Source organism: Myxococcus sp. CA051A, from assembly GCF_013336705.1.
In the GTDB taxonomy this organism is placed as follows: Bacteria; Myxococcota; Myxococcia; order Myxococcales; family Myxococcaceae; genus Myxococcus; species Myxococcus llanfairpwllgwyngyllgogerychwyrndrobwllllantysiliogogogochensis.
The window spans coordinates 399,783-511,948 of record NZ_JABUMS010000002.1; the positions used below are offsets into that span (position 1 = coordinate 399,783).

The following is a 112,166-nucleotide window of genomic DNA, read 5'->3' on the forward strand; positions in this document are numbered from 1 at the left end:
GGACCACGCCACGGTAGACGGCGCCCTCTCGCTCGAGTGTGTCCAGGGACGCTCGATTGCACGAGGAGAGGTCGAAGACCTCGGGTGAGCCGCAGGGGGCGGAGATGTCCTTTCGCACCGTGCAGGTCGCGAACGGACCGGTGTCCGCGATGATGTCTCCCTGCTCCTTCAGCGGCGTGTACAGCCCGTCCCACGGCTCCGCCTTCGGGTCCGAGTCACAGCCGGCCAGGGCCAGGAGGCCCATCAGTCCCGCGGTGCGGAGACCTTGCTTCATCCCAGTCATCGATGCCTCCCCAAGGAAGAGCCCCCGCACACTTCGGGGGCTCAAGGCGACATGACTCTAGGACAATCCCCTGCGCCGATGCTCACGGTCTGCTTGTCGCTCGTTGCGTATGAGGAGTCCATGCGAGGAATCCACGAAATACACGCAGCCATCCAGGTCCTGGATGAGCTGCTACCGGGTGCGGTCAGCGAGCAGCTCAACTGCAGGGGACCCAGTCTGGGTGAACGACGGTGCTCGACTGGGCTCCCGTGGAGTCGACCACATACACCTTGGGTTTGATGGAGGTGTCCCCGGGGAATGTCTCGGTGGGAGCGTAGCAGCCATAGCCGCGCAGCGTGGTTCCGGGGTTGAAGAGCGAGGTGTAGACCTTGTTGGTGTCGTAGCGGTACGTCTGTTGCCCCCAGTAGAAGGTGTAGGGCGCGACGCCGCCCGATGCCGAAGCGACACAACCCAGGCTCCCACCCACGGGACGGGTACAGATCAATGTCGCCACGGGGACGACCAGTGCCTTGCTTGCAGTGCCCACATCCTCGGGGATGGGCTCACCCGCGCTCGGCTCGCCCTCGGGCATACCGCCACAGGCCGTCAGCGACAGGCTTGCTGCGAGGACAGCGACAAGGCTCCGGCGGGGCATTGCAGGGTATGACATTGTGGGCCTCCAGGGGATGGAGGGGATTCTGCCTGACCTCTGTGTCTGGGAATAGTCGAGTCAGGAATGACATGGGGTGGGAGCCCTTTTGTCTGTCAGGGAATGCGTGTGATGCTGGCTGTCCTTCCAGCCCGGAATGGGATTCGATGTGTCTGGATGATGATGTGCGTTTGATTGAAGCGGCTCGCCCAGGTGTTCCCAGGGGCGGGCCGCTGTCGACCTGCCACCGAAAACCCAGGCGGCATTGTTGATGCTGCTAGCCGACTGACGCGGAAGGCGCCCGAGCGCATATCCACCAGCAGGCGGCGGTGAAGCGGACCTCCGTGCCATGCACGAAGGGCTCGAAGGCGACGCGGACCGCATCGACAACCTTGGTGCGAGTCCGCTCGTCCGTCTCCTGGAGGAACATTCCGACGGGCCCGAGCCGGGACAGGTACCGGACCAGCTCCTTCTCGGGAAAGGCGCACTCGACGTCGATGGGCCGGAGTTCGACTTCGGCCCAGCCGCTCTCCTCCAGGATGGATTGGACCCGGTGCGGGTCCGCGAAGGCGAACTGTCCCGGGCCACCCGGCCGACGAGCGGGGAGGTTCGGCAGGAGCGGTGCCGCCGTGCGCTCGGAGGTGGTCATGAACGGATTCTCCGCCGCACTCCGCCAGGCGATGAACCGGAGCTCCGCGCCGTCCCTCGCGGCACTTCTCAGGTTCGTGAAGGCCCGGACCGGGTCATCGAAGAACATGACGCCGAAGCGAGAGATGAGCTGGTCGAAGCTCGCGGGCTCGAACACATGGCTCTGCGCGTTGGCGTGGACGAACCGCGCAGGCGTGCCTTCCCGCTCCGCCCGCGCCCTCGCGGTGGCGAGCATCGGGTCCGAGATGTCGATGCCGAGACAGCGACCTTGTGCCCCCAACCGTCGAGCGACGGCGAGCGTGGTGCCGCCCGTGCCACAGCCGATGTCGAGCACCCGGCCTCCAGAGTCCGGGGACACCGCCGCGACGAGCATGTCCTCGAGCGGCTTGTACATGGAGTCGATCAGCTCCTGCATGTCGACCCAGGCGTGTCCGGCGGTGCCGTTCCAGAGTTTCGTCTGCTCGTCTCCAAGTGGGTTCGTCGCGGTCATGGATGTCTCCTCCGACTTGCCTTCAGGCAGCGTAAGCTCGACTGTGCCACTTCAAGTCGACTTGAGGTCAAGCAGGTGAGAGACCTGGACATCACGGAGGTGGCGCGGCGGTCCGGCGTTCCCGCCTCGACGCTGCGGTTCTATGAAGGGAAGGGGCTGCTTGCCTCCACCGGCAGGCGGGGCCTGCGCCGGCTGTTCGCTCCCGATGTCCTGGAGCGCCTGGCGCTGATTTCACTGGGGCGCGCCGCCGGCTTCTCGCTCGATGACATCGCGCACATGTTCGCGCCGGACGGGCGGCTGCGCATCGACCGACCCCTGCTCGTGGCCAAGGCGGAGGAACTCGACAGGACGATTCGCGAGCTCGGCATCATGCGCGACGGCCTTCGGCACGCCGCAGTCTGCCCCGCGCCGAGCCACCTGGAATGCCCCACCTTCCGCCGCATCCTGCGCGCCGCCGCGTCCGCCCCGACGACGGGCGCGCGAAGGAAGAGGACTCCGAGGCGCTAGCTCCAGGAGCACCGAGTCACCCTCCGGCGACCTGACACGCCCTCCGCCCGGTCCCTCGTCCGCCCGAGCCGCCAGGCCGATGCCGTGGTTCACGCGGCCCTTCACCTTCAGGCGGTGCCCGGGAGGCCCGTGTGAGCAAGGACAAGCGCAAGAATCAGGGTGGCAACGGTGGCGGCGGTGTGAAAGCGGACACGATGAAGACCTACCGGGAGGGAGAGCGCTTCCCTGGCCGGATTGGTCGCACGTACGAGGAATCAGAGCCGGCCTTCCCGATGCCACCCAAGGCGCCGAAGGACGCGCCCAACATCCTCTACGTCATCCTGGACGACGTCGGCTTCGGCTGGTGTGAGCCCTTTGGCGGCATGATTCGCACGCCCACGCTGATGAAGCTGGCACAGCAGGGCCTGCGTTACACGCACTTCACCACCACCGCGCTGTGCTCGCCCACGCGCTCCTGCCTCGTGACGGGCCGCAACCACCACTCCGTGGGCATGGCCAACATCACCGAATTGGCCACGGGCTTCCCCGGCTACAACGGCCGTCAGCCGCAGGACAAGGCGGGAGTACCCGCCATGCTCCATCAACACGGCTACACCAGCTACTGCATTGGCAAGTGGCACAACACGCCTTCCGAAGAGACGACCATCGCCGGGCCCTATGACCGCTGGCCCACGGGCTCCGTCTTCGGCTTCGACCGCTTCTATGGCTTCCTCGGAGGCGACTGCGACCAATGGGAGCCCAAGCTCTTCCTGGACCGCGAGGCCGTCGACCCGCCGGCCACGCCCGAAGAGGGCTACCACCTGTCCGCGGACCTGGTGGACCGGGCCATGAGCTGGATTTCGCAGCACCACTCGGCGGACCCGGCGAAGCCCTGGCTGACGTGGCTCGCGCTGGGGTGCGCGCACGCGCCCCACCACGTCGCGCCTGAGTGGGCGGACAAGTACAAGGGCCAGTTCGACCTGGGCTGGGACGCCTACCGCGAGAAGGTGCTGGCCCAGCAGAAGAAGCTGGGCATCATCCCCGAGCACGCGAAGCTCGCGCCCATGCTGGAGGGCGTGCAGAAGTGGGACTCGCTCTCCGCCGACGAGAAGCGCCTCTTCGCGCGCATGGCGGAGCTGTACGCGGGTTTCATCGAACACGCCGACGCGCAGCTCGGTCGGCTGATGGAGTTCCTGGAGCGCACGGGGCAGCTCGACAACACGCTGGTGTTCGTCTTCATCGGAGACAACGGCTCCTCGGGTGAGGGCACGCTGACGGGCCTGTTCAACGAGCAGTCCGTGGCGAACAACGCCGAGGAGACCGTGGCGCAGAACCTGGCGCGCATCGACCAGTTCGGCCAGCCCGGCTCGTACAACCACTACCCGGTGGGCTGGGCCATGGCGGGCAACACGCCCTTCCAGCTCTGCAAGCAGTACACGCACTTCGGCGGGGTGCGAAACCCGCTCATCGTCCACTGGCCGCGCGGAATCGAAGCCAGGGGCGAGCTGCGCACGCAGTACCACCACTGCATCGACATCGTCCCGACGATTCTGGAAGCGATTGGCGTGGAGGCCCCGCGCTTCATCAACTCCGTGCAGCAGGAGCCCGTCGAGGGCTACCCGATGAACTACTCGTTCAGCGACGCGAAGGCGCCGACCAATCACATCACCCAGTACTTCGAGATGCTCGGCAACCGGGGCCTGTACCACGACGGCTGGAAGGTCGTGACGTACCACGGGCGCAAGCCGTGGGAGAACAAGGCGCGGTGGAGCTTCGACGAGGACCACTGGGAACTCTACAACGTCGTGGAGGACCCCACCGAGTCGAACGACCTGATGAAGGGCAGGGACCGCGCGAACCTGAGCGACCCGATGGTGAAGAAGCTCATCGAGCTGGTGGGCCTGTGGTGGGCGGAGGCGGGGCGCTACCAGGTGTTGCCACTGGATGACCGCTTCCAGATGCGCGCGCTGGGCCGCGCGGGGCTCTACGCGGAGCGCGAGCGCCTGACGTATTACGAGGGCGCCGTGCGCATCCAGGAGTTCGCCGGGCCGGACACGAAGAACCGCTCCTGGGAGATGACGGCCCAGGTGGAGGTGCCCGCGGGTGACGCCCGAGGCCCCGTCGTCGCGCTCGGCGGAAGCTCCGCGGGCTTCTCGCTGTACCTCAAGGAGGGCGTGCCGGTGTTCTGCTACAACTTCCCCGGGCCCGAGCTGACGTATCTGCGTGGCAAGGAAGCGCTGAAGCCCGGCAAGCACGTGCTCCGCTACGAGTTCGAGAAGACCGGACCGGAGCCCTTCGGCGCGGGTGGCACGGGGCGGCTCTTCGTCGACGGGAAGAAGGTGGCGGAAGCCCAGATTCCCAGGACGGTGCCGGTGGGCTACTCGATGGATGAGACGTTCGACGTGGGCTGGGACAAGGGCACGGCGGTGAGCCCCGAGTACCCGTCCAACTCGCGCTTCACCGGCCGCGTCCTGCGCGTGGACTTCGACCTCAAGCCGGACTTCCACCCGGACCACGCGGACCCGACGAAGAAGGCCGAGGCCCGCTTCCAGCACGAGATGATGCGGCAGTAGCACCGCGCCGAAACGCTCCCGGTGGGCCACACGCCGGGAGCGCCTCGCCCGAAGTCACTTCAGACAGACGGCCTCGACGTTGTTGCCGTCGGGGTCCTTCAGGAACGCGGCGTAGTACGTGGGGCTGTAGTCGGCGCGCACGCCGGGCTTCCCATGGTCTTGACCGCCGGCCTCCAGCCCGCTCGCGTGGAAGCGGTCCACGGCGGCGTGCTGCGAGGCGCGGAACGCCAGGTGGGTGCCCGGCCCCGTCGCGCCCTGGGTGGGGTAGAGCCACAGCGCGGGCTCACCCGGAGGGCCAAAGCCCGCGCCCGAGTCGTCTCGCGAGCACAGTCCAAATCCCAGGGGCGCGAGCGCGGCGGTGTAGAAGCGCACGCTGGCGTCCAGGTCCTTCACCTTCAAGCCGATGTGGTCGAACACGATGACCTCTGTGTGAGAGAGGCCGTCACCGTACGGGGCGAGGGGCGAGTCGCTCTTGGAGGAAATTGCGCTCGCCCCGGGCCGCCTGACGGAAGCGTCCGGGGGACACTCCGGCGGCGCGGTGGAAGGTGCGCACGAAGTTGGAGAGGTCGCCGAAGCCGACGTCGAAGGCCACGTCGGTGATGGAGCGCGAGTCGTCCGCGAGCAGCCGCGCCGCGTGGCGCAGGCGGGAGCGCAGCAGGTACTGGTGCGGCGTCACGCCGACGACTTTCGAGAAGAGTCGCAGGAAGTGGAACGGGCTGAGCCCCGCCTCCTTCGCCGCGCCCTCCAGGTCGATGTCCTCGCCCGAGTGCGCATCCAGCCACAGCGCCGACTCCACCACGCGCCGCCGGTCCACGGGTCGCGCCGAGGGCGCCTTGTCGGTCCGCCCCGTGACGACCTCGGCGAAGCGGGCCGCGAACACCAGGCCCACCTCGTCCATCCCCACGTCGCTCGTCCCCTCGGCGGTGGCCTGGGCCAGCTCCCCCAGCACCATCAGCTCCGGCAGGGGCGGAACCCCGCCGCTGCGCCAGCCATCGGGCGAAAGCCCCATCGACTCCAGCAGCGCCGGGGCCAACTTGAAGGACAGGCACTCATCGCCGCGGAGGTGCTCGTGCGAGCACATGTACTCATCCCCGGGGTGACCTATCAGCAGCGAGCCCGCGACCAGCTCGAAGGACTCACCGCGCGTGCGGTAGCAGAAGGTGCCCTTGCGCACGTAGGCCACGGAGAAGGCGCGGTGCACCTCTGCGAAGGGCGCGTCGTCGGGGCCGGCGTCGCACCGGAAGTCCATGACTTGAATCGACTCACGCTCAAGGACTGTCGAGACCCGCATCGCCCGCCCAAGCTAGCGGCCGGTCCAGACCCGGGCAATGGAAACGACGGCCGTGGCTACTCGTCCTCCTGCTGGCCGAAGAGCAGCCGCAGCAGGGCCAGGTCCTCGGTGTGGCTGATGACATACACGTGGTCCCCTTGCTGGAACACGGTGTCGCCCTTGGGGGCGACGAGCTCCTGGCCTCGCACCAGCAGCATCGCGGAGGAGCCCGGAGGAAAGGGCAGGTCCGCCAGTCGCTCGCCGGCCACGGCGGAGGCCTGGTGGATGTAGAACGAGCTGACCTCGCCCTTGAGCAACTGCGTGGAAGCGATTTCGAGCACGGCCTGGGGCGGCTCGGGCACGTTGGCCGCGAGCCCCAGCTTGCGTGTCACCCACGGCACCGTGGCGCCGGGCACCAGCCCGTTCACCACCACGATGAAGAACACGATGTTGAAGATGTCTCGCGAGCCCTCCGTGCCGGACAGCACCGGGAAGGTGGCCAGGATGATGGGCACCGCGCCGCGCAGCCCCACCCAGCCCGTGTAGATGATTTCCCCCAGGGGAAACCGGAAGGGCAACAGGCACAGCAGCGCCGCCAGCGGCCTCGCCACGAAGGCGAGGATGAGGCCCAGGCCCAGGCCCACCCCGGCCACGCTGATGAGGTTTCGCGGATACACCAGCAACCCGAGCACCAGGAACATCAACACCTGGGACAGCCACGCCAGCGCGTCATGCACGCGCAACAGGCCGGTGCGGTAGCGGATGGTCTCGTTGCCCAGCGCGATGCCCACGATGTACACGGCCAGGAAACCGCTGCCGTGCAGGAGCGTGGGCAGGCCGAAGGACAACAGCGCCAGGGCCAGCGTCATCACCGGATAGAGCCCCGCCACGCGCAGGCGCAGCCGCTTGAGCAGGAGCCGCGCGCCCCAGCCCATGGCCAGGCCCAGGCCGGCGCCCACCACCATCTGCACCACCGCCTCCACCGCCAGCTCCCACCCCGGAGGCTTCCCGCTCGCCAGGGTGTGCGTCAGGCCGGTGGTGAGGATGACGGCCATCGGGTCGTTGAGGCCCGACTCCAGCTCCAGCGTGGTGCCCACCCGCCGCTTCAGGTGCAGCCCGCTGCCGCGCAGCACGGAGAAGACGGCCGCCGCGTCCGTGGAGGAGACGATGGCGCCCAGCAGCAGCGCCTGCGTCCACGGGAAGTCGAAGAGGAAGTGCGCCGCCGCGCCCATCAACGCGGCCGTGGCCACCACGCCCACCGTCGCCAGCACCGCCGCCGGGCGCAACGCGGAGTGGATGGCCGCCAAGGGAGTGTTGAGGCCACCGTCGAAGAGGATGAGGACCAGCGCCACCGTCCCCAGGCGGAAGGCGAAGCCGTAGTTGTCGAAGTCGATGCCGCCGGGCCCGTCGGAGCCGGCCGCCATGCCCACGCCCAGGAACAACAGCGCCACGGGGATGCCGAAGCGGCCGGACGCGCGGCTGAACAGCACGCTGAGCGCGAGCAGGGCGCCGCAGACGGCGAGCAGCAGGGCGGTGGGAAGCGGCTCCGTGGTGAGCATCCGGGGAGGACTCTACCCGTCCCCGGCGAAACTCAGGCGTCCGCGCGAGGGCGAGGGCGGACGGAGTGGGGCGCGGTGGACACGTGGGCCAATGGCAGCGTGAAGGAGAACGTGCTGCCCTCGCCCGGAGTGCTCCGCGCGTGGATGCTCCCGCCGTGGGCCTCGACCAGTCCCTTGGCGATGGCGAGCCCCAGCCCCGTGCCCCGGCTGGCCGCGTCGCGCGCCTGCCAGTACCGGTCGAAGATGTGGGGCAGCGCCTCCGCGTCGATGCCCGCGCCCGTGTCGCGGACGTGGAAGCACACCTCGCCGTTGCGCACGGACGCCCCCACCTCCAGGTCGCCGCCCGCCGGGGTGAACTTCACCGCGTTGCCCAGGAGGTTGCCCATCACCTGGAGCACCCGCGTCCTGTCGCACCGGGTGCGCACGTCCTCGGGAGGAGGCCGGGGGTGCAGGTGCAGTCCCTTGGCCTCCGCCAGGGGACGGATGGACTCCATCGCCTCCGCGACGAGCCCCGCCACCGAGTGCTCTCCCAGCTCCAGCGGCAGCCCGCCCGCCTCCAGCCGGCCCCAGTCCAGCAGGTCGGAGATGAGGCGCGACATCCGGTCCGTCGCGTCCTGGATGCGCGTGGCCTGCTTCGTCACGCTCTCTCCGCCCGGCCGCGCGCCCGGCCCGCGCAAGAGCAGCGCCGCGCCCAATTGCACCACGCCCAGCGGGTTCTTCAAGTCGTGCGACACCACGGCCAGCAGGTCCTCGCGCGCCCGGGCGGCCCTGCGCGATTCACCCACCAGCCGCGCGTTGTCGATGGCGAGGCTGGCGCGCAGGCACAGGTCCTCCGCCAGCGCCAGGTCATCCGGGCCGTACCGCCGCCCCGAACCCGAGGAGATGAAGGTCACCGCGCCCAGCGTGTTCCCGCGCGCGCGCAGCGGGATGATCATGTACGAGCGCGCCTGGAGCGTGCGCAGCAGGGCCGGGTGCGCCGGCTCCGCCGCCGCCGCGCGCAGGAGCGAATCCGTCACCGCGGGCACCAGCTCCGGCTCCCCGGTGTACAGCACGCGCAAGAGACCCACCGGGGCGTCGTCGCGCTTCTCAATGCGCTGGGGCAGTGTGCTCGCGCGCTCCTGCTGCGTCGGGTCCAGGCAGGCCGCCGCCACGCGGGACACCCACGGGCCCTGCTCCAGCGCATCCACCAGACACCAGTCCGCCAGGTCCGGCACCGCCAGGTGCGCCAGCAGCGTGTACATGCCGTGGGGGTCGGGCGGATGGGTGAACAGTGTCGTCATCGCCTGGTAGAGGAACGAGCGGCGTCGCTCGGCCTGCTCGACCTCCGCGCGCGCCGCCTGCTCCAGCTCCAGGGCGCGTGAGTACACGGCCTCGGCTTCCGTGAGCGGCCTCGCCGTCACCAGCACGGTGCTTGTGCCCTCCTCGGACGCAAGGGGCGTGAGCACCAGCGCGTGGCGGCGCAGGCCCGTGTCCACCGGCCAGGGCAGCTCCACCGTGACGGCGTCGCCGCGAGTCGACGCCTGGACTCGCGCCACCTCCAGTCGCGCGGCGTCCTCCACGGGCACGCCGAGCTCGGTCCACTGACGGCCTTCCAGCCCATCGGTCCCTCGTCCGAACGCCCGCGCTCCCGAGGCGCTGCACGCCAGGATGCGACCCGTGGCATCGAGGACGTAGGCCGGGTCGGGGAGCGCGGTGAAGGCGGAGACGAAGGAAGGCAGGGCAGGGCTCATCGGAACGCGGAAGGGCTGACGGGATATTGACACCCCAGGACCCGGAGGCCATTCCGGGCCAGGCAGGCGCCCAGCAAGGATTCAGTAGCGGATATTGTGGCTCACCCTGGCTGCGTGTCCGCCCGGACAGCGAGCAACAAGCGGGAAGGCAGGGCGGCCAGGGAGACGACCTCGTCCGCCAGCCCCGCGCTCACCACGACGCCGGGCATGCCGAAGACGACCGAGGACTCCTCGTCCTGGGCCAGCACACGGCCTCCGGCTTCGCGCAGCTCTCGGGTCCCCTCCAGGCCATCCTGGCCCATGCCGGTGAGGATGACCGCCAGGGCCTCGGGGCCGTGCGCGCGCGCGACGGAGCGGAACAGCCACGTCGCGGAGGGACGGAAGCCGTTGACGGGAGCGGCCTTGGACACCTGGGCCCGGCCATCCTGGACGCCCAGGTGCCGGTCGTCCGGCGCCAGGTAGACGTGCCCGGGCAGAAGCAGCTCTCCCTCTTCCGCCACTCGCACCGGCAGCGGGCCCGCCGTGGCCAGCCAGGACGCCAGACCCTGGCCGAAGCCGATGGCGATGTGCTGCACCACCAGCAGGGGCGCGGGGAAGTCCGCGGGCAATTCCGACAGGAGCCGGAACAAGGCGGCGGGGCCACCCGTGGACGCGGCCAGGGCGACCACCGACGCCCGGAGCGACTTCGCGCGAGGCGCGGGCCTGGGGGCGGGTGCGGTCTGCGCGGTGCCCCGGTCCGGCCAGCGGCGGACGACCTTCACCTCGGCCATGGCCTTGAGGGTGTCGCGCAGGCGGCGGCTGTCCGCGTCGAAGTCGGGGGACTCGGGGCCCAGGGGCTTCTGGAGCACCGCGAGCGCTCCGGCCCTCAACGCGGCCATGGACGTCTGGATGTCGCGCTCTACCAGCGTGGAGACGACGACGACGGGCGTGGGCACCTCCGTCATGATGCGACGGGTGGCCTCCAGGCCATCCATGCGCGGCATCTGGATGTCCATCGTCACCAGGTTGGGCCGCAGACGCTGGGTGAGTTCCATCGCCTCCACGCCGTCCTTGGCTTCGCCCACCACGCTCAGCCCCGGGTCGGCGCGGAGGATTTCCACGAGCAGTCGACGGGCGGTGGGAGAGTCCTCGGCCACCACGATGCGCAACGGTTCTGTCCTCATAGAAGTCGTCTCAAGGTCTCCAGCAGGCTCGTCGGGTCGAAGGCGCTTTTCACAAGATAGGCACTGGCCCCGGCTTGCAGCCCGCGGGCCTTGTCCTCGGGCCGTCCCCTGGCGGTGACGAGGATGACCGGCAGCCTCGCGAAGCGCGGGGAGGCACGCACGGCCTCGGTGAGGGCGATGCCGTCCATCCGAGGCATCTCCACGTCCAGCACCAGGGCCTCCGCGCCGCCCGCCTGGAGCCGCTCCCAGGCCTCGGCGCCGTCGACACAGGGCACCACGTCGTAGCCAGCGCCCTCCAGGATGCTCTGCTCCAGCGCGCGGGTGGTGGGCGAGTCGTCCGCCAGGACGATGCGCCGCCGCGTCCGCTGGGTCACCGGGGCGGGGAACAGCGCCGTGGAAGGACGGCCCCCCGCGGCCCGCACGAGGGACACGGGGTTGAGCAGGAGCGACAGCCGTCCGTCTGGCAGCACCGCCGCCGCGGACACGTGGCGAGCGCGCCGCACGCGCGGCCCGAGCGCCCGGACGAGGGCCTCCTGTTCGGCCAGGACCTCATCCACCACCAGCGCGGCGCGCGCGGTGCCGGCCGCCAGCACCACCGCTCCCCGGCGCTGACGCGGCGGCCCCGGGGGCAGTCCCAGCACGTCCGCCAGCGAGGCCAGGGGCACCAGCGCGTCTTCCGCCACCCACGTCGGACGGCCCTCCACGTCGCGCACTTCGTCGGGGGACAGCCGCACCAGCCGCGCGACGCCCTCGCTGGCCAGCGCGAGAATCTGTCCTCCCGCGGACACCAGCAGGACGCGCAAGGTGCTCAGCGTGAGGGGCACATCGAGCGCGAAGCGCGCGCCCTGGCCCGGCAGGGTGCTCACCTCCACCGTGCCGCGCATCGCCTCCACCTGCGTGCGCACCACGTCCAGTCCCACGCCTCGGCCCGCGACCTCCGTCACGCGCGTGGAGGTGGACAGTCCGGAGTGGAACGCGAGGCGCGCGGCGTCCTCGTCGTCCTCGGGGGCCTCGATGCCCTGGGCCACGGCGCGTGCTCGCAGCGCTTCCAGATTCAGTCCGCGTCCGTCGTCCTCCACCGTCACTTCCACGCGGCTGCCGCGCAGGCGCGCGGACAGGGTGACGCGGCCTTCCTCGGGCTTGTGCGCGCGGCGGCGCTCCTCGGGTGACTCCAGGCCATGAGCCACGGCGTTGCGCACCAGATGGAGCATGGGCTCGCGCAGGGATTGGAGCAGGGAGCGGTCCAGTTCGAGCGCGCCGCCGTGGACCTCCAGTCGCGCCTTCTTGCCTTCGGAGCGGGCCACGTCGCGCGCGGCGCGCTCCAATCCCTCGCAGCCTTCCAGGAAGGGCAGGGTGCGCGCGCGGCGGACCTCGTCGTCCATGCCCGTGGCCACGCCGCTCAGGGTCCGCTGGTCCGCCGCCAGCTCGCGGGTCACGCGCGCCAGCTCCTTCTCGGCCCGGCGCAGCGAGGACTCGGCCTCCGTGCCCTGCACCGCCTCGCGCATGCGCGCCAGCTCCTCGCGCACGCCCTCCAGCGTCTCCGTTCGTCCTTCCAGCCGCAGCGAAGCCACCCGCAGCTCGCCGCTGCGAGAGAGCAGCGCGTCCAGCTTCTGCGCCGATACGCGCACCGGCAACGTCGCTTCGAGCACGGGGCTTGTGGGCGGGGATTCGGGCGCGGAGGATTCGGCGGAGGAGCCGGGCATCCGAGAAGACTCGGCGGAGGAGCCGGGCATCCGAGAAGACTCGGCGGAGGCGCCGGGCATCCGGGAAGACTCGGGGGCTGCGCCCGCCGCGCGCGAAGGCTCGGCGGCGGAGCCCGGCGCACGGGAACGCGCGGCGGATGCGCCCGGTGCACGGGAAGACTCGTCGGTGGCGCCGGGAGGTCGTGTCGCCCCCGGTGCATGGGGCGTCGTGCCCGTCGCGTGGGGCGCCGACACGTCGCCGTTGGCCGCGCGCTCCAGGTCCGGCAACAACGTGTCGAGCGGCGAGCCGGCCAGCTCCTGCTTCGAGGCGAGCCGCCTTCCCGCGTCGTCCAGCGCATCCACGGCGGCGAAGCACAGCTCATACAACTCTGGCGACGCGGTGCGCCCGTCGCGCAGCGGCTCCAGCACTTCCTCCAGCCGGTGACACGCCGTCTCCACGAGCAGGGCACTGGCCGCGCGCGCTGCGCCCTTCACGCTGTGCAGCGTGCGCAGGAGCGCGGCCACCCGCTCCGCCGCGCGCGGCGTCCCCTGCTCCCGCTCCAGCGCGAGCAGGTCCCGGTTGAGCGAGGCCACATGCCCCTCGAGCTCCTCGAGGAACGTGGCCAGCAGTGCCTGGGCGAGCCTGTCGCGGTCCATCAGCGCCCGTACTCTTCGAGCAGGTTCTTGAGCTTCTGGCCCATGCCGTTGATGTCCTGCATGGCCCGCTCCGTCTGGCGGGAGGACATCAGGCCCTGCTGCGTGGCCTGGTTGACGTCATGCATCGCCTGGCGAATCTGGGCGATTCCGGTGGCCTGCTGGTTGGCGGACGCGGCGATTTGCGCGGCGGTGAGCGACGCCTGGGCCAGCAGGTCCGACAGCGACTGGATGGTGGAGCCCGCCTCGGCGACGATGCGCGTGGTCGCCGCCACGCTCTTGGTGCCTTCCTCGGTGGTCATCACCGCGCCGTGGGTGGCCTTCTGAATCTGTCCCAGAATCTGGCGCACCTGACCGGTGGCCTTCTTGGACTGGTCCGCCAGCGCCTTCACCTCGGCGGCGACCACGGCGAAGCCCCGGCCATTCTCTCCGGCGCGGCTGGCCTCGATGGAGGCGTTGAGCGCGAGCATGTGCGTCTGCTCGGAGATGTCATTGACGGTGGTGATGATGTCGCCAATGGCCTGGGCCTGCTCGGCGAGGGCGAGGATGCGCGAGGCGATGGACTCCACCTGCTCGCGCACGGTGCCCATGGAGGCGACGGCCTCTTCCACGGTGCGCCGTCCGGTGCGTCCCACTTCCTCGGCGTGGCGCGCGGAGTCGCTGACGTTGCGAGCGCGGCCAGCGGCCTCCTCGGACGTCTTGGTGATTTCCTCGATGGTGCTCACCGTCTCCGTCACCGCGCTGCCCTGCTCCTGCGCGCTGGCCACCTGCTCCGTGGTGCTGGCGAGGATTTCGGAGCTGGCGCCCGCGAGCTGGTTGACGAACTCCGCCACGGTCCGCAGCGTGTGCTCGCGCTGCTCGGACTGCTTGGCGATTTGTGCCTCCGACTGCTGGCGCCGCTCGGCCATCTCGTTGAAGGCGCGCGCCAGCTCCGCCATCTCGTCTCGGCCCTTCAGGTCGATGCGGTGGGTGAGCTCGCCGCGGCCGAGCTGCTCCGTGCCAATCATGAGCCTGCGCAGCGGGACGGTGATGCTGCGCGTGACGAGATAGCTGCCCGCGGAGACGAGGATGATTCCCAGCACGGTGCAGATGGCGAGCACCCACATGATTTGCCGCGCGGTGTCCCGGGCGGCATCTGAGTGCTCGGTCCAGCGCTCCTGCTCCTCCGCGAGCATCTCGTTGATGACGGAGCGAATCTGGTCCATGAGCTGCTTGCCCCGGTTGCCCCGGATGATGGGGAGCGAGGCCTCCAGACCCTTTTCACGGCGCTGGCGGATGCCCTCCTCGAGCAGGGCCAGGCGGCCCGTCACGAGCGGCTCCAGGCGCACCATGCGGTTGCGCTGGTCGGGGAACGGGGCCATCGCGTCGCGCAGCATGTTCATGTCCTGCTGGAGCGAGGAGAGGGCCGACTGGTAGGGCTCCAGGTACGGGTCCTCACCCGTGAGCAGGAAGCCGCGCTGGCCAGTCTCCGCGTCGATGAGCAGGGCGCGCACCTCGCGGACCAGACGGAAGTTCTCATGGGCCTTGAGCAGCCCCTCGGTGGTGTCCGTGAGCTGGCGTGCGCCCTGGAAGGCGACGACCGCCAGGATGAGCAACACCATCAAGGACAGTCCGAAGCCGAGCGCGATGCGGTTCCCGATGTTCATACGACTCCTTCGTCGGACAAATCGAACACGAGGCGACTGTCACCCAGCAGTGCCTCGCCCTCTAGCAAGAGTGTTCCGTCCCTGTCGGCCGCGAACACCAGTCCCCCGGCGGAATCCGCGAGGGTGACGGGGGCGGGCAACAGGTCCTGGCTCGACACCTGGGTGACTTCGTGGACTTCCTCGGTGCGCACGCCCAGCTCGGCCCGGTTCGTCCCCAACACCAGCAGGGGGCCCGAGCTCTCCGCCGGAGCGCGGCCGAAGAGAGGGGCGAGCTCCACCACGGGGAGGACCTCGCCATGGAGCAGGGTGAGCCCGCGCAGCGTGGGAGGCGAGCCGGGCAGGGGCACCACCTCCGCGGCGCGGACGACCTCCAGCACGAAGCGTGACTCCAGGGCGTAGGTCTGGCTGGCGGCGCGAAAGCGCACCATCTCGCGCAGGGTGCCGGGAGCGACCTCGGGCGTGGGAGGGCGGCTCAAGACGCGAGCGCGCTCGTCGAGGAGCGCGGCCTCCGCCTCGGGGCTGAGGGCGCCTTCCGCTTCGCGAGAGGCCACGAGGTTCGCGAGCCGGGCGCGGACGGAATCCCAGTCGATGCCGTGAGGGCCAGCCATCAGGGTGCCTTGCCTTCAGTCAGGGGGTTCTCCAAGCGGATGCGTTCATCGCGCGCGGCGTGTGCGAGGTCCCGGGCGTGTTCTCCCTCCGCGAGTGGCAGGGGGGCATCGGGAGGAAGGGCTTCACAGAGGGCCTCTGCTTCGCGCAGGGCCTTGAGCGCGCCAGGGATGTCACCGAGTCGGCGCAGCACGCGTCCCAGGACGAGCCACGCCACGGCGAGGGTGGGCTCCAGGTACAGGGCCTGACGGACGGAGCGCTCGGCGTCGGGCAGACGTCCCTGGCCGAGGAGAAGCAGGGCTTCGAGGTAGCGCAGGTCGGGGACGAGGGGATGGCGGGAGGCGGCCTCGGCGCTGGCGTAGACGGCGGCCTGTGCGTCGAGGTTGGCGATGGCGCGCACGGCGGCGGTGGCCGTGTCGGGGTCTGAATCCAGTGCACCCATGCGAAGCGCGGCCTCGCGCCAGTCTCCGCGCTCCAGCGCGCGGCGGGCCGCGGAGAGTTCGGAGGGGCTCGGAGCGCGAGGCGAGGGACTCCCAGTTCCCTGAAGCGCACCCGGTGTGCCCGCGCCTGGTGCAAAGCCAGACACGCCGACGTTGCTTCCGTGAGCCGCGCCCGACGTGCCCGCGCTCGTGGAGCCCGTGCCCCGTCCGTGAGTCGTTCCCGACGTGCCCGCGCTCGTGGAGCCCGTGCCTCGTCCGGGAGTCGTGCCCGATGTACCCGGGCCTGGAGGGAATCCGGGGGTGCCTGTCGTCGCGCCCGAACCGGGAGCGAAGCCAGGGGCGCCGATGCCTGTCGTCGCGCCCGAACCGGGAGCGAAGCCAGGGGCGCCGATGCCTGTCGTCGTGCCCGAACCGGGAGCGAAGCCAGGGGCGCCGATGCCTGTCGCCGCGCCTGAGCCCGGAGCGAATCCAGAGGTGCCGATGCCTGTCGCCGCACCCGAAGGGCCCGAGCCCGGAGCGCCCGTGCGGCCTCCGGAGGGGCTCGTGGCTCCACCGCCCGGGAAGCGTGTGGTGCTGCCGGAAGCCCCTGTCGCGGTGCGTGCACTGCCTCCGGGTGCGGTACCCACGCCGCCCTCACCCGAATGCGCGGGGTGTCCTCCGCCGGAAGGCGGCACCGTCATCCGCCCTCGGTCTCCGAACGGCGACGCATCGGGGACGGCCACGGTGGTGCCAGGTGGGAGCCGTCGGTAGAACACGCCCCACTCGGTGAGGACGGGCTCCAGCGGAGCGAGCCCCCCGAGCGGCGGGTCCGAAGGTCCGGTGAAGAGGACACCGCCTTCACCCAGCGAAGCGTGGAGTCGGCGGGCCACGGCCTCGATGGTGGAGCCGTTGAAGTAGATGAGGACGTTGCGACAGAAGACGACGTCCAGCTTCCAGATGCCCGAATCCGGTGACGGCCACGTATCGAGCGCGAGGTTCAGGTAGCTGAACCGCACGCGTTGCTTCACCTCGGGCGACAGGACGTACTGCCGGCCCTCGGGGCGAAGGTGGACCCGCATCCGTTCAGCCCACGGGCCCCGCATGGACCACTCGCCGTAGTGCGCGCGTCGCGCCCGAGCGAGCGAGGCGCGAGACACATCGGTGGCATACACCGCCATGTGTTCGCCCCAGCCCTCGTTCATCAGCAGGGCCGCCATCGAATAGGGCTCCTCGCCGGACGAGCAGGCCGCGCTCCACATCTTCACGGTGTAGTCCGGGCCATGGCGTTCCCGGAGCGCGGGCAGGACCATGCGGCGCAGGAACTCGAAGTGCTCGGGGGTGCGGAAGAAGTACGTCTCGCCGATGGTGAGCTCGGTGAGGAGGTCATCCATCGCGGCGGAGTCGGAGGTGATGCGCGCGCGATACTCGTCGAAGTCACTCACGCCGGCGCGAGCCATGGCGCGAGAGATGCCTTCCTCGGCGGAGGCGGGGCAGCTCGGCGGGGCCAGGCCGGCGCGCTCCTCGACGAGCGCGAGCACGGCGGGGTAGCCCTCGTGGCTCCACGGCCCTTGCCTCACGGACGCTCCGTCGAGGTGGCGAGCGCCGTGTCCAGCTCCAGCGCCTCGGCCTCGGAGAGAAAGCCGCGCAGGTCATGGACCAGGACCAGTCCGTCTTCCAGCTTGGCGGCGCCGGCCACGTAGCCCACGCCGGGCAGCTCGCGGGGCGTCTCATCCCATTCGCCTGGAGCGAGCACGCGCAGGCCCTCGGCGCGGTCCACGCGCAGCGCGACCTGACGCGGGCCCGCCTGGGCGATGATGAGGTGGTCGAGCGCCGAGAGGGGACGTGCCGGGTGACGGAAGCGCCGGCGCAGGTCCAGCACGGGGAGCAACTGGCCATGCAGGTTGAGCAGGCCTTCGACGACATCGGGTGCGCGGGGCAGCGGTGTCAGGCGCACGGCGCGAATCAGCTCTCGCACGTCCTCCATGGGGAGGCCGTAGCGCTGGCCTTCCAGGGTGAACAGCAGCACCTCTCGCGGAGCGGGCACCATGTGGGAGGGACATAGACGCTGTCCTGCGGGCTGTCGAACACGGCGTGCGCCCCGCACGTCGTGTGTCCACCAGTTCCCACTGGCGTCCGTGGCCTCCTGCCGCGACACACGTTTTCCCGCTTTCCGCACGCGGGTGCCGGGACCTGATAGATGCCGACGCGGGTATCACCGTGAGCGAGGCGCGTTTCTCCCAGACCCTGCTGTCCTTCGACGCACCGCCGCTGCCTGGCGACGTGCCGGCGCGCCTCCCCAGTCCGTTCGAGTCAGGCCCTCCGGTGCGACTGGCCCGTCTGGCCGCGGAGGCGTTGCAACAGCGACTGCGGCGCGAGCATGCGCGATGGGAGGAGCTGTGGCGGCCCGGTGGCGGCAAGATGTTCGGAGTGCTGGTCGTCGCGGGGCCGGAAGGACGGCTGGAGTACCTGTGCGCGTTCTCCGGGATGCTGGGCGGCTCCTGGGACGTGGAGGGCTTCGTCCCGCCCGTGTTCGACCCCGTGGCGCGCGCCGCGTTCTGGCCCGAGGGTGAGGCGGAGCTGGCCGAACTGGGACGGAGGCACGCGGAGCTGACGGAGCAATGCGCACGCCTCGCCCAGGAGCCTCGAGGACGAAAGGCCGAGCTGCGAGAACTCGAAGCGCGCCGGAGCGAGGTCGCGCACAAGCGGGCGGAGCGTTCCCGAGCCCTCTGGAGTCAACTGTCGCAGGGCTTCGCGGTTCCCAATGCGAGAGGCGGGCAGCGGTCCATGGCCGCGCTGTTCGCGCCGCGTCCACCGCCGGGAGGCGCGGGAGATTGCGCCGCGCCCAAGCTGTTGTCCTGCGCGTACCGTCACGGATTCAAGCCCCTGGCGCTCGCGGAGTTCTGGTGGGGCGCGGAGCCGCTCGGAGGAGGTCGGCGGTCGGGTGCGTATTACCCGGCCTGTGACAACAAGTGCGGAACGGTGCTGCCGTTCATGCTGGAGGGCCTGGCCGTGGACCCCGCGCCAGCTTCGCCCGTCACCTCCCGCGACGAGGACGTGCTCCGCGTGCTGCACGAGGACGCGGCGTTGCTCGTGGTCGACAAGCCCCACGGCTTGCCATCGGTGCCGGGCCGGCATTCACCCACGCGCGACTCGGTGCTCGTCAGACTCCTGCCACGCTTCCCGGACCTGAGCGCCGCGCGCTTCGTCCACGAGCTGGAGTCTGAGGTGTCGGGCCTCCAGGTGATTGCCCGGGACACCGCGACCCAGTCCGCGCTCCAGCGCCAGCTCGCGCGTGGCGAAGCCGAGCACCGGCACGTCGCCTGGGTCGAAGGACTCGTCGCCGTCGAGCAGGGTCGTATCGACGTGCCCTTGCGAGGCACGACGTCAGGTGCCCTTGAAACGCTCGCGAACCCGAATCACGGCAAGCAGGCCGTGACGGAGTGGCGTGTCACGGAGCGAAGCGAGTCGCGCACACGCGTGCTGCTCTGGCCCCGGACGCGTCATGCGATGCAATTGCGCATCCATGCCGCGCATCCGTTGGGGCTGGGCCTGCCCCTCGTCGGGGACGCGCGCTTTGGCGTCGAAGACTCGCGGCTGATGCTTCACGCAGAGGGGCTCGACTTCACCCACCCGGGGACCGGGAAGCGGTTGTGTTTCCAGGCTCGCGCCTCATTCTGAGGACACTCGCATACACCGCCGAGGTGAGGGCAGACAGTGCCAGAGGTCTTCTCGGTCCGAGGAGGAAATGGCAAGGTGCCGAACCCAACAAGTGGGGATTGGAGCCGCCGTGAAATCGATGCGTTTCTACGTCGCCTTGCTCGCCATCGTGCCTGGGGTCGTGTCACTGGAGGCTTCCGCGATGTTCACCAATCACGCATCCAAGGAGATCAATCTCAAGCTCATCTACGTGGGGCCACAGCTCTCGGGCAAGGCCGAGAACCTCCAGTACGTGTACGACAGGACCGAGCCGGACTCGAAGGGCAAGATGCTCTCGCTCGAAACGAAGACCGAGACCACGATGTTCTTCGACCTCTTGCCAAAAGGCGTGGGCGAAATCCGTGGCTACCGAGTGCGCATCCACCTCTACAGCCTCTCGGGCCAGGAGGAGTACGCCGCTTCGACCCGATTGCTGCTCAAGCACGCCGACGGAATCGTCTTCGTCGCCGACTGCCAGAGGGAACGGCTCGATGCGAACCTTGAAGCTTTGGAGAGAGTGAAGTCCGCTCTGCATGACCAGGGAATGGATTGGTCGCGGGTCCCGAAAGTGTTTCAGCTCAACAAGCATCGACTCCCGAATGCGCTCCCTGCGGCCGAACTCAAGAAGGCGCTCGGGCTCACGAGTGAACCGACCCTCCTCGCGGACACACGGGATGGTAGCGGCGTGTTGGATACGCTCACAGCGGGCGTCAAGGAACTGCTGTCGGGCCTGAAAGAGAACCGCGTGAAGGAATGGGTGCCCTCCCAGGAGGAGAAGGCCTCTGGCGACCGCATGACCTCCCGTGTGCAGCTCGTGTCCCACTACGGAGAGTTCTTCGGAGAGGGCGTTCACGAATACGGTCCCTGGGAGCCGTCCGCCAACGCCCCGCCGTTCTACGTGATGCGTCACCCTCCAACGAAGGACCGCCCCTATTACACCTACGCGACCTTTGGCGTCAGCACGAGCCCGCAGGCGGCTGGAGGACCTGAGCCTCGAATCGAGTTGCTTGCGTACTCGCCGGACGAGAACGACCGCGTGGTTGAACGTCTCGTCGCCGTGGCGCTGATGATCAAGTCGGCCTCAAGTGAGGACCCGCCCTTCAAGACCTACGACACCGTGGACCTCGGCGATACCACCGAGCCCAACAGCCGGTTCGCACTGGTGCCCCCGGAGGAGGTTCCGGCCTTCTCCAGCTTTCCGAATCGGAAAAGAGAGCCCCAGCAGCTCCTCTTCACCCAGGCGGTGGGTGCGAAGAAGGACGCCGATGCGCGGGTCACATTCGTGAAGCTGCTGCCGCTGACGAGCGATGAGGCGAGCTTCGCGGCCGAGAAGACAACCCGGGCCTTGCTCAAGAAGATGGGCTCCCGCCCGAAGCACCAGGGGTGGGGCCCGGCGACGGAGCCAGCCATGAAGCAGCACGGTGCTGCTTCCGGCAAGCGGTAGCGCTGACACCGGCTCAGCGCGCCCTGGGGCGGAAATACGAAGGGCAGGGGGGCAGACGAGAGGGCACACCCTTCATGGCCCCCACGCCCCTGCGTGCCAGTGAGTCGGAGGGTCACCAGCCTTAACCGGACTTTGCACGCGGCGCGGCACGGCCGGGCCGCATCGGAGGAGTCCGCTCATGGCCAGCAATCGCGGCGTCGTCTATCTGGGTCCCGGCAAGGTGGAGGTGCGCTCCATCGACTACCCGAAGATGGTGAACCCGGAAGGGAAGTCCATCGAGCACGGGGTCATCCTCAAGGTGGTCTCCACCAACATCTGTGGCTCGGACCAGCACATGGTGCGCGGACGCACCACTGCGCCGAAGGGCCTGGTGCTCGGCCACGAAATCACTGGAGAAATCATCGAGAAGGGCAAGGACGTCGAGTACCTCGCCATCGGCGACCTCGTCACCGTGCCCTTCAACGTCGCCTGTGGTCGCTGTCGCACGTGTCGTGAGCAGCAGACGGGCGTGTGCCTCAACGTCAACAAGGGCCGCGCGGGCGGTGCCTACGGTTACGTGGACATGGGCGGCTGGGTGGGCGGACAGGCCGAGTACGTCATGGTCCCCTACGCGGACTTCAACCTCATCCGCTTCCCGGACAAGGCGCAGGCGCTGGAGAAGATTCTCGACCTGACCATGCTGTCGGACATCCTCCCCACGGGCTTCCATGGTGCCGTCATGGCGGGCGTCGGTGTCGGCTCCACGGTGTACGTCGCGGGTGCAGGTCCGGTGGGGCTCGCGGCGGCGGCCTCCGCGCATGTGCTGGGCGCGGCGGTGGTGATGGTGGGTGACATGAACCCGGAGCGGCTGAAGCACGCGAAGGCCTCCGGCTTCGAGCCCATCGACCTGACCAAGAGCGACAAGCTCGAGGAGCTGATTGAAGCGGTCGTCGGTGTGCCGGAGGTGGATGCCTCCGTGGACGCCGTGGGCTTCGAGGCGCGCGGCCATGGCGCCCAGGCCACCACGGAAGCTCCCGCCACGGTGCTCAACTCCCTGATGGCGATTACCCGCGCCGCGGGTGGTATCGGCATCCCCGGGCTCTACGTCACCGAGGATCCGGGCTCCAAGGACGAGGCCGCGAAGCAGGGCAACCTGCGCATGCGCTTCGGGTTGGGCTGGGCCAAGTCCCATCGGTTCTTCACGGGGCAGACGCCCGTGCTGCGCTACAACCGCCAGCTCATGCAGGCCATCCTCCACGGCCGGCTGCCCATCGCGAAGGCCGTCAACGCCACCGTCATCTCGCTCGACGACGCGCCGCGCGGCTACCACGAGTTCGACACGGGCGTGGCTCGCAAGTTCGTCATCGACCCACATGGGATGGTGAAGAAGAAGTCCGCCTGAGTCCGGCGAGCAGGGACCTCTTCCTCCTCGGAGGCACGTGTGACGGCTCGTCACGTGCCCCGGGTGAATTCCTCGTGCCTTCCACCTGCGCTGTTGCCACCGCGTGCGGGCGGGGGCACAAGGCGCGCGGCGCTCCTCGGGCGACATCCGCTCGGGGACGCCGTTCGCCGGAGGCGAGATGTCCCGCACGTGGAACATGGTGGCGGCCGTGTGGTTCGCGGCCTGTGGCATTCAGGGTTGTGTTTCATCCGAAGAGGCTCAAACACCGGAGCAGGTGTCGCGCGAGGAGGCGTGGGAGGGCGAGCTGGAGGTCCGGGTGGTGGATGCGCCCTCGCTCGACGCCTCTCATGAGGAGTACGTCCTCGTCACCGGGCGCGAGCGTCACCCGGTGGTGTTCAAGGGCGACGCGCCGAAGGGCCTGCGCAGTGGCCTGCACGTGAAGCTGCGCGGACAGAGGACGGCGCGCCAGCTCGTCGCTCAATCGGTGGAGGTGGACACGCGGACCCGGTCCGCCAGCTCCACGCTGGGGACGTGTGGTGTCACCGGTGTGCAGCGCAGCCTGGTCATCATGGCGGCGTTCCCTGGCATGGCCACTCCCTCGAACACGCCGCAAGGGATGGAGGAGGCCTTCTTCTCCACCACGCGCCGCTCGCTGGCGGGGTACTGGAGCGAGGTCTCCGAGGGGCGCACCACGACGACAGGTGACGTGGTGGGCTGGTACACGCTGGACCGCGCCTATGCCTGCGAGGAGTCGGACGCGATGCGCACGGCCGCGCTCCAGGCGGCCGACGCGGACGTCGACTTCACGCAATATGACCGCATCTTCATCGTCCACCCGCGTCCGCAGGCGGGTTGCTACTACGGGGGGCTGGCCACGTTGTCCTGCGGTCAGGTCGCGACGCCGGACGGCACCGTGACGGCGTCCACCGCGTGGCTCGTCGCGCAGTCGATGAACACCCACGACAGCGCCGTGCAGCTCATCACGCACGAGGCGGGGCACAACCTGTCGCTGAACCACTCGCAGACGCGCGACTTCGGCGCGGAGCCGCTGTCGCTGTTGAACCTGGCGGGCACGCTGGACGAGTACGGCGACGTCTTCTCCACCATGGGCCGTTGGAACCTGGGCCACTACGCGGTGCCGCACAAGGCGCGCATCGGCTGGCTGGCTCCGTCCTCGGTGGTCCAGGTGGATGGCGTGGGAGGCACCTTCACGCTCGCGCCGGTGGTGGCGTCAGGCGGCGTGAAGGCCCTCAAGGTGCGAAGGGGGCAGGGCAATGACGCGTGGCTGTGGCTGGAGTACCGCCAGCAGGTGGGCAGCTACGAGTCGACGCTGCCGTCCCAGGTGTTCGGTGGCGCGCTCATCCACTACGAGGACGCGGACACGCGGGATGGCACGCACCTGCTCGACTTCACGCCGGGGACCGCGTCCTGGAGCGACCCGGCCCTGCTTCCGGGCACGACGTGGGAAGACCCGTACAGCAACCTCTCCGTGACGGTCGTCTCCGCCACCAGCACCGCGCTCACGGTGACCCTCCAGTACCGTCAGGCCGCCTGCATCCGAGCCGCGCCCGAGGTCGAGGTGACGCCCTTCGAGCCCACCGTCTGGCCTGGAAGCCGCCCCGAGGTGGAGCTGCTCATCATCAATCGTGACTCGGTGGGCTGTACCCCGAGCGTCTTCCAGCTCGCGGCCATCGTCCCGCCGGGCTGGAGCTCCGACCCGCTGCCCGCGCAGCGCACCATCGCCGCGTCGGGTTCGACGTCGCTGACGCTCCAGCTCTACACGCCGTACGCCGCGACGCCGGGGACGTACACCACGGGCGTGGACGTCACGCGCAATGGCCACACCGTGAGGGGCACGGCCGCGCAGGAGGTCGTCGAGCGCTGTATCTCCGCGACTCCCACGCTCACGCTCTCGCCCACGACGGTGACGGCGGCGCCGGGCACGGACGTCACCTGGACGGTGTACGTGCAGAACCACGACTCCGCTTCGTGCAATTGGGTCTGGTACGACTTCTGGAACAACGACACGACGGGCTGGGACACGAGCTGGTCTGACTGGGGCGTGAACCTGCCGCCGGGTGGCGACTTCACCTTCACGATGACGAAGGCCATTCCCGCGAATGCCCAGGGCACCCACACGGTGGGCCTGGAACTCTTCCAGGACGAAGTCGGCATCGTGGCGAGCACCACCGCCACGGTCCATGTGGCTGAGTAGCTGAAGGGGAGGGGAGCCGGCCCGCGCTCGCGTCGAGCACCCGGCTCCTCTCGGCCAGGCGACCCATTGGCTGCTCAAGGGCTCTCAAGCCACGGCGGCGAGCCGGGTGCACGGACCCTGTTCAGTTTGCTCCTGAGGCACAGCCCGAAGGAGCCGCTCATGTCCAAGTTCCAGCGCATCACCCCGTTCCTGTGGTTCCCCGACCAGAAGCAGACGGAGGCCGCCGTCGCGCTCTACACGTCGGTCTTCCCGAACTCGCGAGTCGTCACGACGACGCGCTACAACGAGCCGAGCGCGAAGGTGAGCGGTCAGCCCCTTGGCGCGGTGATGACCCTCGAGTTCCAGCTCGACGGCCAGGACTTCGTGGCCATCAACGGAGGTCCCCACTTCAAGTTCACGGAGGCCCTGTCGTTGGTAGTGAACTGCGAGTCGCAGGCGGAGGTGGACCACTACTGGTCACGCCTGTCCGAAGGCGGTGACGAGCGCGCCCAGCAATGTGGCTGGCTCAAGGACCGCTTCGGCGTGTCGTGGCAGGTGGTGCCCACCGAGCTCGTTCGACTGCTCGCGGGCCCGGACTCGGAGAAGTCCCGCCGCGTGACGGAGGCGATGTTGAAGATGAAGAAGCTCGACCTCGACGCCCTCCGTCGTGCGGCGGGCTAACGGACCGCTCCTGCACACCGGCGCTGTCCGTTGTGCGCCCGGGGTTGCGTGGCCAACAGGTGCCCTGGGGTCTCGTTGTCGAACTGGCGCGAGGCCCGTTCTGCTTCGCCCATGCCGGTCATCGTCCGAGGGCACCGCGTCAGATTCGAGACGGCTGGGCCGAATGACGGCCCACGGCCCGCGAAGCTTTCGCCGTGCAGGTACTGCGGCAAGGAGGGGCATGCGTTCGCCACGAAGCCGGGATGGAGCTCGGGAAGCTCGGCGGTACTGTTCAACAACATCCTCCGTGGCGCGGAGCCGCAAGCCCACCCTTGGTACTCTGGGCGGTGGTCCATCGCGGCTCACCACCTCATCTGCTCGGAGGTGATGGCTGAGGACGACGAGTGGACGTCCATTTGCTGGATGACTGGCTACGACATCAACCACCGGCGCAACGGTGTCATCCTCCCGATGGTTCTCGTGGTGGCGTGTGAGCTTCATGTCCCCGTTCATCGAGGCAACCACGCTGGGGGCTGGGCCAGTGAGAAGGAGATGCCCTATCCGGACGCGGTGCGCGAACTGGTGGAAGCGTACGGCGAGGCCGCCCTGGCTGGAGCCTACTGCTCGGACCCGGCGCGGTTCATCGCGGACCTGAATGACCTGAGCCGTGACATTCTCTCGCGCCTGGCTGCCGGCGCATGGACAATCACATCCGACGGGAGGGATTATCTGGCTGGCGGCGTGGGCTGTGCAGGCGTGCACAGCCTCCAAAGCAAGCCTCGGCGGCCATGCCCCCATGGTCGCCGCCATGGGGTGAGGCACGGGACGACAGGGAATCCCCTCCCGCGTCGGACGCTCCAGGTGGGAGAGTGAGAGGCGCCATGCAGCGCGACTACTACGTATGGACGCGAGCGCCGTCCGAGCGGCACCCGCTCCTGGCATGGGCCCAATCCTCGCTGGCGTTCCGGCAGGGCCGCGAGGTGGACACGGGTGAAGTCGTGCAGCTCCGGCTCGGCGAGCCAATGCCTTCGCTGCCTGTGATGGTGGACTGCCACACCCTGCCGGCGCCCGTGGTCTCAGCGCGCCTGGCGGACGTGCTGCGCTCGGTGCCGCTGCCGGGCGTGCAGCTCATTCCCGCGGACGTGCAGGTTGGAGAGGGCGACGTCCGCCGCTACACGCTGGTGCATATGTGGCGCCGCCTTCCAGTGATGGACCGGGAGCGCTCCGTGTACCGGCTGGCGGGGAGCGGCGTCGTCCTGACGGGGCTGGACCGGCTCGTGCTCGACGAGTCCGTTCTCCGGGACGTTCCTCTGGGCGAGCGACTGGCGTTCAGGCTCAAGGAGGCTGTCGTCCACCTCGTCCACGCCTCACTTGTGGAACGAGTGCTCGGGCTGTCTCCACCACCAGAGGGACTTCGATTCATCCCGCTGGAGGCCTGGGATGATTCCGTGGCGTTCCGATAGACGGACTGCCGCGACACCCCAGAGCAAGCCTTGAATTCAGGCAGGTGGAGCATGGGCTCCGCTGGATGCTTGTTCACCTCCATGCACGCCAACACAACCCCTCCCTACCTTTGACCTCGGGCAGGGTCTTCTCATTCTCAGGTCCTCTGCGTACACCGCGCCGAACGTTGTCGCGGGGTTTCGACAGAATCGTTACGGCATTCCGTCGCGAGCCGGGGGACGGTGCTGCCTCGCACGATGCGCGAGGGAAATGACATGCGTGGATTGAAGCGGCCGTTCATCGGTGTGCTCGTCGCGTCCTCCTGGCTCCTGGGGGCATGCGGAGAAGTGGAACCCGCGCTGCGTGACACGGAGCTGGAGGCTTCGCTCCCCTTCACCCAGCCGCTGGCGGCCACCCAGAGCACGTCATTCCAGGACGGCGTGGCCCCGACGACGGGCTACGCGGGCACCCGGGACGCGATGATTGAAGAAGAAGACTCCGACGCCAACCACGGGAGCGACACGAAGCTCTCCGCGAGCGGAGACACGCCGGCCGGCAGTGGCAACGAGAACTTCGCCCTGCTGGCGTGGGACGTGTCCGCCATTCCAGCCAACGCCGTCGTCCGCTCCGCCTCGCTCACCGTCACCGTGTCCGACAAGGCCGACCAGGACTATCAGCTGTATGCGCTGACGCGCGGCTGGACGGAGAGCCAGGTCACCTGGGAGCAGGCGGACAACAACCAGGACTGGGCCTCGAACGGCGCGGATGGGACGGGAGACAGGGACTCCACGGTGCTGGGCACGCTTCGAGCGCCCGCGACGGGCACGTACACCGTGGCGCTGAATGCCCAGGGGGTGGCGGCGGTGCAGCGGTGGGTGAGTACACCCGCGAGCAATCAGGGCGTCATCCTCGCCAACAAGGACAATGACAACCGCCTGGAGCTGCGCTCGAGCGAGTACTCGACGAAGGCGTCGCGTCCCAGGCTCACCGTGACGTGGGAGTCGTCGGGGGCGCCCGGTGGCGAGGTGCCTGCCTCGGGGACGTTCAAGGGCACCTGTGACGGCTCCGGTGGCGCCTGGGTGGATGGGACGCACTTCCTGAACGTGAATGACGAGTCCCAGTCCGTGCGCATCTACACGCGGAGCCAGAGCGCCACCGCGGTGAAGACCCAGGACGTGAGCGCCGCCATCGGCCTCTCGTCGTCGGACGAGGCGGACCTGGAGGACGTGGCCCGCGTGGGCAATCGCCTCTACGTGACGGGCTCGCACGCGCGCAACAAGGCCGGAGAACTGGAGTCGTCGCGCTACAAGTTCTTCGCGCTGGATGTCGCGGGCACCGTGCCCTCGGTCACCCTGCAGGTGGCGGGGACGTCCTCGACGCTGCTGCGTGACTTGCTCGACGCCGCCAACTGGGATGCTCCGGACTCGGCCGTCATCACGCTGCTGAATGCGCGCTCACGGTTGACGGAGCCCACGGTGGCCTCGCTCGCGCCAAAGCTGAACGGCACCAACGTGGAGGGGCTCGCGGCGCTGCCCTCGGGCGAACTGGCCATCGGCTTCCGCAACCCACGCGTGGGCTCCAGTGCCCTGGTGGTGACGCTGACCAATCCGGACGCCGTCCTCACGGGAGCCACTGCGCGGTTTGGTCGAGCCATCCCCCTGAATCTGGGAGGCCAGGGACTGCGAGGCATGGCGTGGTCGGAGGCCCACCAGGCGATGTTGCTCCTCAGCGGTCCACATGACGAGAGCAGTGGCCCCTTCGCCCTCTGGAAGTGGTCGGGCGACGCGAGCAGCGCGCCAGTGAAGGTGGTGGACCTGACCGCGCCGGAGAACTCCGCGCCGGAGGCCGTCATCCCCTATCCCGGCTCGCTGGATGTGCAGGTGCTCTTCGACATGGGCTCGCGCTTGATGGGGGGGACGGAGTGCAAGGACGTCGCATCCTCCAGCCAGAGCTTCAGCGACGTGTTCGTGCACGTCGACTGAGTCAGGGCGCGGAAGATGCCCGGGGCGAGACTCCGGGAAGAAGAGGAGTCTCGCCCCAGGAGGGGTGTGGGGACTGCGAGGGGGGCTTCAACAGCCAGAGATGCAGATGGAGTAGACGGCGGAGCAGCCCGCCACGCATCCCAGGTTGCCGCCACATCTGCCGTTGCAACTCGACAGATTGTCGGAACACTTCTCCCTGCAGGTCTTCGTCGCGGCCGCGGAGACCTCCCCGGTCTGGGCGCTGTCCTCGGAGGGGGTGTCCAGCGTCTCGTCGGGCTCCATGGGACCACAGCCCACGGTCAACACGAGGGCCGCCATGCCTACCAACCACGCCAGGGGATTCTTCATGTTCGTTACTCCTTGTCGTCGGGAGCGAGCGCTCCCGTGTGTTTGATGTCAGGTTGAAAGTCTTGGATGGATTTCGAGGAGGAGGCGGGTGGCCGTGAGTGATGAGGGCCTACCGCGGCTCCTGCTCACCGTGGGTGAGCGCGAGGAGCGCCTTGAAGGGGTCCTCCATCCGCGCCTCCGGCGTCGGAGCGCCCGTCGGGGTGCAGATGGCGCCCGGGAAGTCGGGCATGAGGTTCACGGGGCTCTTCGGCTTCTGGGGCTCGAAGCAGCTCGTCGCGCCCGTCGGAGACGGCATGGCCGCGGACGGCTGGGTGCCCGGAGTGTCGCAGATGGACTTGAGCAGCGCGTTGTCGACTTTGGGCTGGTTGATGAACTGCTTGATGGAGGTCGCGCTTCCAATGCTCATGGTCCTGCTCCTGTCCGAGGGGCTCTGGACGACAGCAAAGCAAGGCCGGGGCCACGACCTAAGGGCGCGAAAGGACGAGCCGGCCCGGAGCCGGTTGTAGGCCGCGGACTACAAGTCGCGGCGGGATTGCTGGCTGGAGACTGCAATCGCGCAAGCTCTCTCCTCGCCCCGCGAAACTCTTCAGCGCCCTGGGTGAGCGCTCACTTCACCAATCGCAGCACCGCTCGCACCGCGCGCTCCGTTCCGTCCACGCCTTTCAGCGAGGCGGCGAGCGCGCGGGCCCGGGCCGTGACGGCGGGCTCCAGGAGTCGGGAGAGGGCACTGGCGACGGAGGTCGCATCGAGCGCCGAGGGAAGCACCGCGACGCCCACGCCGAGCCGCTCCACGCGACGCGCGTTCGCGAGCTGGTCCCCGCCGAAGGGAATCACCACCATGGGTCGGCCCGCGGCCAGCGCTTCCTGCACGGTGTTGTTCCCGCCATGTGTCACGACGAAGTCCACGCGCCGGAGCAAGGGCACCTGGGGCACCTGACGGAACACGAGCGTGCGAGGGCCGGCGCGCGGCTCCAGTCGGCCGAAGCTGGCGCCGGCGCTGACGACGGTGTGGACGTCATGCCGCGCCAGTCCGTCGAGGATGGCGTTGAACACGCGAGGCTGTCCGTTGAACACGGTCCCCAGCGACACGTACACGTGGCGGCGTCCCGGCTGAAGGGCGCGCAGCGCGGGGTCGTCCTGGTCCGCCTCGCGGGCGCGCGGAAGGCAGGGGCCCACCATCTCCACGGGGCCTGTGAGTAGCTTCAAGCCCGGCTCCAGCTCGGGAATCGTCATCAGAAGATTGAGGTCGTCGGAGATGGGCGCGGAGAGCAGCCCTCCCCCGCGGAGCTGGACACCCAACGCGCTCGCGTCCCGCGCGACGCGCTCATCGAACCAGCGGCCGAGCGACTGCGTCGCTGCCTCCGCGCGCGCCCAGGTCGCATCGCGGGGCGCATCATCCGGAAGTCCACTGCCAAAGGGTGACGCGCCCTCCACGGGGAAGGGCAGCGCCGAGTGATAGAGCGCCGCATAGGGCCGCTTCGTCAGTCGGGCGGCGAGCAGCGCGGCCGGCATGAGGTAGTCGCCGAGCACCACGTCGATGTGGGCCGCCTCGATTTCCCGGGCGAGGTGGCGGGCCTGGGACTTCATCCCGGCGGTGAACAGCCGGAGCGCCAGGGCCAGCTCGTCGACGCCGCGGGCGCGCGGGATGCGGGCCCCATACCAGAGCATCGCGGGCGAGGGCTGGAGCCGGATGAGGCGCAGGCCGTCGCGCTGGATGGCGTGGGGCAGCGTCGTCGCGACGCGCAGGGGCTCGGGCCAGAGGTCGGAAAAAGGGAGGGGCGGCGCGGCCAGGGCCATCGCGACGTCGTGGCCCAGCTCGCGCAACCGTCCGCCCAGGACTCGCAAGGCGTTGGTGTGGCCCGCCGTCGGATGGGCCACCATCAAGATGCTCGACATGGAGGACGCTTAGCACGACCTGTCGTGCCGCCTGCCCCCCGGTGTGCCTGCCCGGGTGTCACAGCGGGGGCTCCACCACTCCACGTCAGAGGGAGCCACGGTGGCTTCCCTTCGAGCTTCGAGAGGTGGGGACCATGTCCAAGGAAACGCAGTCCTTCCTGACGGTGCTGCTGTCACTCGTGCTGGTGCCGGGAGTCCTGCTCCTCGTCAGCGCGGTGACGGGAGGCGCCTTCCCGGCGGGCGTCGCGCTGCTGCTGGGGCTACCGCTGGGGCTGGGGTACGGCCTGGAGGCCGGGCTCTTGCGCATCTATCCGCTGCCCTCCGCGCAAGGCTGGGTGGAGCTCATCATCGACCTCACCTGGAGCCTGCCCAACACGCTGTTCGGCTTCATCTTCGGAAACATCGTCTATGTCTTCTTCGGCAAGCTGTCCCGCCCCGACTCGGAGGGACAGGGCTGGATTGTCTATCGAGCCAACCCGGGAGGCTCGTTCGGAAACAACGTGCTCCAGACGCTGGGCACGGTGAACCTGGGCGGCGCGGGGCAACACGAGAAGATGCACCTGCTCCAGGCGCGCATCTTCGGCCCCTTCTACCTGCCCTTCGTCGCGGCCTCGTATGTCATCACGTCCCTGCTGCAACTGCTCTGGACGTGTACCCTCGGCGGGCTATTGAAGCTACTCGGCATGCGAGACAAGGCCTACCTCCGGCCGCCCGCGCGCTCCGCGGTGGGAGGCTTCTTCGGGTGGATCTACTACGCGACGCCCATCGAACTGTGGGCCTACGCCACCGGCAATCCTTGAGACAGGCTGAGTCATTCTTGCCGTCTTGTCCTGCTTTGCACGACTGGTGCTAGGTTTGCTCCACCGGAAGCCCAATCATGGCCCGGTGGAGGGTGCACACGTGCGCAGCAGGAACATCCTGGGTGGGTTGTTGACGGCGGCACTGCTGACGATGGGCTGTGGTGGCATGGAGCCGGCGCTGGAGGAGGAGCAGGCCTCGCTCGACACGCGCGAGGACGCGCTGCCCTTCTGCGGCAACCAGTCCTACTGGATTGATTACTACTCCGACGCGACGTACACGAAGTGGGTCGGATACATCTCATGTGAGTGTTATCAGACCGCGTGGCTCTCCGGCCGCCGGACCAGCTTCGCGGTGACGGACTTCTCGTCCACCTGCGGCTGATGACCCTGGCTGCTCGCGGGCCCTGCCCGATGCTCCCTGTGAGGGGCATCGGGCCGAGCCCATGCGCTACGGACAGATGTTGTAGCAGGAGCCCGCGCCGCGAGCCCGGCACTCCGCGGTGGAGGAGCAGCTCGAACAGTCGTAGGAGCAGTAGCCCAGCAGACCCACCGGCTCGTCAGAGAAGAGGGCAGGCGTGGCGTCCAGCGGGAGCCCGCTGCGCGCCCTCGACATGAGCAGCTTCTGCTTGTCCGCCTCACAGGCGCTGGCGGCTGGGGTGGTGGAATCGTCCGCGACAGGTTCATCCTGAGGGAAGGTGGCGGCAATCATTCCCACCGCGACGGTCAACGCCAGCACGAATCCAAAGGCAGGCTTCAGCGTCATTCAGAGCTCCTGGTGAGGGGAACACCGCGATGATGCATCCAAGGCCTGACTTGCTCGCATGCGTCATGGGCCGCGCTGTGCAGCTCTGAACAGCGCGGCTCGCGGGTGCGCCAGGGTCCGGGGAGCCCTCACTGCGCGGTCCTCGCGCCTCGGCGGGCACCTTGCCGCTGTTGGATGCCCCGGCGCAGCTTGGCGATGAGCACCTCGGGACTGGCGGAGCGGACCAGGACGTCATCGGCCCCGGCCTCCAGGCTGGCGGTGAACACGCTGGCGTCTTCCTTGTCGACGATGAGGTAGACGGGAAGGTCCTCGGTGGCCGGGTTCTTCCGGAGTGCTTGCAGGAGCGAGTGCAGGTCTCCATCCGGCAACGGGTTGGCCAGGATGGCCGCCTGCGCGCCGGCGCCCACGGCCTTCTCCACGTCCGCGCGCGTCCGGGCGCGCACGGTGCTGAAGCCCTCCGCCATGAGGCGGATCTGCAGCGTCATCGCATTGGCGCCGTCCGTCTCGGCCACCACCACCCGGGGCGCCGTCTGGTCAGCCAGCGCGCTGGCCTCCAGCTCCGTGGTGAGCGCCTCCAGGACGGGGATGGGCAGGCGCGCGTCCTGGCGAAGTGCCTGGAGCGCCTGGGCCGCCCTGGCCGGTGTCGGCTGCGCGCTCTGGACCTCCTGGACGAAGCGCGCCGCGCCCAGCAGGGCCCCCGCCGCGCGTCCCACGGGCGGAGCGCGCTCCTCGCCTTCCGGCAGCACGGCGACCAGCAGCTCGGTCACCTCGGGCATGCCGCTGCTCGCGAGCACCAGGGCGCGAGCGCGCGAGGGCAGCGTGAAGCGGCGCGGCTCCTCCAGTCGCGCGGCCAGGGCCAGGGCGCAGGCCGCGGTGCCGAGCACGGCCTCGTCCACGCGCCCGGCGCCCAGCCTCACCGCGATGCGTCGCGCCAGCTTCGTCAGGAAGGGCGCCAGCGTCGCGCTGCCGCCGAGCATCGACAGCATTCCATCCAGCAGTCGGGCCTGCGTCTCGGCGAGCCGCGCCAGCGGTCCGCCCTCGCCCATCAACGCCGCGCTGTAGGAAGGCAGCAGGCGCACCTCCACCTGGGGATGCGCGGCGCGCAGCTTCTGCGCGAGACCGGCGGCGTCCGTCACCGAGTCCTCGAGCACGAGCACCAGGTCATAGCCCCCGAGCGCGAGCGCGCGTCCGGCATCGGCCGAGGGACTGGTCGCCGCCGCCAGGCCCTGCATCAACAGCAGTCGCACCACGGCCTCGCGAGGCTCGGAGGGCTCCGCCACCAGCAACACCATGCGCGCGCGCACGTCGCTCCGGGGCGGCGTCACCCGGCTCGCGGTCTCCATGGAGACGGGAGTCCTGGTGTCCGGTGACTCGGTCGGCGTGAAGGTGCGCTCGTCGAGCACCGCGCGGCCGGTGAACTGCTCCGCGAACTGGAGCACGCGCGCGTGCCCGCCGACGTCGGACTCATCCTCCAGCTCAATGGGGACGCGCTCCCGGGGACGGGGCTCCTCCTCGGTGTAGAAGCGTTGGATGGCCTTGCGGATGGCCTGCTCCGTGGCGAACAGCCCCTGGACTGCGACGGCGCGCGTGGAGAACTTGAGCGCGTCGGTGACCTGCACGTCCCGAGGGTCCTGCACCGCGCAGAACAGCTCGCGTCCGCGCAGTCCCACGGGGACGGCGCACAATCGCTCGCACAGCTCGCGGGGAATCTGTTGGATGAACTCCCTGGGCACCGGGAGGGCTTGGAGCTTCTCGTCGGTGATGTGTGGCAGGCCGGACTGCTCGGACAGCGCGCGCACGAGGTTCTCGGGCTCCAGCCAGCGCTCATGGACGAGCAACTGGCCCAGCCTGCCGCCCTTGCGTTTCTGGAGCGCCAGGGCTTCGTCCAGGACGTGGGGCGTGAGCATGCCGCGCGTCAGCAGGATGGCGCCCAGTTGCTGGCGTGTCCGGGCCGCGCGGGGGCCGGGCGGAAATGGCGCGGGGGCCAGTCGTGTGGGGGGCTCGATTCCCAGCGTCGGAGGACTCGCGGTGGGAGGGCGAGCCACCGCTGTGACTCCCATCCCGTTGGGAGGCGGCGTCACGGGACGCAGCATGGGTGGTGGGCCCGGAGGAGGACGTCGGGTCTCCCTTCCGGGAGGAGTGCGCGTGCGCGGAAAGTCCGCGCCCTCCAGGCGAATCTCCTCTCCGGGGACACTGGCCAGGTCCGCCAGGGGCGAGCGCCAGTCGGGAAAGGCGCGGCCGAAGAGGCTGGCGATGTCGGAGGCGCTCACGCGCAGGCGGTGGTCGAAGAGGAAGTTCTGGATGGACTCGGAGAACTCACGGGCCACGGGAAAGCGCGCGGCGGGTTGGGCGGCCAGTGCGCGCAGGAGCAGGGCCCACAGCGGCGCGGGGACGCCGGGCAGGGGCTCCAGGGCGCGCTCGTCGAAGTTGCCCAGCGCGTGGATGATGTGAGGTGTGGTCCCCTCGAAGAGGCGGCGTCCGGCGAGCATCTCGTAGAGCAGCAGGCCCAGCAGGAAGATGTCGCTGCGCTGGTCCACGGGATGGCCGTGGACCTGCTCGGGGGACAGGTAGTTGATTTTGCCCTTGAGCACGCCGACCTGCGTCTCCTGGTGTCCCTCGTCCGCGACCTTGGCGATGCCGAAGTCGGCCAGCTTCACGCCCCCGTTGCTGGAGACCATGACGTTGGAGGGATTGACGTCGCGGTGGATGATGTTGAGCGGGGCGCCGCTGGAGTCCGTGCAGCCATGGGCATACGCGAGGCCGTCCGCCACCTGCTGGGCGATGAAGCAGATTTCGCGAATCCCCAACGGGACTTGTCGCCTGCGCGCCGCCTTGAGCAGCGCGCCCAGGTTCTCCCCGTCCACGAACTCCATCACCATGTAGTACTGGCCAGCGCTGGAGCCCAGGTCCAGCACCTGCAAGACATTGCCGTGCTGAAGCGAGACGGAGAGCTTGGCTTCGCGCAGGAACAGGTCGACGAAGGCCGCGTCCTGCACGAAGGAGGGGAGGATGCGCTTGACGGCGACAGGCTTCTCGAAGCCCTCGGCGCCCACCACCTTGCCCAGGAAGACCTCGGCCATACCGCCCGCGGCCAGCTTCTTCACGATGCGGTAGGTCCCCACGCTGTCTCCGGAGTCGCAATGACATCGCAGACGTTCCGGAGAGAGGAAAGGTCACAATCGAGCGTTCCGGGCTCCAGGGGCCGGGAAAAGTGGTGGGACTGTCTTTCGGTCAACGCTTGTCGGGGGTGGGGTGTCTGTTCTTGGACGCCGCGGACGGATGGCGGATGCCAGTGGTGAGGTAGGCATTGAAGAGGCCGACCTGGGGTCCCGGGCCCAGGACGGTGGAGACCTTCTCCAGCAGGGCCTGCTGGATGGAGGGCCACTTCTCACCCAGGGCCTTGCGCGCCAGGACGACGGGGGCGCTCGCGCGAATCATGGAGTCCACCATGGCGGCGGTGGATGGGTATTCGGCGCGGGCCGTCGTCTCGTACACGGCGACCTCGTCAAAGCCAGCCGAGGCCATCTCGCGCAGACACGTCTCCCGATCCGATAGGGGCATCATGCCGTCCCGAGGCGCGCCACCGCCACCGCCGCCGCCTGTCATCAGCTCCGCGAAGCTTTGATAGACGGTGTTCATCGCGGGGGAGTGCTCCAAGGGCAGCCAGCTGGACACGATGGCGCGGCCGCCTGGGACGAGCACGCGGTGCAGCTCGCGGAAGCCGCGCGGGCGGTCCGGGAAGAACATCAGGCCGAAGAGGGAGAAGGCGGTGTCGAATGCCTGGTCGGGCAGGGGCAGGGCCATGCCGTCGCCCGCGAGCGCTTCGATGTCGAGCCCTTCCGCGGTGGCGCGCTCACGCAGCGCGGAGAGCATCTGGGGGGCGAAGTCCACCGCCGTCACGCGGGCGCCCTGTCGCGCCGCGAGCAGGGAGACGGTGCCGGGACCCGCCGCCACATCCACCACGCGCGAGCCCGGGCCGACGGCCATGCGGGAGAGGGCGTCCCGGGCGAAGTTCTCGAACACGGGGAGCAGCTCGCGCACGTACTCGGGCGCGACGAGGTCCCACGGTTCGGGGGCTGCGAGCGGTGAAGCGGTCGACGACATGGGGTGTGGCCTCCAGGATGTTGGACGCGGATTCCACCCCGAACGGGCCGCGAGCGCTTGGAAGAAATGCACCACCCGCGTGCCGCCAGGGCAGGGGCGGGTCTCCACGGTGACTTCGGGTAGGCTCGGAGCGCCCATGTCTTTCGCGCGTTCCTTCCTGCTCCTGTTCGTCGCCGCGTGTTCCACCACCCCGGGCGGTATGCATCCTCAGGCCACTCCCTTGCTGCTGTCCCAGCGGGAGCAGACTTCCGTGCGAGTGGCGCGCGCTGTCGAGGCCACGGAGCGGAAGGACTTCGACACCGCGCAGCGGCAACTCGATGAAGCCCTCGCTGACGCGCCCACGGACGCGAAGGCCCTCTTCGTCCAGACCTGTGTCTTTTTGGAGCGGGGCTCGCTGAAGGAGGCCACGGGGATGGTGAAGCGCCTGCGCGCATCGGCGCCCGCGAGTCTCGAAGCACCGGTCCTCGAAGTGCTCATCGAGAGGCGCGGTACCCACCCGACAGAGGACTGGCGCGACTCATTCTTGTGGGCGTGGAGGAAGGCGGGGCGTCCGGGGTTCCAGGACCGCGACCTGTTCGACGGGATGGGTGATCTCCTGGAGAAGGCGAAGGCACTGCTGGCTGGAGCCTGGGGGCGGACGAACAGCGCGGAGGTCCGGCTGGTGCTCGCGCTCGCGGGCGACGAGCTTGATGCGGAGTCGCGGCGCTGGCTGTTCGCGCATCTGGAGGAGGTCAAGGACCCTGGATTGCTGCTGGCCGCCCTGGCGTTCTTCCAGCGCGATGTCCTGGCTGGGGAGCAGCGCGACCTGTTGCGGTCACGACTCCGTCGCTTCGCGGAGGATGCGCCGACGGACATGCAGCGCTCCCTCCTGCTCCTGTTGGAGCCTCGCGTGGCCGATGCGCCGTTCACCGACGAAGAGCTCCGCGAACTGGAGCGCATCGCGGCCCTGCCCGACTTCCGGCCCACGTCCACCGTGTCGATGTACGCGGAAGCGGAGCGGCTCCTGAGGTCAGCGGGGGTGGCTCACCCCGAGAATGGCGCGTTCATGGTGACGGTGAGTGAGTTGGTGATTGACGGGTCCTATTTGATCTCCAAGGTCGTCAAGGCCTCCGGCGAGGGGCTCTCCGCTGACCACCGCATGCGGCTGGGGCGGGTGCTGTGGTCCCTGGGTGAGCGCATGGCGGCCGAGTCGACGCTCGTCGAGCGCCTGGTGGGGCTGAACACGATGAGGGAGGGGGCCGTGCTGCTCATGGACTCCGAGCGACTGGCCCAAGCGGTGCTGGCTCTCGAAGAGGGACGAGAGGTCGCGCGTGTCTCGAGGAGTCTCGAGCTTGACGCGTGGCCTCTCCCTTCGCTGCAGGAGGCGATGTTGGCCGCGACGGTGAAGGACGAGTGGACGCACCTGCGTGCCTTCGCCGTGCCCTGAGGCTGCCCTTGACTCATGGGCCCGCTCACCAGAGGCTGTGACGCAATGCTGATTCGATGGGTGGCTTGGGGCGCGATGATGGCGCTGCACTTCCTCGCGATTGTCTTCATCCCGGCGTCGATTGCGCCCGCTCTCGCTGGGTCTGTCTACCTGCCGCTGATGCCCCTGCGTGCCCTGGGGCTCCCTGTCTTGTCGCAGGAGCCGTCGGGCGGCTGGGCGGGACCCTCGGTGCTCGGCTGGGGCGCGGTCGTCCTTGTCTGGGGGCTGGTGTGGTGGGGCGTGGTGTTGCTGCTCACCCACTTCGTGCAGCGGCGCGTTCGTCGCGCATCTCACGTGGCTTGATGGAGTGACGCTGGCTTCCGGCGAGGCTCCTTCAACCCGCGACGCCAACGGCCTCTGGCTCGTGCCAGCCGAGGCCCAGACATTTCCAGCACGTCGCGGTGCGGAGGATGGACCCCGTCCCCGTGCAGGCCGCGCAGTCGAGCGCGCTCACGGTGCGCTCGGGCAACAGCTCCCGCAGTCCGGGGTACTTCTCGCGGCTCGTGGTGAGTGCGACCACCTTCCACACGTCATCAGTCGCTTCGGACTTGGAGTCCTCCCAGTCGTACGTCAACACCGTGCCGTCTGGGCGAAGGACGACCAGGCCGCCCATGTCGGCGTACAGGGGCAGCCCGCCGAGCTCGCGGGCCCGCTCGCGCTGGTCAGCGGGCTCCGTGGGATTGAGCAGGAACTCTCTCAGCCACCGCTCGATATCGTGACGGAGGCTCTCGGAAGGCTTGTGGCTCATGCTCCCTCGGAACGGGAGTGTCCTGGTCGTCATGCCTCCAGAGGTTAGCGCCTCGGACGCAACGGCGCCTCAAGGTGCCGCTGCGCTCTTGCCGAAGTCCGCGCCGCGAAGCTGGAGGACGCAGTCCAGGGGCAGTGGCCCCTTGGGGTCGCGTAGGAAGGCCATGGTGACTTGTCCGCCGCAGCGGTTGAACGACGCGCCATGGCTGTAGCCCCGCAGCTCGACGTAGCGGGCCTGTGGCATGGACTCGAGCAACTGCCGTCCCCAGTCAGGAGGCGTGTCCGGGTCGAACTCCCCCGCGAAGATGAGCGTCGGCACGTCGCTCTTCACCGGCGTGTTCTCCTCTGCGGGCACCGGCGCCACGTTCCACACCCGGCACGTCTCCATGGACGCAGTCCCTTCGTCCACCCCGCCCAGCCCCAGGGCCGGTGAGCGCTGCGCCGCGATGCGCTTCGGGTCCTCGAACGGAATCTCCTCCGAGCACCAGACCGACAGCCGCAGCCCCCAGCTCATCGTCGACGGACCCAGGCTGTTCTCCACCAGCGGCGTCAGTTCCGAGTAATCGCCCGCCGCCGCCCGGCTGATGATGCGCGGGAGAAGGGGAATCCGCTCGGGGTCATGCAGCGCCGAATAGAGGGCCTCGACGACCTGCGCCCCATGCACCTCCACCGGCCGACCTCCCGTAGCGGACTCCTTCAAGACGAGCGGCAAGGGCTTGCGCTCGGCGGTGGCGACGAGCTGGGCGAAGCGCTTGCGCAAGTCGGGATGCGCGGCCGAACACTCGCGGTCGATGGCGCACCCGTCGAACACGAGGTCGAGCGAGCGCAGCAGGTTCATCGCGGCGACCTCGTCGAAGTTCACCTCGGGCGGCAGCACCGAATCCAGGATGACCGAGCGCACTCCCGCCGGATGTCTGCGCAGCACGGTGAGCATCAACCGCGTGCTGTAGGAGAGGCCCTGGAGGTTCCACGTCTCGTAGCCGAGGACCTTGCGCAAATCCTCGATGTCATCCGCCGTCGCCGTCGTCGTGTACCCGTCCAGGTCGACCCCGGACGCCGTCAACGTCGCACGGCAGCGGCCCGCCGCCTTCGTCAGCGCGTTCTGGGCACTGGCGCCGCGCAGCCGGCCCGCCGCCATCTCACCCTTGAGCGTGTTGATTTCGGGGCACTCCAGCGCTGGCTGGGCCATCTTCACGCCGCGCTGCTCGAGGACAATGAGGTCGCGCTCGTCGAGCAGGAGGTTCTTCTTCCCGGAGCGCAGCCGGGCCACGGAGCTGACCCCGGGACCGCCCGGCATGAAGAGCAGCGGGTCCTTCGCCGGGCGCTCGGCGCGGCTTCGCAGGCGCATCACCGGCAGCCGGATGGAGCGGCTTTCCGCCTTGCTCCGATTCTCCGGAACCACCAGGAACCCACAGTCGATGCCCTCTCCGGCTTCCACGGTGGAGGGGCAGGGTGCGGGCTCGAACCGGGGCACGCCCGAAATGGCGAGTGACAGCGATGCCAGGAAGGCCATGATGCTCGAGGACATGCGCTCCGTTAGAAGTCAGGTCCCCGCCTCGCGTCCAATACCGAAATCCAGGCCTGTGATAGCGAAGTGATCTCACCCACGCTCGATGCCCGTCGCCTCACGTGTTTCATCGCGGTCGCGGAGACGCTGCACTTCCGCAAGGCCGCGGAGCGGCTGCGTCTGGCGCAGCCCGCGCTGAGTCAGCAGATTCGCCGGCTGGAGGAGGAGCTGGGCTGCCAGCTCCTGAAGCGGGACCGGCGGCGCGTCGAGCTGACCCCGGCGGGCAGGACGCTGCTCGAAGCGGGAAGGCGAGCGCTCGTCCACCTGTCCCATGCGGCGGAGGCCGCCCAGCGCACCGCCAGGGAGCAGCAGTCCTTGCTGCGCGTCGGGTTCGTCAATCCGGCCGCGTTCGCCCTGGTGCCGGACGTCCTGCGCGGCCTGCGGGCCGAGCACCCGGATGTGCACCTCATGCTGCGCGAGGCGGACAGCGTGACGCTCCTGGAGGAGGTCCGGCTGGGACAGCTCGACGTTGCCTTCGTGCGCGGGCCCGTCATCGCGCCAGGGGTTCGCGTCGACACGCTGCGCCGGGAGCCGCTCGTGCTGGTTCTGCCGTCGCGTCATCGGCTGGCGCGCCGCGCGCGGGTGCCGCTGGAGCAGCTCGCGGATGAGCCCTTCATCGGCTTCGCGCGGGACACGGCGCCGTCGCTGCATGACGCGATGATGGGCATGTGCCTGGAGGCGGGGTTTACGCCCACGTTCGTCACCGAAGCGGTGGAGTGGTTCACCATGGTGAGCCTGGTGGCGGCCGGGCTCGGGTGCGCCATCCTCCCGGAGTCGGTCCGCACCTTCTCCCGCGAGGGCGCTGTCTACCGCGCCGTCGCGGGAGCTCCCCGCCATGTGGACCTGGTGATTGCCCGCGCTCCCACGCCCCCAGGCCCCGCCCTCAAGGCCTGTCTGCGAATCGTGTCGCGAATGACGTCGGTGGCGCTGCGCTGAGTCCGTGGCCCCCCGACGCTCGTGACGCCCCCTGCGAGAGTCCGGGTCGAAGGGCAGGGATTGAACGGTGGTCCTGTTCGGACTCGACGCACTGGATGCAAGTCGTCACTGTGGCGCGCTCGAACGGCATCCGGCCGGACCGTTCCCCAACGCGCAGCGTCCTTCCATCCGGCCGCGAGGGAGTCGACATGAAGTACACGAACCTGGGGCGCTCGGGGCTCTCTGTCAGTCGGCTGTGCCTGGGCACGATGAACTTCGGCTGGACCACCGAGGAGCCTGACGCGCACGCCATCATGGACTCCGCGCTGGAGCGGGGAATCAACTTCTTCGACACGGCCAATGTCTACGGTTGGGGCGAGAACAAGGGCCGCACCGAGCAGATCATCGGCAACTGGTTCGCGCAGGGCGGCCGTCGGCGCGAGCGCACCGTGCTCGCCACCAAGCTCTACGGCCCCATGGGGGAGTGGCCCAATGAGGGCAAGCTGTCCGCGCTCAACATCCGCCGCGCGCTGGACGCCAGCCTCAAGCGGCTGCGCACCGACTACGTCGACCTGTACCAGTTCCACCACGTGGACCGCGCCACGCCGTGGGAGGAAATCTGGCAGGCGATGGAGGTCGCCGTCGCCCAGGGCAAGGTGCTCTATGTCGGCAGCAGCAACTTCGCGGGCTGGCACATCGCCCAGGCCCAGGCCGCCGCCGCGCGACGCGACTTCATGGGGCTGGTGAGCGAGCAGTCCCTCTACAACCTGATGGCGCGCACCGTGGAGCTGGAGGTGCTGCCCGCCGCTCAGCACTACGGCGTCGGCATCCTGCCGTGGTCTCCGCTCCAGGGCGGTCTGCTCGGCGGCGTGCTGAAGAAGGAGCGCGAGGGCAAGCGCCGGCTGGAGGGCCGCGCGCAGGAAGCCCTCCAGAAGAATCGCGAGCGAATCGAACGCTACGAGAGTCTCGCCGCCGAGCTGGGACACGAGCCGGGTGACGTCTCGCTGGCGTGGCTGCTGCACCAACCCGCCGTCACCGCGCCCATCATCGGACCCCGCACCGCGGGGCAGCTCGACGCGGCGCTCCGAGCGCTCGAGGTGAAGCTCGATGACAAGGCCCTGGCCCGGCTGGATGAAATCTTCCCGGGGCACCGTCCCGCGCCCGAGGACTACGCCTGGTAGCGCCGCGCCACCCTCCACCTTGCGCCACCTGTCGTCCGTCGGTGTCTAGGAATCGGTGCCTCTCACGAGGCACTGTCGTTGCTGGGAAATTCTTATTTCCTTGTAATCCTGGACACCCCTCTGATGCCTGAGGCAAGGTCCAGCTCACCGAGGGTGGCTGCGCCCTCATCGCGCTGGAGTTCACATCATGCGTCGCTTGGTCGTGTTGTTTTCGCTCCTGGGTCTGTCCGCGTGTGGTGGTGGTGTCGAGTCCGCTGGAACCGAGCCGGAGGCTGTCTCCGGGACGGAGCAGGAGCTCTGCTCCAGCGCCAATGCCTGGGAATGTTTCTGCGCGCAGTTCAAGACGCAGGAGGCCTGTAGGACGGGCTCGCAGCGCTGTGTCTGGCAGCCGTACACGGCGGTCGGCAGCCGCTGTCTTCCGACGTACGAGTAACAACACCCGGTTCGCGCGCCTCGGGGCGGGCAGGAACGCTTCCCCGTGAAAGCCATATCGTTCCCGCGGCGGAGTCGTTGCGCCGCGGTGGTGATGGCCTGTCGCGCGTGAGGGGCGCAGTGAAGGCGTCCCGTTGCTCCGACACCGGATGGAAATCCCTCCATCCGGTTGTGTGGAGCACGGCATGCCTCAATGGAGCAATCACAGACGCCGAGCGTGGTGGAGCGCCCTTTCGCTGGCGATGTTTCTAAGCACGGGCTGCGGCGACCCTCCGCCCGCCTCCGTGCCGGAAGACGCCCCGGAGGTGGACCTCGGGGTGGAGCTGGAAGGGGCCTTCGTCTCCATCCCCCGGGAGGTGAGCGCGGAGCAGCGGGCGACGATTTCCCAGCGGCTCGACGGCGTGGTGGACAACGCGGGGGCCAGCTTCTACCTGGCCATCCGGCGCGGTGAGCTGAAGCAGAAGTGGTTCCTCACCGCGTTCACCAAGCAGTGGCACCCGGGCGGCGTCGGCCGGTTGGCGGGCGAGGTGCTGGGCAGCCAGGTGGTGAGCTTCGAGGAGCAGAACGGCAAGCTCTTCGTCTTCGACGTCGACCGACGCAAGGTCATGAGCGACGTGTTCGACCCGCAGGTGCTGGTGGATGCGTACCCCATCGTCACGGACCATCGCGCCTTCAACCGTCTGCCGGGCGCGAGCCAGTACGTGCTCATCGACCCCTCGGCGGGGCTCAACCGCTACGGCGTGGTGGGTGACAGGCTGGGGGTGAATACCATCCACTTCCAGGTGGAGCTGAGCTTCGCGCAGCGCTTCCGGCGGCTCGCCGATGGGGTCGCCTTCGAGCAGGTCTTCACGGGCTACTCGGACCTGCCCTACGAGTGGGCGTCCTACTACAACGAGGACAACGCCTTCCGGGCCGCGGGCACCCTGGGCATCTCCCTGCGCCGCTACGCGGAGGGGCCGGGCTACACGCCCACGCCGCTGCCGCCTCGGGAGCACTACTTCCGCAGCGCCCGGAGCATCGTCCCCAACACGACGGTGGAGGAAATCCGGCAGGTGGCCGTGAAGTGGAACATCCACCCGGGCATGACGCCCATCCGCTGGCACATCATGGACACGGTGCTCACGGTGCAGCAGGACCCGCGCTTCCGGGACTATGACGTCGTGGGGGCGATGAAGCGCGGCATCGAGGGCTGGAATGCCGCGTTCGGCTTCAAGGTGTTCGAGGCGGTCGTCGGGGGCGGCATGCGCGACTTCGCCGACGATGACCGCAACGTCGTCATCTTCGACACGGACGAGCTGATGCCCCTGGCCTTCGCCAACTGGCGGAGCAACCCCGACACCGGCGAGATTCGGGGCGCGAGCGTCTACTACCCGATGAGCTGGGTGTTGGACGCGGTCCTCACCTACGGAGATGACGCGCCCGTCGATGACGAGGCCCTCGCTCACTTCGCGCCACCCGAGGACTCCCTGCGCCTGACGTGGGCGGGCCTGTCGGGAGGAAGCGCCTGCGGAATGCGTGCCCCGGACCCGCGCCAGTCGCGTGCCCGGGTCCAGGCGGAGGTCCACGGACGGCTGGCGGGGCTCACCCGGAAGCAGCAGGTGGAGCGCTCCATCACGAGCATCATGCTTCATGAGGTGGGCCACACGCTGGGCCTGCGCCACAACTTCTCCGGCTCACGCGTCAACGACGGCAGTGCCACGTCCCTCGCCTCGTCGTCGGTGATGGACTACCTGGACCCCGTGGACAGGGTCCTGATGGATGCGCCGGGCGTCTACGACACCAGCGCCGTGCGCTATCTCTATGGCCTGTCGCAAACGCTGCCCACCGAGCCGTTCTGCTCGGATGATGACCGGCGCACGGACCCGTACTGCACGACGTATGACCGCTTCGCGGACTCCCTCGCGCAGTGGCACGGCCCGGCGTTCCAGCGACACGAGGACCACCTGCTGAACAGCCCGCTCTCCTGGGAGCGGCTGCAGGGGTACTTCAATCACTACTCGTCTCCCTACCTGGGGTTCGTGCGCGTCGCGGACCCGCCGACGCAGGTGCTGGCCTACGACTTCCTCATGGCGAAGCTGCGTCCGCCGCTCGTGATTCCCCCGGGGGCCCGGCCCGACTATCCGGCCCGCGCGGATGAACTCACGCGGCGCATCTTCCAGCGCCTGTACCTGGACCCGGCGACGGACCGGGGCTCCTTCACCTCGAACCCCGCGCTGACGCCCGCGCTGTTGACGCCCATGCTCGCCGACATCGAGGCCATCATCCTCAACACGGATGGAGTGCGCGGGTACGCCGCGCGCCGCACCCTGGTGGATGTGCTCGAGGCCCAGCAGTCGCTGCCCGCGTACCTGCTGCTGCGCGAGCTGCGTGACACGCTCACCCTGGGGCTCCCGTCGCTGCCCGAAATCGACCGGGTTCAGACGGAGGACCTGGTGAGCCGCATCTCCGCGGCCGTGTCCCCGTACTACCGCTGACAGGTGGCACGAGCCCGGCGGGGGGCGTGTCCTCCCGTCGGGCTCGGCTCCCACTCAGGGCGCGAGCGGCCCGGTGGACTCCGTCGGGGGTGGGGGTGGCATCTGCGTCCCGGGGACCGGTCCGGCGCGAGGCAACACGACGATGAAGGTGGTGCCCTGACCGGGGTGGCTCTCCAGGAAGATGCGTCCGCCATGTGCCTCGACGAGCTGGCGGGTGATGAACAGCCCCAGGCCCAGACCGCCGTAATGGCGGCTGGACACCGCGCGCTCGAAGCGGTCGAACACGCGCGCCGCGTCCTCGGGCGCGATGCCGATGCCCCGGTCCCTCACCTCCAGCCGGGCCTCCGCCTCGTCCCCGAGCACGCGAACCTCCACGGGTGCGCCGTGTCCATACTTGAGCGCGTTGGACAATAGATTGGTGATGACCTGCTCCAGTCGCAGCCGGTCCCACCGGCCCGTCACCGGCTCGGGCGTGTCCACGTCCAGGCGCACGTTCATCGTCTGCGCCTCCGCCTCGAAGCGGCGCACCAGCTCGCGCACCAGCTCTCCCAGCTCCAGCGGCTCCAACTGGAGCTCCATCTTGCCGCTCGACAGCCGCGACACGTCCAGCAGGCTGTCCACCAGCTTGGTGAGTCGGGTCGTCTGCCGCTCGCAGGTCTCCACGCCGCGCTCCAGGCGCACCGTGTCCACGGGCTCGCCCTGGTGGAGCTGTCGGAAGAGGAGCTGGAGCTGGAGCTTCAGGGACGTCAGCGGCGTGCGCAGCTCGTGCGCGGCGACGCTGAGGAACTCGTCGCGCACCCGCACCGCCGCTCGGGCCTCGCTCGCCAGTCGTCGCTGCTCGGCGCTGGCGCGCTCCGCGCTGGCCCTCGCGTTCACCTGGGCGCGCGTGACGAGGAACACCAGCAGCGACATCAGCAGCCCACCGCCCGCCACCGTGGCCGGGTGGCTGGAGCGCGTCCCCTCGAAGAAGGCGGGCCGCGTGGTGAAGACCAGCGTCCAGGGTGTTCCCGCCACCAGCACGGTGAGCTGCTCACGGAGCAGGCCGCGCCCCTTCGGGGCCTGCTCGGAGCGCGAGGTGTAGAGGAGGTCCGTCGCGCGGGTGCCGCCCCCATCGTAGATGGTCAGGTCGATGGTGGACTGGAAGCCGGGGAAGCGCAGGCCCTCCACCAGGTCCCTCATGCGGAAGGCGCCGAACACGAAGCCCTGAATCTGGGCGCGGCGTGCTTCGGGGGTCGAGGGCTCGGGCTCCTCGTAGAGCGGCACGTAGAGCAGGAAGCCCACCTGTCGGTCCGGTGCGCTCTTCGGCTCCGACACCAGCCTCACCTTGCCGGAGGCCGCGGGCAGGCCTGTCTCCAGCGCGCGCTGGAGGGCCGCGTGACGCACGGGCTCGGACGTGATGTCGAAGCCGAACGCGCGAGCGTTGTTCCCGTCGAAGGGCTCCACCATGGTGATGACGGCGTGGTCCTGCCGCACGATGCGGGGACGGACGCGATAGTCGGGGAAGCCCTCGGCGCGCACCTCGGCCTCGTGCCGTGGAAGGTCCTCCTCGCGAAGCCACTGGGCGAAGCCGATGCTCTGGATGCCAGGAAAACGCCGCCGGGCCTCCAGGCTCGCGGTGTACGCGCGGAACTCCCGCCGCTCCACCTCCTGGCTGCCGCTGAACACCCCGCGCGTGCCCAGCAACATGGCCTGGTACATGTCCATGCGTTGCAGGAGCGCCACGCTGCCGTCGGTGACGGCGTTCTCGAAGAGCTGCTCCCGGCGCAGGTCCACGCCGCGCTGGACGTAGGCGGTGGCCCCGGCGGTGATGAGCAGCCCCATCAGCAGGGCGCCATACGCGGCCGCGTTGCGGCGCAGGTGGGAGAGGAGGGGGGGCGACACGGCTTCGCGGAAGCAGGACCGGAGGGAGGTTGCCGGGGAAGGGGCCGGGAGAACGACGACGCGAGCTTCGAGTGCGCGGCGGCCCCCTTCAAGCCGTCCCCACCCGCGCGTGTCCTCCAGGAGAAACGTCCGGGGCCGAAACACAATCCCCGCCCGCCCGTTCGCACCACGGACACTGCAACGGCTGCTCGCTCAGGGCATTCTAGGAGCCATGGTGCGTCACGTCATCGTCGTGGGAGCGGGACCGGGTGGGCTGTCCGCCGCCATCAACCTGGCCGGCCAGGGCTTTCGAGTCACGGTGGTGGAGAAGGACCCGGTGCCCGGCGGGCGGATGAAGGGCCTGACGCTCGGACCGCAGGGCGAGTATTCGCTCGATACTGGTCCTTCCATCCTCCAGCTCCCCGGTGTGTTGGAGCGCATCTTCGAGCGGGCGGGCCGGCGGTTGGCGGACTACGTGAAGCTGGTCCCCCTGGACGTCAACACGCGGGTGCACTTCTGGGATGGCACCCACCTGGACACCAGCCGACACCCGGAGCGCATGGAGGCGGAGGTCGCCCGCTTCGGTCCGGAGCAGGCCGCGGCGATGCGCCGGTGGTTGGCGGAAGGGAAGCAGAAGTACGGCGTCGCGTACGAGAAGTTCATCTGCACGCACGCGGGAAGCCTGGGTTACTACGCCCCCTGGCGTCTGGCGCCCACGCTGCGCTTCAAACCCTGGCAGACGCTGTACCGGCACCTGGACTCGTTCTTCCATGACGACCGGCTGACGTACGCGCTGGCGTATCCGTCGAAGTACCTGGGCCTGCACCCGACGACGTGTTCGTCGGTGTTCAGCGTGATTCCCTTTCTGGAGCTGGCCTTCGGTGTGTGGCACGTCGACGGCGGCTTCCGAGAGCTGGCGCGAGGGATGATGCGGTGCGCGCAAGATTTGGGCGCGACGTTCCGCATGGGCGCGCCGGTGGAGCGCGTGCGCGTGGAGGCGGGGCGCGTGGTGGGCGTGACGCTGGTGGGGGGCGAGGTGTTGGACGCGGACGCGGTGGTGATGAACGCGGACCTGCCGTACGCGGCGACGAAGCTGGTGCCCGCCGAGGCGCGCGAGGGCTCGCGGCTGACGGACGCGGCGCTGGAGAAGGCGAAGTACTCGTGCAGCACGTTCATGGCGTACTACGGGCTGGACACGCGCTACGAGGACCTGCCGCACCACCTCATCTATCTCTCGGAGGCGGCGCGGCGCACGGACCGGGACGCGCTGGAGGACCGGAGCGTCGACGTGGACGACCCGCCCTTCTACGTGTGCAACCCGTGTGTGACGGACCCGTCCGGCGCGCCGAAGGGGCACTCCACGCTCTACGTGCTCGTGCCCACGCCCAACACGGCGCGGCCCGTGGACTGGGCGAAGACGGAGGCCACGTTGCGCGAGCGCATTCCAGACATGCTCGCGAAGGTGGGGCTGAAGGGCGTGCGTGAGCACATTCGCGAGGAGCGCTACTTCACGGCGGAGACCTGGCGGGATGACTTCAACGTGTTCCGGGGCGCGGTCTTCAATCTCTCTCATACATGGATGCAATTGGGTCCGCTGCGGCCCCGGGTGAAGAGTCCGGACGTGGAGGGCTTGTTCTGGGTGGGTGGGGGCACGCATCCGGGCAGTGGGCTGCTCACCATCATGGAGAGCGCCAACATCGCGGCGGACTACCTCAACCGCGAGGCGGGCCAGGGGCCGCTGCCGGGCTGGCCGTACGTGCCGCCACTGGACGACGCGAAGCGGGAGGCCGCGGGCCCGTCGTCGATGCAGGCGCCCCGGGCGCGCGCTGGCTGAGCTTCCTTCCCCTCCATGCGAACGGAGGGGGTCCCTCGCGTGGGGGCGTGACGGATGCGAAGCTGTCACCCTGTCCGTGGAGGTCGCGAGCGTATGCCCTTCTTCATCCCGTTGGCGGTGGGTGGCCTGGTGCTGACGGCGCTGGGGCTCGGCGTGAAGCGGGTCCTGGATGAGGGCCTCGTGGGGGCGCCGGAGCCGCCGGAGGTCCGCGCGGCTCGTGAGCGGCACGCGGTGGCGTTGGGCTCGCTCAAGTCGACCCGGCTGCGCGTGCGCGCGGGGATGGCCTCGCTGGGCGAGCGGCAGGTGAAGGCGAAGGCGGAGGTGGTGGAGCCGCTGCGTGGGCTGCTGGCGCGCCTGGAGCGGTGGGAGCATGCGAGGCGGGAGGACGTCCTCCCGGCCGAGGCCCTGGCCGCGCTGGAGGCGCTGCCCGCGGAGCCCGTGTCGCGAGCGGCGCGGCGTGCGTGGCCACTGTTCGGTTCAGGGGCGACGGCGCCGCCGGAGCTGGTGCCGGTGCTCGAGTGGTTGGAGCGGGGCTGGTTGCAGGAGGACGCGGTGCCGGTGGTGTTGGATGGGATGTCGCTGTTCCACGCCGCGGCGCCCTGGGCCGCATCGCCCGCGCCGGACACGGTGGAGGCGCGTGTGCGGTGTCTGGAGGACTGCGCGGCGACGCTGACGCGGGCCACGGACTTCCTGGAGGCGCTGCTCCAGCGACTGGCCGCGCTCGACGCGCGGGTCGGAGCGCTCCAGGGGCGCGCGGAGGTTCAGCTGACGTACCTGGATGCGGCCAGCTTCGAGGAGGGCGGCGAGGAGCCTCGTGAGCGGCTCTCTCGCCTGGGTGTGCTCGCGGGACGGTTGATGGTGCTGCTGCGCGCGCCAGTGCTGACGTTGGATGGGCACCTCGCGCCGGAGCCTCCGGTGTCAGTGGAGGAAGCGACGCTGGCTCCGACGTAGCGCCGCGCACTGGGCGGAGGCCTTCGCCGGGCCTTCGGTGTCAGCGGAGGAACAGGCGCGGGCTCAGACGTAGCGCCGCGCACTGGACGGAGGCTCGGGCCCGAGCCTCCGGTGTCAGCGGAGGAAGCGACGCTGCTTCAGACGTAGCGCTGCGCGAGCTGGGACACCTGTCCCGTCGCATGCGTGACGGCGACGGCGGCCTGCTGCGTGGTGTCCAGGTGGCGCAGCGTGTCCGTCGTGAGTTCGTCCAGCTCGCGCACGGCGGCGAAGAGCTGGTCCACGCCCTGGTGCTGCTGGGCCACCGCCTCGGCGATCTGCCGCACTGCGGACGCGGACTCGCGGGACAGCGTGGCCAGTTCGCGCAGCCGCTCGCCACTGGTGCGCAGCGGCGTCAGCGCCGTCTCCACACCCGCGGCGCCCCGGTCCGTCATCTCCGTCGCCTGGGTTGCGGCCGAGGCCATCGTCTCCAACAGGCCGCGCACCTGATTGGTGGCCTGGACGGACTGGTCCGCCAGCTCGCGCATCTGCCGCGCCACCACGCCAAAGCCCTTGCCGTGCTCACCCGCGCGCGTGGCTTCAATGGCCGCGTTGATGGCCAGCATGTGCGACTGGTCCGCCAGCGCCTTCACCACTTCCGACACGCGACCCACCTCGCGGGCGCGCTGCCCCAGGTCCTGCATCTGCTCATGCAGCCCGTCGGCGATTTCGCGGATGGAGGCGAGGCCCTTCTCGGTGCCGAGCAGGGACTCCTCGCCCAGCCGGCCCACGGCGGCGGCGCGCTCGGCGACCTGGAGGATGCTGGTGGCGCGCGAGGCCGCCACATGCGACGCCTGCTGGATTTCCTGTGCGGTGGCGCGCGCCTGATGCAGCGCCGCGGCCTGTCGCGACAACGTCTGGTTCTGCTGGCTGCTGGCCTCCGACAACCGGTTGCCCGCCTGGGCCAGGTCCCCGGCCGACGAGCGCAGCGAACGAGGCAGCTCCTGGAGCCGCTGATAGAGCTGCCACGTCGTCGCCGCCAGGTCGCCCAGCTCGTCCGTGGACACCCAGCGCGGCGGTGCGGCGCGGCCTTCCACCAACGCCTCCAGCGATGCACCGACCGCCCGCGAGCCCTTGGCGAGCCTGCGCGCGGCCCACGCCGCCGTGAGGATGGAACCCAGCGCGGCATAACCGCCGAACATGATGACCGGCAGCACCAGGTCGCGCTGCAGCGGCGCCACGGTGGCGCGCACGCGGTCGGCCGACGCGGCCTGTCCTCGTGACTCGATGTCGGCCGCCAGCGCGCCCATCTCCCGCTCCAGCCTCAGGTGCAGGGTGACGATGCTCGTCAGACACGTGACGAGCAGCGCGGACACGACGGTGGCCGGAAGCAGCCACAGCTGCCTCGGCGCGAAGCCCTCGCCCGCGGGCCGGGCACTCGGCGCGCGCTGGTATGCCTCCAGCACGGTGGGCATCAGCATCTGCTCATAGAGCATGTACAGGAGCGGGCTGCTGAACAACCCCGCGCTCACCGCCACCGCCACGCCCACCGGCACCACCGACATGGGCCTGTCCAACAGCAACGCCACGCCGCCGTTGAAGAGCACCCCGCCAATGAACCACGACACCATCGACTCGCCGAACGCCAGCGTCGAAGGGATGCGGATCAGCCGCTCCACGCGCAGCTTCCCCTGCGAGGCCATGGCGCGCTTCAGGAGCCACGGAATCACAAGCACCGGCTGCGCCACCGCGCACAACCCCAACACCAGCGGCGTGATGACTCCCAGGAGGATGCGCGTCGCGCGCGGCCCTTCCAGTGAGAGCAATTGCATGTCCACGTAGAGGGCCGGACAGAAGGCCACCGTCGTGATGAGGGACCGCAGCAGGTACATCCGCCGGAACAGCGCGCCAGGGGTCGGAAGCGGAGGAGTAGACATCGGGAAGCAGTGACTCCGGGGTGGCAGTGACCTCAGCGTGCGGGCCGGCGCGCCTTGCGTCAATGTCCCGTTTCAGCCTGAGAGAAGGATTCCAACCAGGCAGCGTGTCTGCATGGTCGTCAGCACCGGCGCGGGACCCTACCTCCTGTCTGTCTGCATGTCAGGCAATTCAAGGAAAATTATGGGATTACCACCCCATGCTCCGAGACGCGGGTGGCGCGCGGGCCGCTCCATGCGGAGCTCCTGGCGCGTGCGAGGCAGGAGGCTGACACCGGCACCTACATCAGCGAGGGGACCGCCCGTTGCTGGGCGAAGTGGGCTCCCGGGCGGGCCGATGCGCCTCCGCCGTTGATGCTCCCAGGGCAGGCGAGCGTCGTCGCGCCGCCTGCATGCCACCTGGCGCGTGTTCACACTCTCACCACAACGGCTCTCAGGAGCTCAAAGCCAAAGGAGATGCGTCATGGGTGAGTTGATCGACAAGGCCAAGGGCAAGATCAAGGAGACCGTGGGCGCCGCGACGGGCGACCGCTCGCTGGAGGCCGAGGGCAAGGTCGACACGGCGAAGGGCCACGCCAAGGAGAAGGTCGAGGACGCCAAGCGTGCGGTCCGGGACGCGGTGGACGACGACAAGCCTCGCCGCGATGAGCCCTAGTCCGGTACCGCGAAGACGATGATTGCTACGGCGGGGTCGCGGGGCATGCCCTCGTGACCCGTCGCCGTTGTATCCGCCCTAGCGCTTCGCCGCGGGTGGACACGCCACTTCAAGAAACGTCGTGGTCTTCCCACTGAGCATCACCCACAAGCAGCGCAGCACACAGCCCGCGCCGAACTCTCGGTAGATGAGACCCAGATTGGTGACCACCTCTCTGCCGGTGATGACCCCGCGCATTGGCCCTCCCCCTTCTTCAGCATCCCGTCCGACCCGCCACCCACCGCGCTGCCGTAGCACCCCATCTGCAAAGCCTCGGCCGCGCTCCTCGCGGCCCGCAGGAGTCGCTCTGTCGCTCCTCGGACGTGCCAAGCGGGCCAATCTTCGTGCCGGGGTGCATGTCCCTTACGACTCACGTGAGATACGGACGCCAGACGCCTGGAGTTTTTTCAGGGAGGCCGTCCACCGTGCGACGCACTTCTCCTTCCCGCGCGCAGCGGGGGCTTGAGCCCCTGCCTCCCTTGGTGACGTCTCGCCTCCCGCGACGAGGTGTCGTGCTCCACCCTCACCCAGGTCTGAGTCGCGACGACGTCGCTGTCACCCGACTGAAGCGCCGGGCCACGCGGCGAGCGCGCGTCGTCCAGAACGCAGGGGGAGCGGTGCACGCGAGGACCTTGGGGCTCTGTCGTCTGCTCGGGCACGCGCCGTCCCCGCGGCACGGGTGGCATCTGGGCGCGAGGGCCTGAATCTTCGGAGCGAGGACTTGGACATCGCCGCGTCACGGCGGCGGACCGACGAGCAACGGCTCGCCCAGGTCGCGTCAGGTGCATGGGATGGCGTGTCACCGCCCCACGGCGCCGACACTAAAGAAGTAGGGACAGACGAAAGGAGGGTCTCGCGATGAGGCAGCACGAGCTGACCCGGCTGGACATTCCATTGTTGTCACCCGGGCCCTCCCGGGGCCCGAGGGGCATGACACGCCTGGTGGTGGCGACGGACTTCTCGCTGCGCTCCGAACTGGCGCTGGCCCGGGCGCTGCGGCTTCCGCTGGGCATGGGAGCCACCTTCACGGTGATGCACGCGGGGCCTCCGCTGGAGGGCTCGCCCGCGGGAATCGTGGCGGGGGAGCGGTGTCTGCGCAAGGCGGTGAGCGCGGTGGCGCGGCGGTTGAGGCAGCGGCAGGACGTGACGGTGCACGAGGAGCTGCGCCGGGGAGACGCGGTGGACGCCGCGGTGGCGGTGGCGCGCGAGCAGGGCGCGGAGCTGGTGGTGCTGGGCGGCACGCACGTGACGGTGCCGGGACGGGAGCTCGGTGAGCGCTCGACGGTGCGACGGATGGTGCGGCGGTTGGACACGTCGGTGCTGACGGTGTTGCCGCATCCGGCGCGGCCGTACGCGAGCCCGCTGGTCGCGGTGGACTTCTCGCGCGAGTCCCGGAGGGCGCTGGAGCTGACGCTGAGGTTGTGTCCCCTGACGCTGGTGGAGGTGTTGCACGTGGTGGACACCCGCGCGGACGAGGCGGCGCTGCGCGCGCGGGGGGCGTCACCGGAGAGCTTCCTGGTGTTGCAGCGGGAGCGGGAGGACGCCGCGAGGGTGGCGCTCGCCCGCTTCCTGGCTCCGTACCGGGAGACGGGGCGCGAATTGGAGGCCCGGCTGCGTGGAGGCGAGCCGGGCGAGAGCATCCTGGCGCACGCGGCGGAGCTGGGCACGGACCTGCTGGCGCTGGCGGGCTCGGGGCAGGCCGAGGGGTGCGGCGTCTCGCTGGCGGAGCGGGTGCTGGCGAGGTCCTCGTGCGACGTGCTGGTGTCCCGGCACGAAGGGCGCGCGGTGTCGTGAGGGGCCAAGCGCGCGGACGCCGGGCGCGTTATGAACTCGCCCTGTGTCTCCTCGTTCTCTTGATGCCACGCCCCCCGCGAAGACCTCCCTCAAAGACCGCCTGAAGGGCGCCGGGAGCCTGTTCCGGCAGCTCCCCGGCACGTTCCAGCTCTTCTGGCGGGCGAGCCCCCAGGGGGCGGTGCTGCTGGGGGCGCTGACGCTGGTGGCGGCGGTGTTGCCGGCGGGCATCGCCTGGGTGGGCAAGCTGATTGTGGACGCGGTGGTGGCGTCCGCGCAGGGCTCGGCGGAGGCGCACTCGCGCGTCTATGGCCTGGTGGGGCTGGAGTTCGGGTTGATGCTCGGCTCCGCGGTGGTGGAGCGGGGGCTGACGCTGACGCGGGAGTTGTTGCGCGCGAACCTGGGCAACCTGCTCAACGAGCGGATTCTCCAGAAGGCGCTGGAGCTGGAGCTTCAGCACTTCGAGGACTCGGACACCTACGACAAGATGCAGAACGCGCGGCGCGAGGCGAGCAGTCGCCCGCTGTCGCTGGTGATGCAGGCGTTCTCCATCGTCCGCAACGCGATTACGTTGTCCACCTTCGCGGCGCTGTTGATTGCGTTGTCGCCGTGGAGCGTCGTCGTGTTGGTGGTGGCGTCGGTTCCGGCGTTCATCGCGGAGGCGCGGCTGGCGATGGCGGGCTTCCGGCTCTACTCGTGGCGTGCGCCGGAGGGGCGCAAGCTGAACTACCTGGAGTGGATCCTCACGCGCGACAGTCACGTGAAGGAAGTGAAGCTCTTCGGGTTGGGGGAGCTGGTGCTGGGGCGCTACCGGGAGCTGTTCCGGAAGTTCTTCGCGGAGGACCGCGCGCTGGCCTTCAAGCGGATGGGGTGGGGTCTGGGTTTGGGTGTGTTGTCGCTGGCGGCCTTCTACGGCTGCTATCTGTTCGTGGCGGGGCGGGCGGCGGACGGGGCCATCACCGTGGGCGACATGGTGTTGTACCTGGGGGTGTTCCGGCAGGGGCAGGCGGCGTTCCAGGGCATCCTGACGAGCGTGGGCTCCATGTACGAGGACGCGCTCTTCATGAGCAATCTCTTCACGTACCTGGAGATTCCGACGGGCAGCGAGTCGCCCCGGGTATTGCCGGCGAAGTCACCGCCGCGCGGGCCGACCAACGACATTGAGTTGCGCGACGTGTCCTTCCGCTATCCGGGGAAGGAGGCGTGGGCGCTCAGGCATGTGTCGTTGACGCTGCGGCCGGGACAGAAGCTGGCGCTGGTGGGGGAGAACGGGGCGGGGAAGAGCACGTTGTTGAAGCTGCTGTTGCGGCTGTACGAGCCGACGGAGGGGGTCATCCTCTACGGGGGCGTGGACATCCGGGACATGGACGTGGGGGATTTGCGCAGCCGCTTCGGGGCGGTGTTCCAGGACTTCGTGCGCTACCAGTTCAACGTGGCGGAGAACATCGGGTTGGGGCACGTGCCGGCGCTGGAGGACCGGGGTCGCATCGTGAAGGCGGCGGAGCAGGGTGGGGCGAGTGGGGTGATTGAGACGCTGCCGAGCCAGTACGACACGATGCTGGGCGGGTGGTTCGAGAAGGGGCAGGAGCTGTCGGCGGGGCAGTGGCAGAAGCTGGCGGTGGCGCGAGCGTTCATGCGGGACGACGCGGAGGTACTGATTCTGGATGAGCCCACGGCGAGCATCGACGCGGAGGCGGAGCACGCGTTGTTCGAGCGCTTCCAGGCGCTGGCGGCGGACCGGATGGCGATAGTGATTTCGCACCGCTTCTCCACGGTGCGGATGGCGGACCAGATCGCCGTGTTGCACAACGGCGGCGTGGACGAACTGGGCAGTCATGACGCGCTGATGGCGAAGGACGGGCGCTACGCGCACCTGTTCCGCTTGCAGGCGCGCGGCTATCAGACCTGAGGCGAGGCGCTCAGTCCCGCTTGCCGCGACGCATGACGGGGATGCGGTCGGGAGACTCCCTCGACTCGATGTGGTCGATGGCGTCGAGGGCCTCCTCTGCGACGTACCACCAGCCCGGGTTCACCCGCTCGTCTTCCTCGGCGACCTTGCGGAGCGCGGGGATGGCGGGGCGGTGCTTGAGGGCGCCGAGGGCGAAGCAGGACCAGAAGCGCAGCTCGACGGCGGGGTGTTCGAGGAGGCCGATGAGGGTCTGGAAGATGCGCCGGTTCAGGCCCGACGACGTTGATGGCCTGAGGGCCTCGAGGGACTGACCGCGGACGCTCATGTGCTCGTAGGGGTCCTCGGCGGCTTCGAGCAGGGCCTCGATGACGGGGGGCGAGCCCTTGTCGATGCTGCAGAGCAGCCAGGCGCAGACCTCACGGGCCTTGGGGTCGGCGGCGGTGCGCAGGAGTCTGGCCACGTGACGTGCAGTGACGGGGTCCTTGCGTTGCAACAGCACCATGGCGGCCTGATGTCGGGCGGCTTCGTCTCCTGTCTCGAGCGGGCCGAGCAGCAGCGCCAGCTCCGGTGGAGGAGCCTGGAAGGCCGGAGCGCGAGGGCGTCGGGCGGTGCGTTTCGTGGGGGGCTTCATGGGAGCACCCTACGCGGTTTCAGGGCGGGGGAGCCGGGTCCGACCCCTTCAGGTGCCCCTGCCGCTTCTGGCGTGCCTTGTCCCTGAGGACGAGCAGGGCACCCAGGGCGAAGAGCACCGCGGCGAAAGAGATGCCCCCTCCGATGAATCCGCCGACGAAGCCACCGAGCCCACGCACGGCGGCGCCGACGAAGCCCTCGAGTCCCCAGATGGGGGCCGAAGTGATGCCCCACACGGCACCCGCCACTCCGAAGAGGGCCGCAGCGGTGAAGATGACGGGCTCGATGAGGTTCATCGTCTGCCTCGAGGGGCGGCGGGAGGACTGGCGCTCCCGTCATTGAAGCACACGTGAGGGGCGCCCTGGGCTCGCACCGAGGGCGCGAAGGCTCAGGTGGGCTGGTGCTCGCGCCCGAACTCCGTGAGGAACTCGGCCAGGGGCTTGGTGGCCTCGGGATGCAGGGCGCCGAGCACTTCCAGGGCGAAGCTCGCGGGCGCCGAGCCGGACGCGGTGATGACGCGTCCGTCGCGCACCGCGCGCGGCCCGGGTCGATAGTGCGCGACACCGTTGTAGGCCGGGACGTGTTGCTGGAGGAAGTCGAGGGCGTTGCTGGTGTGTGCGCGGTCATCGAGCAGGCCGGCCCGGGCCAGCGCGAGCGTCGCACCGCAGATTCCGGCGACGACGAGGCCCGCGTCCGCCGCGCGCCGGAGCACGGGCGTGAGGTCGGGGCTCTCGGGCGTCATCCAGAGCGAGGACCCAATCAGCACGAGCGCATCGGCCTGGTTGGGAGAGAAGTCCTCGAGCGCGCCGTGGACCTGGATGGTCATTCCGCCAATCGATGAAACCGGGCGTCCCCCTGGCGACAACCACGACACCGTGTCACCGAAGTCCTCGCGCGCCCCCGCCGCCAGCAGCGCGGGCTCCCAGTCGGCGAACGGCTCCACCACGACGAATGCGATACGGGCCAACAGCGTGCTCCTCGTTGAATGAGCCCCGAGGATAGGGAAAGTGGGCGCGACGCTCCAGACGAGAGAAGGCCCCCACCGCCAGGACAAAGCAGCGGCGGGGGTCTTCGCCCCGGAGTTCAAAGTAATACGGATTTCAGTCAGGCCGGAGTCGTTCCACTCAGGGTAAGGGAAGACGGTTCGCGGCCGCCTGTTGGCGGGCGATGAGTTGAAGAATGAGAGTCATTGGTTGAGTCAATGACTTTTCGATGTAGTGCCCGCCGCACGAATGGACAGAGTCCGTTCGTGCGCCGCGTCCCTTACTGGTCCGTCCAGCGGAGGTGCCATGGGCCGCCGCGAAAGAGGCAGACTTCGTTTGCAAGGGGCTCGCAGTCGCCGCATGCCGTGTTCGGAGCCCGGATGAGGGTTCCATCGCAGCAGCGGATGCCACAGGTCCGAAGGTTGGGCGAACAGGGCTCTTTGACGAGATTGCAGGCCATGGCCTCGACCTCGCCGCCCTCGGTCACGGCCTCCATACTGATTTCCTCGCCGGGCGTGGCCTCGACGGGAGCCTGCTCCTCCGGGAGCGGACCTCCGCACGCGGTCAATGCCACGATTCCAGCCAACAGCGCACAACGCCGCAGTCCTGCGATGAACATGATTGTCTCCGCTTTCTTTGGCGTCTGGGTTCGGAAGAGCCCATCAGACGCAAAGCCAGTAAGCCACGGAGTTCCGGCGAAGGCAATATGTCATGCATGTAAGTGATTGCCGGAGTCAATGAGTTGCATGGGGTCCGTCCATGGTGATGGGTCATGGATAGGGATTCCCGCATGCCGCGCCGCGCCCAATGCGAACGCACGGCTCCGCCGGAAACCCTGTGGCTCCTTCCGGCGGGGTGCGTGTGATGCGGTAACCCGCTACGGCGCGGGCGTCGACCTCGGGGAGGGTGCTTCCGTGAGCCCTGGCTCGGTGATTGCCCGTGAGGGCACGAGGACTCTCACTGAGAACTGGTCCAGGTAGGAGGGGGCCAGTGCGCTGAGCCACTGGGCATGGGTCCCCTCCCACAGGGCACCTGAGAGGGTGAAGACTCCAATGGGTCCCAAATAGCGGTTGCGGTCCATTCCCATGCCGGGCCGGTGCTCCGGCCGCCCCAGGCGCACGAACAGCCGCATGTCGCGCAGGACGTTGTCATAGACAATGAGGCCAAACACGACGTTGGGTTCGTCCGCTGCGAGTCGGAGTCCCGCGTCGGCGGTCCGCTCGATGGTGTTGCTGATGATGTGTACCCCTTCACCCTTCACGATGCGGATGCCCTGTCCATTGGTGCGCGACGCATAGTTGTAGATGTCGTGGATGTAGTTGCTTTCAATCAGCACGTTGGTGGGATGGTCGATGACGTTGTTCCCGCCAATGGAGATGCCCCGGCCCGCTTGGTAGATTTCATTGTCCAGAATCTGGATGTTCGTCGCGTCCTCGTGAATCAGCACGCCTTCGGCGGCGGACGTGTTCGCCTGCCAGGGAAAGCGGGTGATGTTCGGGAGGTCGTAGATGATGTTCCTGTGCAGCAGGAGGTCATCGCAGGCCTTGACGTCGACGCCGTTCTCCCCCGTGGCATGCAGTCGATTCCTCTCGACGAGGATGATGGCGGGCCGGCCGCCATTCGGCTGACACTGCACCCCGTCGCCCGAAACGTCGTGGATGTCGTTCTCCACGATGAAGATGTTGCGGGACACGCCTCGGATCGCCACGCCGTGCGAGTCCGTGTTCGTCTTGGAGAAGTCGTAGATCTCGTTGTGGTCGAAGAGGACGAACTCCGCGTAGCTGGCGATGACGCCGCCGCCGGCCCGGCCTCCGTGCAACTTCGAGTCGCGGAGTTGGGAGCAGGTCGTGTTGGTCTCGAAGAGCACGGCGAACGACGGTCTGCTTTGGACGTCCACCTCGAAGAACTGGACGATCCAGTACGGCTGGCTCACCATGACCAGGCTGCCGACGTTGGTGGCCGCTGGCAGGATGCGAGGACGCGCGGCCTGCTCACCCCTCAGGACGATGGGAGCGTCGGCGGTGCCTGGTCGAGCCCCCTTCGGAGCGGTGATGGCGACCTGCTCGTTGTAGTCACCTGCTCTCACCACGATGACGTTTCCCGGCCGGGCGACCTTCACCGCCGCCATGATGGTGGAGTAGGGATTCTCGTTGGACCCCAGAGGCTTCGTGGGGTCTCGTGGGCCGGTCTTCGCGACATGGATGGTGGGACCTTGCGCCTGCGTCCCCCTCGGACAGTGGTCGTAGAAGAGGTCTTCCGTGAAGATGGGTGCCTGCCTCGCGGTCTGAGTCCCCACCCTGTCCGACGATGCGCCGTCCTCGTATGCCTCGGGCTGGCTCGTGCCGCAACCCAGCGCGCCGCCGCATAGCCATGTCATGCAGGCCAGATGCGTAAGTATTTGCCCCCATCGATGCTTCGTCATGTCCGTCCCCCTCGTGCCCTGCCACCGCGAGGGTTCATGGTTGTAACGGCCCTGCCCCACATCAACCTCGTTGCCCCGAAGGATGGACGCGCTGCTGTCCATACCCCTGGGGAGGTAGGTCCCTCCCGGGAGTCTTGTGGAAGCTTTCCAGGGGCCTGCATTCGCAGGTCTCGACCCGTGGGGAAGCAATGACTGTCAGATACGACCCGGAAATCATTCGCGCCCATGCGCAGGCGCTCTATGACCAGGCACGAGGCATGGTCTTCGCGTGGGGCCTGGCTGGTTTTGTCGGAGGAGGAGTCGCTGGCGCGGTGCTCGACGCGGCGATGAAGAGCGGGCCGATAGGGGCCGTGGTCCTCGGCTTCATCGGGATGGCGCTGGGGGTCCGCTCGGCGAGGTCGCGGGCCTTCGTCCTCCAGCTCCAGGCGCAGACGGCGCTGTGTCAGGTCGCCATCGAGGCCAACACGCGCCGCGCCGCCGATGCCGTGGTGTCCGCCGCGAGTCCGCCGGAGGGCGGTCGGCTCACCCAGGTGGGCTGAGCACGGCGCCCTGGAGTGCTACGCCGTCGGCAGGTGGTCGCGGACGACGCCGAGCCAGTATTCCTTGCCGTAGTACTGGCTCATCTTCCCGATGAGCTTCCCCTCGCGGAACAGCAGGAACGTGGGGATGCCGTAGAGGCCGAAGCGGTGGGCCAGCGTCTCGTGCTGGTATGCGTTCACTTTCACGACGCGCATCGGTGCGCCGTCCAACTCCGAGAGGAGCATGGGCTCGGCCGCCGCGTAGATTTCGCAGTTCGGGCAGCCGTCACCCCAGAAGTCCACCACCACCAGCTCGCCCTTCGGCTCCATGACCAGCTGGTCGAAGTTCTCCGCCGTCCCCTCATAGCTCACGGGATGTGCCATGCCCCTTGCCTAACGGGTCGCTCTGCCGGCTTCAAGCCGGGCTCGGCCCGGGTGGCGGGTCCCCGGGGAACCCGTTCCGCGCGGTCGTGGATCAGCGGAAAGAGGCCTGTCTGGCCTGGAGTGGAGGGGGCGCGAGGCCCGGGCCCTTCTGGGTCGGTGGCGGGTCCTCCTCCCGAGCAAGGGGATGGATGGAGCCCTGGCCCGGCGTTGTCGTGATAGGTCGGGGAGGGCTCGGGTGGCCCTACCTCGGGGGCTGGATCATTCCGTGCGGGGGGCCATCAAAAGCCCAACAGGCGCACTGCGCGGGACGCACAGCCGCCGTAAGGTTGTGGCAATGGTTGTGTCGTGGAGGGGTCATGCACGAGTGGTTGCAGGCACTGCGGAAGTCGGCGAAGGCAGCGTCATCGGGTGTGTCCGCGGATGAGGTCCGGTGGGCGGAGACGGAGTGTGGCGTTCCATTCCCCGAGGACCTCGGCCACCTGTACCTGTCCTTCAACGGGGGCGAGTTTCACGGGGACGTGAGTCTCTTCCCGCTGCACGGGCCCGAGGGCTCCGCGAGCGTGTTGGAGAAGACGCGGTTGAAGCTGGAGGGCCTTCCGGCGGCGGGTGTGTGGCGCATTGGAATGAAGGGGGCCCACCGGCACCTGTTCTCCGCGCGCAAGTCGGCCATGGTGGAGCAGGGCGATGGTGGTGGACCCCTGCCGGGTTGGGTCCAGGCGCTGGGTGACGAGGAATGGATTTTCGGCACCTGGGAGGGCGAGAAGCGCGAGATGCGGCTGTACCGCACGCTGAAGGAGATGCTCGACGTGCTCGTGCCTCCGGCGGAGGTCGAGAGCTTCGGTGAGCGCACTTTCGCGCGCGCGCTGAACGCGGTGCTCCAGGGCGCGCTCTCTGGCGTCGGGGTGGACGACGAAGAGGAGACGGAGGAGGAGTCCGTCACGCAGGAGGTGCTCGTCGAGGCCGAAGAAGAGGAGGACGAGGGCGCTCAGCGCGAGCTGGCCTACGAGTACGACGACGACGCGTCACGAGGCCGGAAGGGCGCCGAGACCGCCGGGTTCGGAAAGGCTGGCACGAAGGACGGCGGTGGGAGGAAGGCTCCGTCGAAGGTGGCGGTGAAGCAGGTGGAACTCTTCGTGCGTCCGACGATGCAGGAGGCGCTGCGCAAGGAGCTGGGGCCCGAGAAGAAGGAGGCGCCCAAGAAGAAGGCGGCCGAGGCACCGGCACCGAAGGCTCCTGCCGAGCCCGCCGCGAAGAAGGCGAAGCCTCAGGTGGCCGCGACGCCCGCTGAGGCAAAGCCGGTGAGCGCGCCCCAGGCGGAACCGACAGCGAAGAAGGCCAAGGCGAAGAAGGTGGCCACGCCACTGGCGTTGGCACCCGCGACGAGCGATGTGCCGGCGCTGCTCGCGGAGGCGGCGGCGAAGAAGTCGGCTGTGGCTCCGGCGGCGAAGGTGGATACGGCGACGAAGCCCCGTGAAGCCATCGTGAAGAAGGCCGATACGCCAGCGGTTGGCGCGCCCAGCACCGCAAGCAAGGCCGCCGTGAAGAAGGCCGCCGCGACGAAGGCCGCCGCGACGCCCTCCGCGACGAAGGCCGCCGCGACGAAGGCCGCCGCGACGCCCTCCGCGACGAAGGCCGCTGCGAAGAATGCTGCTGCGACGCCCGCTGCGAAGAAGGTCGCTGGGACGCCCTCCTCGAAGAAGGTCGCTGGGACGCCCTCCTCGAAGAAGGCTGCTGCGACGCCCGCCTTGAAGAATGCCCCCGTGAAGAAGACGGCTGCGACGCCCGTCGCGAAGAAGGCGCCTGCGAAGCCTGCCGCGACGAAGGCCGCAGCGAAGAAGTCCCCTGCGAAGTCAGCCGCGAAGAAGGGCACCGCGAAGAAGTCTCCTGCGAAGCCCACCGCGAAGAAGTCGGCTGCGAAGAAGGCGCCTGTGAAGTCAGCCGCGAAGAAGGCCCCCGCGAAGAAGGTCGCCACCCAGAAGGCGGGGGGCAAGAAGGTCGTCGCGGGGAAAGCTCCAGCGAAGAAGGCGGCAGCCAAGAAGGGCGCCGTCAAGAAGGCCAAGTCGAGGAAGTAGGCCCTCGACGCGTCCATGCGCGGCCCCTTTGTTCGAGGAGGGGCCGCCTCGCGGCGCGATGCAAGAAGACCGTCAATGTCAGCCTGACGAGGTCTCGCCGTTCCTCATCGTCAAACGAACTCCTGGGAGGAGAACATGACGATGGATGCTCTACGCGCGCTGGAAGCCTGGCTTGCCAATCACTCCAATGGAGAGTGGGAGCACCAGTACGGTGTTCGGATTGAGAACCTCGATAATCCAGGGTGGTTGGTCTACGTCGATCTGATCCAGACGGAGTTGTCGGGGGTCGCCTTCGAGGAAGTGACGATTGATCGAACGGACGAGGATTGGGTCCGCTGCCGAGTGCGTGCCGACGTCTTCGAGGGGTTTGGTGGAGCCTCGAACCTGAGGGAGATTCTGGGCCTCTTCCAGACGTGGCACGAGAAGTTCGCGGGCGGAAGCGCTCTGCGCGAGCCGTGAGTCCACGAGAAACCCCAGGGGGCGCGGGCGGGCCGGACCTCATCAGTCCGGCCTCGACCTTCCAACCGGTGGGCGCCGAAGCGCTAGCTCTCCGGGAGCTGGTCCCTGCGCGCGGGGCGCAAGCGCTCCTCGGGCTGGGCCGTCAGCTCCACTTCCTCCGCCTCCTCGTCACCCCGGCGGAACTCGTGAATCTGATCCGGCAGGATGTCTCGGAAGTCCGGCTCCTCCTCCAACGGGGGAGTCGCCGCCAGGTCCTGGTCGGAGATGTTGATCTCCTCCTCGCCGGTGTCCTGGTTCACGTGACGCAACGAAGTGGACTCGCCCACGTCCTCCGAACCGAGCTTCTTGAATCGCATGGTGTCTCCTCGCTCAAGCGGGGTGGGCCGAACCGCCGTACCTCAACAATGAGAACCCACGCGGGCCGCCGCAATTCGCGCCGCCCGCCCGCCTGCCGGGTTCGGCGGCTCAGCCCTTCGGGAACGCCGCGCGGCCCGTGGGGTAGACGGGCTCCACCTTCAGCAGCACCATGCCCAGCGCCAGCACGCGCGACAGCGTCTCGCGCACGGTGTAGCGCCAGGGTGTCGACCGCCCCTCGTCCGCCGCCACGCCCCACGCGTCGATGCCCACCGAGTTGGCGATGAACAGCGCCCGAGGCAGATGGAAGCGCTGGGTGACGAGCAACGCCTGACTCGCCCCGAACACGCCGCGCGCCCGCAGGCAGCTGTCGTAGGTGGACAGCCCCGCCTCGTCGCCCAGCACCGCGGACTCCGGCACGCCGCGCTCCAGGAGGTAGCGCCGCATGGCCCGCGTCTCGTGGTGGAAGGGCTGCACCTCGTCCCCGCTCACCAGCACCGCGCGCACCTTGCCCTCGCGCCACAGCGCCATCGCCATGTCCAACCGCTGGGCGAGCACTGGAGAGGGCACCGCGCCCGGCGCCAGCCCCGCGCCGAAGACGAGCGCCACCGGCGCTGTGGGCGCCTGCGCCAGGGACACGATGCGCTCCTCGTAGCTCACCCGCACGAGGTACGAGGTGACGAGCAGGCCCACCGTGCCCGCGAGCAGGAGAAAGAGGGCCCTGCGCGCCCAGATACCGCTCGCTCGGGTTGGCTTCATGGACCCAGGAACCACCGCACCAGGCGCCATTGTGTTACGGCCGACCGCCCTCGCAAAGCCCCGTGTGGACCTCCCGCGTCAAACCGGTGCGTCCGCCTGGGGGGCGGCCAACCCTGGCAACAGTCGCCGCAGCGTCTCCAGGAGCCGCTTGGGGTCCACCGGCTTGGGCAGGAAGGCCGCCACGCCCTGGCTCGCCGCGTACACCGCCCTGTCGCGGGGGCTCATGTCCGCCGTCTCCGCCGACAGGATGACCACCGGCACCCGCGCGAGCGCCGGGTCCGTCCCGCGCGCCGTCAGCACCCGATGGCCGTCCAGGACCGGCAGCCCCATGTCCAGCAGGATGAGCGAGGGAGGGGGCAGGGCCCCCAGGTGCGCCAGCGCCTCCCGGCCGTCGCCCGCGACGCGGACCTCGTAGCCTTGGAGCTCCAGGTAGGTCTGGAGCGCCTCGCGGATATCCACGTCGTCCTCGACGATGAGCAGGGGTCCAGCGGCGGCGACGGCTGAGGCCATGCCCTGGAAGGTAAGGGGTCTGCTCACCTCCGACAGCCCCAGGGTCGCCCGCCCGGCAGCCCCCGGGCCACGTGTCCGGAAAGCCCCGGCAGGACTGCCGTTGACCGGCTTGCGGCCCGCTTATATAGGGGGCCCCGCCGTCAGACTGCCTTGCTCCCACCCGGGCGCACCTGGGCAGAACGTCCCACAGGAGTCCTCCGTCCCATGGCGTCCCTTCGCGACATTCGCAAGCGCATCCGCTCGGTGAAGAACACGCGGCAGATCACCAAGGCCATGAAGATGGTCTCCGCCGCGAAGCTGCGAAAGGCGCAGGACGCCATCCTCGCCGCCCGTCCGTACGCGTCGATGCTGGACCAGATCATCTCGGACCTGACGGCGCGCTCCGGTGACGACAACCTCACCCATCCGCTGCTGGTGGCCCGCCCGGTCAAGCGCGTGGAGCTGGTGACGCTGACGTCGGACCGCGGCCTCGCGGGCGGCTTCAACTCCAACATCACCCGCCGCGCCAACCGCTTCATCTACGAGAACACCGCGCTGGAGCGCATCCAGGTCTCCACGGTGGGCCGCAAGGGCAACGACTTCTTCCGCAACCGCAACCAGACCATCCGCAAGGACTTCGGTGGGCTGTACCAGCGGCTGAACTACCGCGCCGCCGCGGAAGTGGCCGAGGAGCTCGTCGCCAGCTTCCTCAACGGCGAGGTGGACGCGGTCCACATCGTCTACAACGAGTTCATCAGCGCGATTAACCAGAAGGTCGTCGTCGCCCAGCTGCTGCCGCTGCAGACGCTCGGCGCCGAAGCGCCTCCCTCCGAGGGCGCCACCGCGATGGTGGACTTCAAGTACGAGCCGGACCGCCAGGCGGTGCTGGACCGGTTGGTCCCCCAGGCCGTCAACATCAAGGTCTACCGCGCCCTGTTGGAGAGCGTCGCCAGCGAGCATGGCGCCCGCATGAGCGCCATGGAGAACGCCACCTCCAACGCCTCGGACATGATTTCCAGCCTGACGCTCACCTACAACCGCACCCGTCAGGCGGTCATCACCAAGGAGCTGATGGAAATCGTCTCCGGCGCCGAGGCGCTCAAGTAGCTCCCGCCTCCTGTCGCGCAAGCCTCGGGCCCGCCCCATTTTTGGGTGCGGGCCCTTCGCGTTTAAGGGTCTCCACGAGCGCGTGAGGGCTCGCGCGAGGAGGGCCGCGTGAAGCAGCGACTGTGGGTGGTGCTGGGACTGCTGTGCATCAGTGGGTGTGCGTGCGAGACGGTGTCCAGCGGCCACGGGGGCATCGGCTTCGACTCGTTCGGCAGCGGCACCCAGCGTGAGCCCTATGGGGAAGGGCTGCATGTGCTCAGGCCGGGCAAGTCGCTCATCACCTACGATTTGCGCGTCCAGGAGATGAAGGACGAGCTGAGCGTGCTGTCCAACAACGGCCTGGACCTGAAGGTGGACTCCAGCGTGCGCTACCGGGTGGACCCGGCGAAGCTCTTCGAGCTGCACACGCAGACGGGCCCCCGCTACGCGGACATCCTCATCGCCCCCATCGCCCGCTCGGAGGCGCGCAAGGTGTTCGGCCGCTACGCGCCAGAGGAGATCTACTCCACCAAGCGCGAGCAGATTGAAAAGGAGATCCAGGACGAGGTGACCCGGGCCCTGCAGGGCAAGCACGTCGTCGTGGAGGCCATCCTCGTCCGGGACGTCACGCTGCCGGCCGCCATCCGGGAGGCCATCGCGGACAAGCTCGCCGAGGAGCAGCGCAGCCAGAAGATGCGCTTCACCCTGGACAAGGAGCGCCAGGAGGCCGAGCGCCGGCAGATCGAAGCCGAGGGCATCGCCAAGTACCAGAACATCGTCCGCCAGGGCCTCACCGAGGAGTACCTGCGCTTCAAGGGCATCGAGGCCACGGAGAAGCTCGCCTCCAGCCCCAACGCCAAGGTCGTCGTCGTGGGCGGCGGCTCGAAGGGCAACCTGCCGCTCGTCTACCAGGTGGACGGGAAGTAGCCGGGGGGTTGGCGCCGGGGGCGTGGATCCGCTAAGCGGGACTTACCGGTCAGGTCCCCGGGAGGCTTGATTCTGGGGGAGGCCCCCGGTAAAGGGGCACCGCCCTCATATCCGGGCCGAAATTTGATGACGGGCACGGCGCCGGCCGCTCCCCCTCACGAGGCAGACGACATCCCATGAGCGCTCAAGTTCCTACGGCAGGCAAAATCATCCAGGTTCTCGGCCCCGTGGTCGACGTCGAGTTCCCGCCGGGCGGTCTTCCCGAGGTCTACGTCGCCCTCAAGGTGACGAACGCGAACCTGGGGCCGGAGCAGGAGAACCTCACCCTGGAAGTGGCGCAGCATCTGGGCGAGAACACGGTGCGCACCATCGCCATGGACTCCACCGAGGGTCTGGCGCGTGGCACTGCCGTTCGCAACACGGGCGGCCCCATCCAGGTTCCGGTCGGCAAGGCCACCCTGGGCCGCATCCTGAACGTCACCGGTGAGCCGGTGGATGAGATGGGTCCGGTGAAGGCGCAGGAGTACTGGCCCATCCACCGCGCGCCCCCCGCGTTCACGGAGCAGGACGTGCGCGTGCAGATGTTCGAGACCGGCATCAAGGTCATCGACCTGCTCGCCCCCTACACCCGTGGCGGCAAGATTGGCCTGTTCGGCGGCGCCGGCGTGGGCAAGACGGTGCTCCTGCAGGAGCTCATCCGCAACGTCGCCATCGAGCGCGGCGGCTTCTCCGTGTTCGCCGGCGTGGGCGAGCGCACCCGCGAGGGCAACGACCTGTACCACGAGATGCAGGACACGGGCGTCATCAAGACCGACAACCTGGAGGCCAGCCAGGCCGTCCTCGTGTACGGCCAGATGAACGAGCCGCCCGGTGCCCGCGCCCGCGTGGCCCTCTCCGCGCTGACCATGGCGGAGTACTTCCGCGACGTGGAGGGCCGTGACGTGCTCCTCTTCGTGGACAACATCTTCCGCTTCACCCAGGCCGGCTCGGAAGTGTCCGCCCTCCTGGGCCGCATCCCCAGCGCCGTGGGTTACCAGCCCACGCTCGCCACGGAGATGGGCAGCCTGCAGGAGCGCATCACCTCCACCACCAAGGGCTCCATCACGTCCGTGCAGGCCATCTACGTGCCCGCCGACGACCTGACGGACCCGGCGCCCGCCACCGCGTTCGCCCACCTGGACGCGACGACGGTGCTCAACCGCTCCATCGCGGAGCTCGCCATCTTCCCCGCCGTGGACCCGCTCGACTCCACCAGCCGCATCCTGGACCCGGGCATCATCGGCCAGGAGCACTACGCGGTGGCCCGCAAGGTCCAGGGCATCCTCCAGCGGTACAAGGAGCTGCAGGACATCATCGCCATCCTCGGCATGGACGAGCTCTCCGAGGACGACAAGCTGGTGGTGGCGCGCGCCCGCAAGATTCAGAAGTTCCTGTCCCAGCCGTTCTTCGTCGCCCAGGTCTTCACCGGCAAGGAAGGCCGGTACGTGAAGCTCCAGGACACCATCCAGGGCTTCAAGGAGATCGCCGAGGGCAAGCACGACGAAATCCCCGAGGGCGCCTTCTACATGGCGGGCACCATCAGCGAAGTCGTCGAGAACGCGATCAAGCAGGCGGCGTAGACTCGGTTCAAACCCGCTTTCCGAGGTGACCATGCGTCACGCGGCGCTCGCCCTGTTCCTCTGTGTTCTGTCGCTCCCCGCCCTGGCGGAGGAGCGAAAGGGACGGGCCCGGGTGAGCGCCAACGGCTTGTACAGCGTGCGCATGGTGGACGCGGGCCCGGGCAAGTGCCGGCTCGAGGTGACGAAGGAGAGCGGACCCGTCTGGCAGCTGGAGCAGTGCCTGGGGACGGTGGACGACTACTACTTCGTCTCCAACGACGGCGAGCGCGTCTGGGTGGTGTGGCCCCTGGTGGAGAAGGGGAAGACGAAGCCGGAGCCGGCGCCGAAGCGGGGCAAGGCGAAGAAGCCCAAGGGACCTCCGGGCTGGGCCACGAACGTGCTGGTGGCGGGGCAGTATGGCCGCGACGGTCAGCGAGTCCTGGAGCGGCGACTGACGGACCTGGTCCCCGCGCGGCAGCTCACCGAGGTGCGCCAGATGACCCACCACTTGAAGTGGCTGGAGGGCACGCTCGGCATCCCCGGCAAGGGGCCTCGGTTGACGGACGCCGGGGTGGTGGAGTTCGAGCCGGTGGGTGGCAGCACCCAGCAGCTCCATTTCTGATTTGGGTAGTGCGAGGAGCCTCATGGCCAAGCTGACTGTGGAGATTGTCACCCCCGAGAAGCGCATCCTGTCGGTGCAGGCCGACGAGGCCATCGTGCCCGGCGGCAAGGGCCTGTTTGGCGTGCGGCCGGGGCACACCCCCTTCCTGTCGCTGATGGAGCCGGGCTCGCTGACGCTCATCGACGCGGGCAAGCGTGACGCGTACTTCGTCGCGGGCGGCTTCGTGGAAGTGGCCAACGACAAGGTGCTCGTGCTGGCGGACGCCGCCGAGCACGTGTCCGGCATCGACGTGGAGGGCGCGCGCAAGCGCCTGTCCGAGGCGCAGGAGCGCCTGAAGGGCCTGTCCTCCGAGGACGCGCGCTACGAGCTGGAGCAGGCCACCGTGCGTCGCGAGGCGGCTCGTATCGGCGCCGCGAACGCTCGGGCCTGAGTCAGTCTCCGGGCCTCACGGCCAGGACAGCCCCAGCGACTTCTCGAAGCCCCGCCGGCCCTCGACGGTGAGCCGCACTCCGCGGCCCTCGGGCCGGCGTGCAATCCAGCGCAGCGCGAACAGGCGCTCCGCCAGCGCGGCGCCCAGCGCCCCACCCACGTGGGCGCGGCGCTCGCTCCAGTCCAGGCAGCGGCGCGCGAAGGCGCGGCGGCCCTGTGACAGTGTCTGTGTATCCACGCCCCACTTCGCCACGAAGCGTGTGCCCTCCGGGGTGAGGGCGTAGCTGTCCTCGCCGGACTCCAAGAGGCCGCGCTTCTCCAGGCCCTCGGCCAGCGCCACGCCCAGCGTGCCCGCCAGGTGGTCGTAACAGGTGCGCGCGAAGCGCAGCGGCTCTGGTACGCGCACGGTGGCGACGCGCGTGGGGACGAGCAGGCTGAGCGCTTCAAGGGCGCGCGCGACGTCGGCGCTGGCGAGCCGGTAGTAGCGGTGGCGGCCCTGCACCTCCACGCGGACCAGGTTTCCCTCCAGGAGTTTCGCGAGGTGCCCGCTCGCCGTCTGCGGGGAGATGCCCGCTTCCCGTGCGAGCTCGCCCGCGGTCCTCGCGGGTCCTTCGAGGAGGCGCGAGAGCATGCCCGCGCGCGTGGCGTCGCCGATGAGTGAAGCCGTGAGGGCGAGGTCGATGGGGTGGGGCATGGCGAGAGCTTGAGGGCCAAGCCTACGAGGACGTTTCGGCGCGCGCCGAACTATCTCGGGCGGGGGCTTGCGTGTGTGGCCGGGCGGCACGCGGACGTCTCGGCAAGCACCGAAGCGTTTCGAGCCACCCGTGCCCTAGGGATGCGGGCATGACCGAGCCGACGAGACACCGCGTGATTGCGCCCCGCATCCTCTACTTCGGAACGCCAGTGGCGCTCCTGAGCACCCTTCAAGAAGACGGCTCACCCAACCTGACGCCGCTGTCCTCCGCGTGGGCACTCGATGACAGGCTGGTGCTTGGACTGGGTGGGCTGGGCCAGGGCCTGGCGAACCTGGAGCGCACGCGCGAGGCCGTGGTGAACCTGCCCTCCGCGTCCCTGTGGCCTCAGGTCGAGCGCCTGGCGCCCACCACGGGCCGCTTCCCCGTTCCGGACTCGAAGCGCGCGCAGGGCTATCAGCACGAGCCTCGCAAGTTCGAGCGCGCGGGCCTCACGCCGTTGCCCTCCGACACCGTCGCTCCACCCCGCGTCGCAGAGTGTCCCTTGCAGCTCGAGGCCGTGCTGCTGTCCGCGCGCCGCTCCAGCCCCACGCCCGAGGCCCCCGAGCCCTCCTTCGTCATCGCCGAGCTGCGCGTCACCCGCGTGCACGCGCACGAGTCCGTCACCGTGCCGGGCACGCAGCACATCGACGTGGAGCGCTGGCAACCCCTGCTCTACGTGTTCCGCCACTACGTCGGCACGGGCGCGGGAATGGGCCGCAACTTCCGCGCGGAGACATGACCACCGCACGACGGTGGCCCGGAGGCCCCGACTGATTCCCGCGATTCGCGCTCCTTGTCCTGCTGTAGTTGACCTTACGCCCGAATCGATGCATTTGAAATGCATCTTTAAGCCCGGATGGGGCGGAAGGAGCGGACGCGATGAGCACGGCGGCGCAGGAGAAGAGCGTTTACGAGCAGATTGGCGGAGAGCCGGCGATGGCGGCGGCGGTGGACGTGTTCTACCGGAAGGTGCTGTCGGACGACCGCATCAGCCACTTCTTCGAGGACGTGGACATGGAGCGCCAGTCCGCGAAGCAGAAGGCGTTCCTGACGATGGTGACGGGCGGGCCCTCGAACTACACGGGCAAGGACATGCGCGCCGGCCATGCGCCCCTGGTGAAGCGCGGGCTGAACGACGTGCACTTCGACGCGGTGGTGGAGCACCTGCGCGCGACGCTGGAGGAACTCAACGTTCCTGCGCCGCTGGTGGAGCGGGTGCTCGCCATCGCCGGGGGCGCTCGCGCGGACGTGCTGAACCGCTGAAGGACGAAAGGCGCGCCATGGCCAGGGTGAAGCACGAGTCACGGTGGTATCCGCTGGAGGCCGAGGAGAGCGTGCTGGACGGGCTCCTGCGGCAGGGGGTGGCCGTGCCGAACGCGTGCCGCGCGGGAGCGTGCCAGTCCTGCCTCATGCGCGCGCTGTCCGGTGACGTGCCGGAGGCCGCGCGCGCGGGGCTGAAGGACACGCTGCGCACGCAAGGCTACTTCCTCGCCTGTGTCTGCCGGCCCGTCACCGGCGCGGAGCTGGAGGTGGCGGGCGCGGATGCGCTGCGCGTGCCCGCGCGCATCGAGTCCATGTCCCGCTTGTCCCCCAGCGTGCTGCGCGTGCGCCTGACCACGGACTCGCCCTTTGATTACCGGGCGGGGCAGTACGTGTCGCTGTTGCGGGCGGATGGGCTGGCCCGCAGCTACTCCCTGGCGAGCCTGCCGCGCGAGGGCCTGCTGGAGCTGCACGTGCGCCTGGTGCCGGGTGGCGCGATGAGCGGCTGGCTGGTCCGGGAGGCGCGCGTCGGTGACGCCATGGCGGTGCAGGGGCCAGCGGGCAGTTGTTTCTACGTGCCCGGTCGCCCCGAGCAGCCGCTGCTGCTGGCGGGCACCGGCACGGGATTGGCGCCCCTCTACGGCATCGCGCGCGACGCGCTGGAGGCGGGGCATACCGGCCCCATCTGGCTCTTCCACGGCGCGCGCACGCCCGAGGGGCTCTACCTCACGGACGAACTGCGCGAGCTGGCCGCGCGCAACGTGGGTTTCCACTACAGACCTGGCGTGCTGACGGGAGGAAGCCGGGACGTGGCCGAGGGAGCGCTCGACGTGCTCATCCGCGCGGAGTGTCCGAAGCCCGTGGGCTACCGGGCGTGGCTCTGCGGCGATTCCGATTTGGTGTTATCCCTGCGCAAGAAGCTCTTCCTCTCGGGGCTCTCGCTGAAGGACCTCCACGCGGATGCCTTCCTGCCGAGCGCCCCCAGGGTGGAGGCCGTCGGAGCCCGCTGACCGTGCACCTCACCCTCCACGCCGACTACTCGCTGCGCGTCCTGCTCTACCTCGCCGCCCGCCCCGGAAGGCTCGCGTCCACGCAGGAGCTGGCGGACGCATATGGCATCTCCAAGCACCACCTGGTGCGGGTGGTGCAGACGCTGTCAGGCGAGGGTTTCGTGGAGGTGAAAGCCGGGCGCTCCGGAGGCGTGACGCTGGCGCGCGCCACCAAGGACATCTCCGTGGGCAAGGTGCTGCGCGCGGCCGAGCCCGACTTCGAACTGGTGGAGTGCTTCAACCGTGAAACCAACACGTGCCCCATCGCCCCGGCCTGTGGGCTCAAGGGCGTGCTGGCGGAGGCGCGGGAGGCCTTCCTCGCGGTGCTGGACCGGTACACACTGGCGGACCTGGTCGGCCGCTCCCGCAAGGACCTGGCCGACCTCTTCCTCCCCGTGACGGCGCCATGACCTCTGCCCCGCTCGAGCTGTTCCACCGCATCGCCGACAAGCCCTCCGCCGCGGCGCGCCGTTACATCGTCGACCACGCGCTGGAGGACCGCGTCGTGTTCCGCAACCTCGTGTACGCGGAAGCCGAACTGGACTGGACGCTGCATGGCGGCCACTCCACACCCGCACTCTGGGACGGGACACACCTGCACCAGGGCGCGGAGGCGGTGCTGGCGCGCTTGCAGGCCGTCGTCAACCTGGGCCGCGACGACGCGTGACGCGTGACGGCGCGTGTGCCGACTCCCGCGTGATGCTGCCACCTGCGCGTTCCTCGTGCGCCATGCGCTCCGTGTGAGTGGCGGCACGAAAGCTTCCGGAGTTGGACACGTGTGCAGGTGCGCGAATGCATGCGGGTGCTCGGGCTTGCCGCGCGCGTGCTGGTTGCGGTAGTCAGCCCACCCCCGCGTGCGACGGCGGGGGGCACGAGGCAAGGAGGGTGGATGGTGATGACGGCGGGCGTCCTGGTGTATGGCGTGGAATTCGCTCGCGTGAAACACGCGAGTGGCCTCCTCCTTCGCGAGTCAAGTCCCCACGCGTGTCATTTCACCGGAAGCCGTGCGCGTTTCACGCGATTCGCGCGCTTCTCCCTGTCCGTCCAGCCCTGAGCCTCGGTTAATCTCCTCGACTCCATGCCGCTGACTCCCTCTGAGCGCCAGGACAGGTTCCATGCGGCGTTCGTGGGGCTCGCCATTGGGGATGCGCTCGGCTTTCCGCTGCGCGGAATCCCCCCCGCGAGTCTCGCGCGGCTGCCGGGGCTCGCCGAGGACTTCGCGCCCAGGCCGCGCGGCAAGTTCGCCAAGGGCCAGTTCAGCGACGACACGCAGTTGCTGCTGGCGGCGGCGGAGAGCGTCATCCGCGAGGGCCGCGTGGACGGGCGCAGCGCGGCGGCGCACCTGGCGTGGCTGTGGCAGGAGGGCATCATCCTCCAGCCGCCTCGCAGCCTCGCGGAGTCGCTCCAGCGGCTCTCCAGCGGCACGCCGTGGATGAGCGCGGGCGCGCCCCTGGGCACGCGTTGCCCGTCGGTGCTCAGCCGCTCGCTGGTGGTGGGCCTGCTGGAGAGCGGTCAGCGCGCGCGGCTGCCGCACGACGCGGGCGTGCTCACCGTCATCACCCACAAGGACCCGGTCTGCGCCGCCGCCGCCGCCGCCTTCGCGCAGGCGGCCGCGCTGGGCATGGAGGAGGAGCCGCTGACGCCCGCGGCCTTCTGCGAGCAGCTGTCGCTGACGGCGGCCGTGCATGACAAGGGGCTGGCCGAGGAAGTGCGGCACCTGCCCCGGCTCCTGACGTGGGACACCACGCGCGCGTTGACGCAGCTGCGCAAGGTGGGCGTGCCTCCCAGTGAGCTGAAGGGCGTGGACGGGCTGCCCTCGCACGTGGTGCCCGTGCTGCTGACGTCGCTGTACGCCGCGCTGAAGGTGCCCCACGACTTCCGCGAGGCGGTGGCGCTGGTGCTGCGCTGCGGTGGAGAAGCGGACGTCGCGGCGGCGCTGACGGGCGCGTTGCTGGGCGCGCACCTGGGCACGCGCGCGCTCCCCGCGCGGCTGCGCAAGCAGGTGCTGTACGTGGACAACCTGGTGGACACCGCGGACCGACTGTTCCGGGCCCATCAGGTCCGCGAGACGCTGGCCACGGCCCTGGCCCACCAGCGTCGCCGTTAGCCCATCGACACGCTCCAGGCAGGCGACCAGGCGGGCCGGCCCTGTACTTCCAGGCGGGCTTTGCGCGCTCGTCCGCCCTGCCCACCTTGTCCGGAGGAGTGGGGCCAGGTGCCGGCCGAGCGGACGGGCGCGCACCCGGGAGTCCCCCTCCTCAGAGCGCGGGAGACGTGAGCCGTGGACCTCGAATCGGAACGCCTGGAGCGCAGCCAACTGGAGTCGCTCTCCACGGCGGAGCTCATCCGGCATGCCCTGGCGGAGACACGCCTGTTGGTGCGCGCCGAGGTGCTGCACGCCAAGAAGGAGCTTCGCGACGAGCTGAAGGCCGCGCGCACCGCGGGCATTCTCATTGGCGCGGGAGCCGTGCTCGCCCTCACGTCCCTGGCCGTGCTCTTCGTGGCGCTGGGCCTGGCCCTGCCCCTGCGCGCCGCCCTGGGCGTGTTGTTGGTGGGCGTGGTGTTGCTCGCCATCGCCGGAGGCATGCTCTTCCTGGGCAGCAAGCGCGTGCCCAAGAAGCCGCTGACCCACACCCAGGAGCGCTTGAAGCTCGACTACCAGCTCACGCGGGAGACGCTGCAATGAATGGCAACGGCCGAGGGGGCAACGAGCTGGTGGAGCGTCAGCGCCACGTCGACCACCGCATCACCCGTGGCATGGATGACCGCGAGCAGGTGGAGCAGACGGCGGACCGCATCCGGGATGAGCTCCTGCTGACGTTGGAGGAGCTGGACCGGCGGCGCGGGCGCGCCCTCGACGTCCGCTATCAGGTGAAGCAGCACACCGGCGCGCTGGTGGCCGCGGGCGCCGTGGCCATGGTGCTGGTGGGCGCGGGCGTGGGCCTGGCCATCTACCGCTCCCGCCACCGGGGGGAAGTGCTGCGCAAGAAGCGCCGGAAGGCGCTCCAGCGGGCATGGGCGCACCCGGACCAGCTGGCCTCCAGCGCGGACCAACGCCCGGTGGGCGCCGAGCTGGGCCGCAAGCTCATCCTCATCTTCGCCACCACCCTGGCCACCGCCGTGGCGAAGAACTCCGTGAAGACGCTCGTGCCCGCCCGTCAGGCTCCGAGCCCCGCTTCGCCGGAGGAGTAGAATCTCTAAATGCGCGGCAATTACGCATAACGTATTCTGATGTTCATGACGGACCTGCTCTATGCGCGGGCGCAGATGGGCCTGTCGCTCGCGTTCCACATCGTGTTCGCGGCGGCGGGCGTGGCGTTGCCAGTCCTCATGGTGCTGAGTGACTGGAAGGCGCGGCGCACCGGAGACTCCGACTACCGGAAGCTGAGCCAGAAGCTGGCGAAGGGGACGGCCATCCTCTTCGCGGTGGGCGCGGTGAGTGGCACGGTGTTGTCGTTCGAACTGGGCCTGCTGTGGCCGGAGTTCATGGGCCAGTACGGCGAGGTGATTGGGCTGCCCTTCAGTCTGGAGGGCGTGGCGTTCTTCACCGAGGCCATCTTCCTGGGCATCTATCTGTACGGCCGCGAGCGGGTGTCGCCGGGGCTGCACCTGTTCTCCGGTGTCATGGTGGCGGTGAGTGGCGCGGCCAGCGCGTTCTTCGTCACGCTGGTCAACGTGTTCATGAATGACCCGTCGGGCTTCGTGGCCACGCCGCATGGGCCCACGGATATCGAACCGCTGAAGGCGATGTTCAGCCCGGGCTGGCTCACCCAGACGTCGCACGTGCTGCTCTCCTGCTATCAGGCGAGCGCGTTCGCGATGGCGGGCATCCATGCCTTCGTGCTCTTGCGTCACCCGGGCTCGGCCTTTCATCGCAAGGCGCTGTCGGTGGCGCTGCCGCTCGCGTGTGTCACCGCGCTGCTCCAGCCCGTCGTGGGCGACTTGTCCGCCAAGCATGTGGCGAAGGCGCAGCCGATAAAGCTCGCCGCGATGGAGGGGCAGTTCGAGACGGAGCGCGGCGCGCCGTTGCGCCTGGGCGGGTTGCCCGACGTGGAGACGGGCACGGTCTCCCATGCGTTGGACATCCCCAACGGCCTGTCCATCCTCGCGTTTGGCGACCCCAACGCGGAGGTGAAGGGGCTCAACGAGTTCCCACGCGACACGTGGCCGCCGGTGGCGAAGGTACACGTCGCCTTCCAGGTGATGGTGGGCGCGGGCAGTGCCATGGCGTTGCTGGCGCTGGTGACGCTTGCGTATCGGTGGCGGAGGAAGGCGTGGCCGTCGGGTCGGAAGATGATGTGGGCGTGGCTGGTGTCGGGGCCGCTCGGGCTGGTGGCGTTGGAGGCGGGGTGGCTCGTCACCGAGTGGGGGCGGCAGCCGTGGATTGTCCGGGGCGTCATGCGCACGGCGGACGCGGTGACGCCGGTGCCTCATCTGGCCGCGCCGTTCTGGACGTTCACCGTCGTCTACGTGTTCCTGGGCGTGGTGGTGGTGGCGCTGTTGAAGCGGCAGGTGGCGGACACGCTGCCAGACCGCGAGCCGAAGGGCCCTGACGCGAAGGGAGGCGAGGCCCATGTCCACTGACGCGGTGCTGGGCTTCGTGTTGGCGGGGACGTTCGTGCTCTACGCGTTGTTTGGGGGCGCGGACTTCGGCGGCGGGGTGTGGGACCTCTTGTCCTTCGGGCCGCGCAAGGCGGAGCAGCGGGCGCTCATCGCTCACGCCATGGGCCCGGTGTGGGAGGTGAATCACATCTGGCTCATTGTCGGTGTGGTGTTGTTGTTCGCGGGGTTTCCTCGCGCCTTCGCGGCGCTGAGCGTGGCGCTGCATGTGCCGCTGACATTGCTGCTCCTGGGCATCGTCTTCCGGGGCGCGGCCTTCACCTTCCGCACGTACGACATGCGGGGCGACGCCGCGCAGCGGCAGTGGGGCCTGGTGTTCAGCGCGGCGAGCGTCGTCGCGCCGTTGCTGCTGGGCATGTGCGTGGGCGCGGTGGCGAGCGGCTCCATCCGCGTGGAGGGCAGGGTGGTGGTGAGCGGCTTCTTCGCGTCGTGGCTGTCGCCCTTCGCGTGGGCGGTGGGGGTGCTGGCGCTGGCGCTCTTCGCCTTCCTGGCGGCGGTGTTCCTCACCCACGAGGCGTCTGGAGCGGAGCTGCGTGAGGACTTCAGGAAGCGCGCGCTCGGCGCGGGGGTGGCCGTGTTCGTCGCGGCGGTGGCCGTGTTGCTGCTCGCGCGCGAGGGAGCGCCCCGGGTGTGGGAGGGGTTGTCGCGCTCACCCTTCGCGCTGGCGTTGCATGCGGCGACGGGGGCGGCGGCGGTGACGGCCTTCGCCTTGTTGTGGACGCGTCGCTTCCAGTGGGCGCGGCTGGCGGCGGCGTTCCAGGCCGGGCTCATCGTCCTGGGCTGGGCGGCGTCCCAGTATCCCTATCTGGTGGTGCCGGACGTGACGCTGCAAGGCGCGGCGGCGAGCCCCGCGACGCAGCGCCTGCTGCTCATCGCGCTCGGGGTGGGAGCGCTCACGGTGATTCCGTCCATCGCGCTCCTGTTCCGCGTGTTCCGCCCCAGGCCCGAGGGCTCGGCCACGACGGACACTCACGGCTGATGTGTCCAGGGCGGAGACACTCCGCCGGATGTGACGCCGTGAGACAGAAAAATCCTGTCTCAATGGAGCACGGGCTTGTAACGCCATGGGGGCGGTTTCTTGCGTGGCGCCCGCATTTTTGGGTGTCGCGGTTCTGTCCGCTTTGGCGTGGGTAAATGGACTTGTGTGTCTGCCTTTGCTTGGCGTGTGTGACGCCCTGAGTCGTTTTCCAGGCAGCTCGAATCTTTGATTCCCGAGAGGACGCACCCCGCAGGGGTAGATGTAGGAATGCGTTTTTTCTCACGCAAGGAGTTGCATCCGTCGCGTTGATAAATGCAAGACAGTGAGAAGCACCGCTTCTTCCTGACGTGGAGGTCGCCGATATGGCTGTCATCCGACGCGCGGTCTTGCTGCTGTGCTTCATTGCGCTCCTGCTCCCGGGGATGTCTCACGCCGATGAGTCGTTCGTGAACTGGGAGGACCCCCACGTTCACCCGCTGGAGCTGACTCCTGATGGCAATTTGCTGCTGGCGGTGAACACCGCCGACAACCGGCTGATGGTGTTCGATGTGACGTCGAGGCGGGGGCTGGAGCTGGTGGCCTCCATCCCCGTGGGACTGGACCCCGTGTCGGTGCGGGCTCGGAGCAATACCGAGGCGTGGGTGGTGAACCACATCTCCGACAGCGTGAGCATCGTCGACCTGCGACGCGGCACCGTGACGGCCACCGTCTATACGGATGACGAGCCCGCGGACGTCGTCTTCGCGGGACGCCCGGAGCGGGCCTTCATCACCTGCTCCCAGGTCAACCGCGTGCTGGTGGTGGACCCGCGTCGTCCGGACGCGACGCCCCGGCGCATCACCCTGAAGGGCGAGGATCCGCGTGCGCTCGCGGTGAGCCCCGACGGCCGCTTCGTCTACGCGGCCATCTTCGAGTCCGGCAATGGCAGCACCATCCTCGGCGGTGGCTCGCTGATTCCGAACGCCTACCCGCCCAACGCCGTGAGCGACGCGCGCGGGCCCTATGGCGGTATCAACCCGCCGCCCAACGCGGGCTCCACCTTCTTCCCCGCGCTCAACCCCGCCAACCCGCCGCCTCCGCCCGTGGGCCTCATCGTGCGCAAGAACACGCGAGGCCAGTGGCTGGACGACAACCGCGCGGACTGGACGGACCTGGTGAGCGGGGCGAATGCCGCCGCCTCCGGTCGCCTCACGGGCTGGGACATGCCGGACCGCGACCTGGCCATCATCGACGCGGCGTCACTCGACGTCAGCTACGCCACGCGGCTGATGAACGCGAACATGGCGCTGGCCGTGCACCCCTCCGGCTCCGTCACGGTGGTGGGCACCGACGCGCGCAACGAGGTGCGCTTCGAGCCGAACGTCAACGGGCGCTTCCTGCGCGTGCTGATGGCGGTGGTGGACCCTCGCCGGCCGACGTCGCCCTCGGTTCATGACCTCAACCCGCACCTCGATTACTCCACGCCCACGGTGCCCCAGTCCGTGCGGAACCTGTCGGTGGGAGACCCGCGCGGCATCGCCTGGAACTCGCGCGGCACGCGGGCCTTCGTGACGGGCATGGGCTCCAACAACGTGGTGGCCGTGGGCCTGGGTGGCGCGCGGCTGGGACAGGTGGAGGTGGGCGAGGGGCCCACGGGCATCGTGTCCGACGACTCGCGCGACAGGCTCTACGTGCTCAACCGCTTCGGCGCGAGCATCTCCGTGCTGAGCACGGACCGGCTGAAGGAGCTGTCACGGGTGGAGTTCTTCGACCCGACGCCCCAGGCTCTCAAGGTGGGCCGCAAGCACCTGTACGACACGCACAAGACGTCGGGCCTGGGCCATGTGTCGTGCGCGTCGTGCCACATCGACGGGCGCATGGACCGGCTGGGCTGGGACTTGGGAGACCCGACGGGCGCGGTGAAGTCGCTGGCCGGGCAGAACCTGGGCATGGGCCTGCCGCTGCCGCCCTTCGAGGCGTGGCACCCGATGAAGGGCCCCATGACGACGCAGACGCTCCAGGACATCATCGGCAAGGAGCCGCTGCACTGGCGCGGAGACCGGGCGAGCCTGGAGGAGTTCAACCCCGCCTTCGAGGGCCTCCAGGGTGACGATGCCCAGCTCACGCCTCGGGAGATGAAGGAGCTGCGCTCGTTCCTCGCGACGCTCACCTTCCCGCCCAACCCGTTCCGCAACCTGGACAACTCGCTGCCCCGGAACCTGCCGCTGACGGGCCACTACACGACGGGCCGCTTCGCGCCGGCCGGTCAGCCGCTGCCCAATGGCGACGCGACGCGGGGCATGGCGCTGTTCCGCCCGCCGCGCCTGCTCGCGCAGGGCCTCTTCGCGTGCAACACCTGCCACACCTTCCCGTCGGGCCTCGCCGTCGACATGCAGTGGACCGGCGCCATGTGGATGCCCATGCAGAAGGGCGCCACGGGCGAGTCGCACCACGCGCTCGTGTCCACGGACGGCAGCACCAACGTCACGCTCAAGGTGCCGCAGCTGCGCAACGTCTACGAGAAGGTGGGCATGGAGCTGACGCAGAAGGAGAGCCTGTCCGGCTTCGCCTTCATCCATGACGGCAGTGTGGACTCGCTGGCGCGCTTCATCACCGAGCCGACCTTCAATCCGGAGAGCGACCAGGAGGTGGCGGACCTTGTCGCGCTGCTGCTGTCCTTCGCGGGCTCGGAGCTGCCGCGCGGCTCGGCCACGGACATGTTCCTGCCGCCGGGGCCGGACAGCAAGGACTCGCACGCGGCGGTGGGGCAGCAGGTGACCCTGACGACGGCCACGCCCTCCGAGTTCGCCCGGGTGCTGCAGTTCATGTCCCTGGCGGAGCAGGGCAAGGTGGGGCTGGTGGTGAAGGGGCGCCGACATGGCGAGGAGCGCGGCTTCGCCTATCTCGGCGGCGGTGTGTTCCAGTCGGACCGGGCCTCGGAGAAGGTGGGGGCGTATCTGCTGCTGGCGGGTGCGCGGCCCGGCGCGGAGCTGACGTACACCGTGGTGCCCGCGGGCTCCGAGCGGCGCATCGGCGTGGACCGGGACGAGGACGGCATGCTGGACCGGGACGAACTGGACCGGGGTCGCAGGCCGGACCGGGCGAATGATGGCCGACGGTTCGTCGAAGGCGAGGGGGCGGGTCAGAGTGGCCCGCTTGCGACGGCGGATTTGTAACCCGTATCGTCTCGCGCGGGGGGCTGCTCGTCAGCCCATACGGTCCTTGGAGGCGTGAGCATGAAGCTGAAAGTCGCGTATTGGGTTGTCACCGGACTGGTCTCCCTGTCGGCCACGGTCTCTGCCTTCCTGTATCTGACCGCTGCGCCGAACATGGTCGCGGCGTTCGAGCACCTGGGCTACCCGGACTACTTCCGGACCATGCTGGGCATCGCGAAGCTGCTGGGCGTGGTGGCGCTGTGGGCCCCCGGGTCTCGCACGTTGCGCGAGTGGGCCTATGCGGGCTTCGCCATCGACTTCGTGGCGGCGGCGGTGTCCCACACGGCGATGGGGGACCCGCTGGGCAACACCATCTCGCCCCTCGTCACCCTGGCGCTGCTGCTCACCTCGCACCAGCTCTGGCACCGCATCTCCGCCGGAGTCGAGGCGGCTCCGGCGGTGCATCCCGCAGGGGCGTGACGTCCCTTGGGGACGGCTCCGGGGACCTGCTCCGGAGCTGTCACCCAGGCGAGCGCGGCGGTGGCGTCGCCGCCGCGCTGGTAGCACTCAGGGCGTGGTGGGCCAGATGACGCGAGGCTCCTCGTCGCCTTTGGCCACGAGCACGCTGACGTCATCCACCATGTCTTCCGAGTCGAGGGCCTGCAGCACGGTGCGGACCGCCGCGTCGGCGTGCATCACCTGGCAGTGGACGCGCAGGAAGCCGTCGCGCAGCTCGCCGCCTTCCACCTCGCCGTTGCCCGTCCAGCCGAGGGCATCCGTGAGGAGCTCCTCGACGGCGACGCGCTTCTCCACGTCGTGCCCCGTGCCCTTGCCCTCGATGGGGTACTGGACGATGAGCGTGGCCATGGCGTCGAGCTCGGGCTCGTCATAGTCCTGCTCGATGAGCGGGCCGGCGGCGTCGGCGATGGCGAAGTCGGGGTCCTCTTCCGGGGGGAGGGGCGTGTCCTTCTGTTCGCCCACTTCGCCCACGGTGCCCCAGTGCGTGGTGAGCACGCCCTCATGCACCCAGACCTCCCAGAAACGGAGGCTGTCGCCTTCCTTTTTGTAAAGCTTCAGCACGGAATACCCCAGGGGAGGGCCCTCCATAGCATGGCGTCCGGCTGGCGCCATCCAGGGCTCTGGCCCGCCGTGTCCGGGGCCCGTTCAGAAGGCGCGGCCCTGTCCGCCGTCCACGGGGAGCGTGGCCCCCGTCACCCAGCGAGCGCGCTCCGAGCAGAGGAAGGTCACCACGTCCGCCACCTCCTCGGGCGAGCCGAAGCGACCCCAGGGCAGCTCGTCCTTCACCATCTTCGCGACCTTCTCCGGGTCGGCCTTCTGGCGTTTGTCCCAGCTTCCCCCGGGGAAGAGGATGGAGCCGGGCGCCACGCCGTTGACGCGGATGTGGTGGCGCGCGAGGTCCACGGCCATCTCCTTGGTGAGCGCGGTGAGGCCCGCCTTGGCGGTGGTGTAGGGCGCGCTGGTGGCGTACTCGCGGCCGTAGATGGAATTGATGTGGACGATGGTGCCGCCGCCCTTCGCGCGCATGACCTCCACGGCGCGCTGGCTGCACCACACGGCGGACATGAGGTTGCGGTCGAGCACGGCGGTCCACTGCTCCGCCGTGGCCGAGTCGAAGGCGCCCGCGCCGCCGCTGCCGCCCACGTTGTTGACGAGGATGTCCAGCGTGCCGAACGCGCGCACCGCCGCGTCCACCGCCGCCACGGCGCCCGCCAGGGTGGCCACGTCCGCGACGACGGTGGCGACGTCCGCGCCCGCCGCGCGCAGCTCCTTCGCGGCGGCGTCCAGTGCCTCCGCGCCCCGTGCGCTGAGACACACCCGTGCGCCCTCGCGAGCCAGCGCCGCCACCGTGGCCCGTCCAATGCCTCGGCTGCTGCCGGTGACGAGGGCCGCCTTGCCTTTGAGCTCCAGTTCCATGGAGCCGGGTTCTACTTCAGGTCACCCGGGAGCCAACGCCGTCCGCGCGACACCTGACGCCTGTTTCACACGGCGGCTCCCGCGCCGGTTGTGGGGGCTACCGTGGGTTGACGGGGCGCGGGGTGAGCGCCTGGATGGCAAGCCACTCGACGGCGTCTTCCCACAGGGTGTCGCGGAAGTTCTCCCGGAAGAAGCCGAAGTGGCCGATGGCCTGGCCCACGTCCTTCGGGGTCAGCCGGCGGTGCTCCACCAGCGCGTCCGCGTAGAACGACAGCAGGTGCTCCACGGAGGCCTTCGAGGCGATGGGGTCGTCCGAGAAGCTGTAGGCCCGCAGCGGCAGGTACAGCGACGCGAAGGCCTCGCGGCGTGCCTCACCCCCCTCGCTGAGCAGGTAGTCCGGGGACAGGCACCAGCGCGCCCACTGCGCGGCCACGCCCGCGGGCAGGTCCTCCGCCGTCCCCGCCCAGCCCGGCAGCTTGCCGAAGGCCCGCGTCAGCACGGGCGTGAGCACGCGCCAGTTGAGCGCCATGCGCAGTCGCTGGGGGAAGAGCTTGTAGTAGCCGGAGCCCGTCGCCACGTTCAGCAGCGCGGACACCTCGCGAGCGTTCTCCGCCAGCCCGAGCAACTGGCCACCCACGCTGTGGCCCACCATCAGCAGGCGTCGCCCCGGGAAGCGCTCGCGCATCGCGGCGATGGCGCCCGCGAGGTCCTGGCTTCCCCAGTCCTCCATGCGCGCGCCGAAGCCCGTGAGGGTGTCTGGGCGTGAGCCGCCAATGCCCCGGTAGTCGAAGGTGACGGTGGGAAAGCCCCGGCGCGCGAGGAAGGACGCGAAGCGCGAGTAGTACCGCTGACGCGCTCCCGTGGCCCCGGCCAGCAGCACCACCGCGCCGACCTCCGCGCCTTCGTGGGGGAAGAGGGTTGCGGCCAGCGGGTAGCCGTCCTGGGCCTTGAGTCGAAAGGGGACGCCCGGGCTCGTGCCCTGGGTGACCGCCGTCAGTCTGTCCTCCTGGGGGATGCTCCGCACCGAGGGGACCGTGTCTTGCTCCAGCGCCGTCGCATGTGACATGGACATCGCGTTCTCCTGTCGTTCGCGCGGGGCCGCCAAGGGAGCCGCCGCTTCCAGGGTCCGAGATAGCGCCGGAAGTGCTGCGGGAATGCAGGGCTTTGCTGCACCATTGCAGGCATGGATATGCGATGGGACGACCTGCGCTACCTCCTCTCCGTGGCACGCCAGGGCTCGCTCGCCGGGGCGGCCCGGGAGTTGCGGGTGGACGCCACCACGGTGGGACGGCGGCTGGCGGCGCTGGAGAAGGCGCTCGGCACGCGGCTGGTGCTGCGAGGCTCGCGCACGTTGGGGCTCACGGAGGACGCCGAGGCGGTGGTGGCGCGGGCGCGGGAGATGGAGGACGCGCTCCGCCTGCTTCACGACTCCGTCTCCGATGAAGCGAAGGCCGAGGGCACCGTCCGACTCGCGGCCACCGAGTATCTGGCCCAGGCCCTGCTCGCCGCGCACCTGGGCGAGCTTCATGCGCGCCACCCTGGCCTGAACCTGGAGCTGGTGGTGGGCACCGACGTGGTGGACCTCCAGCGAGGCGACGCGGACCTGGCGCTGCGGTTGATACCGCCCCGAGGCGATGCGCTGGTGGTGCGCAAGGTCGGCGAGATTGCCTTCGCCATGTACGCGTCGCGCGGCTACCTGCGCCGCCGGGGCGCACCTCGGCCCGGGGACTTTCGCGAGCACACCGTGCTCGTCTACCGGATGGCCCTCACGTCTGGAGAGGAGTCCGAGGAGTTGAAGCGGGTCACGGCGGGGGGACGGCGATTGCTCCAGAGCAACAGCACCGCGGTGTTGCGCGAGGCCGCGGCGGCGGGGCTGGGCGTCGCGCTGCTGCCGTGTCTCTCGGGCGAGCGGGACGCTCGGTTGACGCGCGTGGGCGCGGGAGTCCTGGCGAAGCGGCCCTTGTGGCTGACGTTCCACAAGGACTTGCAGCGCAGCCCGCGTGTGCGCGCGGTTTCGGATTGGGTGGCGGAGGTGTGTCGGCGAGAGAAGGCGGGGCTCGCGGGGACACAGGTGGCAACGCGATAGTCGCCTCGCTCGTTTCAGCGCCGGGCCGACTCCAGGACGCGTGCGTCGCGCGGGGAGTTGTCGCGGCGTCCGTCGGGGACGGCTCTGGAGCGTCCTCTCCCAGCAGGAGGCGCAGGTGCCCTTTATCACGGTGGACGAACTCGCGAGCGCCGACGGCGGGCGAGGCACCGTGAGTCGCATCACCCGCGCGAAGACGCTCGCACGGTGTCGGCCCAGTCCTTCGGAGTCACCTTGCGGAAGCGCACGGGAGAGTTGCCCACCTCGCGGCGGAAGGTGTTGATGAAGTTCGAGAGGTCTCCGAAGCCCACGTCGAAGGCGATGTCCGTCACGGGCCGCTCGGTATCGCGGAGCAGCTCCAGCGCGCGTCGCACGCGGGTCTGCAGCAGGAAGCGATGGGGCGTCACACCCGTCTCGCGCTTGAACACGCGGAGGAAGTGATACGGGCTCAAGCCGGCCACGCGCGCCAGTTCCTCCAGTCGAAGCTCGCGCGCGGAGTCGTGCTCAATCGCATGCAGGGCGGCGTAGACGCTGTCCCGAGCAGCACGGTTGTCGCGAGTCGCCTCGGGCTTGGGCGCGCGGCCGAGCAGCGCTCCGACATGCGCCGCGAGCGCGAGCCCCAACTCCTCCAGGCCCAGGGATGCGCCATGAGCGGCGAGCTGTTTCTCGGCGAGGTGTCGGAGCGCTTCGACACGTGACGAGGGCGGAAGCACTGACCGCGTGAAGTACTGGCGAGGCGCACCGCGAGGAGGACTCCCCACCAGCTCCTCGAGCGCGGCCTCGTCGAAGCGGAAGATGATGCAGCGGTCTCCCCCGGCGTGCTCGTGCGAGATTTCATACTGCTGCCCGGGGTTGGCGAGCATCGCGAAGCCGGTGGTGAGCAGCCTGGGCCCGTGCTCGCTCCGGAAGCCGAACACTCCCGAGCGCACCAGCGAGATGGAGGTGTGGGTGAACTGCTCCGGTTCGACTGGGGCACCCTTCGACGCGGGGCAGTGATACGCGAAGACGCGCACCAGTCCGTCGTGCGCCACTTCCCGACGTGGGAGCGAGGTCGGCGTGGGGAGGCCCGTCGAACGACTCATGTCGCGAGCCTAGGTCAAAGTCCCAGCTGGCGGTCCAGGGGCAACCCCAGCGTTCCCATTTCCGGGACGCATGGGCGCGTGCGTCCCGTGAGCAATTTTCACCAAGTGGCCTTGGGGTCAGCTGGTTACAAGTCCCGCCGTTGCACGGCATGACACCCGCCGCGCTCCACACCCCTTCAGGAAATGACTTCGGGAATGAGCTCCAAGGACTTCGCATTGCCCCGCAACCCCGTAGTGACGCACGGACTGCGTCGCAGGGAGTTCCTCGCCTTCACCACGGGAGCACTGGCGGCCAGCACGCTCTCCGGCTGCGTGCCTCGCGCAACCGGCGGGACCTCCGCGCAACAGGGTGGCACCTTGGACGCGGCGGCCTACCACGCCTCCCGGCGCTACCTCGACAGTCGCTTCGGGCGAATCGCCTACGTCGAGCGCGGCACGGGTGAGGCCGCGTTGTTCCTTCACGGCTTCCCGTTGAACAGCTTCCAGTGGCGCGGCGCCATCGAGCGGCTGTCGCCGTACCGGCGTTGTGTCGCTCCTGACTTCATGGGGCTCGGATACACCGAGGTCGCGGAGGGTCAGAGCTACGCGCCCGAGGCCCAGGTGGACATGCTCGTCGAGTTGCTCGACAGGCTCGCCATCAAGTCGGTCGACGTCATCGCCAATGACAGTGGGGGCGCCATCGCGCAACTCCTCGTCACCCGGCATCCGGAGCGCGTGCGGACGCTGCTGCTGACGAACTGCGATGTGGAGAGTGAGTGCCCGCCCGCCGCGGTGCTGCCCGTCATCGAGATGGCACGCAAGGGCGAGTACGTGGATGCGTGGCTTGCGCCGTGGCTCGCGGACAAGGCGCTCGCGCGCTCCGAGAAGGGCTTCGGGGGCATGTGCTACTCGAATCCCTCCAAGCCCACGGACGAGGCCATCGAGTACTACTTCGCGCCCCTCGTGCGTTCGCCGCGCGGCAAGGCGCAGGCGCATGCGTACACACTCGGGCTCGAAGCCAATGCACTGGCGGGCATCGGGCCGGCGCTCCAGAAGTGCACCGTGCCCACGCGCATCCTCTGGGGAACGGGCGACACCATCTTCTCGCAGTCGAGCGCCGACTACCTGGACCAGACGTTCGGCGCCTCGCGAGGTGTGCGGCGCGTGCCCGGCGCGAAGCTCTTCTTCCCCGAGGAGTACCCGGACCTCATCGCCGAGGAGGCGCGTCGCCTCTGGGGCGTGGGCTGACGCGACACGCGGGAGCCCGGCGCGGACGGACGCCGGGATTCGTGCCTCAAGTCACTTCCTCTCGAAGCGAGCTCCCGAGGGGTTCGCTTCATGAAGAGGCGAGTCTCTGAGGCAACCTGCGAGAGCCCGGCGCGGATGAACGCCGGGATTCGTGCCTCAAGTCACTTCCTCTCGAAGCGAGCTCCCGAGGGGTTCGCTTCATGAAGAGGCGCGTCTCTGAGGCAACCCGCGAGAACCCGGCGCGGACGAACGCCGGGCTGTCGTGGTGCGCTTTACTTCACCTGGAAGCGAGCCTCGGAGGGGCTCGCGCCACCCGAGCGCTGCACGCCGCGCCCCGGGTTGGCCGCCAGGTGCTCCAGCACCTTGAACACCGTCTCCACCTCGTCGGGCTGGCCGATGTCGTTGGCGAGCTGCTCGGCCGAACGCGCCGATGCACGCGCATCCAGCAGGCGCGCAGTGAGCTTCTTCTGAAGCTCCAGCACGCTCGTCGCCGCCTTCTTGCCCGCCTCCACGCCCGGCTGGTGGTACGCGTTGATGTGCACCAGGCTCGCGTACAGACCCACCGCGCGCTCGTAGAGGGCAATCAGCGCGCCCACCGTGCGCGCGCTCACGTCCGGAACCGTGAGGGTGATGGACTCGCGGCCCTTCTCGAACAGCGCGCGGCGCGTGCCCAGCATGAAGCCCAGCAGGTAGTCCCCGCTGGTGATGCCGCGCTCCACTTCCATCGACTCGCCGTCGCGGTCCTTCAGCACCTCGATGAAGGTGGCGAAGAAGTTCGGCACGCCCTCGCGCAGCTGCTGCACATACGCGTGCTGGTCCGTGGAGCCCTTGTTCCCGTAGACGGCGATGCCCTGGTTCACCACCTTGCCGTCCAGGTCCTTCTCCTTGCCCAACGACTCCATGACGAGCTGCTGGAGGTAGCGCGACATCAGGAGCAGGCGGTCCTTGTACGGAAGGATGACCATGTCCTTCAGGCCCTTGCCGTCGCCCGCGTGGAACCACATCAACGCCAGCAGCGCCGCCGGGTTCTTCACCGCGTCACGCTGCCGCGTCGCCACGTCCATCTCCCGGGCGCCCGCCAGCATCGCGTCGATGTCCAGGCCCTGGAGCCGCGCGGGCAGCAGGCCCACCGCCGACATCACCGACGTGCGTCCGCCAACCCAGTCCCACATCGGGAAGGTGCGCAGCCAGCCCTGCTTCTTCGCGTGTGTGTCCAGCTCGCTGCCCGCGCCCGTGACGGCCACCGCGTGCTTGCTGAAGGTGAGCCCCTGCTCCACATAGGCGCGCTCGGCCTCCAGCATGCCGTTGTGCGTCTCCTTCGTGCCGCCGGACTTGCTGATGACCACCGTCAGCGTCTCGGCCAGCTGGGCGCCGAGCTGTCCCAGCACCCGGTCCATCCCATCCGGGTCCGTGTTGTCGAAGAAGGACACCCGCAGCTTGTCGTCCCGCGACGTCAGCGCGTCCGCCACCAACTGCGGCCCGAGCGCCGAGCCGCCGATGCCCACCAACAGCAGATGCGTGAAGCGCTGCGCCTTCTGTGGCTTCAGCTTTCCGTCATGCACGTCGCGCGCGAAGGCGTGGACGGCGGCCACCGTGTCGGTGACATCCTTGGAGAGCGCGGGCTCTGGGGCCAGCTCGGGGGCGCGCAGCCAGTAGTGGCCCACGCGGCGGTTCTCATCCGGGTTCGCGATGGCGCCCTTCTCCAGCGCCTCCATCTGGGAGAAGGCTTCCTCCAGGCGCGGACGCATCCGCTCCAGGAAGTCCGCGGCGAAGCCCATGCGCGAGACGTCGAGGGAGAACCCCAGCGACGGGACGACGCTCAGATACCGCTGGTACCGCTCCCACAGCTCACGCTCGGTCATGACTCGTCCTCCTCCTGGGGGTGCTCGCGCGAAAAAAGTGCCGGCTGGCTTAGCGCCTCCGCTCGCGTGAGGGAAGCCGAACACGCGCGCGACGCGAGGACTCGACACCCGGGAAGGGCGCAGTGCTCAACACCCGCCACTCCCCAGGGAGTCAGGGGCACCCCTGGAGGGTCTTCACCTCAGGCGGAAGGGCGCACCGGCTCCGTCGCCGGAGGACTGCCGGGCGGCGCACTTCGCTCGTCCGGTTTCCACGCGGGATTGCGGAAGACGTAGCTCAGTCGCTGCTTCAATGAACCCGGCTTCATCGCATCCCTGGCGATGGCGAAGAACTCGTGGAACGCGATGCGCAGCGGGTTGTACGTCTGGAGGTTCTTCGTCAGGCCGTAGACGGGCTTCTCACCCTCGGGTTCGAAGGTGCCGAACATCCGGTCCCAGATGATGAGGATGCCCGCGTAGTTCTTGTCGAGGTAGCGCGGGTTGGACGCGTGGTGCACGCGGTGGTGCGACGGCGTGTTGAGCACCCACTCCAGCGGACGCGGCAGCCGGTGGATGGCCTCGGTGTGAATCCAGTACTGGTAGAGCAGGCTCACCGACTGCTGGACGACAATCATCACCGGGGAGAAGCCGAGCAGCGCCAGCGGCGCCCAGAACACCCAGCCCGTGGGGTTGGTCCACGTCTGCCGCAGCGCCGTGGTCAGGTTGTAGTGCTGACTGGAGTGGTGCACCACGTGCGACGCCCAGAAGAAGCGGCTCTCGTGGTGGACGCGATGGAACCAGTAGTAGCAGAGGTCCTCCGCGAAGAAGAGCAGCACCCAGGCCAGCACCCCCGTGCCCACGCGCAGCGGCGTCAGGTTGTAGAGCGCCAGGTAGCCGGCGAAGGCGATGCCCTTCCAGACCACGTTGATGAACACGTTGCCCAGGCCCATGGAGAGGCTGGCGGCCGAGTCCTTCAGGGTATGTCCCGCCACCTCGCGGCCTTCGTCACGCAGCTTCTTTACCCACAGCGCCTCGGCCACCACCGTCAGGATGAAGACGGGGATGGCGGGAGTGATGAGGTCGGGAATGTGTACGGCGTCCATGGGACACCTCCATCGTGATGCTCAGGAGCGGTGGCGTTGGCGCGGTCGACGTGTCGAAGGTGGAGAGAAAGCACTGCGCATGAAGCGGGTGAGGGCATCGAGCATGCGGCGGTGGACCGGGTCATCCGGACGCGCGCTTCCCCCGACGGCCGCGCCCTGCACGGCGTCCAGCGCCAGCTCCACCACGGAGTCGAACTCCGGGTAGGCGGTCGCCGCCTCGGGGAACAGCTCGCGCGCCACCCGGTGAAGGTTCTCCCGGTGCGGCCCATCCACCGCGGCCAGCGCCACCTGGAGCGCCGTGTCCGTGCGCGCGGCCACATACAACTCGATGGCCGCTTGAAGCTCTGGCCGCTGGTACGCGGCCCACAACATGTCCACGGCGGAGGCGATGCGGTCCTTGCTCGACGGCCGCGCGCCGACACCGGCCAGGTAGTCCTGGATGATTCGCGGGAAGAGGTGCTCCACCGCCGCGGCGAGCAGCTCCTCCTTCGTATCGAAGTGCGTGAAGAGCGCGCCCTGGGACACGCCTGCTCGCTTCGCGACCTCCACCGTCGTCAGGCGCGCGTGCCCCGCGTCCACCAACGTGTCGATGGTGGCGTCCAGCAGCTTGCGGCGCGTCGTCTCGCGGCGCTCCTGCTGCGTGCGGCGGGGAGGGCGGGGTGGCCCTTCAGTAGGGGATGCGCTCTTCACGGCCATCTGCCGAAAGCATAACTCCGATGTTAATGAGTGACCAGTCACTATGTCACGGCCGCTGGTGAGGGAGGGTGATCCACGGTGCCACCCATGGTGGCGCAGGTGAGACACGAGGGCGCCGTCGTCCGCGCGAGGCTCGCCTGGGCATTTTCGCGGCGCCTCGTCGAGCAGGCGAGGAGACAGGTGCCCGCCCGCTGGAGGCGGACTCGTCACTCGACGTCGAGGGCGTCAGGCCCCACGGACGAGCGAGCGGGCCATGGGGTCCCTGGTGATAGGCCACACGGGCGCGAGATAATTGGTCCAGGAAATACCCCTGCCACTTGTCTCCGTTGTCCGCCGGCCCGATATGAACCTTTCCTCCGCTCTCCTTGTCGGCTCCCTCCTGGCCACGGCGCCAGCGGTTACCAACTCGATTGCCTCCCCTGTGGGCGACATGCCCGAGGTCGGCGTTCCGTTCGCGTGTGGGCGCATCCACACGGTGAGCCAGGGACACGACACAGGCAGTCACCAACACAACGACACGTTTGCGTGGGACTTCCGGATGCCGGAAGGCACGCCCATCGTCGCCGCGCGTGAAGGTGTGGTGCGGCTGGCTCGCGGCGACAGCACGAAGGGCGGGTGCGACGAGAAGTTCGCGCCCTACGCCAACTACGTCGTCCTCTCACATGGGGACGGGCTGGAGACGCAGTACCTGCACTTCAGCGCCGTGGTGGTGAAGCCCGGCGAGAGTGTGAAGGAGGGGCAGCTCATCGGCTTCTCCGGCTCCACCGGCTGGGCGTGCGGCGCGCACCTGCACTTCAAGGTGGCGCGTGAGGTGGGCAAGGGTTGGAACAACCCGTCCGTGCCCGCGCGCATCGCTGGCTATGGAGACCCGGTGCGCGAGACGCGCGTGGCCGCGCCCATCTGCCGTGACTCCGGTCGCGACACGCTCATGGCCGCGACGGAGGGCTCGCACACGCCGGGTCAGCCGGTGGTGTCCATGTCACCGGAGCGCCAGGATGCGCCGCGCGGCCTCCCGCCCGGGGCGAAGGCCATCATCGACGGCCTCTCCCAGCCGCCCGCCCAGGGTGGCCAGGGCCTCGACGAAGCGCGTGCGCCCACCGGCGCCCGCACGGCGAGCGGCCCCAGCGAGACTCGCTGAGGCCAGCATCGCGCCTGCCCCGGCGAGCAGCGCGAAGAGGGCTCCCGCGTTGACGAAGTAGTCGAGCGGCAACAGGGGGCCCTCCACGTAGGCACGCACCACGCGGTAGCCCACGTGTCCCAGCAGCACGAGCAGCGGCAGGTTGATGAGCGGCAGCACCAGCCAGCGCGCGGTGCGCCACCAGCCCGCCACCGCTTCCGCCACGCCCGTCGTCGCCGTGTAGCGCCACGCGGAGGCCCGAGCCGCGCGCACCTCCTCCAGCATCGCGTCCACGTCCGGCACGCCGAGCACCGACGGCTCCAGGCCTCCGGCTCGCGCCACGCTGCGCGCCTCGGCCAGCGCGGTGCGCGCCGCGGACTCGACGCCGAAGTCGTCGTCGAAGGGCTCAATCACCGCGCTCTCCGCGGCCCGCGCGCGTGTGTGTCCGCGAACAGCGTCCACCACCGTGGAGGCCGCCGCCACCGCGAGTCCCGCGGGCAGGCTGCGTCGGCTCACCAGCGCCGCCGCGCCCAGGCCGCTCGCGCCCCACAGGGAGAGGCGCAGGCCCCACGCCGCCGGGCCCCAGAAGCGGCCTCCCGCCTGTCGTCGCACTTCCGCCGCGAGGTGTCCGTGGGCCAGGCGCAGTCGCGCGTCGAAGTCCTCGCGCAGTCCGTCGGAGGCCTTCGCCAGGCCGGAGTCCAGCGCGGCGCGAGTCCGAGCAAGCAGTGCATCTGTCTCGTCGAGCGCGGCCTTCACGCGCGCCGACACTTCCTCCAAGGCGCCCATCGCGTTGCCACGTCGCACGCGCGCGGCGATGGCCTGGGTGGCGAGCCCGCGCAGGTGGAAGAGCAGCGGGCCGAACTCGCCGGACACGTCGCGGCCTTCCTTGGCGGCCAGCGCGCTGATGGCGAAGACAGGGACGTCTTGAGGGGGAAGGCCGAACTGCTCGGCGGCGACGCGGCGCACCTGTGCCTTGAGCGTGTCGCGAGACTCGGGTGACAGCTCGTCCGCGAAGTTGAGGATGAAGACGAGCGCGCGGCGGCGAGCGAACTCCGCGAGGAACTCCACCTGCGTGGCCTCCGCGACGCTGCCCCGGTGCATGACGACGAGCGCCACGTCCGCGCGCTCCAGTGCGGCGCGAGCCACGTCGCGATGCGTGGTGGCCACGCTGTTGAGGTCGGGGGTGTCGATGAACACCTGTCCGCCCCAGAGGGCCTGGGGGCCGGGAACGTACCGCGCCACGCGAGCGCCCGTCTGGGCCAGGGTGTCCGCCGCGGCGCCTTCCGGGGCGAAGACGGTGGCGGCGGTGCTGGTGGGGCGGTCCACGCCCTCGCGGGAGAGGGGTTGTCCGGCCAGGGCGTTGAGGACGGTGGATTTTCCCGCGCCGGTGGCGCCCACGAGCGCGACGGAGAGCGGAGCGTCCCTGCTCGCGACGCCGCGCGCGTAGTCGTCCACGAGGCGCTCCAACCGCGCCGCATGCGGCTGGAGCGGTGGCAGTTCCAGGGCGGTCTTCAAGAGGGACCGCAAGGCTTCGGGTTCGGGCAGGCTCGTCTCGTCCACGTGAGGGGCAGCCTGTCCTGGCGTCGCGCGGAGGGCCAGCGCGAATGTGACGAGGCGTGCGCCAGCGTTCAATGGCGGGACGTGGTGTGGCGGTCATGCGTGGGGGAGGGGTAGAAGCGGAGGGGTCATGGAACTCTTCCTCATGTCGCCCCCGGGGCGAGGCTGGGCGTTGCGAGGGCGGAACAACTTCCGCAGTCGCGAGGCGGGGCAGGTGGATGCGCGCAAGGCCCGGCGTGAGTGGCTGGAGCTGGCGCGGGCCATCGAGGCTCGTGGTGGCACGGTGGTGGCGTTGTCGTCGCCGTCGGAGCTGTTGACGGGCATGCCGTACGCGGCGGAGTGCGGCCAGGTGGTCGCGCGCGAGGGCGCGGCGCCGGGGTTCGTGTTGCCTCGGATGATGAGCGCGCACCGTCAGGCGGAGAAGGAACACTGGGCTTCGTTGGCGCGGCGCATGGGGTTCGAGGTGATGGAGCCGGGCGAGGGCATCTGGGAGGCCCATGGCGACGTGGCGCACTTCGACGGGGCCACGCTGTTGTTCTGGGGTGGGCGCACGACACTGGAGGGATTGGAGGCCGCGGCGCGCTGGATTCCAGGCGAGGTGGTGCGCGTGCAGGTCCGCGAGCCCGCGTTTCACGGCAACATGGCCTTGCTGCCGTTGCCCGCCGTGGACCGGATGCTGGTGTGTCCGGACGTCATCGCCGCCGAGTCGTATGCGCTGCTGCGCGAGCGCTTCGGTGAGCAGCGGTTGCTCACGGTGACGGAGGACGAGATTCGTCGCTATGCCACCAATGGGTTGCCGGTGGGGAGGGACTTGCTTGCGCCGTCCGTGGTGCCGGAGGCGGTGAAGGCGCGGGTGGCGGCGCTGGGGATGGGGGTGGTGTCGCTCGACATGAGCGAGCTGTGTGAGAAGGGCGGAGGTTCCTCGCGTTGTCTCGTGTCGCGGGCGTGGGTGGACGACGGCGCCGTGAGGATTCCGGACGAGGCGAGACTGTCGGCGGTGGCGAAGGACATCGAAGCCGATGCGTGACACCGAAGCACTGGCGAGGCAGGCCGAGGCATTCTTCTCCGCGCATCCGGGGGTGTCGCTCATGGCACTGGGCGCGGGTGAACACGCGGAGTCGATGGACCTGTCGCCCTTGGGGTTGCCGGCGACGTATCTGCCCGCTGAGCGCAATCTGGAGCTGGCGACGCAGTATCTGGCGTTGAACCAGTTCGCCTTTGGCGGGATTGGTGTGCCGCGTTGGGTGTTGTCGGACCTGTATCTGATGCCGGGAGCGATTGGGTTGCTGCGCTGTCCCGCGCGGATGTTGAAGCCGGAGCTGCGCGCGCACCTGGGGCTCGCGGATGAGGAGCCGGCCATCGGCGCGGCGTACTACGCGGCGCCGTCGATGACGCCGGGGCTGTTCATCGGCGTGTCGTTGTTGAGTTTCCTGCCGGGGACGGGGGCGGGGGCCTGGGTGAAGACGCTGACATTGCGCATGCTGCGTGCGACGCGGCTGCGTGGCGTGGCTCAGTGGGACAATCCGAGTGTGCGCGTCCACGCGCGACTGGGGCCCTTGCGACTGGTGGGCCGTGTTCCCGGGGGACACGAGTACGGCGAGCGGACCTTCGTCTACGAGACGGACGTGTCCGACGGCGCGCGCGTGGCGGAGGCGATGGAGCGTCGACTGTCGTTGGATCCGACGAGGCGCATCGCCGTCACGGACCTGCCGGCACTGAGCGCGCTGTTGGACCGCGCGGAGGCGGGAGAGGCGCTGTACCTCGTCCCGCCAGGTGTCCAGGACGGCCACGTGCTGGTGCGAGAGGGCTGATTCGTGACCGACGAATGTGTCTGGCATCCGATGGATGCACTTACGGACTGACGCCCGCGGGCATCGGCCTGCGATTCGAGGGACTCCAGTCGCAGGTATGTCTGCCACGAGAGAGGCAATGTCTGCTCATGTCGGCCCGTGGTGTTGTACTTCGAGCGCCCCGGTCCTGTCCTTCGTTTGGGGCTTTTACTTGTGGACGAGTATGTAGTTCGCCTTCCCGGGTTGCCAGATACCATCGCCAGTGCTCACTCCGCGGTACTTGAACCGAGCTATGACCCGCCAGGTGTATTGGTTGATCTGAAAGGCGCTGCACTCCACCTTGAGAAGGGCATTGTCAGATTCGAAGCCGGGCTCCTCGAATCCCATGTCGTTGGGAGAGACATGCAAGACCCAGTCGTTGACCGTGCCGCTGGGGACAGTGATGTAAGCTTCGTGGTTGACAATCCCGCCTTGCGCGTTTTGTGCCAAGCCTTCGCCTGCATACAGGCATACCACCATGGCGAAAAACGCAAGGAATGACAGCCGAGAGCTTCGGGGCATGGAACCTCCAGGAGGGTCGGAGCGGGAGCTAAAGCTGCTCGCGCCAGACGTCACTCCCATAAAGCAGACCGGCTTTCAATGGGATGCTGTCTGAGATGCGTTCTGTTGCTGTTGCTTTTCACGGCGACAGGAATTGTTGGGCTGGACGGCGCGCCGATGCGAGGCCTGCGGTGAGCGTCAAGGTAGATGTCGCGTGAAAGGGGCGGCCGATGCCCTTCATCTCCCAACTCCAGACTTGGGTTCAGCCCGGTGGCGGTGTGCTCGCCCTGGGCGTGGGCTGCGCCAAGTGCACTGCCCTTGGCTCAGCATGTTCTTCGAGCGGGATGATGATGTCTAGGGTGACGGTGCGGCAGGAGCGTCCATGTCTTCCTGCAGCGCACGCCGCAGCGCATTCGCGCCATCCGAAAGGATGGGCTCTCCGTGCGCGAAGCAGACGATGTCTATGACGGCCAGGTGGTCCAGGATGCGCTGGACGCTCTGTCGGGTGCGAAGGGGCTCGTCCTGGTACTCGCTGGGGATGAACTCCGGCGTGCCGCTGCCCTCGTGGGTCAACAGGTCGGAGATGAAGGCAATGCCTCGCGGATGTTTCTGCATCCACAGCGTGTACATGGCCACCGCGGGACCGGGCGTGTGGAAGGGGAGCAGTCCCCCCGGAAGCGTGTCGCCCGCCACGTAGATGAAGTCGGGCTTGTCCTCCAACCCGTATGCATTCTCCGGAGCCCACACTGGAGCGCCGAACGCCTTGCGGAAGCGCCACGCCGAACGCTGGTGATTCCCCGCCGTCAGCAGGATGGCGGAGATGTCACCCAGTCCCCGCAGCACCGCTTCGTCGATGGGCAGTGGGTCGATGAGGATGACCGCCCCATCGTCATCCACCACCGCGTAGGCATCGCTGCGCGTGCCGCCGATGCGGTTGTCATTCAAGGTCCAGTGGTGGATGCCAGGCGCCACCTCGACCAGTCGCTTTGCCTTCCCCTTCGGCTCGCTCATGCCGTGAAAGCTAGGCACCCCGCTCCGATGTCCAGGGCCTCCCACGAGATGCCGCGCTTGCTCGCTCGGCACCCCGGCCCCGGAGCGGCCACCGCCTCCGCGCCAAAGGGCGGCCAACTCCACCCGCCGACTCCATGCTTCAGCCATGGTGGGTTCTCACACGCACGGACGTGTCGCCGCCCGGGAGTGGCTCACGCGTCCGCCACCGCTGCTGCTCTACGACGCCGACTGCGGCTTCTGCCGCCGCTGGGTGGCGCGCTGGGCACAGCACACCGAAGGACGCGTCCGTTTCCTCCCAGGCCGTAGTTGGCTCCTCCTGCTGCTCGGCATCCCGCGACGGAACATGCGTCGCGCCACGCAGCTCGTGGAGCCTTCGGGCCGCGTGTCGCAGGGCGCGGAGGCGGTCTTCCGCGCGCTTACCCGGTCGCCCCGCTGGCTGACGCACGGCATGGCGAGAGTGGGGCTGCTGCCCGGAGTGCTGGGCCTGTCCCAGGCTGCCTACGGCGTCATCGCTCGCAATCGCCGCGCGGCATCACGGGTGGACCGCTGGCTCTTCGGCCGCACCGTGGCACCGCGAGACCTCCGCCAGGTGCGCTGGCTCTTCCTCCGGTTGATGGGCGGCACGTTCCTCATCGCCTTCACGTCCTTGCGAGGACAGGTATTGGGGTTGTTCGGCTCGCGAGGCATCCGCCCCGTGAAGGACCTGGTCAGCGAGGAACGGCGACAGGCCGAACCCGCGCGGGAGCGCTGGCGACGACTGCCCACGGTGTTCTGGTTCGGCGCTTCCGACGCGACGCTGGTGCGGGGCTGCACGCTGGGGCAGCTCCTCTCCCTCGCGGTCCTCTTCAACGTCGCGCCCCGCAGCGCGCTGGCCCTGTTGTGGGGCCTGTATCTCTCCTATGCGGCGGTGGGCCGGGAGTTCCTCTCGTTCCAGTGGGACGTCCTGTTGCTGGAGATGGGCCTGCTGTCCGCGCTCACCGCTCCACCAGGACTGCGCCCGGGCCTGGGCCGTGCGTCACCCGGTGCGTTGGACGTGTTCCTCTTCCGACTGCTCGTGTTCCGCCTCTACTTCGGCTCGGGTGTCAGCAAGTGGCAGTCGGGGGACAGGACGTGGCGCGAGCTGACGGCCTGTCGGCACTACTACGAGACAGCGCCCCTGCCCACGCGCGGCGGCTGGTACGCACACCACCTGCCCGAGCCACTCCAGAAGGCTTCGACAGCGATGGTGCTCGCGCTGGAAGCCGGTGTGCCGCTCCTCGTCTTCACACCCCGTCGACCCAGACAGCTCGCCTTCGGAGCCTTCTCCGCGTTGCAGGCCGCCATCGCCGCCACGGGCAACTATGGCTTCTTCAATCTCCAGTCCCTGGCGCTGGGAGTGTGGCTGCTGGATGACGCCGCCCTGCGACGAATGCTCCCGTTCCTTCCCGAGGGCCCACCTCCGGCGCGCTCGCGGACGCACTGGAGTGGAGTCCTGCTCACGCCGCTCCTCCTGCTCGGCGCCGCTGACATCCTCCTGCGCTTCGAGCGAGGTGCACGACTCCCGGAGCAAGTGCTCCGTCCCCTGACGTGGCTGCACGGCTGTGCGCGCCCGCTGCGCTCCGTGAATCGCTATGGCCTGTTCAGCGTGATGACGGTGGAGCGACCGGAAATCGTCGTCGAAGGTTCCAACGACGGCGAGCACTGGGAGCCCTATCGCTTTCGCTACAAGGTGGGCGACGTCGACCAGCCGCCGAAGCAGGTGGCCCCACACCAACCTCGCCTCGACTGGCAGATGTGGTTCGCCGCGCTCTCCTCTCCGCCGAGCTGGTTCATCGCCTTCCTGGCTCGACTGCTCGAAGGCGCTCCCGAGGTGCTGGGATTGCTCGAGCGCAATCCCTTCCCGGACGCGCCGCCCCGGCAGGTTCGCGCGGTGCTCCATGACTACCGGATGACAGGAGCGGAGGAGCGTCGGCGCACGGGAGCGTGGTGGACGCGAGAGCGCCGGGGCCTCTACGTCCAGCCGCTGGCCCTGGCGCCGGGGCCTCGTCCCACGGGCAGCATGCCGCGCCTGAGGTGGCTCGCGCCGGCGGGGTAGACGACACCCTGAACTGGAGCGAGCGCTCGTTCTAGCCGAGCAGGGGGGCGATGCGCAGGAGGCCGCGCGCATCCACTACGACGTGGGGCGTCTGCTCGGTGCGGGGGGCAGGGCAGACGAGGCGCGTGAGCGATTGGAGCGGGCCCGGGAGCGCGCCCGACTCGCTGGGTGGCGCGAGGGCGAAGCCCTGGCAACCCAGTCCCTGGGGGCACTGGGCGCCCACGCGCCTCGTTCATGAAAGACAACCTTCATTTGGTGGTGCTTGGGTTCTGGCTTTAGTGTCGTGGAGGGACTCCAATGAATTGCCAGCCATGCCCACTCCCGCTTCCAGAGGTCAGACAATAGCTCCAGGCGCCGTGGGGTTGCCCGCGCTCTCGCCGGGGGACGCCGCGACGGAGGTGGGCCACGCGCTGAACAAGGTGCTGGGCGCCTATCGCTTCTACGCGGAGGGGCATGCCGCGCTGGTGGAAGTCCAACAGCGATTGATCGAAGCGGTGCGGCGCTACCACGAGGTGACGAGCGAGGCGGTGGTGCTGCACGTTCGCTCCTCGGCGCTGCTCCTGGGAGACGTGGTGCTCGTGGAGTCGGCGTCCGCGAAGGACTCCGTGACGCGGCCCCTCTTCCTGGAAGGTGTACAGGAGGTGCTGCTGCAACCGGGTTTGGATTCGGAGGAGCTGAGCGCCTTCCTGGGGATGTGGCACCGCGCGCTACAGCGCACGCTGCCTCCGGAGTACGACTTCTATACGTGGTTCTGGGAGCGGGGCTTCGAGGACATCGAGCTCGTCGTCGCGGAGGTGCCCGCGTCGGCGGAGACGGGCGAGTCCGCGCAGGCCGAAGCCCAGTTGGCCGAGCGCGAGGAGCAGCTCTTCGCGGAGCTCACGCGGCGCCAGTCCTCGGGCTCCGGCCGCCGTCGGCCCGTGGGACACGACGAGTGGCTGGCGCGACTGGAGGCGGAGGTGCTGGCCCCTGTCCGCGCACAGGACCTGGTGCGCTCTGAAGCGCCGGCCTTCGCGGGCGCGAGCGACACGGAGCTGGCGGAGCTGCGAGCCCTGCTGGAGCGCGAGCGGGGCGGCGAAGGCGTGCACGAGCGGAGCCTGTGGGTGGTGTGGGGCCTGCTCGCGGTGTGTCGCGAGGAGGAGCGCTCGGAGCTCCTGGCGTGGATGGAGGAGCTGCTCTCCAGCCTCGTCTCGAATGGCCGCTGGACGGAGCTGTCGCAGGTGGTGCAGGGCATGACGCGGGATGCTCGGGCCTCGGACGCGCGCACGCCGGACCTCTATGCCGTCACGCGGCTGTTCTTCCGGGAGAAGACGCGCTTCGCGCTGGCCCAGGCCACCGCCCAGCCGGGCTTGCTGCTGCGCGTGGTGGAGCTGGTGAGCGCGCTGCCTCGGGATGCGCTCCAGGGCGTCACGGACCTGCTCTTCGAGCTGCCCTCGCCCGAGGCCCGTGGGGCCCTGGCGAAGCTGCTCGTGCGCCGGGGCATCTCGCTGAACATCCTGGTGGCGCGGGCCTCGTCCCTGGGCGAGGCGGACCTGGACTGGGTGCAGTTCCTGCGCGAGTCGGGACCGGAGTCGCTGCCGTTGACGGCGGCCCTGCTGGGACATCCCCGACCGGAGGTTCGCGCGGCGCTGCTGTCCCGGCTGAGTCCTCGCGACGTGGAGGCCCAGCGCTCGCCGCTCCTGAAGCTCCTGGCGGACCCCGCGGTGGGAGTGCGTGGCGCGGCGCTCGTGTTGCTGGTGCGCTACGGAGTGGATGCGGCGGTGGGGCCGTTGGTGTCCCGGCTCGATGCGCGGATGGAGCTGCGCGAGCGCATGGCCGTGCTGCGCGCGCTCGCGGACCTGGGAGGCCCCATCGCTGGCGCTGCGCTGCGCTCTTCCTTCGAGCGAGCGCAGGACATCGAGCTGAAGACCCACTGCGCGCGCTGCATCGGCATCCTCGGAGACCCGAGGGCCCGGCCGTTGTTGGAGGCGGTGGCGAACAAGCTCTTCGCGCCGCGCAATCTGAAACAGGCCTGTCGGGAAGCGCTGGCGCAACTGGCCCCGGTGGGCTGAAGCCGACGGACGGACGTCGGGGGACGCGGAGACATGGACACGTCGACGACACGGGAGGACGCGGCAGAGGTGGGCCCGAGGCTCATGGGCGTCGTCGTTCGGTGTCTGAACACGGTGTCCTTGCACGACGTGGACAACGCGGGCGTGAAGGAGGCGCTCGAGGAGCTGGGCTCGCTGCTGGACGCGGAGCTGCGGGGACAGAAGTCAGTGGAGCTCCAGTGCGTGGGCGGCATCCCCTTCCTCAACGGCGCGAGGATGAAGCTGGGTGAGGAGCATCTGGAGACGGCCGTCTCGCTGCGGCGCTACCTGGAGCATCTCCAGGTGCAGGAAATCTCCTTCGGCTCGGGCCTGCGTCGCGAACACCTGCGGGCCTTCCTCGTCGCCTTCCAGAAGCACCGGCGCGCGCAGAAGCCGCAGGCCATCCTCCAGGAGAAGCTGGGGCCCATCCGCCTGCGCGACGTGTTGTCGTCCACGAACGTGCTGACCCCGCGCGAGGTGATGCTCCGCTACTACGCACGGCTCGTCGTCCTCCTCAAGCATGTCATCACCTCGCAGGGGCAGGTGCGCGTCGAGCGCTTCCGCCGCGTGCTGTTGCGCCTGGCCGAGTCCTCCGTGGGCCATGAGTCGCTCCTGGTGGGCCTCACGCGCTTTCGCCGGACGGACGTGGATGGGGGGCAGCACGGAGCGGCGGTGGCGGTGCTGTCGCTGTTGATGGCGCGGCGGATGGGGCTGTCGCGCGCGCAGCAGTTGGACCTGGCCCTCAGCGGGCTGTTCCATGACCTGGGGCGGGGGGCCACCACGCTCGCGCCGGAGCAGGAGTTCGACCGCGCCTCCCATGAGTTGCTGGCGCGGCGGGGCCCGCTGAAGACGGCGCTCCGGCTGTTGCAGCGCCCGTTGGACGCCAGTCGCCTGGAGCGTGTCGTGGCCGCGCACGACTGCCTCCAGCCGGCGTGGAGTGGACCGGTGCAGCGGCCGGTGGGGTTGGCGGGGCGGCTGCTCGCGGTGCCCTGTGCCTTCGACCTGCTGACGTTCCCCGCGCCGCCTCATCCTGGGCTGGCACCGGACACGGCGCTGCGGCTCATCACCCACCGGGCGGGCACCCGGTTCGATGCGAGGGTGGTCCGCCTGTTCACCGCGGTGGCCGGCTTCTACCCGGTGGGGACGCTGGTGCGCCTGTCTGGGGGGCAGTTGGGCGTGGTGATGGATGTGCCCACGGATTCGGCGCAGGCAGCCAGACCCCGCGTCCGGGTCATCCAGGGGGCAGGGAAGACGAAGGCGGACTACGTCGTCGACCTCGCGGAGCCCGGGCAGCGGCTCAACATCGTCGCGTCCCTCGATTCCACCGAGAGTGACTTCAACGTCCCCCACTTCCTCTTCTCCTGAGGGGGCGAGCGGATACCGCCTGTCTGGACGAGTGCCTTGCGGACGGCATCGGGCGCGGAGGCCGTGAGAAGAGGGCCTCGCGGTTCACACGTGGGGCGAGGGGCGTGGTTAAAATGGGCGCTACTCCCACCCCGCTTCGTTGTCTGTCTCCGCCGCCGTGAAGACGCCGCGTTTCCTATTTCGTTCCGTGCTTGTTCTCGCGCTCGGCCTCTTGGGCGCATGTGGGCCGTCGCCCGAGTCCCTGACCTTCCAGCCGCTGGAGTCGAAGTTCCTGCGCACGCCGGGGCAGAACGTGAAGTTGGACTACACGGTCCTCGATGCCGAGGGTCAGCGCATGTCCGAGCCGAAGCTGCGGTGGACCAGCTCCGCGACGGATGTGGCGCTGGTGCAGGACGGCGTGGTGACGGTGCGCAAGTCCGGCAAGACGGTCATCGGCGTGACGGGGGGCAAGGTGCGTGAGGCCCTGCCGTTGGACCTGATCATCCTGAACTCGTTGGATGTGCGCGCGCCGGGTGCCGACTTCATGGAAGTGGGCCGCGTCATCAAGATGCGCGTGGTGGCGCGCAATGAGCAGGGCGCGTCGCTTCCTGACGCCGTGCCGGAGTTCCGTTCGTCGGACGAGTCGGTCGCGCGGGTAGAGGAGGGACAGTTGGTGGCGGTGAAGCCCGGCTCGGCCACGGTGAGCGCGAGCCTGGGGCATCTGGCTCGGCACATCGCCGTCCAGGTGGTGCCCGCGGACTTCGCGCGCCTGGGCCTCAACCTCACCCACCATCAGTTCCAGCGTCCGGGGCAGTCGGTGTTGCTCCTGGCGCGGGCCTTCAATCGCAACGGCGTGGTGCTCGACAGCGTGCCGCTGGAGTGGTTCACGTCGGACGCAGCCGTGGTGTCGGTGTCCCAGGACGGCCGGGTGACGGCGGTGGGGCAGGGGCGCGCGGTGGTCTCCGTTGTCGCCGGTCGCCGCCGCTCCGCCGCGGAGTTCGTCGTTCCCTGACGGTGGTGCGGGGCCCCTCGGTGGAGACCGCCCGTGCCGTGGATGCCGGCGGCTTCCGCGTGCGCGCGAGTCGCTTCGTAGGTTCGTGACGCCTCGCTGAGGGGCGCGGCGTGCGGCGGATGCTGTCGGAGCCCGCGCCGCCGCGCTTACGGCTTCGGCGCGGCGGGGCTGGCCTTGGGGCTTGGCGCCTTCGTACGGGGGCGCTTGCCCTTCTTTTCGGACGGGTCCTCGGGGCAGGGCGGACGCGGGCCATCGCTGGGCGGTTGGATGGTGAAGTCGACGCGGCGGTTGAGCGCCATGCCTTCTTCCGTCACGTTGTCGGACAGCGGCCGGCTGCGACCGAAGCCCTGCGAACACACCCGCTCCGCCGCCACGCCGCTCTGGATGAGGAAGCGCATCACGCTGGACGCACGCCGACGCGACAGGTCCAGGTTGTACGCATCGCTCGCGCGGGCATCCGTGTGGCCTTCCACCAACACCCGGTCCATCTCCGGGTTCTCGTTCATCACCCGGGCGACCTCCTCCAGAATCGGGAAGGACTCGGAGAGGATGACGTCCTGGTCCGTGGCGAAGTTCACCTGCTCCAGGATGACAATCTTGTTCCCGTCGCGGCGCGCGAGCGGGCACCCATCACGGCCACGGCTTCCCGCCGGCTGGTCCGCGCACCTGTCGAGCCGGTCCACCGTGCCGTCGCCGTCGCGGTCCGTGTCCGGGCAGCCCGCGTTCTCCACGGGGCCGGGCACATCCGGGCACTTGTCGCCCACGCCAATCACCGAGTCGCCATCCGGGTCCACCGGCGGAGGAGGCGGCGGTGCCGGCTCGGGCGGCTCCTTGAAGCGCTCCAGCGCCTCCCACTCGCGCGTCTTCGCCGGAATCCAGATGATGGACGTGAAGAGGCTCAGCGTGGGCGACGCGAGCGAGCAGCCACAGCCCGCGCCGCCGCCGAAGGTGAACGTCACGCCCGTGGAGCTGTACCAGCGCAGGCCGATGAGCAGCTCCGCGGGAACCTGTCGCTCTGTTCCAGGAGCCTTCTTCAGCCCCACCGCGCCGTTCACCATGGCGAGCGCGGTGATGCCGCTGCCTCGGAGGATGGGCACCTCGGTGCCGAGGCCGAAGGGCGCCATGTCACCCAGCGCCACGCCGTCGAACACGCGGTCCGGCCGCTTCCAGAAGCCGCCGTTGAACGCCAGCAGGATGCCGTTGCCGAAGCGGTAGTCCAGCACGAGCCCGGGGGCCCACGTCATCTCGCCCTCGCCGGCGAACGCGTCCTGCGCGCCCGTGGGGAAGGACACGTTGAGCGTCAGCGCGGCGCCCCAGCCCTTGCCCTCGGCGGGACGGCGAAGGCCCGGGATGGCCACCTTGCCGGAGAGGCGCAAGTCACCGAGCACGAAGCTCTCCACGCTTCCCTCGGTGCCGATGACCTCCAGGTTCTGTCCGCCCTGGGCGAGGATGAGCGGCAGGTCCACGCCAATCTCGCCCCAGTCGAACAGGCCCACCATGGCCATGACGTCGAGCTGGAGGCGGTTGCCCACCAGGCTGATCTTCTCGAGATCTCCGCCCTCGGGCACCAGCGTGAGGGGGTTGAGCGAGTAGCTGAAGTACGGCCCGAAGGCCACGGACATGTGTGACAGCGGACGGGACTGGGTGACGACAACCAGGTCCTGCGGCGCCGCGGACGGGCGGAACAGCTGCACGTCGAAGCGGGCGTCCGGCTGGGCGGAGGCGAGGGTTGCCCCTCCGAGCGCCAGGAGGAGGAGCGGCAGGTGGAAGGGTTTCATCGGACGCGGCGCTGGGAGCGGAGGAGCAGGAGGCCCGCGGCGAGCAGGACGAGGATGGTGGCGCTGCCAGCCGGAGTGGCGTCGGCGGCGGTGCCGCAGCAGAAGGCGCCGCCCTGTGGGTCGGTGCCGGGCTTGCGTCGGCCTCGCTCGCACTCCTGCGTCTTGGCCGAGCAGTGCTGGACGCCGAGGCAGTCGCCGCTGTCCTCGCACGAAGAGGAGCAGGTGTTGTTGGTGAGGTCGCAGGTGCCGCCGCAGGGGCAGTGCGCGTCGGCGAAACACTGGACGCACGCTTCGCCATCGCAGACGAGGCCCGCGTCACAGGTCACCGCGCAGGCGCCGGCGTTCTCACAGGTGCGCGTCGTGGGGTTGCACTGGCCGCTGCCGCAGTCGTCATTGCTCCTGCAGCCGACGCAGGTGCTGTTCTGGACCGAGCCATCCGAGAGACAGAAGGGTGCGTCCGTCTCGCAGGCTTCGCAGCGCGAGCCGCAGTGGCGGTCGGTGGTGCAGGTGCTGCACTCGCCGCTGAGACAGAACTGGCCGTCGCCACATTCCAGGTCGGTGCGGCACTGAACGCAGACCTCGCCGTCGAGGCAGAAGGGGCGCTCGCCAGGGCACTTGGCGCAGGCGGGGCCGCAGGCATCGGCGGTGTTGCACTCGGGCAGCGTGGTGACGCAGGTGCCGTTGAGCGGATCGCACTTCTGACCGTTAGCGCACTGGTCATCGGTGGTGCACTCGACGCAGGAGGGAGACCCGCCGGCGGTCAGTGCGGAGCACTGGGTGCCATTGGGGCAGCAGTTGCAGGAGTTGCCGGCGCACTGGTCATCGGTGGCGCAGGGGGCGCACTGGTGATTGGTGCAGACTTCACCGCGGACGCACTGCGAATCGTCATTGCACTCGCGGCACTGGTTGATGTCGGTCGCGCAGACCTGGCCATCGGGGCAGTGCTCGTCGTCGGTGCACGGGACGCAGGTGGCGGTGGGCTCGTCGCAGACGGCGCCCGGGCAGTCCGCGTCGTCGTTGCAGCCCGAGCACTGGTTCGTTCCGAGGTCACAGCGGCCGGTGTTCGGGCAGTCGTTGTCGTCGTTGCAGCCCCGGCACGTGTTGTCGCTCAGGTCGCAGCGGCCGTTGGTCGGGCAGTCGTCGTCGCCGTTGCATCCTCGGCAGATGTTGTCGCTCAGGTCGCAGCGGCCGTTGGGGCACTGGCTATCATCCGTGCACTGCACGCATTGCGTGTTGCCGTTGATGTTGGCGCAGAGGGGCGTGGATTGGCCGCAGGGAGAGCAGGCCGCGCCGCAGCGGAGCGAGGAGTCGCAAGGGGCGCACAGGGCCGCGGAGTTGCAGTGGTAGTAGGGATCACAGCCGCCGTTGTTCTGGGCGTTGACGTTGGCGCGGATGCACTGCTCGCAGCGGTTGGGGTCCGTCGAATAGGACGGGATGCCGTTCTCCGTCTGGAAGAACTGCGCGGGCTGGAGCAGTTGGAAGTTGGAGCTGTACAGGTTGATGATCGGAGGCTGGTTGGCGGCACGCTCGAAGTCCGTGAAGGCTCCGGTGTGCAGCGACATCTCGAGCGCGGCGTGCTCCGTCACCTGCGCATACAGAATCTCCACGGCATAGAGACCCGCCTGCGAGAAGGTCACGCTGTTGGTGGTTCGCCAGGTGGGCGCACCCAGCTGAGGTGGCCGGTTGATGACCGTATAGGATTGAACGCGGTCATAGATGACGAGACTGACTGCGTCGTCCGCGTAGTACCCAAGATGCAGTGTCTGGCCCGCGAGGCTAGGAGGGACATTCAAGAAGCCGCGGAAGCGTGAAACGAACGGGGTGAATGCGTCGCCGTCGTTGATGACGTTGAAACTGCAGCCACCGGTTGAGCATCCTGGAGCCGAGACTTGGCCCACGAAGTCGCCATAGCTCAGCGTGCGACCATCGTTGAGGTTGTTCGAAAGGTCGAAGGGCGTGCGCATCACGGTCGTGACGCGGTTCTGCTTGCTGATGGGTTCCTCGAAGTACCCATTGATGACGTCGACGTACGTACCCCGTGTCTGCGGGAACTCGCCCAAGGTCCGTGTCCACACGTTGGACGCGACGCACAGGCCCTGGCCGCTCTCGCTCAGCGCGGGGGCAATAGGCGGACCGGCGACGGTGACGTCCGGTAGCTTCTGGGCCCACGCAGAAGGGGCCACAAGGCACACCGCGAGGGCAGCGAGCGCGAATCGCGCGATGCGGAACAAGGGGGATTTCAAGGCCGCGCCAGCATGCTGGAAGCCTCTGACAAACTCAATTCTCCGGCCATCTGTGCGTCCACGGTGCCATGTGACGTGAGAGGTCAGTCTCCGGACAGCAAACCTGTGCCTCTATCGACACAGGTTGCAGCTGTTATCCAGAACAGCCCGAAAATCCCGGCCCCGTGTCGTGTGCGCGGGACTCCTACGGGACGCAAGGATCACCCTCGGGGCCGACCCATTCGCTCCCGTCCACCCATCCTCCGGATTCGTGAACCGGACACCTCCCTCCCGACTTGGAGGGTGTCCCTCACGGGCCCGACCTCGCGTCACGCGCGACGGCAGGCCGCGTCACCGTCCTGGGAGCGGATGAACGCGGCGGTCAGTTCGGTGCCGACGGCGGCGCCCAGGACCTCGTACGTGCGCCGACGCGCTCCGCCCACGACGGACGGCTGATGCGCGAGCGACTCCGGGTGCCGCACGAAGATGTTGTACCCGACGATGCACCCATCCGCGCGAAGCACGGTGATTCCATCCGTCGCCATCATCCCGCGCAAAAGCTGCCCGGTGGCTCGCACCGCCGTGGCCGCCGAGTCGGTCGGGTCCGCGTGATAGCGGTCCAGCAGCGCCACGATGTCCAACGGGCGCGGCAGGATGATGCCGTCCACGAAGAGCGTGGAGCCCGCGCGCTCCCGGGGCAGCACCGCCACCAGCGCCCCATGGGACGACTGCATCACCTCGAAGAGCACGCGCCGGAAGAACCCTCGGGCTCGCTCCAGACTGGCGCTCGCCACGCCATCCGTAATGGCCTCCGCCAACTCGTTGAGCACCGCGGGCGGTGACGCCCCCTCCACGCGCGCACCCGACAGGTACACGTGCCGGCACAGCCCGCCACCCGCGCGCAGCTCCAGCATGTTGTCCGCGAGCTGGAGCACACCCACGACCCCCGCCTGCGCCTCCTCCGTCCGCCGCAGTCGCTCCAGCGGTGACTCCGCGAGCGGAAACGGGTCCGTGCGGAACACGCCGTAGGCGAAGCCCTCCGGCACCCGCAGCAGGTACAGCGCCCACCACCGTCCCTGCCCCAACGGCGCGCACTGCTTGAGTGCTCGCTGGACGGTGGCGCGTGAGCGGGGCCCGATGCCGATGGCGATGGGGTCCTTGCCGCCCAGCAGCGCGAGCATCTGCCCCAGGTCGTCCCCCATGAAGGCCATGGGGAACAGCGGTGCGCCTTCCTCGCGGTAGCGCGACAGCGTGACGATGAGCTCGCCGATGGAGTCGGCCGTCTGCGCGCACGACATCCCCGCCTCATCCAGGAACGTACCGACAGCGTCGGTCAGCAGGTGGCGGAAGGAAAGGACGGGAGGTGGGGAGCCCGGTGCTCCGGGGTCCGAGCCATTCATGACGCTCGCAGCATGGCGCATTGTCGCCGCACACGCACGGACCGAATGTCATCCGTCCTGTCCGTCCGCGCGGTGTCGCCTCGGTGTCTCAGTGCGCACGCCTCCCAGCCCGTTGGAGCAGGAGGACGACGGCTCGTCCACCCGCCAGCCGTCACGACAGCTCGGCCCGCGTGGCCTCCAGCCGCGCGGCGGTGTGGTTCCAGTCGTCCGCCAGCCCATCCAGGTGACCCAGCACGTCCGAGAAGAACCGCGTCTCCAGCGCGCGGGCCAGCGTGGCGCCATGTGCGTCCGCCCACTTGCGGGTGACGCGGGCACGCACCTGGGCGCCCAGCAGGTCCACGAAGCGCTCCATCAGCGGCGTGGACAACAGCGTCCCCGCCCACACCACCGCGTCATGGCCGAAGCCGCCCGTGGCCACCGTCACCACCGCAGCCGCGCCCGACGGCACCGAGTACACCAGCGTCGTCAGCGCCTGGAGCAGCTCCTCGCGCATGCCTCCCTGCAGCTCGCCCGCCACCAGTTCGCGACAGTAGGCATAGAGCGTGGCGCGGTCCGCCGCGTGGGCGTGCAGGGACTCGAAGCCCAGCGGCTCCTCCAGCTTCGCGAGCGTCACGGGCCCGAAGGCCTCGGTCAGCTTCTCTCGTGTCTCGGGGTCTCCGCGCCACGCGGCGACTTCCGGCGCGAAGGCATCCACCAGCCGCCGCACCCCATCCGTCATCGTCGCGTCCACCGTGCGCGAGGGCGTCTGCGAGCCCTCCGGCTCCGGCCCGGTGAAGGACTGGCGCACCTTGCGACTCACGTACGTGAGCGCCGTGGCCAGTCCCCGGAAGGGCAGCCGCACCCATTTGTGGAACTGGCTGCGCGCGTCCAGCTCGTCGCGGAAGGCATCGATGAGCACGTCCGCGGGCACCGCCTTGAGCGCCGCCGCGCGGCCCACGCCGTCCAGCTCATGACGCAGGCGTTGCCGCAGCCGCTCCGGCTCGCTCGCCGCGCGAGTCGACGCGCGCGCCACCGCCTCCAGCTCCGCCCGCGCATCCGCGAGCGACGCCTCCAGCGCCCGGGCCTTCAGCTCTCGTGCGTGCTCGGCCTCCCCCAGGAGGGCATCGAGCGGAGGACTCCCGTCCAGCGGCTCTGTCGCGAGGGCCCGCAGGCCCGCCTCGACGTCGGGCTGGTGCGGCGCCAGGTAACGCGCGAGCGGAGGATGGCCCACGTCAGAGGCCAGCTTGTCCAGGTGCCCACGCGCCACCTCCTCGCGCGAGGCCTCGTTGTAGACGAGCAGGTACGGCCGCCCATGGCCCACGGCTGCGCGCAGGAAGTCCACCAGCGCCGCGTTCTGGTACGTCTGCCGGCTCACCACGAACACGAGCACGTCCACGGTGACGAGCAACGCCTCCGCGCGCTCGCGATTCTCCCGGTACACGCTGTCGAAGTCCGGCGTGTCCATGACGAGCAGCCCGCGCGGTACCGCGTCCGCCAGCACCAGGTACAGCCGCCCCGCGGGGCCCGGCTGGTCCACGGGCGCGAGCGCTCCCGGCGCCACGGGCACCGTGTCGTACCGACGGGTGAGGAAGTCCTTCAGCGCGCCCGTCCACGTCTCCGGGTGGGCCGCCGCGAGGCACTGCTTCGTCAGGCCTCCCTCGGGCCTCGCGGGCGACAGCGGCGCGCCCACCAGCGCGTTGAAGAGCGTGGACTTGCCCACGTTGTTGGGGCCGGCGATGGCCACCAGCAACAGGGGCGCGTCCGCGGAACCCAGGCGGGGAAGCAGGTCCCTGCGCAGCCGCTCGGCCAGACGCCGGGCCAGGTCCGCGTCCGACGCCTCGGGGAAGCGCTCGGGGGCGGGCAGGGCGTCCAGGGCGGACGCGAGGGAATCACGCAGGGTGTAGGGGTCTCTCGTCATCGGAGGTCCGCGCACACCAGAGCATGTGCGGGAGCGGGTGCCCAGTTGCTTGCGTGGCGGATGTCGTTGAGGGACAGAGCGGCGAGGGCGCGGTAGGGTCCGCCGCCATGCGCATCCACGCCGCCTGCCTGTTGCTGCTGGGGCTCGTCGCCTGCACCGCCGCGAACACGAACACCCCCGTGTCCACGGATGCGACGCATGCCGGAGCCCCCCTGCCGTTCATCGAGGATGACTACGCCCGCGCGCTCGCCGAGGCGAAGGCGAAGGGCATCCCCCTCTTCGTCGACGTCTGGGCACCGTGGTGTCACACCTGTCGCTCCATGAAAGCGTATGTCCTGTCGGACAAGTCGCTGGCGCGCCATGCCGGACGCTACGTCTGGTTGGAGGTGAACACCGACCTGACCCAGAACGCGGCGTTCCAGGAGAAGTTCCCCATCGAGTTCTGGCCCACGCTGTACGTCATCGACCCGCGCGAGGAGAAGCCGCTGTTGCGCTTCGCCGGCAGCGCCACGGTGGAGCAGCTCGTGAAGCTCTTCGAGGACGGTGAGCGCGCCTACAAGGGCGGCATCACCGGCGCGGAGGCGCTCCTGGCGCGCGGTGACGCGCTC

The 112,166-nt window shown here is 69.3% G+C and carries 100 protein-coding genes and 1 pseudogene (2 of these 101 cut by a window edge); 53 read left to right on the plus strand and 48 right to left on the minus strand.

The window, feature by feature from the left end:
• From HUA74_RS07030 to HUA74_RS07040, 3 genes are all read right to left on the minus strand, one after another.
• Positions 1–274, minus strand: partial view of an LVIVD repeat-containing protein gene (locus tag HUA74_RS07030; RefSeq protein WP_254614124.1) — the start only. Its footprint begins 1,325 nt before the window's first position; the window shows 274 of its 1,599 coding nt (coding positions 1–274); the start codon lies at positions 272–274; the stop codon falls past the left edge of the window.
• A gap of 205 nt (positions 275–479) precedes the next feature.
• Positions 480–932, minus strand: a complete 453-nt coding sequence (locus tag HUA74_RS07035; protein ID WP_141644491.1) for a hypothetical protein — start codon at positions 930–932, stop codon at positions 480–482.
• A 256-nt stretch (positions 933–1,188) separates the two neighbouring features.
• Positions 1,189–2,049, minus strand: a complete 861-nt coding sequence (locus HUA74_RS07040) for a class I SAM-dependent methyltransferase (RefSeq protein ID WP_141644490.1) — start codon at positions 2,047–2,049, stop codon at positions 1,189–1,191.
• A 75-nt stretch (positions 2,050–2,124) separates the two neighbouring features.
• Between HUA74_RS07040 and HUA74_RS07045 the strand changes: the two genes are divergently transcribed.
• Together HUA74_RS07045 and HUA74_RS07050 are read left to right on the plus strand one after the other, a co-directional pair.
• Positions 2,125–2,556: a helix-turn-helix domain-containing protein gene (locus HUA74_RS07045; protein WP_141644489.1), complete on the plus strand. Its 432-nt coding sequence runs from the start codon at positions 2,125–2,127 to the stop codon at positions 2,554–2,556.
• A 131-nt stretch (positions 2,557–2,687) separates the two neighbouring features.
• A complete protein-coding gene (locus HUA74_RS07050; RefSeq protein WP_254614125.1) occupies positions 2,688–5,108 on the plus strand; it encodes an arylsulfatase in 2,421 nt (806 codons plus the stop codon).
• 54 nt (positions 5,109–5,162) lie between these two features.
• On the opposite strand, the gene HUA74_RS07055 is transcribed toward HUA74_RS07050, so the two are convergent.
• From HUA74_RS07055 to HUA74_RS07100, 10 genes are all read right to left on the minus strand, one after another.
• Positions 5,163–5,525 carry a VOC family protein gene (locus HUA74_RS07055; RefSeq protein WP_174453917.1) on the minus strand — a complete coding sequence of 121 codons (363 nt, stop codon included), beginning with the start codon at positions 5,523–5,525 and terminating at the stop codon, positions 5,163–5,165.
• Positions 5,526–5,550: 25 nt separating this feature from the next.
• Positions 5,551–6,357 carry a helix-turn-helix transcriptional regulator gene (locus HUA74_RS07060; RefSeq protein ID WP_254624960.1) on the minus strand — a complete coding sequence of 269 codons (807 nt, stop codon included), beginning with the start codon at positions 6,355–6,357 and terminating at the stop codon, positions 5,551–5,553.
• Between the two features lie 98 nt (positions 6,358–6,455).
• Positions 6,456–7,937 (minus strand): potassium/proton antiporter, encoded by a 1,482-nt coding sequence (locus HUA74_RS07065; protein ID WP_174453919.1) that lies wholly within the window; start codon positions 7,935–7,937, stop codon positions 6,456–6,458.
• A 32-nt stretch (positions 7,938–7,969) separates the two neighbouring features.
• Positions 7,970–9,667: an ATP-binding protein gene (locus HUA74_RS07070; RefSeq protein WP_174453920.1), complete on the minus strand. Its 1,698-nt coding sequence runs from the start codon at positions 9,665–9,667 to the stop codon at positions 7,970–7,972.
• 101 nt (positions 9,668–9,768) lie between these two features.
• A complete protein-coding gene (cheB, locus tag HUA74_RS07075) occupies positions 9,769–10,830 on the minus strand; it encodes a chemotaxis-specific protein-glutamate methyltransferase CheB (RefSeq protein ID WP_141644484.1) in 1,062 nt (353 codons plus the stop codon).
• Positions 10,827–13,169 carry a hybrid sensor histidine kinase/response regulator gene (locus tag HUA74_RS07080; protein WP_174453921.1) on the minus strand — a complete coding sequence of 781 codons (2,343 nt, stop codon included), beginning with the start codon at positions 13,167–13,169 and terminating at the stop codon, positions 10,827–10,829. The genes cheB and HUA74_RS07080 overlap by 4 nt, the downstream gene beginning before the upstream one ends.
• Positions 13,169–14,812 carry a methyl-accepting chemotaxis protein gene (locus HUA74_RS07085; RefSeq protein ID WP_174453922.1) on the minus strand — a complete coding sequence of 548 codons (1,644 nt, stop codon included), beginning with the start codon at positions 14,810–14,812 and terminating at the stop codon, positions 13,169–13,171. The genes HUA74_RS07080 and HUA74_RS07085 overlap by 1 nt, the downstream gene beginning before the upstream one ends.
• Entirely contained in the window at positions 14,809–15,420 is a 612-nt protein-coding gene (locus HUA74_RS07090; protein ID WP_141644481.1) for a chemotaxis protein CheW, read from the minus strand. The genes HUA74_RS07085 and HUA74_RS07090 overlap by 4 nt, the downstream gene beginning before the upstream one ends.
• Positions 15,420–17,414 carry a CheR family methyltransferase gene (locus HUA74_RS07095; protein WP_174453923.1) on the minus strand — a complete coding sequence of 665 codons (1,995 nt, stop codon included), beginning with the start codon at positions 17,412–17,414 and terminating at the stop codon, positions 15,420–15,422. The genes HUA74_RS07090 and HUA74_RS07095 overlap by 1 nt, the downstream gene beginning before the upstream one ends.
• Complete coding sequence (locus HUA74_RS07100; protein ID WP_141644479.1) at positions 17,411–17,884, minus strand: chemotaxis protein CheW; 474 nt, start codon at positions 17,882–17,884, stop codon at positions 17,411–17,413. The genes HUA74_RS07095 and HUA74_RS07100 overlap by 4 nt, the downstream gene beginning before the upstream one ends.
• Positions 17,885–18,054: 170 nt before the next feature.
• Between HUA74_RS07100 and HUA74_RS07105 the strand changes: the two genes are divergently transcribed.
• From HUA74_RS07105 to HUA74_RS07140, 8 genes are all read left to right on the plus strand, one after another.
• Positions 18,055–19,515, plus strand: coding sequence for an RluA family pseudouridine synthase (locus HUA74_RS07105; protein WP_174453924.1), 1,461 nt, complete (start codon positions 18,055–18,057; stop codon positions 19,513–19,515).
• 118 nt (positions 19,516–19,633) lie between these two features.
• Positions 19,634–20,977 carry a suppressor of fused domain protein gene (locus HUA74_RS07110; RefSeq protein ID WP_174453925.1) on the plus strand — a complete coding sequence of 448 codons (1,344 nt, stop codon included), beginning with the start codon at positions 19,634–19,636 and terminating at the stop codon, positions 20,975–20,977.
• A 178-nt stretch (positions 20,978–21,155) separates the two neighbouring features.
• Positions 21,156–22,358, plus strand: a complete 1,203-nt coding sequence (gene fdhA / locus HUA74_RS07115; protein WP_174453926.1) for a formaldehyde dehydrogenase, glutathione-independent — start codon at positions 21,156–21,158, stop codon at positions 22,356–22,358.
• A gap of 178 nt (positions 22,359–22,536) precedes the next feature.
• Positions 22,537–24,573: a zinc-dependent metalloprotease family protein gene (locus HUA74_RS07120; protein ID WP_174453927.1), complete on the plus strand. Its 2,037-nt coding sequence runs from the start codon at positions 22,537–22,539 to the stop codon at positions 24,571–24,573.
• A 159-nt stretch (positions 24,574–24,732) separates the two neighbouring features.
• Entirely contained in the window at positions 24,733–25,233 is a 501-nt protein-coding gene (locus tag HUA74_RS07125; protein WP_141644475.1) for a VOC family protein, read from the plus strand.
• A 111-nt stretch (positions 25,234–25,344) separates the two neighbouring features.
• Complete coding sequence (locus HUA74_RS07130; protein WP_174454348.1) at positions 25,345–26,085, plus strand: AHH domain-containing protein; 741 nt, start codon at positions 25,345–25,347, stop codon at positions 26,083–26,085.
• Between the two features lie 8 nt (positions 26,086–26,093).
• A complete protein-coding gene (locus HUA74_RS07135) occupies positions 26,094–26,675 on the plus strand; it encodes an imm11 family protein (protein WP_174453928.1) in 582 nt (193 codons plus the stop codon).
• A gap of 255 nt (positions 26,676–26,930) precedes the next feature.
• The gene (locus HUA74_RS07140) at positions 26,931–28,637 is read left to right on the plus strand and encodes a DUF3616 domain-containing protein (protein ID WP_174453929.1); all 1,707 of its coding nucleotides are present in this window, start codon (positions 26,931–26,933) and stop codon (positions 28,635–28,637) included.
• Between the two features lie 87 nt (positions 28,638–28,724).
• On the opposite strand, the gene HUA74_RS07145 is transcribed toward HUA74_RS07140, so the two are convergent.
• The 3 genes from HUA74_RS07145 to HUA74_RS07155 all read right to left on the minus strand — a co-directional run bounded on the left by HUA74_RS07145 (position 28,725) and on the right by HUA74_RS07155 (position 30,881).
• On the minus strand, positions 28,725–28,985 hold the full coding sequence (locus HUA74_RS07145) for a hypothetical protein (RefSeq protein ID WP_174453930.1): 261 nt from the start codon (positions 28,983–28,985) through the stop codon (positions 28,725–28,727).
• Between the two features lie 109 nt (positions 28,986–29,094).
• Positions 29,095–29,391: a hypothetical protein gene (locus tag HUA74_RS07150; protein WP_174453931.1), complete on the minus strand. Its 297-nt coding sequence runs from the start codon at positions 29,389–29,391 to the stop codon at positions 29,095–29,097.
• A gap of 200 nt (positions 29,392–29,591) precedes the next feature.
• The gene (locus HUA74_RS07155; RefSeq protein ID WP_174453932.1) at positions 29,592–30,881 is read right to left on the minus strand and encodes a glycosyltransferase; all 1,290 of its coding nucleotides are present in this window, start codon (positions 30,879–30,881) and stop codon (positions 29,592–29,594) included.
• A 134-nt stretch (positions 30,882–31,015) separates the two neighbouring features.
• On the opposite strand from HUA74_RS07155, the gene HUA74_RS07160 reads away from it, so the two are divergent.
• Positions 31,016–31,681, plus strand: a complete 666-nt coding sequence (locus tag HUA74_RS07160) for a hypothetical protein (RefSeq protein WP_141644471.1) — start codon at positions 31,016–31,018, stop codon at positions 31,679–31,681.
• Between the two features lie 100 nt (positions 31,682–31,781).
• Positions 31,782–32,063, plus strand: coding sequence for a hypothetical protein (locus HUA74_RS07165; RefSeq protein WP_371817204.1), 282 nt, complete (start codon positions 31,782–31,784; stop codon positions 32,061–32,063).
• A 66-nt stretch (positions 32,064–32,129) separates the two neighbouring features.
• Here HUA74_RS07165 and HUA74_RS07170 read toward each other — a convergent pair whose 3' ends face one another.
• The 3 genes from HUA74_RS07170 to HUA74_RS07180 form a co-directional block, all read right to left on the minus strand.
• Entirely contained in the window at positions 32,130–32,444 is a 315-nt protein-coding gene (locus HUA74_RS07170) for a hypothetical protein (RefSeq protein WP_174453933.1), read from the minus strand.
• Between the two features lie 128 nt (positions 32,445–32,572).
• Positions 32,573–35,566 (minus strand): protein kinase, encoded by a 2,994-nt coding sequence (locus HUA74_RS46595; protein ID WP_174453934.1) that lies wholly within the window; start codon positions 35,564–35,566, stop codon positions 32,573–32,575.
• Positions 35,567–35,675: 109 nt separating this feature from the next.
• On the minus strand, positions 35,676–36,548 hold the full coding sequence (locus HUA74_RS07180) for a class I SAM-dependent methyltransferase (protein ID WP_174453935.1): 873 nt from the start codon (positions 36,546–36,548) through the stop codon (positions 35,676–35,678).
• 136 nt (positions 36,549–36,684) lie between these two features.
• Here HUA74_RS07180 and HUA74_RS07185 point away from each other — a divergent pair, with 136 nt between their 5' ends.
• Positions 36,685–37,974, plus strand: coding sequence for a M48 family metallopeptidase (locus HUA74_RS07185; RefSeq protein ID WP_174453936.1), 1,290 nt, complete (start codon positions 36,685–36,687; stop codon positions 37,972–37,974).
• A gap of 45 nt (positions 37,975–38,019) precedes the next feature.
• Positions 38,020–38,316, plus strand: a complete 297-nt coding sequence (locus HUA74_RS07190; protein WP_174453937.1) for a hypothetical protein — start codon at positions 38,020–38,022, stop codon at positions 38,314–38,316.
• A 31-nt stretch (positions 38,317–38,347) separates the two neighbouring features.
• Here HUA74_RS07190 and HUA74_RS07195 read toward each other — a convergent pair whose 3' ends face one another.
• Entirely contained in the window at positions 38,348–38,761 is a 414-nt protein-coding gene (locus HUA74_RS07195) for a hypothetical protein (RefSeq protein ID WP_174453938.1), read from the minus strand.
• Between the two features lie 69 nt (positions 38,762–38,830).
• On the minus strand, positions 38,831–40,288 hold the full coding sequence (locus HUA74_RS07200) for an alpha/beta fold hydrolase (protein WP_174453939.1): 1,458 nt from the start codon (positions 40,286–40,288) through the stop codon (positions 38,831–38,833).
• Positions 40,289–40,354: 66 nt separating this feature from the next.
• On the opposite strand from HUA74_RS07200, the gene HUA74_RS07205 reads away from it, so the two are divergent.
• The 4 genes from HUA74_RS07205 (at position 40,355) to HUA74_RS07220 (ending at position 45,329) form a co-directional block, all read left to right on the plus strand.
• A complete protein-coding gene (locus HUA74_RS07205; RefSeq protein WP_174453940.1) occupies positions 40,355–41,263 on the plus strand; it encodes a LysR family transcriptional regulator in 909 nt (302 codons plus the stop codon).
• 188 nt (positions 41,264–41,451) lie between these two features.
• Positions 41,452–42,423: an aldo/keto reductase gene (locus tag HUA74_RS07210; protein WP_174453941.1), complete on the plus strand. Its 972-nt coding sequence runs from the start codon at positions 41,452–41,454 to the stop codon at positions 42,421–42,423.
• A gap of 187 nt (positions 42,424–42,610) precedes the next feature.
• Complete coding sequence (locus HUA74_RS07215; protein WP_141643326.1) at positions 42,611–42,856, plus strand: hypothetical protein; 246 nt, start codon at positions 42,611–42,613, stop codon at positions 42,854–42,856.
• 184 nt (positions 42,857–43,040) lie between these two features.
• Positions 43,041–45,329 carry a zinc-dependent metalloprotease gene (locus tag HUA74_RS07220; RefSeq protein ID WP_174453942.1) on the plus strand — a complete coding sequence of 763 codons (2,289 nt, stop codon included), beginning with the start codon at positions 43,041–43,043 and terminating at the stop codon, positions 45,327–45,329.
• A 54-nt stretch (positions 45,330–45,383) separates the two neighbouring features.
• On the opposite strand, the gene HUA74_RS07225 is transcribed toward HUA74_RS07220, so the two are convergent.
• A complete protein-coding gene (locus tag HUA74_RS07225; RefSeq protein ID WP_371817205.1) occupies positions 45,384–47,210 on the minus strand; it encodes a CHASE domain-containing protein in 1,827 nt (608 codons plus the stop codon).
• A gap of 211 nt (positions 47,211–47,421) precedes the next feature.
• On the opposite strand from HUA74_RS07225, the gene HUA74_RS07230 reads away from it, so the two are divergent.
• Complete coding sequence (locus tag HUA74_RS07230; RefSeq protein ID WP_174453943.1) at positions 47,422–49,023, plus strand: NAD(P)/FAD-dependent oxidoreductase; 1,602 nt, start codon at positions 47,422–47,424, stop codon at positions 49,021–49,023.
• A gap of 93 nt (positions 49,024–49,116) precedes the next feature.
• Positions 49,117–49,974, plus strand: coding sequence for a hypothetical protein (locus HUA74_RS07235; protein ID WP_174453944.1), 858 nt, complete (start codon positions 49,117–49,119; stop codon positions 49,972–49,974).
• Between the two features lie 137 nt (positions 49,975–50,111).
• On the opposite strand, the gene HUA74_RS07240 is transcribed toward HUA74_RS07235, so the two are convergent.
• Positions 50,112–51,887: a methyl-accepting chemotaxis protein gene (locus tag HUA74_RS07240; RefSeq protein WP_141643331.1), complete on the minus strand. Its 1,776-nt coding sequence runs from the start codon at positions 51,885–51,887 to the stop codon at positions 50,112–50,114.
• Positions 51,888–52,347: 460 nt separating this feature from the next.
• On the opposite strand from HUA74_RS07240, the gene HUA74_RS07245 reads away from it, so the two are divergent.
• Positions 52,348–52,539: a CsbD family protein gene (locus HUA74_RS07245; RefSeq protein ID WP_141643332.1), complete on the plus strand. Its 192-nt coding sequence runs from the start codon at positions 52,348–52,350 to the stop codon at positions 52,537–52,539.
• A gap of 78 nt (positions 52,540–52,617) precedes the next feature.
• Here the strand turns inward: HUA74_RS07245 and HUA74_RS07250 are convergent, their stop codons facing one another.
• Positions 52,618–52,776, minus strand: coding sequence for a hypothetical protein (locus HUA74_RS07250; protein ID WP_174453945.1), 159 nt, complete (start codon positions 52,774–52,776; stop codon positions 52,618–52,620).
• 660 nt (positions 52,777–53,436) lie between these two features.
• Here HUA74_RS07250 and HUA74_RS07255 point away from each other — a divergent pair.
• Together HUA74_RS07255 and HUA74_RS07260 are read left to right on the plus strand one after the other, a co-directional pair.
• Complete coding sequence (locus HUA74_RS07255) at positions 53,437–54,372, plus strand: universal stress protein (RefSeq protein ID WP_174453946.1); 936 nt, start codon at positions 53,437–53,439, stop codon at positions 54,370–54,372.
• Between the two features lie 43 nt (positions 54,373–54,415).
• Positions 54,416–56,278, plus strand: a complete 1,863-nt coding sequence (locus tag HUA74_RS07260) for an ABC transporter ATP-binding protein (RefSeq protein WP_174453947.1) — start codon at positions 54,416–54,418, stop codon at positions 56,276–56,278.
• 10 nt (positions 56,279–56,288) lie between these two features.
• Here HUA74_RS07260 and HUA74_RS07265 read toward each other — a convergent pair whose 3' ends face one another.
• The 4 genes from HUA74_RS07265 to HUA74_RS07280 form a co-directional block, all read right to left on the minus strand.
• The gene (locus tag HUA74_RS07265; RefSeq protein ID WP_174453948.1) at positions 56,289–56,909 is read right to left on the minus strand and encodes a HEAT repeat domain-containing protein; all 621 of its coding nucleotides are present in this window, start codon (positions 56,907–56,909) and stop codon (positions 56,289–56,291) included.
• A 19-nt stretch (positions 56,910–56,928) separates the two neighbouring features.
• A complete protein-coding gene (locus HUA74_RS07270; protein ID WP_174453949.1) occupies positions 56,929–57,204 on the minus strand; it encodes a hypothetical protein in 276 nt (91 codons plus the stop codon).
• Positions 57,205–57,296: 92 nt separating this feature from the next.
• Positions 57,297–57,875: a type 1 glutamine amidotransferase family protein gene (locus tag HUA74_RS07275; protein ID WP_174453950.1), complete on the minus strand. Its 579-nt coding sequence runs from the start codon at positions 57,873–57,875 to the stop codon at positions 57,297–57,299.
• A gap of 893 nt (positions 57,876–58,768) precedes the next feature.
• On the minus strand, positions 58,769–60,313 hold the full coding sequence (locus tag HUA74_RS07280; protein ID WP_217443371.1) for a right-handed parallel beta-helix repeat-containing protein: 1,545 nt from the start codon (positions 60,311–60,313) through the stop codon (positions 58,769–58,771).
• A gap of 188 nt (positions 60,314–60,501) precedes the next feature.
• Between HUA74_RS07280 and HUA74_RS07285 the strand changes: the two genes are divergently transcribed.
• The gene (locus HUA74_RS07285) at positions 60,502–60,852 is read left to right on the plus strand and encodes a hypothetical protein (protein ID WP_141643340.1); all 351 of its coding nucleotides are present in this window, start codon (positions 60,502–60,504) and stop codon (positions 60,850–60,852) included.
• A gap of 18 nt (positions 60,853–60,870) precedes the next feature.
• Here HUA74_RS07285 and HUA74_RS07290 read toward each other — a convergent pair whose 3' ends face one another.
• Positions 60,871–61,215, minus strand: a complete 345-nt coding sequence (locus HUA74_RS07290; protein ID WP_141643341.1) for a co-chaperone YbbN — start codon at positions 61,213–61,215, stop codon at positions 60,871–60,873.
• 356 nt (positions 61,216–61,571) lie between these two features.
• On the opposite strand from HUA74_RS07290, the gene HUA74_RS46600 reads away from it, so the two are divergent.
• A complete protein-coding gene (locus HUA74_RS46600; RefSeq protein WP_174453951.1) occupies positions 61,572–63,287 on the plus strand; it encodes an SMI1/KNR4 family protein in 1,716 nt (571 codons plus the stop codon).
• Between the two features lie 135 nt (positions 63,288–63,422).
• Positions 63,423–63,746: an immunity 53 family protein gene (locus HUA74_RS07300; RefSeq protein WP_217443372.1), complete on the plus strand. Its 324-nt coding sequence runs from the start codon at positions 63,423–63,425 to the stop codon at positions 63,744–63,746.
• Between the two features lie 83 nt (positions 63,747–63,829).
• Here HUA74_RS07300 and HUA74_RS07305 read toward each other — a convergent pair whose 3' ends face one another.
• From HUA74_RS07305 to HUA74_RS07315, 3 genes are all read right to left on the minus strand, one after another.
• On the minus strand, positions 63,830–64,102 hold the full coding sequence (locus HUA74_RS07305; protein ID WP_141643344.1) for a hypothetical protein: 273 nt from the start codon (positions 64,100–64,102) through the stop codon (positions 63,830–63,832).
• A 109-nt stretch (positions 64,103–64,211) separates the two neighbouring features.
• Entirely contained in the window at positions 64,212–64,859 is a 648-nt protein-coding gene (locus HUA74_RS07310; protein ID WP_174453952.1) for a vancomycin high temperature exclusion protein, read from the minus strand.
• A gap of 78 nt (positions 64,860–64,937) precedes the next feature.
• Complete coding sequence (locus tag HUA74_RS07315; protein WP_371817206.1) at positions 64,938–65,396, minus strand: response regulator; 459 nt, start codon at positions 65,394–65,396, stop codon at positions 64,938–64,940.
• A gap of 177 nt (positions 65,397–65,573) precedes the next feature.
• Here HUA74_RS07315 and atpG point away from each other — a divergent pair, with 177 nt between their 5' ends.
• The 5 genes from atpG to HUA74_RS07340 all read left to right on the plus strand — a co-directional run bounded on the left by atpG (position 65,574) and on the right by HUA74_RS07340 (position 70,011).
• The gene (gene atpG / locus HUA74_RS07320) at positions 65,574–66,455 is read left to right on the plus strand and encodes an ATP synthase F1 subunit gamma (RefSeq protein ID WP_174453953.1); all 882 of its coding nucleotides are present in this window, start codon (positions 65,574–65,576) and stop codon (positions 66,453–66,455) included.
• Positions 66,456–66,563: 108 nt separating this feature from the next.
• The gene (locus HUA74_RS07325) at positions 66,564–67,361 is read left to right on the plus strand and encodes a prohibitin family protein (RefSeq protein ID WP_174453954.1); all 798 of its coding nucleotides are present in this window, start codon (positions 66,564–66,566) and stop codon (positions 67,359–67,361) included.
• Positions 67,362–67,537: 176 nt separating this feature from the next.
• A complete protein-coding gene (atpD, locus tag HUA74_RS07330; RefSeq protein WP_174453955.1) occupies positions 67,538–68,980 on the plus strand; it encodes a F0F1 ATP synthase subunit beta in 1,443 nt (480 codons plus the stop codon).
• Between the two features lie 31 nt (positions 68,981–69,011).
• A complete protein-coding gene (locus HUA74_RS07335; RefSeq protein ID WP_174453956.1) occupies positions 69,012–69,581 on the plus strand; it encodes a hypothetical protein in 570 nt (189 codons plus the stop codon).
• A 22-nt stretch (positions 69,582–69,603) separates the two neighbouring features.
• Positions 69,604–70,011, plus strand: a complete 408-nt coding sequence (locus HUA74_RS07340) for a F0F1 ATP synthase subunit epsilon (RefSeq protein WP_141643351.1) — start codon at positions 69,604–69,606, stop codon at positions 70,009–70,011.
• Positions 70,012–70,026: 15 nt separating this feature from the next.
• Here HUA74_RS07340 and HUA74_RS07345 read toward each other — a convergent pair whose 3' ends face one another.
• A complete protein-coding gene (locus HUA74_RS07345) occupies positions 70,027–70,704 on the minus strand; it encodes a helix-turn-helix transcriptional regulator (RefSeq protein ID WP_174453957.1) in 678 nt (225 codons plus the stop codon).
• A gap of 173 nt (positions 70,705–70,877) precedes the next feature.
• Between HUA74_RS07345 and HUA74_RS07350 the strand changes: the two genes are divergently transcribed.
• The 12 genes from HUA74_RS07350 (at position 70,878) to HUA74_RS07405 (ending at position 82,266) form a co-directional block, all read left to right on the plus strand.
• Positions 70,878–71,483, plus strand: coding sequence for a flavin reductase family protein (locus tag HUA74_RS07350; RefSeq protein ID WP_246137229.1), 606 nt, complete (start codon positions 70,878–70,880; stop codon positions 71,481–71,483).
• A 140-nt stretch (positions 71,484–71,623) separates the two neighbouring features.
• The gene (locus tag HUA74_RS07355) at positions 71,624–72,007 is read left to right on the plus strand and encodes a group 1 truncated hemoglobin (RefSeq protein WP_141643354.1); all 384 of its coding nucleotides are present in this window, start codon (positions 71,624–71,626) and stop codon (positions 72,005–72,007) included.
• Between the two features lie 17 nt (positions 72,008–72,024).
• Complete coding sequence (locus HUA74_RS07360) at positions 72,025–73,014, plus strand: FAD-binding oxidoreductase (protein ID WP_174453958.1); 990 nt, start codon at positions 72,025–72,027, stop codon at positions 73,012–73,014.
• A gap of 2 nt (positions 73,015–73,016) precedes the next feature.
• Positions 73,017–73,463, plus strand: coding sequence for an Rrf2 family transcriptional regulator (locus HUA74_RS07365; protein WP_141643356.1), 447 nt, complete (start codon positions 73,017–73,019; stop codon positions 73,461–73,463).
• The gene (locus tag HUA74_RS07370) at positions 73,460–73,720 is read left to right on the plus strand and encodes a hypothetical protein (RefSeq protein ID WP_174453959.1); all 261 of its coding nucleotides are present in this window, start codon (positions 73,460–73,462) and stop codon (positions 73,718–73,720) included. The genes HUA74_RS07365 and HUA74_RS07370 overlap by 4 nt, the downstream gene beginning before the upstream one ends.
• A 411-nt stretch (positions 73,721–74,131) precedes the next feature.
• Positions 74,132–75,160 carry an ADP-ribosylglycohydrolase family protein gene (locus HUA74_RS07375; RefSeq protein ID WP_141643358.1) on the plus strand — a complete coding sequence of 343 codons (1,029 nt, stop codon included), beginning with the start codon at positions 74,132–74,134 and terminating at the stop codon, positions 75,158–75,160.
• 174 nt (positions 75,161–75,334) lie between these two features.
• The gene (locus HUA74_RS07380) at positions 75,335–75,739 is read left to right on the plus strand and encodes a phage holin family protein (RefSeq protein ID WP_141643359.1); all 405 of its coding nucleotides are present in this window, start codon (positions 75,335–75,337) and stop codon (positions 75,737–75,739) included.
• On the plus strand, positions 75,736–76,245 hold the full coding sequence (locus HUA74_RS07385) for a hypothetical protein (protein WP_174453960.1): 510 nt from the start codon (positions 75,736–75,738) through the stop codon (positions 76,243–76,245). Before HUA74_RS07380 ends, HUA74_RS07385 begins: the two co-directional genes overlap by 4 nt.
• Positions 76,246–76,284: 39 nt before the next feature.
• Positions 76,285–77,637, plus strand: coding sequence for a cytochrome ubiquinol oxidase subunit I (locus HUA74_RS07390; protein ID WP_174453961.1), 1,353 nt, complete (start codon positions 76,285–76,287; stop codon positions 77,635–77,637).
• Positions 77,627–78,652: a cytochrome d ubiquinol oxidase subunit II gene (locus tag HUA74_RS07395; protein ID WP_174453962.1), complete on the plus strand. Its 1,026-nt coding sequence runs from the start codon at positions 77,627–77,629 to the stop codon at positions 78,650–78,652. Before HUA74_RS07390 ends, HUA74_RS07395 begins: the two co-directional genes overlap by 11 nt.
• Positions 78,653–79,014: 362 nt before the next feature.
• The gene (locus tag HUA74_RS07400) at positions 79,015–81,807 is read left to right on the plus strand and encodes a beta-propeller fold lactonase family protein (RefSeq protein ID WP_174453963.1); all 2,793 of its coding nucleotides are present in this window, start codon (positions 79,015–79,017) and stop codon (positions 81,805–81,807) included.
• A 60-nt stretch (positions 81,808–81,867) separates the two neighbouring features.
• Positions 81,868–82,266 (plus strand): DoxX family protein, encoded by a 399-nt coding sequence (locus tag HUA74_RS07405; protein WP_174453964.1) that lies wholly within the window; start codon positions 81,868–81,870, stop codon positions 82,264–82,266.
• Between the two features lie 87 nt (positions 82,267–82,353).
• On the opposite strand, the gene HUA74_RS07410 is transcribed toward HUA74_RS07405, so the two are convergent.
• From HUA74_RS07410 to HUA74_RS07420, 3 genes are all read right to left on the minus strand, one after another.
• Positions 82,354–82,866, minus strand: coding sequence for a hypothetical protein (locus tag HUA74_RS07410; RefSeq protein ID WP_174453965.1), 513 nt, complete (start codon positions 82,864–82,866; stop codon positions 82,354–82,356).
• 84 nt (positions 82,867–82,950) lie between these two features.
• The gene (locus HUA74_RS07415) at positions 82,951–83,721 is read right to left on the minus strand and encodes an SDR family NAD(P)-dependent oxidoreductase (protein WP_141643366.1); all 771 of its coding nucleotides are present in this window, start codon (positions 83,719–83,721) and stop codon (positions 82,951–82,953) included.
• Between the two features lie 97 nt (positions 83,722–83,818).
• Positions 83,819–84,793 (minus strand): alpha/beta fold hydrolase, encoded by a 975-nt coding sequence (locus HUA74_RS07420; RefSeq protein WP_174453966.1) that lies wholly within the window; start codon positions 84,791–84,793, stop codon positions 83,819–83,821.
• Between the two features lie 117 nt (positions 84,794–84,910).
• Here HUA74_RS07420 and HUA74_RS07425 point away from each other — a divergent pair, with 117 nt between their 5' ends.
• Positions 84,911–85,807 carry a LysR family transcriptional regulator gene (locus HUA74_RS07425; RefSeq protein WP_174453967.1) on the plus strand — a complete coding sequence of 299 codons (897 nt, stop codon included), beginning with the start codon at positions 84,911–84,913 and terminating at the stop codon, positions 85,805–85,807.
• A 179-nt stretch (positions 85,808–85,986) separates the two neighbouring features.
• Here the strand turns inward: HUA74_RS07425 and HUA74_RS07430 are convergent, their stop codons facing one another.
• The gene (locus HUA74_RS07430) at positions 85,987–86,886 is read right to left on the minus strand and encodes a helix-turn-helix transcriptional regulator (RefSeq protein WP_174453968.1); all 900 of its coding nucleotides are present in this window, start codon (positions 86,884–86,886) and stop codon (positions 85,987–85,989) included.
• A 195-nt stretch (positions 86,887–87,081) separates the two neighbouring features.
• Here HUA74_RS07430 and HUA74_RS07435 point away from each other — a divergent pair, with 195 nt between their 5' ends.
• A complete protein-coding gene (locus HUA74_RS07435) occupies positions 87,082–88,113 on the plus strand; it encodes an alpha/beta fold hydrolase (RefSeq protein ID WP_174453969.1) in 1,032 nt (343 codons plus the stop codon).
• Between the two features lie 272 nt (positions 88,114–88,385).
• Here HUA74_RS07435 and HUA74_RS07440 read toward each other — a convergent pair whose 3' ends face one another.
• The 3 genes from HUA74_RS07440 to HUA74_RS07450 form a co-directional block, all read right to left on the minus strand.
• On the minus strand, positions 88,386–89,975 hold the full coding sequence (locus HUA74_RS07440; protein ID WP_174453970.1) for a glucose-6-phosphate isomerase: 1,590 nt from the start codon (positions 89,973–89,975) through the stop codon (positions 88,386–88,388).
• Positions 89,976–90,154: 179 nt separating this feature from the next.
• A complete protein-coding gene (locus HUA74_RS07445; protein WP_174453971.1) occupies positions 90,155–91,054 on the minus strand; it encodes a sterol desaturase family protein in 900 nt (299 codons plus the stop codon).
• 21 nt (positions 91,055–91,075) lie between these two features.
• The gene (locus tag HUA74_RS07450; protein WP_174453972.1) at positions 91,076–91,750 is read right to left on the minus strand and encodes a TetR/AcrR family transcriptional regulator; all 675 of its coding nucleotides are present in this window, start codon (positions 91,748–91,750) and stop codon (positions 91,076–91,078) included.
• Positions 91,751–92,288: 538 nt separating this feature from the next.
• Between HUA74_RS07450 and HUA74_RS45490 the strand changes: the two are divergent.
• A pseudogene (locus tag HUA74_RS45490) lies at positions 92,289–92,546 on the plus strand (M23 family metallopeptidase); the annotation flags it as partial.
• A 183-nt stretch (positions 92,547–92,729) separates the two neighbouring features.
• Here the strand turns inward: HUA74_RS45490 and HUA74_RS07460 are convergent.
• Complete coding sequence (locus tag HUA74_RS07460) at positions 92,730–94,427, minus strand: GTPase (RefSeq protein WP_174453973.1); 1,698 nt, start codon at positions 94,425–94,427, stop codon at positions 92,730–92,732.
• 127 nt (positions 94,428–94,554) lie between these two features.
• Between HUA74_RS07460 and HUA74_RS07465 the strand changes: the two genes are divergently transcribed.
• Both HUA74_RS07465 and HUA74_RS07470 read left to right on the plus strand, forming a co-directional pair.
• Positions 94,555–95,451 carry a dimethylarginine dimethylaminohydrolase family protein gene (locus HUA74_RS07465; RefSeq protein ID WP_174453974.1) on the plus strand — a complete coding sequence of 299 codons (897 nt, stop codon included), beginning with the start codon at positions 94,555–94,557 and terminating at the stop codon, positions 95,449–95,451.
• Positions 95,444–96,235, plus strand: a complete 792-nt coding sequence (locus HUA74_RS07470) for a hypothetical protein (RefSeq protein WP_174453975.1) — start codon at positions 95,444–95,446, stop codon at positions 96,233–96,235. The genes HUA74_RS07465 and HUA74_RS07470 overlap by 8 nt, the downstream gene beginning before the upstream one ends.
• Before the next feature lie 186 nt (positions 96,236–96,421).
• On the opposite strand, the gene HUA74_RS07475 is transcribed toward HUA74_RS07470, so the two are convergent.
• Together HUA74_RS07475 and HUA74_RS07480 are read right to left on the minus strand one after the other, a co-directional pair.
• Positions 96,422–96,775 carry a hypothetical protein gene (locus HUA74_RS07475; RefSeq protein ID WP_174453976.1) on the minus strand — a complete coding sequence of 118 codons (354 nt, stop codon included), beginning with the start codon at positions 96,773–96,775 and terminating at the stop codon, positions 96,422–96,424.
• 333 nt (positions 96,776–97,108) lie between these two features.
• Entirely contained in the window at positions 97,109–97,765 is a 657-nt protein-coding gene (locus HUA74_RS07480; RefSeq protein WP_174453977.1) for an MBL fold metallo-hydrolase, read from the minus strand.
• Positions 97,766–97,910: 145 nt separating this feature from the next.
• Here HUA74_RS07480 and HUA74_RS07485 point away from each other — a divergent pair, with 145 nt between their 5' ends.
• Positions 97,911–99,839 (plus strand): lipase maturation factor family protein, encoded by a 1,929-nt coding sequence (locus HUA74_RS07485; protein WP_174453978.1) that lies wholly within the window; start codon positions 97,911–97,913, stop codon positions 99,837–99,839.
• 31 nt (positions 99,840–99,870) lie between these two features.
• Here the strand turns inward: HUA74_RS07485 and HUA74_RS07490 are convergent, their stop codons facing one another.
• Entirely contained in the window at positions 99,871–100,062 is a 192-nt protein-coding gene (locus HUA74_RS07490) for a hypothetical protein (RefSeq protein WP_174453979.1), read from the minus strand.
• Between the two features lie 88 nt (positions 100,063–100,150).
• Between HUA74_RS07490 and HUA74_RS07495 the strand changes: the two genes are divergently transcribed.
• From HUA74_RS07495 to HUA74_RS07505, 3 genes are all read left to right on the plus strand, one after another.
• Positions 100,151–101,887 (plus strand): HEAT repeat domain-containing protein, encoded by a 1,737-nt coding sequence (locus HUA74_RS07495; protein WP_174453980.1) that lies wholly within the window; start codon positions 100,151–100,153, stop codon positions 101,885–101,887.
• Between the two features lie 84 nt (positions 101,888–101,971).
• A complete protein-coding gene (locus tag HUA74_RS07500) occupies positions 101,972–103,270 on the plus strand; it encodes an HD-GYP domain-containing protein (protein ID WP_174453981.1) in 1,299 nt (432 codons plus the stop codon).
• Positions 103,271–103,457: 187 nt separating this feature from the next.
• Positions 103,458–104,261 (plus strand): Ig-like domain-containing protein, encoded by an 804-nt coding sequence (locus HUA74_RS07505; RefSeq protein WP_246137260.1) that lies wholly within the window; start codon positions 103,458–103,460, stop codon positions 104,259–104,261.
• A 146-nt stretch (positions 104,262–104,407) separates the two neighbouring features.
• On the opposite strand, the gene traB is transcribed toward HUA74_RS07505, so the two are convergent.
• The 4 genes from traB to HUA74_RS07525 all read right to left on the minus strand — a co-directional run bounded on the left by traB (position 104,408) and on the right by HUA74_RS07525 (position 111,558).
• A complete protein-coding gene (gene traB, locus HUA74_RS07510) occupies positions 104,408–106,039 on the minus strand; it encodes an outer membrane exchange protein TraB (protein ID WP_174453982.1) in 1,632 nt (543 codons plus the stop codon).
• Positions 106,036–108,222, minus strand: coding sequence for an outer membrane exchange protein TraA family protein (gene traA, locus HUA74_RS07515; RefSeq protein ID WP_371817207.1), 2,187 nt, complete (start codon positions 108,220–108,222; stop codon positions 106,036–106,038). Before traA ends, traB begins: the two co-directional genes overlap by 4 nt.
• A 368-nt stretch (positions 108,223–108,590) precedes the next feature.
• Positions 108,591–109,661 (minus strand): hypothetical protein, encoded by a 1,071-nt coding sequence (locus HUA74_RS07520; RefSeq protein ID WP_174453984.1) that lies wholly within the window; start codon positions 109,659–109,661, stop codon positions 108,591–108,593.
• Positions 109,662–109,812: 151 nt separating this feature from the next.
• Positions 109,813–111,558 (minus strand): GTPase domain-containing protein, encoded by a 1,746-nt coding sequence (locus tag HUA74_RS07525; RefSeq protein ID WP_174453985.1) that lies wholly within the window; start codon positions 111,556–111,558, stop codon positions 109,813–109,815.
• A gap of 107 nt (positions 111,559–111,665) precedes the next feature.
• On the opposite strand from HUA74_RS07525, the gene HUA74_RS07530 reads away from it, so the two are divergent.
• Positions 111,666–112,166 carry the start of a thioredoxin family protein gene (locus HUA74_RS07530; RefSeq protein ID WP_174453986.1) on the plus strand. Its footprint extends 867 nt past the window's final position, so the window shows 501 of its 1,368 coding nt (coding positions 1–501); it begins with the start codon at positions 111,666–111,668; its stop codon lies off the right edge, out of view.

Excerpts from the sequence above, each read along its gene's own strand:
- HUA74_RS07035 (WP_141644491.1), bottom strand. The coding sequence starts at position 932 with ATGTCATACCCTGCAATGCCCCGCCGGAGCCTTGTCGCTGTCCTCGCA.
- HUA74_RS07255 (WP_174453946.1), top strand. The coding sequence starts at position 53,437 with ATGAGGCAGCACGAGCTGACCCGGCTGGACATTCCATTGTTGTCACCC.
- HUA74_RS07450 (WP_174453972.1), bottom strand. The coding sequence starts at position 91,750 with ATGGCCGTGAAGAGCGCATCCCCTACTGAAGGGCCACCCCGCCCTCCC.
- HUA74_RS07485 (WP_174453978.1), top strand. The coding sequence starts at position 97,911 with ATGGTGGGTTCTCACACGCACGGACGTGTCGCCGCCCGGGAGTGGCTC.
- HUA74_RS07065 (WP_174453919.1), bottom strand. The coding sequence starts at position 7,937 with ATGCTCACCACGGAGCCGCTTCCCACCGCCCTGCTGCTCGCCGTCTGC.
- HUA74_RS07290 (WP_141643341.1), bottom strand. The coding sequence starts at position 61,215 with ATGGCACATCCCGTGAGCTATGAGGGGACGGCGGAGAACTTCGACCAG.
- HUA74_RS07180 (WP_174453935.1), bottom strand. The coding sequence starts at position 36,548 with ATGTCGTCGACCGCTTCACCGCTCGCAGCCCCCGAACCGTGGGACCTC.
- HUA74_RS07495 (WP_174453980.1), top strand. The coding sequence starts at position 100,151 with ATGCCCACTCCCGCTTCCAGAGGTCAGACAATAGCTCCAGGCGCCGTG.
- HUA74_RS07085 (WP_174453922.1), bottom strand. The coding sequence starts at position 14,812 with ATGAACATCGGGAACCGCATCGCGCTCGGCTTCGGACTGTCCTTGATG.
- HUA74_RS07525 (WP_174453985.1), bottom strand. The coding sequence starts at position 111,558 with ATGACGAGAGACCCCTACACCCTGCGTGATTCCCTCGCGTCCGCCCTG.
- HUA74_RS07470 (WP_174453975.1), top strand. The coding sequence starts at position 95,444 with ATGCGTGACACCGAAGCACTGGCGAGGCAGGCCGAGGCATTCTTCTCC.
- HUA74_RS07250 (WP_174453945.1), bottom strand. The coding sequence starts at position 52,776 with ATGCGCGGGGTCATCACCGGCAGAGAGGTGGTCACCAATCTGGGTCTC.
- HUA74_RS07155 (WP_174453932.1), bottom strand. The coding sequence starts at position 30,881 with ATGTCGAGCATCTTGATGGTGGCCCATCCGACGGCGGGCCACACCAAC.
- HUA74_RS07415 (WP_141643366.1), bottom strand. The coding sequence starts at position 83,721 with ATGGAACTGGAGCTCAAAGGCAAGGCGGCCCTCGTCACCGGCAGCAGC.
- HUA74_RS07060 (WP_254624960.1), bottom strand. The coding sequence starts at position 6,357 with ATGGACTTCCGGTGCGACGCCGGCCCCGACGACGCGCCCTTCGCAGAG.
- cheB (WP_141644484.1), bottom strand. The coding sequence starts at position 10,830 with ATGAGGACAGAACCGTTGCGCATCGTGGTGGCCGAGGACTCTCCCACC.
- HUA74_RS07335 (WP_174453956.1), top strand. The coding sequence starts at position 69,012 with ATGCGTCACGCGGCGCTCGCCCTGTTCCTCTGTGTTCTGTCGCTCCCC.
- HUA74_RS07435 (WP_174453969.1), top strand. The coding sequence starts at position 87,082 with ATGAGCTCCAAGGACTTCGCATTGCCCCGCAACCCCGTAGTGACGCAC.
- HUA74_RS07300 (WP_217443372.1), top strand. The coding sequence starts at position 63,423 with ATGACGATGGATGCTCTACGCGCGCTGGAAGCCTGGCTTGCCAATCAC.
- HUA74_RS07520 (WP_174453984.1), bottom strand. The coding sequence starts at position 109,661 with ATGAATGGCTCGGACCCCGGAGCACCGGGCTCCCCACCTCCCGTCCTT.
- HUA74_RS07210 (WP_174453941.1), top strand. The coding sequence starts at position 41,452 with ATGAAGTACACGAACCTGGGGCGCTCGGGGCTCTCTGTCAGTCGGCTG.
- HUA74_RS07305 (WP_141643344.1), bottom strand. The coding sequence starts at position 64,102 with ATGCGATTCAAGAAGCTCGGTTCGGAGGACGTGGGCGAGTCCACTTCG.
- HUA74_RS07385 (WP_174453960.1), top strand. The coding sequence starts at position 75,736 with ATGAATGGCAACGGCCGAGGGGGCAACGAGCTGGTGGAGCGTCAGCGC.
- HUA74_RS07230 (WP_174453943.1), top strand. The coding sequence starts at position 47,422 with ATGGTGCGTCACGTCATCGTCGTGGGAGCGGGACCGGGTGGGCTGTCC.
- HUA74_RS07120 (WP_174453927.1), top strand. The coding sequence starts at position 22,537 with ATGTCCCGCACGTGGAACATGGTGGCGGCCGTGTGGTTCGCGGCCTGT.
- HUA74_RS07345 (WP_174453957.1), bottom strand. The coding sequence starts at position 70,704 with ATGCCCCACCCCATCGACCTCGCCCTCACGGCTTCACTCATCGGCGAC.
- HUA74_RS07150 (WP_174453931.1), bottom strand. The coding sequence starts at position 29,391 with ATGAGCATTGGAAGCGCGACCTCCATCAAGCAGTTCATCAACCAGCCC.
- HUA74_RS07375 (WP_141643358.1), top strand. The coding sequence starts at position 74,132 with ATGCCGCTGACTCCCTCTGAGCGCCAGGACAGGTTCCATGCGGCGTTC.
- HUA74_RS07425 (WP_174453967.1), top strand. The coding sequence starts at position 84,911 with ATGCGATGGGACGACCTGCGCTACCTCCTCTCCGTGGCACGCCAGGGC.
- HUA74_RS07405 (WP_174453964.1), top strand. The coding sequence starts at position 81,868 with ATGAAGCTGAAAGTCGCGTATTGGGTTGTCACCGGACTGGTCTCCCTG.
- atpG (WP_174453953.1), top strand. The coding sequence starts at position 65,574 with ATGGCGTCCCTTCGCGACATTCGCAAGCGCATCCGCTCGGTGAAGAAC.
- HUA74_RS07090 (WP_141644481.1), bottom strand. The coding sequence starts at position 15,420 with ATGGCTGGCCCTCACGGCATCGACTGGGATTCCGTCCGCGCCCGGCTC.
- HUA74_RS07190 (WP_174453937.1), top strand. The coding sequence starts at position 38,020 with ATGCTGATTCGATGGGTGGCTTGGGGCGCGATGATGGCGCTGCACTTC.
- HUA74_RS07135 (WP_174453928.1), top strand. The coding sequence starts at position 26,094 with ATGCAGCGCGACTACTACGTATGGACGCGAGCGCCGTCCGAGCGGCAC.
- HUA74_RS07440 (WP_174453970.1), bottom strand. The coding sequence starts at position 89,975 with ATGACCGAGCGTGAGCTGTGGGAGCGGTACCAGCGGTATCTGAGCGTC.
- HUA74_RS07420 (WP_174453966.1), bottom strand. The coding sequence starts at position 84,793 with ATGTCCATGTCACATGCGACGGCGCTGGAGCAAGACACGGTCCCCTCG.
- HUA74_RS07125 (WP_141644475.1), top strand. The coding sequence starts at position 24,733 with ATGTCCAAGTTCCAGCGCATCACCCCGTTCCTGTGGTTCCCCGACCAG.
- HUA74_RS07185 (WP_174453936.1), top strand. The coding sequence starts at position 36,685 with ATGTCTTTCGCGCGTTCCTTCCTGCTCCTGTTCGTCGCCGCGTGTTCC.
- HUA74_RS07355 (WP_141643354.1), top strand. The coding sequence starts at position 71,624 with ATGAGCACGGCGGCGCAGGAGAAGAGCGTTTACGAGCAGATTGGCGGA.
- HUA74_RS07160 (WP_141644471.1), top strand. The coding sequence starts at position 31,016 with ATGTCCAAGGAAACGCAGTCCTTCCTGACGGTGCTGCTGTCACTCGTG.
- HUA74_RS07465 (WP_174453974.1), top strand. The coding sequence starts at position 94,555 with ATGGAACTCTTCCTCATGTCGCCCCCGGGGCGAGGCTGGGCGTTGCGA.
- HUA74_RS07390 (WP_174453961.1), top strand. The coding sequence starts at position 76,285 with ATGTTCATGACGGACCTGCTCTATGCGCGGGCGCAGATGGGCCTGTCG.
- HUA74_RS07110 (WP_174453925.1), top strand. The coding sequence starts at position 19,634 with ATGCGTTTCTACGTCGCCTTGCTCGCCATCGTGCCTGGGGTCGTGTCA.
- HUA74_RS07040 (WP_141644490.1), bottom strand. The coding sequence starts at position 2,049 with ATGACCGCGACGAACCCACTTGGAGACGAGCAGACGAAACTCTGGAAC.
- HUA74_RS07475 (WP_174453976.1), bottom strand. The coding sequence starts at position 96,775 with ATGCCCCGAAGCTCTCGGCTGTCATTCCTTGCGTTTTTCGCCATGGTG.
- HUA74_RS07310 (WP_174453952.1), bottom strand. The coding sequence starts at position 64,859 with ATGAAGCCAACCCGAGCGAGCGGTATCTGGGCGCGCAGGGCCCTCTTT.
- HUA74_RS07240 (WP_141643331.1), bottom strand. The coding sequence starts at position 51,887 with ATGTCTACTCCTCCGCTTCCGACCCCTGGCGCGCTGTTCCGGCGGATG.
- fdhA (WP_174453926.1), top strand. The coding sequence starts at position 21,156 with ATGGCCAGCAATCGCGGCGTCGTCTATCTGGGTCCCGGCAAGGTGGAG.
- HUA74_RS07130 (WP_174454348.1), top strand. The coding sequence starts at position 25,345 with ATGCCGGTCATCGTCCGAGGGCACCGCGTCAGATTCGAGACGGCTGGG.
- HUA74_RS07265 (WP_174453948.1), bottom strand. The coding sequence starts at position 56,909 with ATGAAGCCCCCCACGAAACGCACCGCCCGACGCCCTCGCGCTCCGGCC.
- HUA74_RS07200 (WP_174453939.1), bottom strand. The coding sequence starts at position 40,288 with ATGTCCTCGAGCATCATGGCCTTCCTGGCATCGCTGTCACTCGCCATT.
- HUA74_RS07195 (WP_174453938.1), bottom strand. The coding sequence starts at position 38,761 with ATGAGCCACAAGCCTTCCGAGAGCCTCCGTCACGATATCGAGCGGTGG.
- HUA74_RS07070 (WP_174453920.1), bottom strand. The coding sequence starts at position 9,667 with ATGAGCCCTGCCCTGCCTTCCTTCGTCTCCGCCTTCACCGCGCTCCCC.
- HUA74_RS07100 (WP_141644479.1), bottom strand. The coding sequence starts at position 17,884 with ATGGTGCCCGCTCCGCGAGAGGTGCTGCTGTTCACCCTGGAAGGCCAG.
- HUA74_RS07400 (WP_174453963.1), top strand. The coding sequence starts at position 79,015 with ATGGCTGTCATCCGACGCGCGGTCTTGCTGCTGTGCTTCATTGCGCTC.
- HUA74_RS07145 (WP_174453930.1), bottom strand. The coding sequence starts at position 28,985 with ATGAAGAATCCCCTGGCGTGGTTGGTAGGCATGGCGGCCCTCGTGTTG.
- HUA74_RS07340 (WP_141643351.1), top strand. The coding sequence starts at position 69,604 with ATGGCCAAGCTGACTGTGGAGATTGTCACCCCCGAGAAGCGCATCCTG.
- HUA74_RS07245 (WP_141643332.1), top strand. The coding sequence starts at position 52,348 with ATGGGTGAGTTGATCGACAAGGCCAAGGGCAAGATCAAGGAGACCGTG.
- HUA74_RS07220 (WP_174453942.1), top strand. The coding sequence starts at position 43,041 with ATGCCTCAATGGAGCAATCACAGACGCCGAGCGTGGTGGAGCGCCCTT.
- HUA74_RS07170 (WP_174453933.1), bottom strand. The coding sequence starts at position 32,444 with ATGACGCTGAAGCCTGCCTTTGGATTCGTGCTGGCGTTGACCGTCGCG.
- HUA74_RS07445 (WP_174453971.1), bottom strand. The coding sequence starts at position 91,054 with ATGGACGCCGTACACATTCCCGACCTCATCACTCCCGCCATCCCCGTC.
- HUA74_RS07140 (WP_174453929.1), top strand. The coding sequence starts at position 26,931 with ATGCGTGGATTGAAGCGGCCGTTCATCGGTGTGCTCGTCGCGTCCTCC.
- traB (WP_174453982.1), bottom strand. The coding sequence starts at position 106,039 with ATGAAACCCTTCCACCTGCCGCTCCTCCTCCTGGCGCTCGGAGGGGCA.
- HUA74_RS07235 (WP_174453944.1), top strand. The coding sequence starts at position 49,117 with ATGCCCTTCTTCATCCCGTTGGCGGTGGGTGGCCTGGTGCTGACGGCG.
- HUA74_RS07360 (WP_174453958.1), top strand. The coding sequence starts at position 72,025 with ATGGCCAGGGTGAAGCACGAGTCACGGTGGTATCCGCTGGAGGCCGAG.
- HUA74_RS07285 (WP_141643340.1), top strand. The coding sequence starts at position 60,502 with ATGACTGTCAGATACGACCCGGAAATCATTCGCGCCCATGCGCAGGCG.
- atpD (WP_174453955.1), top strand. The coding sequence starts at position 67,538 with ATGAGCGCTCAAGTTCCTACGGCAGGCAAAATCATCCAGGTTCTCGGC.
- HUA74_RS07215 (WP_141643326.1), top strand. The coding sequence starts at position 42,611 with ATGCGTCGCTTGGTCGTGTTGTTTTCGCTCCTGGGTCTGTCCGCGTGT.
- HUA74_RS46600 (WP_174453951.1), top strand. The coding sequence starts at position 61,572 with ATGCACGAGTGGTTGCAGGCACTGCGGAAGTCGGCGAAGGCAGCGTCA.
- HUA74_RS07080 (WP_174453921.1), bottom strand. The coding sequence starts at position 13,169 with ATGGACCGCGACAGGCTCGCCCAGGCACTGCTGGCCACGTTCCTCGAG.
- HUA74_RS07395 (WP_174453962.1), top strand. The coding sequence starts at position 77,627 with ATGTCCACTGACGCGGTGCTGGGCTTCGTGTTGGCGGGGACGTTCGTG.
- HUA74_RS07370 (WP_174453959.1), top strand. The coding sequence starts at position 73,460 with ATGACCTCTGCCCCGCTCGAGCTGTTCCACCGCATCGCCGACAAGCCC.
- HUA74_RS07270 (WP_174453949.1), bottom strand. The coding sequence starts at position 57,204 with ATGAACCTCATCGAGCCCGTCATCTTCACCGCTGCGGCCCTCTTCGGA.
- HUA74_RS07480 (WP_174453977.1), bottom strand. The coding sequence starts at position 97,765 with ATGAGCGAGCCGAAGGGGAAGGCAAAGCGACTGGTCGAGGTGGCGCCT.
- HUA74_RS07430 (WP_174453968.1), bottom strand. The coding sequence starts at position 86,886 with ATGAGTCGTTCGACGGGCCTCCCCACGCCGACCTCGCTCCCACGTCGG.
- HUA74_RS07280 (WP_217443371.1), bottom strand. The coding sequence starts at position 60,313 with ATGACGAAGCATCGATGGGGGCAAATACTTACGCATCTGGCCTGCATG.
- HUA74_RS07500 (WP_174453981.1), top strand. The coding sequence starts at position 101,972 with ATGGGCGTCGTCGTTCGGTGTCTGAACACGGTGTCCTTGCACGACGTG.